This window comes from Clostridium sp. Marseille-Q5894, assembly GCF_946902305.1.
Taxonomy (GTDB): Bacteria; Bacillota_I; Bacilli_A; order Erysipelotrichales; family Coprobacillaceae; genus Thomasclavelia.
In genome coordinates this window covers 57,672-173,014 of record NZ_CAMPPT010000008.1, presented here as the reverse complement: position 1 = coordinate 173,014, position 115,343 = coordinate 57,672, and the positions used below count along the sequence as shown (strand labels likewise).

The window sequence follows — 115,343 nt, the reverse complement described above, 5'->3', positions numbered from 1 at the left end:
CTATTTCGGGGAGAACCAGCTATCTCCGAGTTCGATTGGAATTTCACCCCTAGCCACAACTCATCCGCCAACGTTTCAACGGGGGTCGGTTCGGTCCTCCATCGGGTTCTACCCCAACTTCAACCTGGTCATGGCTAGATCACTCGGTTTCGGGTCTACGACATGCAACTTTCGCCCTCTTAAGACTCGCTTTCGCTTCGGCTCCGCATATCCTGCTTAACCTCGCTCCATATCGTAACTCGCCGGTTCATTCTACAAAAGGCACGCTATCACCCTTTAACGGGCTCTAACTTCTTGTAAGCATATGGTTTCAGGTTCTCTTTCACTCCCCTCCCGGGGTTCTTTTCACCTTTCCCTCACGGTACTGGTTCACTATCGGTCACAGAGTAGTATTTAGCCTTGCCAGATGGTCCTGGCTGATTCCGACAGGATTCCTCGTGTCCCGCCGTACTCAGGTGCTGTCTCAAGCTTCCTCACTATTTCGACTACGGGGCTCTCACCCTGTTTCGCCGGACTTCCCATTCCGTTCGTCTATAATGTCTTCTTGCTCTTTCTCGACAGTCCTTCAACCCCGATCCTTGGATCGGTTTGGGCTCCTCCCCTTTCGCTCGCCACTACTTAGGGAATCATTTCTTTATTTTCTCTTCCTTCAGGTACTTAGATGTTTCAGTTCCCTGAGTCTCGCCTCTCTGAAGCTATTTTTTCACTTCAGGATACCCGGTCTCTACTCCGGGTGGGTTCCCCCATTCGGATATCGACGGCTCTTCGCATGCTTACTGCTTACCGTCGCATTTCGCTGTTTGCTGCGTCCTTCTTCGCCTCTCTGTGCCTAGGCATCCGCCATACGCTCTTTCTTACTTTACCTATTGGTGTTCTTGATCACTTTACTATTTACTTTCGTCTCTTCAGTGATTCTTTTCTTAGTTTTCGACTTCTCTAGAAAGACCTCAATAATCTTCTTATCTCGATCTCTTCTTTTCTATCGCAAATTTCTTCTATTATCCAGTTTTCAATGATCTCTTTTAAGCAATACTCCTCCTGAGCATCACTCAAAACTAAACAGTATTAATGAAACTTCACTTCTCTTCTTTCTCCTTAGAAAGGAGGTGATCCATCCCCACGTTCCCGTAGGGATACCTTGTTACGACTTCACCCCAATCATCAATCCCACCTTAGACAGCTCCCTCCTTGCGGTTAGGCCACCGGCTTCGGGTGTTATCAACTCTCATGGTGTGACGGGCGGTGTGTACAAGGCCCGAGAACGTATTCACCGCGACATGCTGATTCGCGATTACTAGCGATTCCAACTTCATGTAGTCGAGTTGCAGACTACAATCCGAACTGAGAATGGTTTTCTGGGTTTCGCTCCACCTCGCGGCTTCGCTTCCCTCTGCTCCATCCATTGTAGCACGTGTGTAGCCCAGGTCATAAGGGGCATGATGATTTGACGTCATCCCCGCCTTCCTCCAGCTTGTCACTGGCAGTCTCGCTAGAGTCCCCAACTTAATGATGGTAACTAACGATAAGGGTTGCGCTCGTTGCGGGACTTAACCCAACATCTCACGACACGAGCTGACGACAACCATGCACCACCTGTATCCCATATATCTATCTCTCCATCTCTGGAGCCTTTATGAGTATGTCAAGACCTGGTAAGGTTCTTCGCGTTGCTTCGAATTAAACCACATGCTCCACCGCTTGTGCGGGCCCCCGTCAATTCCTTTGAGTTTCATTCTTGCGAACGTACTACTCAGGCGGAGTACTTACTGCGTTAACTGCAGCACTGAGATTTGACTCCCAACACTTAGTACTCATCGTTTACGGCGTGGACTACTAGGGTATCTAATCCTATTTGCTCCCCACGCTTTCGGGACTGAGCGTCAGTTGCAGGCCAGATCGTCGCCTTCGCCACTGGTGTTCCTCCATATATCTACGCATTTCACCGCTACACATGGAATTCCACGATCCTCTCCTGCACTCTAGCTGCCCGGTTTCTATGGCTTACTGAAGTTAAGCTTCAGTCTTTCACCACAGACCCTTGCTGCCGCCTGCTCCCTCTTTACGCCCAATAATTCCGGATAACGCTTGCCACCTACGTATTACCGCGGCTGCTGGCACGTAGTTAGCCGTGGCTTCCTCATAAAGTACCGTCACTCGGATACCATTCCCTGTATCCGCCTTTCTTCCTTTATAACAGAAGTTTACAGTCCGAAGACCTTCCTCCTTCACGCGGCGTTGCTCGGTCAGGGTTCCCCCCATTGCCGAAAATTCCCTACTGCTGCCTCCCGTAGGAGTCTGGGCCGTGTCTCAGTCCCAGTGTGGCCGGTCACCCTCTCAGGTCGGCTACGCATCGTCGCCTTGGTGAGCCGTTACCTCACCAACTAGCTAATGCGCCATAAGTCCATCCTCTACCAGTGCCTTGGCACTTTTAATAAACTTACCATGCGGTATCTTTACCTATGCGGTCTTAGCTATCGTTTCCAATAGTTATCCCCCTGTAAAGGGCAGGTTACTTATGTATTACTCACCCGTTCGCCACTCGGGCATTGCTGCCCGCGTTCGACTTGCATGTATTAGGCACGCCGCCAGCGTTCATCCTGAGCCAGGATCAAACTCTCCATTGTCTCTTTATCTTTACAATCTTTCGTTTGTTTAGCTCTTCTTTTTCTCTTCTATCCGTTTCCGGATCCTTCTTTGACGTGTGTTTCTTAATTCTGTTTAGTTTTCAATGATCTCTCCGGCTTCTTTCGCCGACTCGATTATCTTACACTCTTTTCTCTTTTTAGTCAATCTTTTTTTTACTTTTTTTTCTTTTTCTTCGGGTTACTTTATCCCTTCTCTTGAGTGCCTCCTTAATTTACCATATCTCTCCCTCTTTGTAAATACCTTTTTTCCTCTTTTTTCTTTTTTTTATTGCCATTTTAAACAAAAATGATGAACATAGTCCATCATTAAAAAATTTCTTTGCTATCCAAGATAATCGTTACAGGCCCATCATTTATTAGTGATACTTCCATCATCGCCCCAAAAACTCCTCGTTCTACTTTAACTCCTTTTTTTTCCAACATTTTATTAAAATAATCATATAAAGGACTTGATACATCTGGCTTAGCTGCATCTATGAAACTTGGTCTTCTTCCTTTTTTACAATTTGCATATAGAGTAAATTGTGAAATCGACAAGATACTGCCGTTTACATCTAATAGTGATAAATTCAATTTATCATTTTCATCTTCAAAAATTCTTAAATTTACTAATTTATCAACCATCTTTTCAACTAGCGTTTCATCATCACCATTTGTAATTCCTACTAAAACCATATAGCCTTTTTCAATTGCTCCAACTATCTTACCATCAATTTTAACACTACTTTGACTTACTTTTTGGATAACTAATCTCATTTTAAATCACCTATCTTTCACTATCTAAAAATGTTATAATCATTATAACTGATTTTAAAAACGAAAGGAAGTTAATATGTCATCAACACTTGCAAATAGAATGCGCCCTAAAAATTTATGTGATATCATTGGTCAACAACACTTAATCGGTCCAAAAGCTATTTTAACTAAATTTGTAACTAAAAATCATCCTTTTTCAATCATTTTATATGGTAATCCCGGCTGTGGCAAGACAACTATTGCTATGGCTTTAGCTAATGATCTTAACATACCATATCGAATCTTTAATGCTTCAACGGGAAATAAAAAGGAAATGGATGCTATTATTGAAGAAGCCAAACTAAGCAATGGTCTTTTTGTTATTATTGATGAAGTTCATCGTCTAAATAAAGCCCGTCAGGATGATCTTCTTTCTCGTATGGAAAGTGGTTTATTAATAATTGCTGGATGTACGACCGCTAATCCTTTTCATTCAATTAATCCAGCAATTCGTTCACGCTGTCATATCCTTGAAGTCAAACCATTGACAACTGCTGAAATCATCGATGGTTTAAATAAGGCGATGATCTCACCCGATGGATTAAATAACGAATATACAATTGAAGACGAAGCTTTATATAGTATCGCTAAATTAAGTAGCGGAGATATTCGTTACGGCTACAACTGTTTAGAAATTTGTTCTATTGTTTGTGAAAAAAACCATATTACTATGAATGATCTAAAAACCGCTGCTATTAAAACTAATGTTATCTATGATAAAGACGAAGATAATTATTATGATACTTTAAGTGGTTTACAAAAATCAATTCGTGGCAGCGATCCCAATGGGGCTATGTATTATTTTGCAAAACTAATCGAATCTAACGATATTGAATCATTAGAAAGGCGTTTAATTACAACCGCTTATGAAGATATTGGTTTAGCTAATCCTAATGCCTGTATGCGAACAGTTATCGCTTTACAGGCAGCAAAAACAATTGGTTTTCCTGAAGCAAGAATTCCAATTGCCAGTGCAATCATTGATCTTTGTTTATCACCTAAATCTAAATCAAGTGAAAATGCCATTGATCGAGCTATGGCATCTTTAAATGAGCATTCATTCAAAACACCTGATTATCTGCGCTTGACTCCTATTGGTTTGACAGATGATGAAAAATATGATTATAATCGACCTGAATTATGGGAATATATTCAATATCTTCCTCAAGAATTAGGTAACATGCAATTTTATATTCCCTGGATGACAAGTAATTATGAAAAAGCATTAGCAGAAAATTATCGGCGAATCTTAAAACATGGACGTACTAGTAATATAAAAAAATTAAATCAGCAAAAAAATAAGTGATTTTTATATTTTTCACTATCTTTTATAAACTTAGAGAAAAATTAAATTATACTTATGTTGGATAAATCAAGAAATTTTTTCTTAATAATAATAATACTTTCAATCACTATAGCTCATAACAATAAAATAAACAGCTTTTTTAGTAACTTTCAAAACTATTTCATCAAACAAAAACATCAAGGATAGAAATCAGATTTCTCTTGATGTTTTTTATACTATTCATTGTTAATTAAATCATCAATTACCATACTAATTGTTTCATCAAAATCATTCAAATTAACTTTAAACCATTCAACAGGTAATTGATTATTAAACCATGTATATTGTCTTTTAGCATAATTACGAGAATTTTTTTTGATCAACTCTAAAGTTTCTTCAAGACTTTGATTTCCTTGAAAATATGCAAACCATTCTTTATAACCGATTGCTTTCATACTCTGAAGAGAAGAAGAATAATTTTTTTTCATCAATTTTTCAATTTCCTGATATAAACCTTGTTCCATCATCAGATCTACCCGCTGATTGATTCGCTCATATAACACATCTCGCTCTAAAGTAAGACCAATAAATCTAGCATCATAAATCAATTCATGATTTTGTTTAGCTAAAGTCTCGCTTTTTTTCACTCCGGTACTTTCATATATTGCAATTGCCCGAAGTACCCGCTGACGATTATTAGGATGTAATTCTTTGGCACTCGCTTCATCAATTTTAAGTAATAAATCATATAATTGCTCATTAGTATGATCCTGATATTTATTTACATACTCTTGATGATCCATTTGGCTTTCACCAAATTCATAGTCATAAAGAGCCGCTTTTATATACAACCCTGTACCCCCAACAATAATTGGTAATTTGCCACGACTGCTGATTTCTTTGATTTTTAGCCTAACCTCATCTTGAAAATCCTTAACACTATAACTTTCCGTCGGTTCTTTAATATTGATCAAATGATGTTTAACACCTGCCATTTCAGCAACTGTTACTTTTGCTGTTCCAATATCCATCGTTTTATAAATCTGCATTGAATCGCCACTAATTACTTCACCATTAAAATATTTAGCAAGCGCTACCCCCATTTTTGTTTTACCAACCCCTGTTGGTCCAACTATTACGATTACTTTTTCCATTATCCTACCCGCTTAAATAATTTTTCAATTTCATATGTAGAATAGTAAATGATCGTTGGTCTGCCATGAGGACAAACATAGGGATTATCACAACGCATTAAATTATCAATTATATTTTGCATTCCTTCGTTTGATAAATGGGTATTGGCTTTTAATGATGCTTTACAACTTAATGTTGCAATTGCATGATCTTGTAATTTAACTACATCAACTTTATTATCATTTAATAACTGCGTTACCATATCTTCGATAAATACATGCTCATCAATATTTTGCATCCATAATGGTAATTGTTTGATCACATAACTGCCACTACCAAAAACCTCTAAATTAATTCCTAACTGTGCTAACATTTCTTTTCTTTCTTCAATAATCAAAAATTCACTTAAAGGATATTCTAAAGTAATCGGCACTAACAAATCACGCATCGATAAATCAAGATTTTGATATTTTTCTAAATAATATTCGTAATTGATCCGTTCTTGACCAGCATGTTGATCAACAATATACATTCCCGTTTCATCTTCACAAATAATATAAGTTCCATGAACCTGACCTTTAACAAACAATTTCTTTTTCATCAGTTTCTCTCTTGGTTCGACTTTAGTTTCAATTATTTGTTGATCAGGGATAATATAGTCATCATTTTTTTCCGCAACTATTTTTAAATCTTCTTTACTATCGTTAAAAACTTGTTCTTGATAAACTGTTTTTTTTGAATCCTCAACATTAGTTCTTTCAGTATTTATGAGCGGATCATTTTCATAGCTTAATTCAAGTTCTACCTGTGTTAAATCAGGAACAAATTTCGGTTTATTCAACACTGGAGCTTCATATGTCAAATTTATTTTAGCTAAGGCATCACTAATTCCCTGGTATACTAACTCTTTAAGTTTCATCTCTTTGGAAAAACGGACTTCCAATTTAGATGGGTGAACATTGACATCGACTAAAAAAGGATCAATTTCAATATTAACGATTGCAATCGGAAAACGTTTATCGGCAAGATAACGTCGATAAGCATTATTAATGCTGTCTACTGTGATTTTATTTTTAACGATTCGGGAATTGACCATCGTCACGATATGATTTTTACTGGCACGATTAATATCTATCTTTGATATATAACCGGTAACATGAAATTCATCATCTTCAAAATCAACTGCAATCATATTTTTCGCCACATTTAGTCCATATACATTAGAAATAACTTCTAATAAATTACCATTACCATTAGTTTTATAGATCATTCTTCCATTATGCACTAATGAAAAGGCAATTTGGGGATGCGAGAGTGATAAGCGCTCTAAATATGTTTGAATATTGGCAAATTCAGCATTGATCGACTTAACATACTTTAACCGAGCGGGAACATTTTGAAATAATTTTTTTACTTTGATATTGGTTCCTTTTTTACAATCACTATCCTCACATTTAATATATTTACCATATTGATAATTTACCGTTGTTCCTTTTTCACCAATACTAGTTTTTAATTCAAAGTCGCTAATTGACGCAATTGAAGGAATTGCTTCACCACGAAAGCCTAAAGTTTGAATACAAAACAAATCCTGATCATCTTTGATTTTACTTGTCGCATGACGACTAAAACATAATAAAGCATCTTCTTTGATCATTCCCTCACCATTATCAATGACCTGAATCAAATTCAAACCGCCTTCTTCAATAATAACATCTATTTTACTACTATTTGCATCAATGCTATTTTCAACTAATTCTTTTACAACATTGGCAGGTCGCTCAATTACCTCACCTGCTGCAATCTTATTGGCTAAAACATCATCAAGCTGTCTAATTTTTTGCAAACATATCACCTGCTTTCATTTAATTTCTTTAATTCTATCAATGTCGATAAAGCATCCAAAGGCGACAATGTCATTGGATCAATACCATCAAGATATTTTTCTATAACACTCGTTGAAACTACTGGTACTTCTTTTAAGGTTTCATCACTTAAATGATGTTCAATATTATTCTCTTCTAAAGCTTCTAATAAAACATTGGCACGATTTAAGATAACATCTGGTAATCTTGCTAGTTTTGCAACATTGATTCCATATGATTTATTTGAGCGTCCCGGCTTGATGCGATATAAAAATACTAGATCATCATTTTTTATCGAAGCACTTGCATGAACATTTTTGATTCCTAGATCTTTTTCTTCTAAAAATGTTAATTCATGATAATGAGTCGAAAATAAAGTAATACATTTAATCGAACTAGCAATATATTCAATCATTGCCTGGGCAATAGCCATACCATCAAAAGTTGCTGTCCCGCGTCCAATTTCATCGAAAATAATCAACGAATTTTCTGTTGCATAACGTAAAGCATTATTAGCTTCAAGCATTTCTACCATAAATGTCGACTGACCCGAAATTAAATCATCACTAGCCCCGATACGCGTAAAAATTTGATCAAAAATCGGGATATTAGCCTCGCTGCATGGTACAAAACAACCGATCTGTGCCATTAAAGCAATTAGTGCAATTTGGCGCATATAAGTTGATTTACCACCCATATTAGGCCCAGTAATCAATAAAACCGGATGATCATGATCGATTTCAACATCATTAGATACATAAGTTCCTTGAGCCATTACTCTTTCAATAACGCCATGACGCCCATCAACAACTTTGAAAATCTTCTCTTGATTAAATATTGGCCGAACATAGCTATTTTCACTTGAAATCACAGCCATTGATTGGTAAACATCGACTTTAGCAACGACTTTTGCCACATCTTGAAGTATATGCACATCTTTTTTGATATAATCTCTGATTTGTGTAAACAAGACATATTCAAGCTTGACCATTTTATCTTGGGCGCTTAATAGTTTCGATTCCATTTCTTTTAATTCAGGGGTCACAAATCGTTCTGCATTAGCTAAACTTTGTTTACGAGTATAATTAAACTCATCTTTTATTAATGATAAATAACTTTTTGTTACTTCAATATAGTAGCCAAAAACTCGGTTATAACCAATTTTTAATCCCTTGATCCCCGTTTTATCACGCTCTTTTTGTTCAAAGTTTGCTAGCCACTGCTTCCCATGATCACGAATATATCTTAATTCATCTAATTCTTCATTAAAACCATCTTTAATGATTCCACCTTCTTTTACTGTTAAAGGCGGATTGTCAACGATAGCATTATCAATTAGTTCTGTTATATGCTTTAAATCAACTAGTTTGTTGGCTAATTCATCAAGTAATGGTTCATCCAAAGAAACTAATTGGGCTTTTAATTCTGGTAAAACCTTTAAAGAACTGCTGATCCATTTTAAATCTCGAGCATTTATATTGCCAAAAGCAATTCGTGAAGACAGCCTTTCAAGATCATAAATATCTTTCAAAATTTCTTTAACACTTTCTCTTTGAATAAAGTATTTAGTAAAAATTTCGACTATATCTAAACGTTCTTCGATTTGTGCTTGATTAATTAGGGGTCGTTCGATCCACTGTTTCAACAATCTTGAACCCATTGCTGTTTTTGTCTGATCTAACAACCAATATAAACTTCCATATTTATCATTATTTTTAGTATTGATCGTTAATTCTAAAGCTTTTTTGGTATACATATCCATTGTTAAAAAATCATCATTATTGATTTCTTCAATTACCTGAAGATGCTCTAATTCTCTTTTTTGCGTATCTAATAAATAATTCAATAATAAAGATGCTGTTTTTATCTGTTTTAAATCTTTGATCTTACTAAATATCTTATCATATTTTTCGTTGTACTTATCATTATCAAATGGCGATAATAAAATATCATCAAATTCATAACTTTGATTAGACAAACATACTATTTCTTTAACCGCCATTGACTGTAGTTGATTTAATAAAAGTTTTTCTTTTTTATCAATATTAACAACACTAAATTCGCCGGTAGAGATATCACAAAAAGCTAATGTATAATTAAAATCAAATTCTTCTAATGAGGCAATATAATTATTTCTATTATTTGTCAACGATTCATCAAATATTGTTCCTGGTGTAATGATTTGAACTACGCCACGTTCGACTATTCCTTTTTTGCCTGGTTCCGTTAACTGCTCAACGATTGCAACCCGATGACCATTATCAACTAACTTTTGAATATAACTAGCAGCTGAATGATATGGTACTCCACACATCGGCACTCTTTCTGCCACACCAGCATTCTTGCCTGTCAATGCTATTTCCAGCTCTTTGGAAACAAGAATGGCATCATCAAAAAACATTTCATAAAAATCACCTAATCTAAACATTACGATTGAATCTTGATTTTCTTCTTTTATCGATAAATACTGCATCATCATTGGACTATATTTAGGTTTCATATACTAACTCCACTTCTAAAAAATTACTATCACATTATAACACAACTCTTTACAAAAGAAAAAAGGCTTACGCCTTCATTTAATAAAATTTTCATCAACAGTAATATTATCAATTTCATCCCATGACTCTTTTTCATTCTTTGTTTCTACTTTCATTGTTGTTTTACCAATCACACTTAGAGAAATTTCTTTTTCAATTTCGATCAAAACACATTCATCAGTTTTATTTACACTGATACATTTTGGTTCGCGATTGCAAACAACCATTAATTCATCATTCTCATTAAAGTTTCGACTCTCTTTTTTAACTAGATCCAATTCATTCATATAACTTACTGTCTGTTTCAAAACGTTGCTATCATCATTATAACTATACCATAAATGGACATCGAAAGTTCCTAAAACGATCGGCTGCCCCTTTTTAAAGGTAGCGTTATAGCGATGATTCGCAATCCAGCATCCAAGAATTTTGTCATAATTTTCAATTACAAACGGATATTTATTAAGAGTTCTTTTTTTCCCTTTAGCAATAACTGCCTGGGTAATAATTTCACGAATATTATTTGCCATGTTCTCACCTATTTTAATATATGCAAGAATCTAAAAAAATGTACAAAAAACTCAATAATAAAAGAAGATACATGACCTGTATCTTCTAATTTTGATGTCCATTTCCTGATGATGAGTCTTTCAAAATAACATCATGTGCACCACCTTCAACAATACTAGTTGAAGATACAAGTGTGATTTTAGCTTTTTTCTGTAATTCAGAAATAGTTAAAGCCCCACAATTACACATTGTTGATTTAATTTTACTTAAAGTTAATCCCACATTATCTTTTAAGCTACCAGCATATGGTACATATGAATCAACACCTTCTTCAAATGAAAGTTTTGCATCACCACCCATATCATAACGCTGCCAGTTACGAGCTCGAGCCGAACCTTCACCCCAGTATTCTTTCATATACTGACCATTGATACTTACCTTATTAGTTGGTGATTCATCGAATCTTGAAAAATATCTACCTAACATAATAAAATCTGATCCCATTGCTAATGCTAGTGTCATATGATAATCGTGAACGATTCCACCATCAGAACAAATTGGCACATAAACTCCAGTTTCTTCAAAATATTCATCACGAGCTTTAGCTACTTCAATCGTTGCTGTTGCCTGACCACGTCCAATTCCTTTTTGTTCACGAGTGATACAGATAGATCCACCACCAATACCAACTTTAACAAAATCAGCCCCAGCTTCAGCTAAGAATCTAAATCCTTCAGCATCAACAACATTTCCAGCACCGACTTTAACACTATCACCATAATGCTCTCTGATCCAGTCAATTGTAATTTTTTGCCATTCTGTAAATCCTTCAGATGAATCAATACATAATACGTCTACACCCGCTTCTATTAAAGCTGGTACTCGTTCAGCAAAATCACGGGTATTGATCCCCGCTCCAACAACATAGCGTTTTGAATCATCTAATAACTCATTGGGATTAGATTTTCTTGTTTCATAGTCTTTTCTAAAAACAAAATATGCCAATTTTTGATCATCATCAATAATTGGTAAAGCATTAAGCTTATTATCCCAAATAAGATCATTTGCTTCTTTTAAAGTAATTCCCGTATGACCACAGATCAATTTATCAAACGGTGTCATAAATTCAGTAACTTTTGTATTTAATCCAGTTCTTGAAACACGGTAATCTCTACCTGTTACGATCCCTAATAATTTACCATTAGCGCTACCATCTTCTGTTACTGCCATCGTTGAATGCCCAGTTTTTTCTTTTAAAGCAATAACATCAGCCAATGTATCACTAACACTCAAATTAGAATCACTTGGTACAAAACCTGCTTTATAAGTTTTAGCGCGTTTAACCATAGCTGCTTGATCTTCGATAGTTTGTGATCCATAAATAAATGATACCCCGCCTTCTCTTGCAAGGGCTACTGCCATTCTATCATCAGATACTGCCTGCATTACTGCTGAAACTAAAGGAATATTTAATGATAATGCTGGTTCTTCACCTTTTTTAAATTTAACTAAAGGGGTTTTTAAACTAACGTTTTTAGTTTGACACTCTGTAGATGAATATCCTGGTACCAAAAGATATTCGTTAAATGTATGCGATGGTTCATCAAAAAAATATGCCATTTTGCGTCTCCTTTTCTTCATTTTTTCTGTTTGATTTTCATAAATTATAAATAGGATTGACAGTTAAGTCAACCCTTATTTTAATAATTGTCCATTTATGTAACTATTTATAAATTGTAAAATCTCATTTACTTCTTCTTTTAAATAAAGATAATTAACAACTATCGGATTATTTTCAAACTCAGCTTTTAACTTTTGATATTCATCAATTGTTTTAATAACTGTTTCATCCTGATTAGCTTTTTGATTAACGATTTTTTTTTGATAAGCTTTTATTTTTGTTTCTAATTTTTTAATTTCATTATCTTGATCGATCAATCGTTCATATTTTTGATATTCTTTGATTACTTCAAGATTTAATAAATAATCATTTAACTCTTTAGCATAATCAAAACTATTCAACCGCTTCACCCTTTAATGCCCATGTTTTAGCTTCAGTAATCTTTACTTTAATGATCTTTCCAATATCTTTTGAATCACCCTTAAAATTAACCAGCTTTTGATGTCTTGTATATCCTGTCAACATTGAATCATCTTTTTTCGAAGTTCCTTCAACTAACACTTCAACAATTTCATTTAAAAACCGCTGGTTTTGTTTATATGCTTTTTCATTGACGATTTCATTTAATTTATATAAACGCTGATCTTTTTCTTCACTTGATACATTATCAACCATTTTAGCTGCTGGGGTTCCAGCTCGCGGAGAATAAACAAACGTATAAGCTAAATCATATTCACATTCTTGATATAATGATAAAGTATCTAAATATTGTTCATGAGTTTCATTTGGAAATCCCACAATAATATCCGTTGTAACTGTGCAATCTGGTATGTATTCTTTAATTTTATGGAATAACTCAAGATATTGCTCACGACTATAACGACGACCCATTAATTTTAGCACCTCATTGTTACCTGATTGTACCGGTAAATGAATCGCCGGCATAATATTATCATATTTAGCAATGATTTTGATCATCTCTTCACTAAAATCCCAAGGATGACTTGTCGTAAAACGGATTCTTGGGATTTTCGTTTTAGCCACATCTTCGAGTAAATTTGAAAAGCTATAATCATCACCTAGATCTTTACCATAGCTATTAACATTTTGTCCTAAAAGAGTAATTTCCTGATAACCATCAGCAACCAACCCTTCTACTTCTTTGATAATATCTTTCGCTAAACGCGAACGCTCTTTACCCCGAGTATAAGGGACAATACAGTATGTACAAAACTTATTGCAGCCATACATAATATTTACCCATGCTTTGTATTTTTTTTCACGACGAACTGGAGCATTTTCAATTACATCGCCTTCTTTAGACCAGACTTCAACAACCATTTCCTTACTATAAAGCGCCTCTTTTAATAATTCTGGTAAACGATGGATATTATGTGTTCCAAAAATCAAATCAACATGAGGATGTTTTTCTAAAATCCGATTAACAACAACTTCTTCTTGCGCCATACAACCGCACATTGCAAAAATTAAATCTGGATTAGTTTTTTTCAAATTTTTCACATATCCAACTTTACCAAATACTTTCTCTTCAGCATTTTCTCTAATTGCACAAGTATTTAAAATAATTACATCAGCCTCTTTGATTTCTGTTGTTGGCTGATATGACATACTTTCTAAAATACCCGATAATGTTTCACTATCTCTTTCATTGGCTTGGCAACCATATGTTTGAATATAATATTTTTTACCAATACCAGCTTTAACCATATCTAAGGGAACATGGTAAGCATCATCATATCGCCTTACTTGATCACGACTTCTTCTTTTTGCTTCATTTAATGAAGGTTTTTTAAAATAACTACTATAATCTTTCATTTGTTCACCACTTTTCTAACATATTATATACATAAATTATCAACATTTCCACAAAAAAATAAGGACTGAATGTCCTTATTATCTAAAAATCCATTCAGCTAAACTCAAAACGGTCTTATAAATAAATTATTTTGACCTTAATTTCAGCATTATTTCTTATTTTTAACAAATTTGCAGCTAATAAATCACTTTAATTCCAATAACAATCTAATCGCTGTAATTTCCTTATCCTCAACGATCAAATCATGAAATGAAGGAATACAAACGATTTCATTTCCTGTAGGAATAATATATCCCCTGGCAATAGCTACCGCTTTTATCGCTTGATTCAAAGCTGCCGCACCAATAACTTGAATCTGCAATTTAGATTCATTTCTAATCATACTAGCAATAGCCCCAGCAACACTATTAGGGCTAGACGATGATGATACTTTGATTGTTTCCATATTTTTGCCTCCTAATCAACTATATGAAAACCCAAAGAAATTATACCTAAATATAAGGATGATCTTGATTAATTAATATTCTTTCGATTTTTACTGGCACATTTTTCTCAAAAGTTAAAATTACCCCTGATAATTGCCCCGTACTTTTCGCTACCATAAAAGGTGCTCCAAAACCTCGTAATCTTGTTACAATAGCATCTAAGTCACAGCCAATCGCACTCATATAAGGTCCTGTCATCCCTACATCACTAATAAAAGCCAACTTCCCATCAATTATTTTTTCATCAGCTGTCTGTACATGGGTATGAGTACCTAGAACAGCACCATTAACTCGATCTTTAACATAATGAGCAAAAGCTATCTTTTCGCTTGTTGTTTCTCCATGAAAATCAATAATATGAATATCTTGAGATAACCCTAAATAATCATCAATAACTTCAAAAGGATTACTATTACGATTATCCATAAAAGCCGACCCTAAAACATTGGTCACCCGTATCTTTTTATTTAAAACATCAAATACCCGTGATTTAACTCCTGGCAACACTTTAGGCTGATTAACTGGGACAATTAATTTATCTGCTTCATCAATATAATCATATAATTCTTTTTTATCAAAAGTATGATTTCCCATCGTCATTGCCTGGATCCCTTGAAACAACAATTCATCATAATGTCTCTTTAACAACCCTTTTCCATGACTGGTATTTTCAACATTAGCAATAACAAAATCAATCTGATGATCTTTAACTAGTCGATGCAAATAATCAGCTACCATCTCTCGACCAATTTCACCAAATATATCTCCAATAAATAATATTTTCATTTTCATTCCCTTTCATATAAAAGGATAGGCTAAGCCTATCCTATTTATTTAGCTACTTCACTAGCTCGTACCTCACGAATCACTGTAACTTTGATATGCCCTGGATATGTAAGTTCTTCTTCAATCTTAGTTTTAATATCTCGAGCAATTTTATGAGACATTAAATCATCGACTTTATCCGGTTTAACAACAATTCGAATTTCACGTCCTGCTTGAATTGCAAACACACGATCAACGCCATCAAAACTTTTTGCCATTTCTTCAAGTTTTTCTAAACGTTGAATATAATTTTCAATCGTTTCACTGCGACTTCCTGGGCGAGCCGCACTTAAAGTATCAGCAGCAGCTACCAAAATTGAAATAACACTAGTTGCCGGAACATCACCATGATGTGACTCGATTGCATTTACAACTACTGGATGTTCTCCGTGTTTTTTAGCATATTTAGCACCTAATTCAACATGGCTTCCCTGCATTTCATGATCGATTGCTTTTCCTAAATCATGTAATAACCCAGCACGTCGTGCTAATTGCTGGTTCAATCCTAATTCAGCTGCCATGATTCCAGCCAAATGAGCTACTTCTAAAGAATGCTGTAAAGCGTTTTGACCGTAACTAGTACGATATTTAAGTTTTCCTAACATCATCACGATATCTTTATCAATTCTAGAAATACCCAATTCAAATATTGCATCCTCACCAGTTTTTCTAATTACTTCATTTAGTTCATTTTTTGTTTTTTGAACAACTTCTTCAATTCTTCCTGGCTGAATTCGTCCATCACGAATCAACGTTTCTAATGATAATCTTGCAATTTCACGACGAACAGGATCAAAACATGAAATTGTAATCGCTTCCGGAGTATCATCAATGATTAAATCTACTCCCGTAGTTTGTTCGATTGCTTTAATATTCCGGCCTTCGCGTCCAATGATTCTTCCCTTCATCTCTTCACTTGGTAAAGCAACTACCGAAACTGTTCTTTCTACTGTTTCTTCTTGAGCATAACGATTAATTGCATTTGCAATTATATCACGAGAAAGCATACTGGCTTTAGACTTTGCTTCCTCTTCCTGCTCTTTAATATAGGCTGTCATTTCTGTAGCAGTTTGTTGTTCAACTTGTTTGAACAATTCTTGCTTAGCTTCATTTGCTGACATCGCAGCAATTTTCTCTAATTCGCCAACTTTGGCATCAATTTTTTCTTTTAATTCAGCTTCTAGTTTCCCTAGTCTGGCTTCTCTTTCGTCTAATTGTACTACTTTTTGCGCTAAAACATCTTCTCTTCCCTGAATAGCAATATCTCTTCGATCAATTGTCTGTTCCCTTTGTAAAAGTTTATTTTCAAGTTCATTAATCTCTTGTCTTTGTTGCTTTGCTTCTTTTTCAGCAAGTAGTTTTAACTCATAAGCTTCTGTCTTAGCATCTAAAATCGCTTCTTTAACAAGATTATCTGCTTTAACAGTTGCTTCATCTATAATTTTTGCAGCACTTACGTTTGCTTTAGAAATTTTTAGTTTGTTAATGAAATAGTCAATAAAAAAACCTAAAGCTACAGCTAGAACATAGGTTAAAATAGAAACGGCATTAATTCCTGACATTATTTGCCCTCCATTTTCTTCTATGTAGTTTATTTTTATGAATATATGTATTCATTGCGCCAAAGGCACAATAGTATTGTATAATATTTTCAGTTTATTTACAATGAAAACTATTTTTACTTAATTTTTTTTCTTTAAATATCCTGAGCAATTTTTTTGTTGATTATACGCAGATATTTTATTAGAATTAAAATATCTTTGATTTTATCAAGCAAAAAAAGATAGCGGTATCATTTTTAAATAGTCATGTACATGATACTAGATGATATGATAAAATAAATAAGAAATGAGGTAATAAAATGGCAAAAACATTAATTTTAGCTGAAAAGCCATCAGTAGGACGTGATATTGCACGTGTTTTTAATTGCAATAAAAATGTCAATGGTGGCTTGGAAGGTAACAAATATATTGTAACTTGGGCTTTAGGACATCTTGTCACTTTAGCCGACCCTGAAAAATATGATAAACATTATCAAAAATGGGATATTAATGATTTACCAATAATCCCTTCAAAAATGCAGCTTGTAGTCATTAAACAAACAACAAAGCAATACAATGCAGTTAAAAATCTAATGAATCGTAATGATGTCAATAACATCGTTATTGCAACTGATGCTGGAAGAGAAGGTGAATTAGTAGCTCGCTGGATCATCAATAAAGCTCATATTAAAAAGCCAATGCAGCGACTATGGATTTCTTCGGTAACTGACAAAGCTATTAAAGAAGGTTTTAAAAATCTTAAAAATGCTCATGATTATGATGCTTTATATCATAGTGCATATAGCCGCAGTATTGCTGACTGGTTAGTAGGCATCAATGCTACTCGAGCCTTAACTTGCAAATATAATGCTCAATTAGCCTGTGGACGTGTTCAAACTCCAACCTTGGCTATGATTGCTAAAAGAGAAGAAGAAATCAGGAATTTCGTTCCTCGTAATTTTTATGGCATAAAAGCAGCAACTGGTAATATCAACTGGTCCTGGCACTCAAACAAAAATGAAACTTATCTTTATAACGAAGAGAAGATCGATCAAATAATTGATAATCTTTCCAAACAGCCTTTAAAAATCAATGAAATCAATAAAACAACAAAAAAGAAATATGCTCCCCAATTATATGATTTAACCGAATTACAAAGAGACGCTAATAAACTTTATGGCTTTTCAGCTAAAGAAACATTATCGATCATGCAAGATCTCTATGAATACCATAAAGTTTTAACTTATCCCCGAACTGATTCACGTTATTTAACAGATGATATTGTTCCAACTTTAAAAGAGCGTCTTGAAGCTAGTCGGGGTGGGTATTATGATCACATAATCAACAAAATTTTAGCTAACCCAATAAAAAAACAAGCTCATTTTGTAAATAACAGCAAAGTAAGTGATCATCACGCTATTATTCCTACAGAACAGCCAGCTATGCTAGGATCATTTACCGATAAAGAATTAAAAATTTATGAACTAGTTTTAAAACGTTTTTTAGCTGTTTTACTTCCACCATATCTTTATGAACAAACAGTTATTAAAGCTTCTATCAATCAAGAAAGATTCATCGCCAGAGGGAAAATTGAAAAACAGATCGGTTGGAAAGAAGTTTATGGTCAAATCGAAGATGAAGATAGCGATGATCAATCACTACCATCATTAAAACTAAATCAAACTTTAACTGTAAATGAGCTTACTAAAACTACTGGTCAAACAACACCACCAGCATATTTTAATGAAGCAACATTATTATCAGCAATGGAAAATCCGATTCAATTTACAAACAGTTCCTCAAAACAAATTAATACTACATTAAAAAACACGGGTGGTTTAGGGACTGTTGCAACAAGAGCTGATATCATCGAAAAACTTTTCAATACTTTCTTAATTGAAAAACATGGCAATGATATTAGAGTCACTGGAAAAGGCAGACAACTATTACAACTAGTACCCCAAGATTTAAAAGAGCCAGAATTAACTGCTAAATGGGAAATGGAACTAGCAAAAATCGCTAAAAACAAGCAGAAATCAAATGTATTTATTAATGAAATCAAAACATATACTCAAGATTTAATTACAGAAATCAGTGCCAGCGAAGCTAAGTTCAAACATGACAATCTAACCTCTAAAAAATGCCCTGAATGCGGCGAACTAATGCTTGAAGTAAATGGTAAAAAAGGAAAAATGTTAGTATGTTCAAACCCTGATTGTAAACATCGTGAAACTCTTTCAATTATTACTAACGCTAGATGTCCAAACTGTCATAAAAAACTTGAACTAGTTGGTAAAGGTGATAAGCAGCTGTTTGTTTGTAAAACATGCGGTTATCGTCAACATATGAACGCCTTTAAAAAAGAGCGCGAAAACAAGCAGCAGACAGCACGCAAAAATGATGTAAAAAAATATCTACAGCAGCAAAAAAAGCAACAGACAAATATTGAAGATTCACCATTTGCAGCTTTATTAAAACTTAAAGATGAATTAAAATAGTTCTTATCGTTTGATAAGAACTATTTTATTAAAGATCATATCTTATATTTTCAAATCAATAATAAAAAAATTAAGAATTTAATCTTAATTTTTTTATGCCTGTTCTAAAGATTTAATAATAGTTTGTGTAATTTCTTCCATGATTTCTGGGTGTGTGTTTAAGAAATTTTTAGCATTTTCACGTCCTTGACCAATCTTGTCACCTTTATATGCATACCATGCACCACTTTTTTCAACAATGTCTTTTTCTACTGCTAAATCAAGTACTTCGCCATCACGTGAAATTCCTTTACCATAGATAATATCTACTTGAGTAGATTTAAAAGGTGGTGCTACTTTATTTTTTACTACTTTGATATTAGTCTTATTTCCAACAATATCTGTTCCTTGTTTGATTGCTTCACTACGACGAATTTCTATCCTAACTGAAGAATAAAACTTCAAAGCTCTACCACCTGTTGTCGTCTCAGGATTACCAAACATAACACCAATTTTTTCTCTTAACTGATTAATAAAAATTATTGTACATTCAGATTTATTTAATTCGGCTGCAATTTTTCTCAATGCTTTAGACATCAAACGTGCCTGTAGCCCCATTTGTGCATCACCCATTTCACCATCTAACTCAACTTGGGGAACTAATGCTGCCACAGAATCTACAACAACTAAATCAATTGCACCAGAACGAACCAACGTTTCCGCAATTTCCAAGCCCTGTTCACCAGAATCTGGCTGTGATAAAATTAATTCATCAATATTAACACCTAAACTTTGTGCATAAACAGGATCGATAGCATGTTCAGCATCAATAAACGCTGCCCGTCCACCTTGTTTTTGACATTCAGCTATAGCATGAAGAGTTAAAGTTGTTTTCCCACTTGATTCGGGTCCATAGATTTCGATTATGCGTCCTTTAGGATATCCACCGATTCCTAGCGCCAAATCAAGAGTTAAAGATCCTGTAGGAATTACATCAACACTAACAGCAGCACGATCACCTAGCTTCATTACAGAACCTTTTCCATATTTTTTTTCAATTTGTTTAATAGCATCATCTAATGCTTGTGCTTTTTTAGCTTCTTCTTTATTTTCTTTTGTCTTTGCCTCTGCCATTTACTTACCCTCCTACTATTATATACTTTCTAAATTATTAATTTACTTTAATTTTTTCAATTAATTTTCTAACTACAAAATCAATTGCCTGTTGCTGAATTTCTTCACGCGTACCTTTTAACTTTAATTCGTAAATATTAACACCTTCGTATAAAATACCAATATATACTAGACCAACCGGTTTCCCTTCCATCGCATCTGGTCCAGCATTACCAGTAAAAGACACACATATATCACTATCCAATATTTGCTTCCCATTAATGCACATTAAAGAAGCTATCTCTTTACTTACTACACCATATTTTTCGATTACTTCATGAGATATTCCTAATAATCTTTCTTTTGTTTTATTTTGATAAGTTACTAAACTTCCTTTATAAACCTTAGAAATGCCAGGAATACTTCCTAGCATTGCAGCAAAATTACCTACTGTAAAACTTTCTACACTAGATATACTAATATTATATTTTATTAATGCTTTAGCTAATTCATCCATCACATTGTCTCCGTAAGCATTTCTTGATTTTTAATAAAATAATCGATTCCACTGATTACTGATATAATTGTTGCTACCCATGCTAAAATTGCAGCAATATCAACTCTCAATGCAGAAAAAGGAAAATTATTTACTAATAAAAAACCTAAAGCAATCATTTGACTGACTGTTTTTAATTTTCCTAATTTACTAGCTGCAACCACTACTTGTTTACTAGCTGCAGACATTTTAATAGCGTCAACTATCGTATCACGAGATATCATGATTATTGGGATAATAATGTTAATTGTACCATCACTTGCTAACAGTAAAAAAATTGTATTGATTAATAACTTATCAGCGATTGGATCGGCAAATTTACCAAAAGTAGTAATTAATTTATTTTTTCTGGCTATTTGTCCATCAAAATAATCAGTGATTGAAGCAATTATAAAAATGATCAATATAATGATATTTGTCAGGGCGATATCTGTTTGTAAGATATGATAGACAGGAACATTAATTCCTGCCACATCATAAGGAAACATATATATCAAAATTAATAACGGTACTAACAGCACTCTTGTAATCGTCAATTTATTAGGTAAATTCATTATTTCACCTGCGTTATCTTAAGGGTCTCACTACCCCCGTTATATTCACTTGGATCAATTTCTAATAATTCATCATTGATATAAAAACGATGTCCCATGAAATATCCAATTCTTAAATCTAAGTTTTCAAAAGTTTCTGCATCGAATTCTAATTCGATAGTGTCAGGAGTTGCATCTAACGAATTACTTTTATTAGCATCATTATAAATTCCGCTCTTGAATCCCTCATACTCTGTCCCATTTACTTTTAATTGACACCATGTACGCCCCACAAATTCAGCCTTAAATTTAATTTTTTCTTCTCCATCAGCTAATTTAAAACTATAATCCAATTTTCCATTCTTAGTTATTTCCACACTATTAGCTGTTGTTTGCCCATCATCTTTCTTATCATCATTTTTATCATCTTCGTTATCTTTTGTATCATTAGAATCATCTGTATCTTGAGTACCACTTTCATTATTTCCCTCAACAGTCGGCGTATTATTTTCTTTAAAACCATTGTTATCACTAGGTGATTTACTTGCAACAATCGAATACCAAACAACGAAAATAATCGCTACACAAACCAAAACAACCAAAGCATATTTAAAATATCTCATCAAATAACGATCTTCATAGACTCTTTTATTGGGAACTGGTTTTTTAGGTTTAACACCCTTTAAATCCTTAAATGTATCACTTACTTTCCCAGAAATAGTTACATTTTTTTTATTTTCTTCATCAGATCGTTTTTTTCTTTTATTTTGATTTATTTGTTCTAATTGTATCTCTTGAGTCAATGCTTCAAACTCAGCATCCAACTCTTTTTCTTCCATTCCTAAATACTTGGCAATTTTTCTCAAATACATCTTTAAATACAATTCATCGCCTTTATACTTATCAAATGCTCCTGATTCTATATCTTTCAAGACAGCTACAGAAATAAATGTTCCTTTAGCTAATTCCTCTAACGTAATTCCTCTAGCTTCACGCTCTCTTTTTACATGTTCGCTAATACTTTCCATGAGCTATCCTCCTTTTTCTATTTAATTAAAAAACCCATAATAAACATTTAAATTATATCATAATTATTATTATTGACAATAACCTAATCACATTTATTTTATGAAAGATTTTTAAAATTTATACATCATCTCTTTAAATCTGTTATCCCAAATAGATAATAATATTTTTTTATTAACTTTAAGTTAACAAAAATATTATATTTTATTAAAAAAACTGAATAGATTTAAATCTATTCAGCAATATCTTAATTATTATAGTAAAGATTCATACAATTTTTTGATTTCCTCAATATTTGTATCTCTTGGATTACCTGGACAGCAGGCATCAGCTAATGCTGATTCACTTAAGAAATCTAGATCCTCAGCTTTTACAATTTCTTTTAAGTCAGCTGGAATTCCAACATCAATTGATAATTGTTTAACTGCATTTATAGCTGCTTTTCTGTATTCTTCTTGAGTCATACCAGTTGTATCTACACCCATTGCTTCAGCAATATCTTTATATTTTTCTCCAGTATATTCTGCGTTATATTCCATAACTGTTGGTAAAATAATAGCATTAGCAACACCATGAGGAGTATCATATAAAGCTCCAAGTGGGTGAGCCATTGAGTGAACTAATCCTAAACCTACGTTAGAGAATCCCATACCAGCAACATATTGTCCTAAAGCCATACCTTCTCTACCTTCTGGTGTATTATCAACTGCACCTCTTAATGATTTAGAAATAATTTCAATTGCTTTGATATGGAACATATCGCTCATTTCCCAAGCACCTTTAGTAATATAACCTTCAATTGCATGAGTTAATGCATCCATACCAGTCGCTGCCGTTAAACCTTTAGGCATCGTTGACATCATATCTGGATCAACAAATGCAACAACTGGAATATCATGTACATCTACACATACCATTTTTCTATTCTTTTCAGCATCAGTAATAACATAATTTATAGTAACCTCAGCTGCAGTTCCGGCAGTCGAAGGAACTGCAAAAATTGGTGTACAAGGATTTTTAGTATCTGCAACACCCTCAAGACTTCTGACATCCTCAAATTCAGGGTTTCGATCAATAATACCTATTGCTTTAGCAGTATCCATTGATGATCCTCCACCAATCGCAATAATATAATCAGCACCAGCATCATGTAATGCTTTCACACCATGTTGAACATTTTCAATAGTTGGATTTGGTTTGATTTCTGAATACACTTCATAAGCCAATCCTGCTTCATCTAATAAATCTGTCACTTTTTGAGTTACTCCAAATTTAATTAAATCTGGATCTGAACAAACTAAAGCTTTTTGAAAACCTCTTGCTTTTGCTTCAGTAACAATAGCTTCGATTGCTCCTTTTCCATGATAACTTGTTTCATTTAATACAAATCTGTTAGCCATATTTTATAATCTCCTTTGTTTTATGTTGATTATATTTTATCATTCATGTGAAATTAAAAACAAGTTACAGATGAAAGAGTTTGTAACATTTCAAAAAATTATTATATATAACTAAATATTTATTTTTAATTTTCCATTTATCCAAAAAACAAGAACTAATATCAAACAAACTCTAGCAAAACTCTCATATAAGTTTTACCATTTGGACGAAATATCATTATTATTATTAAGTATCTTTGTCAAAAAAATGCTAATCTATTTTTATAACTCAATATTTTATTTCCCTATTAGATAACCGGCTTATTTGTTAAAAAAACTCACTTAACAGGAACGTATCCGCTATTATTCAGTTGTCAAAGTACTCATATTAAAGTATCTTTTTGCCTTTTTACTTTATAGACCATTACTACACTAATTTTTTATCATTTACAGTATTTTTTAAACAATAAATAAATGAAGTTATTTCTAATATTTCAGATATTTCTTTAGTAGTACTAGCCTAACATTTTTTATAATACAATAGTTAAAATCAATGCACTTGTTTGAGATAGTAGTGAAATAATGTCTCATTTTCTATTTCATCAAGTAGATCTGTAATTGATAAGATTTCTTTTTGATTATAATAAGATACTGTTGATTATCCAATTATTTAGTGAAAAAAGTAATCCAACATCATAAAAAAGTATATTTTTATCTTCATCAACAATATCATTATTGACAGAATCATTATGAGAGACGGTATCTATTTTATAATTTTGATCATTATTTAAAGATATAACATCATTTTGTAATAAAACCATAATATGTAAACCAAATAAAACTATTATAATCATTTTAAATAATAAATCTTTTTTCAAAAATTTTATCGTTTTCTTTTTCATATAACATTTCCTACTTTCTTTTCAAATGATTTTGAATAAACCTTATAACTATATGTGTCAATATTACAAACAAAGTAGATATTAATAAATACTCTATGATCAATCGAAACATACCTGTATTCTCATCAAAATATGCAAATCGAGTTAACAGAAATAAACTGATTTTTAATAAACATTATAATACCAAGTGCAGCGATACAATAAGGAACAGTAATGAATGTCATACTTGAACTATTTTCAAATTTTTCTTTATTGGTTTAATAATGGTTTGACTATGCAATCCTAAATGAATAGCCATTAAGATAAAACCCCAATTTGCTAAAACCATGTGTAACAATCTTGCTAGAGAAAGAGGCATGAATCTAAAAGGAAGAATTTCTAACATGGAAATGCCACTTAATACCAATATGATCACATTTATCAATAAAAGAAAATCGATCACTATATATATCATTTTGATGACTGAATATTTACCATGAAATATAGTTTTATACCACTTCCCATTAAAAATATGATGCAAAATAAATATAATCATACCTAATACGATATGAATCAATTCACCTGTCTTTTAATATCCCATCAAAAAGAATAATAAAATAAACATGACAATATCTAAAATTCTCTTTTTCTTCATAACCTCACATCTCTTTTCTAAAATAACTGTTTATAAATATTTCTATTTCAATATTTGACCATCTTTAAAAGCATGTCCTACTTGCTTTCCGATCTTTAGATAAGTATTATGAACTGCATCAAAGATAATAGGTTTTAATTTTGTTGGATCGATTTCATCATTTTCATCTAATATTCTCTCATCAGCACTCACATTAATAATCTTTCCTAATAATAGATGTGTTTTTTCATCATAACTTTCTAGCTGGCATTCTAATGTCATTGGCAGTTCCTCAAAAATAGGAGCATCAATGGTTTCACTCTTTGATATATGCCACTTTGTTTTTTCTAATTTATTAGGTACCGTGTTGGCTGAAACGATACCCACATAGTCACTTGCTGTCATTTCATCTTCTGTAGCCATACTAACTGTAAAAGCTTTTTTATTTAAAATATTCTTTACAGTTTTATGCCCTGCACTTAAATATAAAGCAATCGTTTCATAATCAGCAATACTTCCCCAAGCAGCATTCATTGCATCTGCCACTCCATTTTCATCATATGAACCAATAATAAATACTGGTTGTGGATAAATATATGGTTTTGCACCAAAATTTTTTCTCATGTTTATGTCCTCCTAATAATTGATTTTTGTATATACTTCTGTTACGACAAAGGATCAACGACTTCATTTCCTTCAACAATAGCAGTTGATTTGAGTTTTGTAAAAACAACCGTCGTTATGTCAACACCTGCTATCTTCAAATGCAATATGTTTATAAATGATCCTTCCTACTTTGATGATATCTATTTCTTCATACGTGTTAAAATGAATCTTATATGAACAAATAAAGCTTTTAAATCAGTGCTTTTCTTTAAAACATAACAATCATTGCATCCTAGATTTCTTGTATTTTTTTATCATTTTTACCTCCCATTCATCTTTCTTTATATCTTTATTTTATAAAGGCAATCAAAAAAAGTACAATATCAATTGTTTATTATATTATAACTATAATGCATAATAAAATAGACGATTAAAAGGTATTTAAACTGTATCAATGAGAATGATGAATCAAATCTATCAAGTTGATACTAAATCATAAATCGCTTAAAGAACCTCATATTTATTAACATAAATTAATATATATTTGTTAAATGAACAGAGATAAAATTTGAATTTCAAAATAGACTTTTAACAACAATTTAATGGCAAATATTTTATTAAAAAGTTACAATTTTTTAACAAACATATAGTAATTACTGCCATAGCCAACAAAGTCCATTAAAGAAATATTCTAAAGCATATTCTCCACTATGAACGCCATCTTCCTGCCATAAATAATATAAATTCCCATCAGCTTCATTATCAGCATATCGAAAAGTACCATCATCTACTTCTAACATTGCTTCTATTTGGCTCTTAAAAGAAGAATATGCAAAATCATCTGTTCCTGATGCCGCAAAAATGAAAAAATCATTTTCACTATATCCTGAATTTCTTACAATATCAGCCATATATTCCCCATCAGATGTCAAACTCCCACTAGAAGGCATAAAATAACGAAAATCTTCCAAGCAATATTGAAAAGTTCTCCATGTTGCTACTGAACCCATCGAAAATCCAGCAAAAGCTCGATGATCTCTTGATAGGCGAATTCCTTCTTCATCTATAGTTTTTGCAAAGGTACTATACGTACTTTCAACTGCTGGAATTAAATCATTTATTAATTCTCTATGATAATTTTCTGTTAAACGAAGTGCTAAACTATAATCACTGCTGTCATCTGAACTTGTATTATTGTATGTCGGACATACCACGATCATAGGCTGGATTTTTTTATTTGCCATTGCATTATCTAAAATGTTTTTAAATTCAGCAGGCTGATCAGGAGTTCCTAGATATGTTGTTTCGTCACTCCACCCACCATGCATCAAGTAAAAAACATTATATGTTTTTTCTTCAGTATAACCATAAGGTAAATAAACAACTGCTCTTTTATGCAACACTTGTTCATGTTTTTCATACGTCATTGATTCATATGTATCGTATTTTAATTCAACAAGTGTTCCTTGATACTCTGACACCTGAAAATATTCCTCAGGTATTTGCATAAGTTCTTTTGGAAATATTGCTTTTGTCACAGCATCATCATTCACTCTATAACCATTTGCTTCCTGTGATTTATTATCAGGACTTTCTATCATGTTAGAACGACATCCCATTAACAGTAAACTCATAATAAACAATTTCATTAAAAGTCTATATTTTTTCATAGTTATTAACTCACTTTTTATTTAATGAAGATATTCATTAACGATTTTTGCAATTTCATTTACAGAAAATATAGTCTCTATATCAATTTTCTTAATTTCATCTATAGAAATTTTTCCATCAAAATACATGTCAATACCAAGACTTTCGAATAGTTTTACCATTTGCCAGGCAGATTCTTCTACAGTTCCTTGATAATCAAATACATCAGAAAAATAACGAACAATGTCTTCATGATGATATTTTGCCATTGTTTCTAAAAAGCGTGGGAATAATGTCGTTAAGCTTTTTCGATAAGTAGCTTCAAATAAAACCTCAGGAATGAATTCTAGTTCATAAATGTCATATGCATAATTTTCCTCTTTGCCAAGACCTAAACGTCCTGAAGTTGAAACCGATGCCCCATAAAGAATAATACCGCGGGCATCTTCATCATAAGGATTCTCTTTAAGTTTTTTCGTTGCTGCTAAAACATTTTTTATGACAGAAATACCAATATCATAAGAAACTGGATTATGATCACCAATAGTCGAAGCTGATAACTGCACTAATGTCACTAATCCTGTATAAGCGGTCATCTCTTTATCAAGTGACATTGAATATTTTGGGACAAGAATAGCAACATCTGCCGCAATTCCATAAGCAGTCCCAAAATCACCAGTTCTTGCATCAGCTGATACTGCTCCCAAACCATATTCTGACCCACTAGAAGGATAAGTCGGCATTAAAATAAGCGGTAATTTTATAAGTCCATAAGGATTCTTTTCCCCTTTTATATAATCCCATAAATCATCAGCATGATAACTGCCAAAAGCAATCAGCTTTGCACAGTCCATAATATTAGCACCGCCTGCACCAATAATTAGTTCTATATCATTTTCTTTAACAAGCTGGATTCCTTTTTCAATAACAGCTAATTCTCGTGAAGCATTTGCAAGTTCAAAAAATAAACCTCCCGCACTTTCTACAGCTGTTTTAACATCATCGTAACAGCCATTCTTTTTTACAGAACCCCCACCATAAACAAATAAAGTTCTTTTTTGAGCCGTATACGTTTTTAAATCTGTTACTGGATCGTTGCGAAATAATAGTTTTGTATCATTTCTTAATTGAAAATCTTTCATACATCTTCTCTCCTTTTACTATTTATACCATTGATTTACATTTTCAGCCCATTTTCCACGAATTCCAAAGCCATGAGGATAATTGTCTAATACCTGTAATTCAATGTTTTTGTTTAATTGATGCAATAAATCAACTTGAGATTCAAACTGATTATAAAATGGATCTTTTGTTCCATATACATAATATGTTGGTAGTAAATCAAAATTTTTGAACATACTTTCATTTAAATCTGCAAAAGATAACTTTCCATAAAATGAATACCCCATGATTATAGCATTAGCTATTGAAGATACATTATCTATTTCATTAGGAACATACTTATCATCTAATGATTTTCCATTGACATTTTCACCAAACTCTAATACTGCTCTTCCATTGGCTATACCACCAGCCAAGAACCCTACAAGCGCTATTTTATTTTCATCTATTCTGTAATCCTTAGCATGATAACGAACAATTTTAACAGCTCTTGCAATATCTATTCCTGATTCTCTTTCTGTATATGGTTGCACACGATAATGAACAACAAAAAAAACATAACCTAATCGTGCAAATTCTTCAGCGACTTTTTTTCCTTCAGTGTTTTCTGATTGAAATATAAATGCGCCTCCAGGACTTATAAGCATGGCACCTTTAACTTTTGTTCCTTCTGATACTTGATAAATTGTCATATATGGTTCAAAATCTGAATCATCAAAATAATCTCTTATATTTTCGGTGTAATTCGTTACGGTTGGCATATTTCCTTTTTCCCATAGATAGATGACATCATTATCTGTTTCTTCACGCTGTTGACCCGAGTAATAATCATACACGTTGATTTCATCATCTACACTTTGTTTTTGTAAACACCCAACAAGACAACTGCTCATCAACAAACTCATCAGAATCAACTTCATCTTTTTCATAAATTTCTCCTTGATAATTGTATTTTAGTAAGAAATACCTGGATAACTCCTAGTACTTCTTACTAAATAATAGTTAGTGTCAAATCATTTTTTATCAAATTCTAATTCATTGAGCCAGCTTCTAACTGTATCTGTTTGATTCGATTCCATATCTCCTCCGCGAATAGCTAAACCATCAAGTATTGTTGCATTTGGCTCCAATTCTTGAATCGTTGTATATGTTCCACCATCACCCGATCCTTCATGAGTATTAAACGGAACGATGATTTTGCCACTCAAATCATATTGATCAAAAAATGAATATAATGGCATTGGTAAGGTATACCACCAGATTGGATAACCGACAAAAATAACATCATAATCATCAAGATTGATATTCATATCTTTTAATTCTGGTCGTTCATCATTGTCTCTTTCGTTTTCAGTATAATCAAAAAGTTCATCACCAGTTGGATAAGGTTTGACTGTTTCTATTCTTCTAAAATCTCCGCCAACCTCATCAGAAATCAATTTTGCAAGTCTTTGCGTATTTCCTGTTTCAGAAAAATAAACAACTAAAGACCTACTGCTATCCAGTTCAATACTGCCACTCCCTTCTTTTTGGCTTTCATTTTGAATATTGTCATCTATACCAACACTGCTGCCTCTATGAAAATAGAAATAATACCCTACTCCACATGCAATCACTACCACAATTACAATAATCCCCATCAATATTTTCTTTTTCATTTTTTATCATCTCCTTATTTATTTTCCAATACTGTCAAGCCATGCTTGAATTTCTCCTGGTGCCTGTTCCATATCATCTCTTGACATCGTAAAAGCATTTGTTTCGACTATTGCACTTCGTAATTTATTTTGAATTGTTGTTACGGTTCCAGCTAATCCACTTCCTCCATGCGTTGAAAAAGGAATCACTGTCTTTCCACTAAAATCATACAACTCAAAAAATGTATACATGATTTGTGGCATATCACTCCACCAAATTGGATAACCAACATAAATCACATCATAATCATCAAAATTGCCGATTGTTGTTTTGATTTTTGGTCTTGCATCTTCGTTTTGTTCTTCTCTTGCAAGCGCAACTAATTCTTCATGATTCGTTGTATATGGTGTCTCTGGTTCAATACGATATAAATCTCCACCAGTATTTTCGGCTATTAACATAGCAGCGTATTGTGTATTTCCTAATACTTCACCCTCTACAACAATGGCACTATTTTCTTCCTCTGTTGTCATTTCCTTATTAGGATCATCTGTTTCTGGCACTGAAAAATAGACAATTAATGACTTTTTATTATGACTGCCAGTAGTAGATGGGGTATCTTCAGTTATTGTTTCTTCATTTCGCGTTTTTTCTTCCTTTGATAAAGCTGTGTCACGATTTGAATAAAAATAAAAACTTGCTCCAGCCAATATGACAATAACAAAACTTATCATTCCTATCATTACTTTTTTATGCATCTTCTTGATCCTCCTTTTTGTGATATTGACATTTTTATTGATTTCATTACAATTATAGATGTCGGGAGTTACACACGGTCAATGCTTTTTATAAATTTTACAATATTTTTTGTTGACTGTGAGTTACACCCATGTTTTAAAATAAATTTAGGGGGTGTAATCAATGTCTAAAGAAAAACAATTGTACACTATGAAACAAGTCTGCCAAAAAACTGGATTATCTTATGACACTTTAAAATTTTATTGTAATGAAGGACTTGTTCCTAATGTTAAAAGAGATAAGAATAACTATCGAATTTTCAATGAAAATGATATAGCCTGGATCAATAGTTTATCATGCTTAAAAAACTGTGATATGAGTATTATGGAGATGAAAGAATATCTTCAATTATGTTTAAAAGGTGAAGCAACTATTCCTGAAAGACAAGTCATATTAGAAGCAAAATTAAGAGAATTAGAGCATAAGATTCAAAAAATAAACGATAGTATTGACTTTATTCATTGGAAACAGGAATTTTATGAAAATGTTTTAAATGGTAAAGTGCAGTACTTTAGCAACTTAATACAAAAAGAAGATGATGACTCATAATTTGTTATCATCTTTTTTAACGAAAAAGAAGAATTTTTCCAAATCCTTCCTTATATATTAATAGTCTCTTTTTTTACTTAATATATGCCATTCATCATAGTAGTTAATTTATAATCTTCAATAACCATAAAAGACTGTGTTAAAGAGCGTCCAGTAAAATCAGTTTTCAAAGCGCCTGGTTTTACAATCATTACCTTGATGCCTAAAGACTCGGTTTCTTTAATGCTTCTGTTAACGATTCTAAAGCATTTTTTATAACCAGATTCCATGGAAGCATGAGAAGAAACATTAACAATAATGCCTCTATGTTGTTTTCTCATGGATGATAAAACTTTCTTTATCAAAGCAACAAGACCCCATACATTTGTTTCAAACAAAGTAGAAATATCTTGCATATCGCCTTCTTCTACTACGACACAATAGCCATATCCAGCATTATTAACTAAAATGATAATCGTACCAAAGTATTCAATAGCTTTTTTATTGTACTGTTGATACTTTCATGATCTGTAACATCTAAAGCTGTTTGGGAATATTATTCAATTATATCTTTTATCTTATCTATATTTCTTGTTGTCACAACAGGATTATTTAATACTTCCTTTGCCAAGCTTCTTGCTAGTCTTGATGAGCAGCCTGTAATTAACCATGTTTTCATTTTCTACCATTCTATTTATAAACATTCTTTAAGAATTTCAAAAATTTCATCTCTGGTAAATTTTTTAGCACAACCCGCTGTTAAATTACATGTATCAGCGACTTTCCTTAACATTTCTACATCATCAATATTCATCTCTTTTAATGTTGAAGGAAGTCCCATTTCTTTAATGAAATCTGCCAATGATTCAATACCTGCTAAGGCTACTTCTTCTTCAGTTTTATTTTTATCATTAACATGCCATACAACTCTGGCAAGTCTTGCAAACTGTACTAAGCCTTCTTTATACATATGACGATACAATACAGGATGAATAACTGCCAACCCTTGACCATGATTACAGTCTGTATAAGCACCTAACTGATGTTCAATCTGATGTGCCTGAAAATCTGTCACTTTTCCTATTTTTAAGATACCATTTTCTGCCATAGCAGAGGCCCACATGAGTTCGCTTCTAGCTTCCATATCATATCTATCAACCAATAATTTTCTCATATTTTCAATAACCACCTGCATAATCGATTCATTGATTTGATCAGATAAATTGGGAACTCTTGGACTTCCTAAATAAGTTTCCATACAATGACTCAATGTATCAAACGCTCCTGAAATCACTTGTTTCATTGGTAAAGTTTTTGTATACCATGGATCAAGTATGGCAAAATCTGCCTGTGTCCCTACAATTGGTCCTTTCCATTTCTTTTCTTCATGTGTAATGACTGCTCCAGCATTCATCTCGGCACCAGTACCACTTGCTGTAACAATTGCTCCCATTTTAATACCATCTGTCGGATATTTCTTATCAACATACTCATAATCAAAAATATCCTGATTTAATTTTGCCTGTGCCGAAACGATCTTACAGCAGTCAATCACCGATCCTCCACCTACTGCTAAAATAAAATCAACATTCTTTTCTCTAGCCAGTTTAGCGCCTTCTTGCACTTTTGCATATGTTGGATTAGACATAATACCTGAAAAATCAATCACTTCTTTTCCGGCATTTTTTAAAATTTCTCTTAATTCATCATAAATTCCATTTTTCTTTACCGAACCACCACCATAAGCTAGCATTACAGTATGTCCTACTTTTTCCAATTCAAAAGGCAAATCATTCTTAACGGCATCTTTACCAAAATATGTTTTTGTTTTTAATTCATAATTAAATATATTCATCGTTCTAGCCTCCAATATTTATCTTCTTTAACCATTCATCTATTTCTTTTTCATTTGCCTGTTCCATTCTTAAGCCTTCAAGCACATGAGAATGAGGGCATATTTTTTGTATTGATTGAACACTTTCATCAATTGATGAACTTGTACTTGTACAAAATGGAATGATCGTTTTTTCACTTAAATCATAGTTTTCCAAAAATGCATCAACTGCCATGGGTTCTTTGTACCACCAAATAGGATATCCTAAATAAATAACATCATAATCATCTAAATTTTCTGGCACATTTAATAAACTTGGTTTAATATTTAAATATTTCTCTAACCAGGCTCTTAGAGAGGTAGCAAGAAATGGGGTTCTATAACTTTTTGAAACTTGAATTGAGGATAAATCAGCACCTGTCTTTTCTTGAATCATCTTAGCCGCTATTTCTGTATTACCTTCGATGTGATTATTTTTTAAATTTAAACTTGCATGGGTGCTAACGTCAATCTCATCATCATACTCTAAAGCATTTGATCTTGAAAAATAGATAATGATCGATCTTGAATCCTTCTCACCTTTAACAATGTTTTGTGTTTCATGATTTAAAGAATTTCCTGTCATACAATAAATAACGATGCCACCCATTACCAAAATAACAATACCTAATATAACTAATATCATTTTCCTTCCTCTTTTATACTTCATCATACTATCCCCATTATTTTAATTTTGAAGCTACTTCATCAATAACAGCCATCGCATTTAATGATCGAGGATAGCCAATATAGGGCATACATTGTTCAACAATCTGATACAGTTTTTCTTTATCATTTCCTACACCAAAGTTTCCCGCAGTATGTCCTCTTAACTGATTTTCACAACCACCCTGTGCTAAAATAAAACAAAAGGTTATCATTTCTCTTTCTTGGTCATTAAGTCCATTTCTCGTATAGTAATCTCCAAAACAATTAGAAGCTAACCAACGATTGATATTTTGTCTTGGTCCCGTATCTTTTTGTCTATCAGCCATTTGCAAACCAAATAATTCTACTTGTTTTGCAAGCCCTTTTTCAAATCTTGATTCTCTATTTGTTGTACTTTGAGCTGGTAATGGTAAAGAAATTCCATATTCTTTCATAATTTCGTTCGTCTTTAATAAATAATCAGATACTCTCCCAATACCTAAATAAGCGGCTGCTTGATAAACAGTTTCTTTAATAGCAACAGGATCAATATTTGAATCTAATGCTACATGAAGCATATGACAATATTCTTCCATTCCTTGACAGCCTAATAAGACCGATAAAATGCATAGCATTCTCTCTTTCTCTGATAAATTACCAGCATTTAGGACTTCTTCTTGTAAAAAGTTTTTAATAATATCTACAAATTCTGGATCAGTAGCCATAAATTTACTATTAATCTTATTAAATAATTGTGTTTTTTGTTTTTCCATATTTACCTCCTTAATTTCCTTTCTTTACTACAATGCAATTGTATCAACCGGTTGTAAGAACCGGTCAAGGGCTATTTTAAATTTTTTTAAATTTTATTTACACAATGAAATAAATCAACACAACTATAAAAAACTTATATAGTTTGATTTATAAAAAAATATTGATCATAAAAATCAGCAACAAGATCTTTACAAAAGTTTTACATAGTTAAATCAGACACTAAAATTATCTTTAATGTAACAAAAGATGAAGATTAATTATAAATTCTTCATCTTTTAAATTAAAATATGCTATTTATGTAGATGTATATACTGTTGTTAACCACCCATCAATAAAATAAGTAATCTCCTCAGTTTCAGAAATTTCATCACCACTAAAACCTAAACCAGGTAAAATATCTGCTCCTTGTATATATGATTGAATCGTACTTTCAAATAAATCATGATCCATTCCTCCTACCCAATAAGGGGCTACATCTAATCCAGAGAAATCATATTGCTCCAAAAAATTTATCATTGATTCACTAGGTTGATTATCTATTACTTCATTTCCTAATAATATCAAATCATAATTTTCTATTTGATAGTTTTCAGTACAACTAATTTCACAAATATCACATACTATTTTTCTTGTATCATAGAATTAAAAGTCTCAAGAAAACCACAAGCGTCATCATGCAAAATCAAAATATTTCTTTCATTTTCAAATATGATATTAGATTCTGCTTGGGATATTTTTTGAGTATTCAAGACACAAGCTGACTCGTACTGTTCTTTATTTTCAAAAGAAGTCACATCATATTTTAATAATATAAATCCTTGAATAATAACTGTAGTAAAAACAACTAACCTAAATACCACATCTCTTTTTAGAAATTTCTTTTTCATCAACGTTTCCTCATACTAAATAACATCTAGAAAATTACTGACTAACTTCATTGATCCATTCGCTGATTTCTTCTCGATCATTTTGAACACTGCTGCCACTTGTTGTATATCCATCTAAAACCGTAGCATTTGGACACAAGTCCTCTATCTCACTTATTGCATCAGAAAATCCTGAACCACCTGATGTATTAAAAGGAATTATTATTTTACCTGAAAAATCATATTCTTCTAAAAATGTATAAAGAGGCATTGGCATCCCATACCACCAGTTAGGAAAACCTAAATAGATAACATCATAACTATCAAAATCTTTAACATGTGATGCTAAAGCTGGACGTGCGTTTTTATTTCTTTCACCTTGCTGTTGATCAACTAACTCATCATAATCAGCTGAATATTTTGTTTGTGTCTCAATAAGAAATTTATCTCCACCTGTCTGTTCAACAATAACATTGGCGATATATTCGGTACTTCCAACAAGTGTATCACCATCTACGATCACACTTGCTGATGAAGAAGTATCAACATCACTAGGAAAATCAGTATTACCTACTCTTGAAAAATAGGCAACAAGAATTTTTTGATCTTTTTCTGTTTGGTTACTTGTAATTTCTTCAGTTTGCTTTGTATCATCCTGTGATGATGAAGAATCTTCATTTTGGGTATTTTGACATCCGACCAACATCAATACCATAAGAATCATTAAAATCTTTTTCATTATTTATCCTCCTATTTTGTATTAAATGTTATATCTTCTTTTGAAGAGAGTTCATGAAATATTTTTAAATCTGATGTTACTTTTCCTACAACATAGACTTCCATCGTTAAATTAGGATTATCTGATTGATTATAGAAAATAGCAAGTGAGTTATTTGTGGGACAATAAGTAATGTCACCATTTTCAAAAGAAAGTTGTCCACTACCTTGTACTTCGATTGTTTCATCAATCGTGCCATAAAATTCTCTATTGCCATAATGAACCATTGAAACAGTAAGTGGTAACATCGTTTTTAATTGTTGTGCCATTTGACTATCATTTAATTGTCCATCTAATTGATAATCACCAATTTGTATACTTAATTGACTATTATCATTGATATTTAAACCAAGACCATCAAGCCATTGTTCTATTTGACTTTCAGATTCAAGGATTTCTTGAGAATCAATTGCAATTCCTTCTAACATATTTTTGCTTTTTGAATATTCCTGAATTTCGTCATAACTGTTTCCACTTCCATATCCATTATGGCTGCAAAATGGAATCACTGTTTTTTCACTTAGATCATATTTTTCCATAAACGAGCGAATTACTTGCGGGATTCCTGTCGCCCATACAGGATAACCTATAAAGATAATATCGTATTCTTCAATTTGTATATCCTGTTCACTTATTTGAGGTAAGGTATCTTGATTTTGTTCACGATGATTTTGATCAATAACTTCTTGAAAATCATCAGAATATTTTTCATCTACCTCAATCAAGTATTTATCGCCACCAGTTTTTTCTTGAATCAAATTAGCAACATATTCTGTTGTCCCTAGACGTTGATTTTTATCAATGACAATGCTTGCTGAAGTTGAAGCATCTGTATTTTCATTATAATCAGCATTCCCATATAAACTAAAATAAGCTATAAGTATTTTTGTCTTATTTTCTGTCGCATCGATCTGATGATTATCTAACGTGTCTTCTTGAACTTGACAGGCTGTTATGGTAAATACAAAACAAACAGCTAAAATAATTTTTATAATCTTTTGTGTCATATTTTCTTCTTTTGCCATAATTTTTCTTTTTCATAAATCATATAATCTATATCATCTAGTTTCTTTTGATACGAATGTAATTGTTCAAGAATCGAAACTCGAACTTTTTTTAAAGTGTCTGTTTGCGTATCTTTATTGGTGTAATATTTCACCAGTCCTTGATCATCCAAACCCAATTCCATTAAATTAACCATTTCTATTATTTGACGAACATCATCGTCATCAAACTCCATCTGCCCATTAATAGTAGATACATTATCCAATAGTCCTAATTTTTTAAATTTAAATATATCCTCCTGTAAAATGTAATAACATCTTGTTAAATCTTGAATATTCATTACAAATAAGTAACCCCCTTTCTTTATCTAATTTTATTTTAAATGCTAATATTAATTATGTCTAATACTTAGAATAAATGTATTTAATGCTTTTTAAGCATAAAATTTTAACTCATTATTGAAATAAACAAAAAAGGAAGCATTGAGATCATTGCATTAATCAATAAAATCAATTCTTCCATATTCTTTCTAACTCTAAAACAAGAACATCTTTTTATCTTATATATTCTTCAAAACCATTTGAATAGCTGATTTGATTATTTTCATCAATAAAACAACCATAAACATCATCCATTGAATTTAATAGTTCTATCCCTTTTTCTTTTCCTAATGAAAAACATACAGTACTTAAAGTATCTGCTTGTAATGATGTTTTAGATATGATCGTTACTGATGATAATCCATTTTCATAGCTATAACCAGTTTGGGGATTTAAGATATGATGATATTTTTGACCATTCAATTCAAAATATCTTTGATATACGCCACTAGTAACAACAGATAAATCATCTATCGTTAAAGTTAAAATAGATTGATCTATTTCTTGCGGATCTGTCAATCCAACCATAAACTGCTCATTGTTTTTATTTCCCACACACAATACATTGCCTCCTAAATTAATAATGGCATTATTGACATTTTCTTTTAATAAATAATCCTCGATCTTATCAGCAATATATCCTTTTGCAATTGCTCCTAAATCAATCATAGTATTTTCATTGAGATATGTAATCTTATTTGGGGTCAATATAATATTTTGATAAGAAACATTTTGCAAGTTTTCTTGAATCATATCTTGTTGAGGGAGTTCAGGCAGCTCCTTTTTAAAATCCCATAATGCTGAAATAGACCCAATCGTTATATCAAATTGTCCTTTTGATAGTTCACTATATTTTAAACCCTCTTTGATTACCGCATATAAATCATCTGAAATCATCTGTTCTTGTAATTTATTAATGCTATGATTGATTTTATATAATTCACTCTTTTCATTTGTTGATGAAAAAACTAACTCTAGATCATTGCAAATATCAAAGCAGTGATTTAAAATATCAGTAGAGTTTGAATCGTATAAAGTGATTTCAACGATTGTATCTAAACAAAACCGTTTATCTGATAGGGGTGTAGACTGACTCTGACAGCCACAAAGAGTAAGAAGTAATAAAATAGTGATTAACTTTTTCATAGTATGCCTCCTATTTCTTATTATAACATGGAGTATAAAAATGAAAAATAAAACCTTTAAATATGATATTATTGTCATTTCTTTCATCTTTATTATAATTATGGGCTTTTTTTTATTAACCAGATCTGATAATGGTCATTTGGTTAAAATCACAGTTAACAAAGAAGATTATGGTATTTATGACTTAAATGAAGATCAAACAATCAATATCAATGATGGAAATATTTTAATTATTAAAAATAATGAAATATATATGGATAAGGCAACGTGTCCTGATAAAACTTGTATACAACAGGGACATATTTCTAAATCAGGTGCCAGTATTATCTGTTTACCACATCAGTTAATCGTTGAAATCATTGATGGCAAGGATGGTGATCAAGATGTCAAAGTCTATTAATGTAAAAAGGATGTGTTATTTAGCCTTATTCTGTGCTATTGCAATTATTTTAAGTTATATCGAAACATTGATTCCTTTTCATCTTAGTATTCCGGGAACAAAAATTGGTCTTGCAAATATTACCACTATAATTATGTTATTCTGTTTTGGTTATAAAGAAGCTTTTTTTGTTATGCTGCTTAGGATATTTATTGTTGGTATAACTTTTACTAATCTTTATATGATGTTATATAGTTTAGCGGGCGGGATATTATCTTTAGCTATGATGGCATTATTTTATCAAACAAAATTATTTTCAAATTATACCATTTCTATTATCGGGGGCGTTTTTCATAATATAGGTCAATTATTAATAGCAATGTTTTTCTTTAACACATCAACATTTTTATATTATTTACCTTATTTATTATTGATTGGAACTATAACAGGTACAGTAATCGGTATAATCTCGCAAATTATTTATATAAAAACAGGAAATTATATTATAAAACAAAAATAACAATGTTTTCTCCTAAAAAGATTACATTGTTATTTTTTATTTAAACTATCTATTCTCTTTGATTTCTTTTGCTAAAAAATCAATAAATTTAGATACTGTAAAGCTAAATGATTGATATTTTTTCCAGACAATGAGCGATGTTGTTATGAGTTCTGGATAAAAAGGTCTAAAACATAATTCCTGATTAGCCGCATAATTAATTGAGCCTTCTACAACAACAGCATGTCCTATGTTATTTGAAACTAAAATAGACGCCGTCGTTGTTAATTCTGATATAGCTGCAAAATGAAGCTGATCATAGCTGCTGCCCATCCATTTTTTAAATTCATTTTGGGTTTCACTTCTTGAAGTATTAATAAGCGAAATGCCTTTTAGATCTTCAGGCATGATATATTCTTTTTGCGCCAAAAAGGAATTTTTCTTTGTGAGAATTCCATATCTTTCAACCTTATTCATTTTTAAAAAATTAAGTTTTTCTAAATTAACTGGTTCTAAAACAAAACCTATATCAACAAGTCCCTTATCGATATTTTCAATAATAAAATCGCTATTACCATTTCGCACATGAAAAGTCACTTCAGGATAAATATTCTTAAATTTTTGAATATATTGCCCCATTGTTTTTGTTGCTTCGGTAATTCCACAAGCTAAAACGATTTCACCTGAAACCTTATTATCTTGATGACTAATTTCTAATTCGGTTTTTTCAGATAGACTAACTATTTCTTCAGCACGTCTTTTTAAAAGCATCCCTGCTTCGGTTAATATGATTTTCCTCTTTCCCCTAACAAATAAAGCAGCACCTAATTCATCTTCTAACTGCATCAGCTGCCTGCTTAACGTTGGTTGTGTAATATGCAGAATTTCAGCAGCTTTGGTGATATTTCCTTCTCGAGCTACTGCTAAGAAATATTTTAAAACCCGTATTTCCATCATGATCACCCCTCATTTCTATTATTCTATCATTCAAAAGAATGTTAAGCAACGGAAAAAAAGATTGGAAAATATATCTTATTTTCAATCTTTTTATACAGTTATCGATATGCTTTTTCAAATATTATTCTACAATTTTCATGATTCAATTCGATTGGATCAGCACAAAACAAACCACCCATCGTCTCTCTCGCGTTTTTTGCAAGAGTGTCCATTTCATCATATACTATACCATAATCACTCATTTTAAGATGATCAACCTCACAAGTTTTCTGTAATTCAACTAATAAATCAACAAAGTCTTGTGGATCATCTGCATCTTTTTTCCCCAACGCTTTTGCTAGATCAATAAATCTTTGATCACAGGCATGCTGGTTTACAAAATATTGATAATATTCCTTACTGATCATGATCAATCCCGCCCCATGAGGTAAATTATGATGATAAGCACTCATGGCGTGCTCCATGGCATGTTCACTTGTACAACAGCTTAATTCCATAACGATACCTGACAATGTATTTGCAAAAGCCACATGACTTCTGGCTTCTAGATCATTTCCATTTTGATAAGCTCGTGGTAAATACTTGGCAATATTTTCTACTGCTTTCAGGGCATACATATCACTCATTTCATTGGCCATTTTAGAAATATAACACTCTACACTGTGAAATAATGCATCAAAACCCTGGTATGCTGTATATTGTGGTGGTACAGTTACCATCAATTCAGGATCAACGACTGCAATGACAGGAAATAGTGATTCATCCCCACCAAATCCTATTTTTTCATCAGTTTCTAAATTAGAGATAACACCCCATTGATCCACTTCAGAGCCTGTACCCGCTGTCGTGGTAATAGCAACGATTGGTAGTGCTGCATTAGTAAGGGGGTTCCCTTTTCCAGTTCCACCATTGATATAATCCCATAATGTTCCATCATTTGTCATCATCGCAGAAATAGCCTTAGAAGCATCTAAAACACTTCCACCACCTAAAGCAACAACAAAATCACATTTATTATCTTTTCCCATTGAAGCTCCGTTCATAACTGTTGTATGAAGGGGATTGGCTTCAATTTGATCAAAAATAATATAATCAACATGTGCCAATTTTAACTGTTCTAAAGTTCTTTCTAAATATCCATTGTCTCTTGTTGATTTTCCGTTAGAGATAACAACCAACGCTTTTTTACCAGGCATTTGTTGTTGATGTAATTCATTTAATTTTCCTGCCCCAAATAAAATACGGGTAGGAATATGCATTTGAAAACTCATTAAAATCACTCCTCATATAAATTTAAATCATTTAACCATTTTGTTAATTGTCCTTGTGAAAACCCATTAAGGACCGTTGTTTGATACCAATTAACATCATTCGAACAACTAACTTGCAAATATTTATCTGTTTCACCTGCACCACTTCCGCCAGAAGTTGCAAAAGGAACAATTGTTTTATCTTTAAAATCATAACTTTCTAAAAAAGTATTAATAATTGTTGGTGCAAGATACCACCAAATTGGAAAGCCTATAAAGATAACATCATATTGTTCCATATTTTCAATATCTTTGATTATTGCAGGTCTTGATGTTTTGTTTTTCATTTCAAGACTACTTCGTGAGTTAGGGTCATTCCAATTCAAATCAGCAGAACTATACGGAACCTCTGGCTTGATTTCATAAAGATCTCCTAATAATATCTCTGCAATTGATTGCCCAACTTTTTTTGTTACACCACTACATGAAAAATAAGCAACTAAAGTTTTCATTCTTTCCTCCATTTCTGTCTACATCACATAGACACAACACTTTATTCAAATTTTATTTCATAGTATTTCTATAAAAAGGATATATACTACAAAGTACTTAAAAAGAAATAGAAATAATATAAGCTTTTCACTTAAAATCATTTTATCAGTTCTTAATAATAATTCATCATCCAATAAATCTTTCAATTGATTAGTACCAATACTATTGAAACTGATAAAAAGTAAATATTACTCGAATCGACTATTACAATTAAAACTAGATAATTTTTTAATTGACTCAAAAATAGCACTTACTTTTCTTCTCTTTTGACATCTATATTATATTATGATAAACGATCAATACCTAATACCTATATTAAATTATTATAATGCTTTTAAAGCATATAAATTATACTTTATTACCTAGTTTTTATTTACAATAATAAAAGGCGAATCATCGCCTTTTAATTATATTTTATAACAATAATTATTTTGTAATTTGGAATGTTCTTGTTATTGGTGCAGCTAGATAATTACCACCTAAAGTTACAACAGTAACAACATATCTTCCTGGTTCAGTTGGAGGTGTAGTCGTACTTGAATAAAGACGGAATTTACTTGTCACACCAGTATATAAATAATGAATGTTACTTTGATCTTTTAACGCTTCTCCATTATAAGTAAGTGTTGCATTAAAATCAAAGTTTGCTGCCTGATCGACTGTCATCTTACCATTTTCAATTGTTTCATTCCACATCAATTTGATACCAGAAGCACGCATTTTAACAAGCAGCATTCCAACTCCAACACCAGTTTCATAGTTTTTATTGTCAGTTACTACCGTTGTTAAATATAAACCTGCTTTATTTGGGGTTCCAAAGGCTACATTAACTGAATCAACAAGTGAAGGTAATTTATTGATTACTTCTAAAACCTGTCCAAATACCCCTGTATCAATATTCAATTTATCCAATAAATCTAATAATTCTTGGGTACTTAATAATTGGCGTAATTCGCCTACTGTAATTCCATCATTCATAATTTCAGTAAATGTCTTACCATAAATTTTTTCAACGATTGGATCTAAGATCTTTAATACTGTTGTATCTGTATAACGAGCTGGTAAATTTAAATAGATAGCAGTCGTTACATTACTTGTTATACCAGCATAAATTTGATATTGATCAAATTTATCAACTGGATTTGTTGTTATAAAGTCTTCAGGAAGTACTTCATCAGCATAAATATTCGTTGAATGAACAGTAACTTTAACTGTAGCTTTATTAACTGAAACTGTAGTTTCCACAGTTTCAGATGGACGATAATCGCCATTTCCATTATATGAAATTCTAATCTTTTGTTCACCAGCACCCATTTGTGGATAAGTTAAAAGATTTACTTTTCCCCCTTCGATTGGTGCCCATTGTTTCACTCCACCATTAACATTATCTGTTAAAACATTTTCACCATAATATTCAATTGTAAAATCATCTATATCTAAAGTATCTGATTCTGGTAAGATTGATTGCTGCCAATCGATCACATTATTTAAAATATCTTGTTTCATTACCTGGCTATCTACATTATATGTAAAAGAACCGCCATCTTTACATACTATTTTACTAGCAAGTCTATTATCTGTTACGGTTACTTCTACAACAACAGATCCAGCTTTATAATCTAAATTGCCATTCCATGATAATCGTATTTGCCATGTTCCAGCACCAAATTTCTTTAAATTTAACACATCTTTATTATCTAAAGGCTGATAATTATCACCTAATCCTGTAGCACTTGCATTATATTCAACTTTAATATCACTTTCATTTAATTCAGGATCAGTTGAAGCAATAACAGTATTAATGATAGCTTTTTCTATTCCTGAATAATCATAACTTTGATCATCATTAAATACCATATCAATTTCATATGGACCCTCTTTTAAATTCCACTGCATTTCATTACGATCAATAAAGTTTACACTAACTTCTGCACTAACAGAACCATATTCATCATTTCCCGCAAATGAAACTTTAATAAGCTGTTCTCCCTCAGTAATTCCTGGATAGCTTATAAGATTTACCTTACCTCCCGCAAGATCAACCCATGCTTTACCTAAACTTCCTATAGCTCCTGTTGTAGCAGTTGCGTAATAACTAATTGTTACATCATCTAAAGTTAAAGCTGGAGTTGTTGAATCAACGATGGTATTAAAAACAGCTTCTTTTAATGCTTCATAATCAACAGTTAAATCTTCGTTATATGCAAGTTTAACGGAACAATCATTTTTCAAGATAATTTGTGAATCCAAATTCATCTTTTTAGTTAATATCACTTCATCTTCTGTTCCAGCTAAACGGATTCGATAATCACCATCACTATTATTTGCCAATGATGGATGTGTATATGTTGTTGTTACAAAAGCTACTTTCTTTTGAGAAGTAAATCCTTCGATCGATCCCCATGCATCATTTGTTAATAATCCATTTTTCCCAGTACAATAATATTCCCACTGTAAGCTTTGAACATCGATTTCTTCAAAATTACTAACTAATGCCTTTGCTAAAATTTCTTTAATAGTTGATAAATCATCATCTTCATGAATAATAGCTGTTCCGTTTTTCAATTGTGGTGTAACATTTTCTTGTTCGTTAATAATGGTTTGGTTTTCCAATGCAAATGTTGCATTCGTCATTCCAGAATATTGAATAACAAGAACAGCAATAAGTAAGCATAATAATACTTTCTTCATATTTTTCTCCTTCCTCTTTTTATTAAAATCATCTATCTACATTATATACTTCAATTTAAAAAAATATATATTTTTTAAACATTGACAATAAATAAGCTTGATTTTATCATCAAAATCAAGCCTTTTATTCATTTATTTAATTTCTTATAATTTTAATAGCATTCCTATAAACATCATATCTTAAACCATGATAGATCAAGATATAAAAATCTTCATTTAAATCCATAAGTGTATCTTGGGGTTCTTTGATTTCTAATCGTTCACCAATATCATATATCTTATTACCAATTTTAACAGCTTTTAAAAATTCTATCTCCATAATAAGCTCTCTCCTTTTACGTGAAAATATTAAATTCATAAAGCATTATATCACAAAAATGCTAAGATACCATTTATTTTTCATTATCTCTTTCTTTGATTAAAACAATTATCTCTTGTAATAACTTTATATATTTACTATTTTTTACATTTATTATTAAAAAATAAAACAATATATTAATATTCTCATTTTTAATGATTTATCTATTTAATCATATATTTAAAATAAAAGGTTCTAATTTCTTTGGTAAAGCCTCTATCAATAAAATAACGATTTCTTTAATACTTATAGGCATATCATTTAATATCCAGTCTACTGTCATATCAATCGATCCTTTACAATACATTTGCAATAAAAAATCAATATCTTTATCTACTTGATGCCCTAAGTTTCGTTCAATAATTTTTTTATAAAAACTATAAATACAACTAAAATCATAATTAATCAAATTATTGTAATCATTAGACTTAAATGCTTCTTTAAAAAAAGAGTGTTCATTTTGAATAAACTCAAATTTCAAACACAGCGCTTCATACAACGAACATCCATTTCCCATTTGCCGAAAAGATTTCAATACTAGTTTTTCAAAATACCAGTTCACCAAATCATATTTATCCATGAAATAACGATAAAACGTTTGCCTTGTCATTCCGGCTTTAATAACAATATCTGTCACTGTAATCTTATCTAATGGTCTATTTTTAATTAATTCCTTTATTGCCTGGGCAAATATATATTTTGTTTCATCATGTTTATTCATAAATATACCTCTTTTAATTTATTATAAACAAATATAAATATCTATACAAACAAAAAAGCTGATAAAATCAGCTAATGTGACTCGCTTCGTAAGCCAAGTTCTGTTTTTCAAACGATTATTTATCTATGCATACGCATCCGTCTTTTAGTTCAATTTCCTCAAGACGATTCCCCTACCAAATTTGGGTTTCTTCCTTGCAGAGTTTACCTCTTTTCAGCTAATCTTTCGATTAGAATAGTTTCTGTGGCACTTTATGGCTTATCGACCATACTAATGGTTAGGTCTTAGGCCTGTCGTTAGCTCACGCTACCATGACTTATTGATTCGTCATGTACAAACACTACAAGCATCGCAGCTTGTGGAAGCCTGGACTTTCCTCTACTTTCGTAGCAATCGTTTTCTACGAGTCTTCTTTATTTTACTTATTTTTTTTTAGAAAGCAAGTATAAAGTTATTTGGTACTATTTATTTTGATTAAATACTACTTTTTCTAATAAAGAAAGTCTTTTTAAAATATCCACATTAGTTGAAAGATTTTCTTCCATCGCATGGATATTGTCATCTTGAAGTGCTTTTTCACGTTCAAGTTTAGCAATTTTGATCTTTTGTTCATTTAAACGAGCTTCCAATTGATCTATTTTATCATACGATGCATTTAACATAGCAGCGAATGATTCATAATCTTTAACGATCATATCTAAAAAATGATCAACTTCTTCTGCATTATATCCTTTAAAATCAACTTTAAATTCTTTAGCAACTATTTTTTTTGGACTTAACATAATTTTTGGTTCCAAAGTAATCAACTCCTATCTATATAGTATATTGAAACAAAATTCTTGATTAAATGCAAGGGTTTAATATATTTGTCATGAATTTTAACAAAATATACAATGTTTAGGAAACTCGCAAGATATTATGATATTTTATTTTAGTTATGGTATAATACCTACGTAAAGTAATAAAAAGGAGCGATTATGGTTAATTATCCAAATATGAAAAAGACAACTATCCATCAAACCAAATTAATTGATGGAAAATTAAATACCCGTCATCGTGGGATGAATCTTGAAGAAGATTTAAATTTAACAAATAAATATTATCTTACTAATGGCATCGCCAATATTCACAAAAAGCCTACACCAATTCAAATCGTGAAAGTTGATTATCCCAAAAGATCAGCTGCCAGAATCGTTGAGGCTTACTTTAAGACTCCTTCTACAACTGACTATAATGGTATTTATAAAGGTAAATACTTAGATTTTGAAGCAAAGGAAACCAAAAGACAAAACTTTCCTTTTACTAATATTAGTGTTCACCAAATCAAGCATTTACAAAGTATTATTAATCACCATGGAATTGCCTTTGTTATTATTGCTTTTACCCACCTAAATGAGGTATACTTAATTGATGCCTCATACATGATTGAAGCATACTATCAGCCCAATCAAAAATCTATTTCTTATGAAGAAATTAAAGAAAAAGGCCATTTGATTGAGCAAGGATTTAATCCGCGTTTAAATTATTTAAAAATAATTGATCAATATTATTTAGGAGGTCTCAAAAATGACAGATAGCTCTACTACAAGACGTAAAAAGAAGAGATTAAACTGGAAAAAAATTTTTACTAGTTTTATCATTATAATTATTGTCATTTGTCTTTCTGGAGGATGTTTTTTCGCCTGGTCAGTATACAAAGAAACCGAAGACTTTTCTGCACAGCGACTTCTTTCTGGCGAAGCAAGCAAAATTTATGATGCTAATGGAGAACTAATGTATACATATGGTAGTGATATCAATGGTAAACGGGAAAATATTACTTATGAAGATTTACCGCAAGTATTAATCGATGCTGTAGTTGCCGCAGAAGATTCCCGCTTCTTTGAACACGATGGTTTCGATTTACCTCGTATTGCTAAAACGTTGATTACTAATTTAGCACATTTTAGTATTCGTGGTGGTGGTTCTACGATTACCCAACAAGTAATCAAAAAGTCATATTTCCCAGAAGAACAAAAAACTTATACGCGTAAAATCAGTGAAATCATTTTAGCTATCCAGGCAACGAAAGAAGTAAGTAAAGAAGAAATCATTACTTTATATTTAAATAAAATTTATTTTGGTCGCAGTACTAGTTCAATCGGTATTGCTGCAGCCAGCAAATATTATTTTAATAAAGAAGTATCTCAACTTACTTTACCAGAAGCGGCCTTATTAGCAGGAACTTTGAATTCACCTAGTGCTTATGATCCATATTACAATCTTGATTTAGCAACTAAACGACGTGATATCATTTTAAACTTAATGGTTGATCATGGTTATATCACTCAAGAAGAATGTGATTTAGCAAAAAAAGTAAAGATTGAAAATATGTTATCACAATCAAGTACCACTTCAGATAGCGCATTAGCAGCATACGTTGATTTAGTAACTGCTGAAGTAAAAGAAAAAACTGGTTTAGATCCTGCTGAAACCCAAATGAATATTTACACTTATTGTAATCAAGATGTCCAAAAAGAAGCTGCAAAACTAGCAAATGGTGAGACATATGATTACACTGATGAAGATATGCAAATGTCTGGAAGTATCCAGTCTACGCAAGATGGTCGAATTGTTGCAGTAATTGGTGGACGCAATTATAAACTTGGTGACAAAAACAAAGCAACATTGAAAAGACAACCTGGTTCTTCTATGAAACCGATCCTTGATTATGGTTTAGCTTACAAATATCTGGACTGGTCAACAGTTCACACAGTTGTTGATGAACCAACGACCTTCCCTAATAACTATACTCCTAAAAACTGGGACAATAGTTATCATGGTTCAATGCCAATTAAAGAAGCTTTAGTTAAATCATGGAATATTCCTGCAATCCAAACTTTCCAAGAAGTTTTAGAAGCCGCATCTTCTAAAAAAGTAATTGCTGATATGGAATCTTTAGGCATCGATATGTCTACAGAAAATGAAGAATTATCTCTACCATATGCTATCGGTGGTTGGGCAAACGGTACTAGTCCAATTGAACTAGCTGGTGCTTATGCAACTATTGCAAATAATGGTGTTTATATTGAATCACATACTGTCAATTATGTAGAAGTTCCAAGCACAAATAAAACTTATAATATCGATAAAGATATCCAATCTGAAGCTAAGCAAAGTATTGGTGAAGATGTTTCTTTCATGATCAGAGAAACTATGCTAAGTTATTCAGATAGTGGATATGGTAATTATGCATATTTAAGCGGTATTGATAACGTTGGAGCTAAAACTGGTACATCTAATACTGAAAGTGGTGCTAGTAAAGATTTATGGATGACAGCTTATACCCCTGACTATACTTGCTCAGTTTGGATGGGATTTGAAGAAAAAGCATTAGCAGCTGGAAAAAATACTTCTAAATACAAAGCTTATCCTGAAAAAGTAGTTGGTGAACTATTAAGTTACTTACAAGATAATACAACAGACAAAAAATCATACCCTGATAAACCTGATAGTGTTGAAGAAATAAGTATCATTGCTGGTGTATATCCTTATGTAAGTCCAAATGCAAGCACCCCATCTGATAAAATATATACCGGTTGGGCTAAAAAAGGTACTGGTCCTAGTGAATCAGCTGTTGAATATGATATTAACAATTTATCATCTTTTGATGCATCTCTTACTAATAATGGAAAGATTTCTGTCAAATTTAGTGAATATAACCCTGCAAGTGCAGCAACCGATGAAAATGCAACTGAAGCAACAAAAATGTATGGCGTAATTGAATACGTTGTCGAAGTTAGTGATCCAAACAGTCATGAAATTTTATATACTACAACATTAAGTCAGTCTGATGGCACAATTGATTATACGCCTAGTGATAAAGTTAATGTAACTGGATATTATCGCTTCCATAAAGCTCCAGGAAAAGTATCTAATAAAATTACCAAATCTGTAGGTTCAACTAAATCAGAAAACAAAATCAATTATTCAATTACTTCAAATGGAACGACCGTTACAAATGGAAGTACTACTTCTTCTAATACGGTTACGATCAAAGTAAACGCTCAAAACAGTTCTAATAACATTAGTATTCAATTCTTTACTCTTGATGGTAGTGAAATTAATGACGCATATACTTTTACTGGTAATGGTAGTAAAGACTTTGAATTGACACCTGGTGTTCAGTATCGTGTTAAAATCAGTGAATCTGATGGTACTAAAACAATTAGTGATACAGTTACTTTTACGGTTGGTAATTCTAATTCATCAACAGAATAAAAAAGGGACAAAATAAATTTTGTCCACCTGGATGATAGTGTATTTTAAATGCCTATCATCCTTTTTGGTATTATAATGATTTTAGGAGATGACTTTATGATCGATTTATCTATTCCTTCTGATACATTAGGCCTTTTTAATTTTAAGCAGTTTGTTAAAAAAGACGGTAAAAATACTTTTAAATATATCTTCTTTGACAATTACGACTATATCATTAATTTACATGATAAAGGCAAACTTAGGGATGTTTCTTTTGATAATGTTCAAAAAACTATCCTTTGTTCTTCTATCCATCTTGATTATGGTCTTTTTGTCGTTGCCAGAAATACTCTGGCTTCCCTTTTCAACAACAGAAAATATCGCAAACAAAAGCGTCTTGAAAAAAAGAAAGGTATCTTCTATCATAAAAAAGCAATAAATCTCAATATCTTTACAAAGATACAACTATAATGTGATTTTTGGTGCCATTGCCTCATTGCACACTTTTGGTAGACCTCTTGACTGAAATCCGCATATCCATGTTCTGGTTGTTGGCAATAGTAAAACTTTTGACGCGGGAATATAGGTTGGCGACGATACATCAACATTTCACATAATCGTTTCAACTGTCTGAATAAAGTGCATTTCTTTGACCTTGATTAGATAGTCCAGCGCAGAATACCGCCGATTCCACGAGAAAGCCAACACCATTTGTCGTTTGAAAAGTTTCTGCAGCTCATAGCTTTTCATATAGATCAGCAAGTCTATTTCACCGGTTTTCTCTACCACCGCGAAGGGATATATGGCGTACTTTTTCACCTCCATTTTGAAATATAAAAAGTCGAGGAACTTTCAAAATGAAAATTTCTCGGCTATTTAAAATATTACTTACTTTAAATTACATGTGGAAAACCATATTTACTAAACTGTTTTATGAATTATTTTTTATTTGGCATTCTTGTAACTTTGCATTTAAAAAATCAATTAGCTTCATAATTTTGGAAAGATTGAAAACAGGATCAAAAGCACCCATCTCTGCTCTTTCACTTTCAGATGCTTCATTTAGAATATCTTCGATTTCATTTTGCACAATTTCTACCTGTTCTTTATCCCATTCAGGATGATTACCTAAAAACACTCTTAAACTAAGCAATGTTTGTCCAATATAATTTATTGCTTCTGGATTTGAATTGAAATCCGACAACAGTCTTATATACTTGGAGATTTCTTCATGTGATTTTTGAGGCATATTATTAAACACCTCCATTACTTTTGCATGAATTGAATTAAGTTCGTTATCAACAGAAACCCTTATTGTATGCAAACCTTGCTTTCCAACTTTGGTTAAAGTAATTTTATCTTGAGCAATATCTATTATTCCATACTCAAAAAATTCTGCAACTATTCGCTGAAACTCCACATCAGGAACACAAAAATAAGGAGCATGATCTAAAAACAATGCATGATTGAATGCATAATGAATTAGGCTAATGTCGCTTTCAACCAATAAAATTGGACCAAAAATTGAAAATATTTGTGACCATGTCAAAGAAACTGGTATGGAAATATTCTTGTAATCATCCCACTTTGAATAGCCCCTAAAAGTGCGAATTTCATTCCATGGAAACTGCATAATGAGTTGCTCATATTTCTCTGATTGCTTTTCGTCCTCAAGCAGAGCTTTTAATCTATCATTTTCAATCCTTAAATCGTTTATTTGATTCAGTAAATCTGAATTTTCGTAGGATGCAACTCTCTCCCAACCAGGTCTTGGATAATCATTAATACAATTTACTAAAGCGATAACAACATTTTCAGAAAGAGCTGATGGATTATCCCAGCTAAAATGACTCACCATTCTATGATGCATCACCTTATCTCTAAATTTATTAAGTTTCCATTTGGCATCTAGTTCTATATCGGATTTGTTAACCGGAAGAGAATCAGGCTTGCTATGAATGCACGCAATTACTGGAATCCCTAAATTCACAGCATAATCAAACTCTTTTTCAGTGTAACTAATACCATCATCAGCTTGTGAACCGTATCTATTTGCTATAATGATAATATAGTAATCCGTTTCATCAAGAAGCCGCTTAATATAATCAAACTGTTCCTCGTTTGTTGAAACAAAATGTTCCATACCAACAGGAATATGACGAAGTTTAAGAATACTCTCTAAAACTGCTTGTCTCTCTAATTGTAAATCTGTATATGTGGAACTAATAAATACTTGATATCGTTTCATAGTTACTCCTCTAAACCTCAATTTTTAATCTTTATGATAATTTTAATATCCATCAGCCAATAGAAAATCTGCTAAATGTACGATCTTTACACCGTTGATATTACCTGCGGCGAGCTCGTCAAGCGTTACGACATACTTGGGATAGTGGTCTTTGATTTCAAGCAGATTGGCAATCTCGCGGTCAGATTCTTCCGGCAGATTGCGGCACACCTGCACATAGATACGCTCGTCGCGCCGTACCGCCACAAAGTCAATTTCTTTCGTTTCGTTCTTGCCGATATAGACCTCGTAACCTTTTCTGCGAAGCTCAAAGTATATGATATTTTCAAGCATTGCGGCAACAGACTTCGGATTGAAACCCATCATGCAGTATTTCAAAGAAGCGTCAGCAAGATAGAATTTCTCCTGCGTTTTCAGCACGGATTTACCTTGCAGATCGTATCGCTGGCAGCGATAAATCACAAAGGCTTTTTCCAGCCATTCCAGATAATTATATACCGATTCCACCGAGAGAGAACGTCTCTCACTTTTCAAGAACTTTACAATAGCATTTGCAGAAAAGGTCTTACCGACATTTTCAACAATATACTTTACAACACGGTTGAACAAGTCAAATTTCGTAATATTGTGCCGTTTCGTTATATCGCTGGTAATAACGGAATTATAAATGCCCTCGACAATCTGATATGCTGCGCTCTCGTCAAAATTGCTCAGCGCAACGATTGGAAAACCACCCATGCGAATATACTCTGCAAGCAATTCTTTCGGCGTGCGTCCGCTTGCCTTTTTGAACTCCATATATTCGGCAAAGGACAGCGTAAATACAGGGATAGAGATATACCGTCCTGAAAGATAGGTGGATATTTCACTTGACATCAGCTTAGAATTGGAACCAGTCACATAAATATCCGTATCAGCGTTTTCAAGCAGACTGTTTACAGCCTTTTCCCAACCTGTGATTTCCTGTACTTCATCAAGCAGAAGATAGTAACGTTTACCATCTGTCATTTTTTCCTTGATTCCATTGTACATATCTTTATCGGTCATACCGTCATCAAAATCTTCCGAAGTGTAGCGCATACTGATAATGTGGTCGGCAAGAACGCCACTTTTTATCAAATCATCCTGTAACATGTCTAAAATTGTGGACTTACCACAGCGACGAATACCCGCAAGGATTTTCACCAGTGGCACATCACGATAGGTTTTCAGTAAATCTAAATAATGGGGTCTAACGATCATACTAATGCCTCCTTTACTATTAGTATACCAAAAAACATATAAATAATTAATAGTTTTTACTTAAATTAAATAAAAACTTTTATATTTTAATTTATTTTTTGGTCTTATCATAAACTTTAATCATGTAAAAAGCAATTCAATTTAATGCCTCGAGCTCTTTCAGATATGAAATACAGTCGACATGTCCTCTAAAATATACCCGTTGGCATTCCATACCTTTTTCTGTTTTTCCAAGAGTACGAATATAGAGATTAGGACTTTGAATACGGTATTCTTTAGGAATATTCTCAATATTGCCATCGTAAATATCAACAAAACGATCGCCATTTGAGCGTACATAACCGTTGTTGGTAAATACTTTGCTTTCATCAAAACAAATATCCCACCTAAAATTTTCATAGTCGATATAATTTGAAAGAGCACCCAGAGTTTGCTTGTACCATAGTAGTTGCTTTGTTCAATCCAATAATAGCTAAGGTCGGAAGCATCGATAACACCTGGAAGATAGTCAAAACAGTCCATATTTTCGGTAAGGTTAATTAAGTTTCTAACACTGCCCTATTCTCCCAAGTCTAAAACCGCCTGCCAGAAATCCTCGCTTTCATCAAGTTTTATAATCTTTTCTACAAGGTAATTGAGCTCGCTTAAACTCTCGTATTCTCCAAGCAGGTCATAAATATGGAAATTATAGCACTTATAATTGGTTAATAGACACATTAGTTTCAAGGGCTTAAAAGATGATTCTACCGAAGATACGGGGAAGTGTTCTATGTCTATGCCCCAAAATCAAAGATGAACAAACTAAGAACGCTATTGAAAAATGTGTTCAATATATGACCAGATCAATAATATATGAAAGCAAGATAGTAAACTATGATGATGACAAAAAAGTGATTCACTGGTTTTATCACCGTCATTAAGATAATTTGCATATTACTTTCTCGAATTGTTTTAACTGTTTTATTATATTTATTAATTTAATTTGATTCGTTCCTGCCTTTTTTTGTTTATATAATGTGCTAATCAACATCGTGACCGAAAGATTCTTGAAGCAAAATACAGCTATAAGCATAGGAAAAAGGTAAACAAATGATTAATCTAACTGATGAAGAACCAGCAAAATTATTGAGGAAACCAGAGGTAATGATACCAATAAAATGCAAGAGATGTGGTTATAAAGAAGTACCGAAATGAATACTGGAAGAGTTTTTAGATGAAGAAAATCAAGGATACAGCTGTCAGTGTCCAAAATGCAATGGAACTATGATTAGGAAAAAATAATATTTCTAACACTTTTTTAGTCGATAAAAATATCCAGCCATTTCATGTACCCCTATGGTTGATATTTTTATTTTATACTTAAACGAATCGAAATTCCTATTAGATAAAAAAGAAGCTGGATTTAAAGTTCTTTCTTACTTTAGGGTAAACATTAAAAAGAGATTTCTTAAATAATTATTAAATATAATCATTTTTTGAAATCTCTTATTTTTAATTACCCATTATCGAATAAAAACCTGATTTAAAACAACTTCTTTTATTTATCATTGCAAAATCAAAAGCCCACGATAAAAGATTACTTATCTAAATATTTCTTTTTGATTGGATCTTTACACATATCATTTAATTTACACTCTTTACAGTTAGGATTTGTTGCCTTACAAAAATAGCGTCCAAAAAAAATAAACTGGTGATGCGATTTATTCCAGCGTGAGCGTTCGATTGAACGGCATAATTTCTTTTCGACCGCTAAAACACTATCATCTTTTTTAGCAAAACCTAATCTTTTAGCAATTCTTTCAACATGTGTATCAACCGCAAATGCCGGGATATCAAAAGCTACTGAACGAACTACATTAGCTGTTTTACGTCCTACTCCTGGCAAACTCTCTAATTGTTTCTGACCACTTGGTACTTTACCATCGTACTGTTCTATCAATACATTTGCCATCGCTAAAAGATTTTTAGCTTTATTACGATACAAACCTATCGTCTTTATGTCCTCTTGTAACTGTGATAAAGAGGCTTGACTCACTGCTTCTACTGTTGGATATTTTTTAAACAAAGTCTCTGTTAATTGATTGACCTTTTTATCTGTTGTCTGTGCTGATAACATCACAGCTACTAATAATTGAAAATCAGTTTCATGATTCAGCTCACAATATGCATCAGGAAACAATTCATCAAAATAATCTAATACTCGCCCTGTTTTTTCTTTATTCATTTTCCCACCATTTATACTCACTAATTGGAACTGTCCGTTTTGGTTCATCCTGTTCAATATAACGCTGTTTTACTCCTGTTTTAGCCCAATTAGAAAGTATTCCTTCAATATATCTAAAATTAAGTACTTGACTTTTAACAGCTTCTTTTAAAGCTTTAACAATCATTTCATCACTATAGTTACAATTCTTCCAATCTTTAATAATATTAAGTTCGATTGGTGATAATGCTCTTGCAAACTGTTCTTCAAAAATACTGATCAAATCAACTTCTGATGCTTTTTCTTCGATTTCTTTATTTTCACATAATAATTTTTTTTCAAGTTCATTTAAGCTAATAGAACCCAAACGATTACAAATCAGTTTTTTATTTAATAACGACGCTAAAACCTTATCCAGCTCTTGATTTGACAACACTGAATAATTCTGAATCATCTGTGGTGTTACAGTTTTAATACCAATATCTTTCAATGTATAAACAATCAATAAAATATGACATTCATTATCATCAATATTTAACTCTTTAGCTCTCAATAGTAACAAACGACTAATATCAACACATTTATTTTCTATTAATTCCTTTAACATAAATCTACCTACTATTATCAATTCGATAAGCCTTTATAAATTCACCACTGTCAATTCCATAAAAAGCATAAATCAATGAATCTTCACCACGATACAACAAGCTATAAACAAATATTTCATTTTCATAGCCTATCTCAACATCATCGGGGGTTTGCTTATATTTCTCTTTAAAAGCATCAATACATTCCTGCTGGTCTACAACATCTCCGCTATATGATTTAATAAATTTTTTCTTTTCATCAAATACAGCATACTGTTGTTTTTCACCTTTTTTTGCATGAATAATATAATAACTTTTCTCACCGTCATAACGATTAAAATAATCAGCGCTGTCATAACCATTTTCAGCAATAATCTCATTTTCAATCTTTGCAAGATCATTTTTGTGTCTTGAATATGGAACATGTACCCAAAGCATATAAAAACTAACTATAATAAAAACTAATATCAAAAAAGCTATTAGAATATTAAATCTATTTCTACGTAAAAATTTCAAAATTCCACCAACTTTCTATGCCTATTATACTATCAATTTAGCGATTATAAAAGAAAAATTGTATTAATATATCTGAACTGATAGCTCAAAAAAATCAAAGCCCTGCAGCTTTGATTTTAATGAATTAATCACGATCATTACCTAAAACGATCAAAACAATTCTAAGTAATGATAAAACCGTTGATAACATTGCAGCAACATATGTAAAAGCAGCTGCAGATAACATTGATTTGGCACCTCTGTATTCATCATTAGTCAAGTAATTAGTTTTCAAGATCTGTAACGCTCTCGATGAAGCATCAAATTCCACTGGCAGTGTAACAATTTGGAACAGCAAGATCCCTGACATCAAGATTACTCCCAGCCAGGCAATATTAGTATTTCCCATTAATAAACCAATAAATACGGCAATCCATCCTAAATACTGACCAACATTACACAATGGCAAGATTGCATTTCTAAATACTAATGGTCGATATCCAACTAAATGTTGAATGGCGTGACCACACTCATGACTCGCTACTGCTAAAGAGGCAATCGATGTACCATCATGAATCCCTTGAGACAAATTAACTGTTTTATTACGTGGATCGTAATGATCCGATAATCTTCCACTTATGCGATTGATTTGAACATCTCTCAATCCATTTCGATCAAGAATTTCTCTAGCTACCATCGCTCCAGTCATTTGTCTGCTATTAGGTACTTTTTCATATTTATTGTAAGCACTGCTTACTTTTAATTGAGCAACAATCATAATTACTGATCCAATGGCAACTAAAAGATAACCAATCATATAAGTTGATGACATTGGATAATAAAAAAACGGCATTTTTCTCAACTCCTTTGTTTCTATTATACACCTTATTATTAACTTATTATTAATAAATAACAAAAAAAGCAATGATTAATTCATTGCCTCTTTTAAACGATTACTTGGTTTAAATGTAACAGTCTTGCTGGCAGGAATAATCATTTCTTTTTGTGTCTTTGGAGATATTCCTTTACGAGCTTTACGATCATTTACTTTAAACGTTCCAAATCCAGAGATCAAAACTTTATCTCCTTCAATAACACTACGTGTAATTGTATTAAAAACTGTATCTACTAAAATCTCGGCATCTTTTTTAGTCAAGTTTCTTTCTTTAGATACTGATTCAACTAGTTCTTTCTTATTCATAACTACCTCCATATTCTAATACCTCGAAAGTATAACATTAAAAATTACCGATTTCAAGCACTTTTATAGGACAATTGCAATAACATTACTTTTCCCTTTATTTACTATTTTTGATAAAATATCATGAATTCTAAGACTCGCATTTTCTGGAATAGCATTCAGCTTGATATACATCCCTTCTTCAATTAAATCTCCTAATTTACGACCAAAAACATCACAATCAAAAATTGCTTGTTTATCGTTACCATTAGAATTTAAATATTCGATAAATGCTTCTGCTTGTTCTTTTGACCCGATTATTGGCTCAAACGTACTTTCAATATCTACTTTGATCATATACGTAGTTCCTGCTTTAGATACTAACTTCATTCCATAGCGCGGCCCTTGTTTAATAATTTCTGGTTCACTTAATTCAATTTCATCAAGTTTTGGTATTGCATAGCCATAGCCAGTTTGTTTAACCATTCTAATGGCATTAGAAAATCCTTCGTACTCTTTCTTGATATCAACCAATTCTTGGATAAATGTTAAAAATGTAGCCTGATCAAAACCTTTATCACCAATTATTTCTTCTAAAATTTCATTGTATAAACCATCACGCTCTTCGATTTTTAAAGTGGCACTAGATGTACTTGTGTCAATTCCTGTTAAATATGCTTTATCAACAAAATCATATTCACTAATGGCATCGCCAATTCTTTCTACATCTTTAAATTTTTTAATTGACTGCAAGGATTCTTTTAATGATGTATCTAATGTTTGTTTCAACCAATGATTATTAGACATCATTGCCAGCCATTTAGGTACTTCAATTCGTACTTCACTAATTTTAAATTCATATAAAGCATCTTTTAATAAAGAAACAATTTGCGGCTCTTCCATATTTGTAACATCCATCGATAATACTGGTACATCGTATTTTTCTGTTAAACGTTCGTATTCTTTTTTACAAGCAGGACTATTTACATCCTTACTATTAATGATGACAATGAATGGTTTATCGATTTCTAATAACTCTTCAATAATACTGTCGGTTGCTTCATTATAATTAGCTCCTGGAATATCACAAATACTACCATCACTTGTAATTACGATTCCAATCGTTGAATGATCCTGAATTACTTTTTTTGTACCTACTTTAGCTGCCTGATCAAAAGGAATCGATTCTAAATACCATGGGGTTTTAACATAACGAATCCCCTGATCATCTTGATATCCTTTAGCACCTTCAATAACATAACCAACACAATCTACAAGACGGACATTGACTTTAAAATTTTCATCCATGATCATCTCTACTGCCTGATTAGGAATAAATTTTGGTTCAACCGTCATTATCATTTTACCCTTACCAGACTGTGGTAATTCATCGATTGCTCTTAATTTAGCATCTTTATCTTCAATATAAGGGATAACCGCCATTTCCATAAAACGTTTAATAAATGAAGACTTCCCGCTTCTTACTGGTCCTACCACCCCTAAATATATGTCCCCATCGCATCTTTTAGCGATATCATGTAAGATATTTTTCGTTTCCATTGTAAACTCCTCTCTTCGTCTTATTTATATGAAATCCACCTATATTTAGAACACATCTAAATACAATTTTGTTATAATAAGTTATAAAGGAGGTAATTTATGTATTCTTCACTTGAAATAGAAAATCAGTCGTTTGAAGATTTATATTTAAAATTCTGTGGGATGCAGGAATGTAAGCCTGATTATTCATATGGTCCTGCCATAAGACAAAACTATTTAATTCATTATTGTCTAAAAGGTAAAGGTGAATATCATGTAAATAATAAAGTATACTCTATTAAAGCTGGGGATGCTTTTTTGATCATGCCTAATGTTGTTACATATTATCAAGCTGATCATGATGATCCTTGGACCTATTTATGGATCGGTTTTGACGGCAATAAAAGTCGTTTGTATTTGAATCGCTGTAATTTAAATGATAATAATCTGGTCATTCATTGTGATTATCTTGATGAATTAAGAAAACTGACAATTTCGATGTTAGCTCATTATAAGCTTAGTTATAGTAATGAATTATATATTCAAGGACAATTATTTACTTTCTTTTCTTATTTAGCTAAAAGTGCAAATGTCAATTATAAAACAAATAAAACTAATTACAATCCTTATGTTGATAAGGCTATCGAGTATATTCAAAATAATTATCAAGATATGGTAACCGTAAATGAAATTGCTGATTATTTATCGATCAATCGCAGTTATTTATCAACGCTTTTTAAAAAATATCTCCATCTTTCACCACAAGAATTTTTATTGCGCTATCGCATGATCCAAGCTGAGGAACTATTGATCAATACTGATCTTACTATTAATCAAATTGCTTTTTCCTGTGGCTATGCTAATCAATTATCTTTTTCTAAAGCTTTTTCAAACACTCACAATCTAGCTCCTCGTGATTTTAGAAAGCAAAATAAAATGATCAACAACTCTAGAATGAATGATCCTCATGCCCAAAAATAGACGCTAGGCGTCTATTTTGCTTTAATAATATATAATCTAGATAAATAATCTCCATTAGTTCCATCATAAGTCTCACGATTTTCACCACAAGAACTGTCACTCGTAAGTAAGCCAAGATTCATCAATTCATCACCATAATGATCAGTTTCATTGATTGATACATGATACTCCTTATTAGGATCTAAACCTAATAGTTTAACTCTTCTAAAACCTTGATTAACTTCTTGTAATGGTCGATAATAGCCTACGATCGCAGTATTTAGATCATTTGAAACTACCATCCATACTGTTTCATTACCTTCGAATGGACTTTTTAAACGATAGAAAGTTCCAAACTGAATAATTTCTCGATATTCTTTCATAAACTTTATTTGGGCAATGATCTTATCCTGCTCTTCTTGACTTAGTTTATTTAGATCCAATTCATAACCAAAAGTTCCAAAATAAGCTACGTTTGCTCTAGTCTCAATTGGTGTATTTCTAAATACTTGATGATTAGGTACTGCCGATACATGAGCCCCCATTGCTGAAATTGGATAAACGTAAGAAGTCCCATATTGAATCTTTAATCTTTCAACAGCATCAGTATCATCACTCGTCCAGCATTGTGGTGCATAATACATCATCGCTGGATCAAAGCGGGCCCCACCACTAGCACATGACTCAAATAATACTTCGGGAAAACGTGATGTTAATTTTTCATATAAACGATATACTCCTAAAATATATTCATGCATTACTTTTCCTTGTGAAGAAGGACTATGAATACTTGAATAAACTTCACTCATACAACGGTTCATATCCCATTTAATATATGAAATTTGTCCTTCCTCGATTACTTTGGCCATCATCTCATAAATATACTCAACTACTTTAGGATTAGAAAAATCTAAAACATATTGATTACGACCATGACAACTATTTCGATTCGGTGTTTTTAATGTCCACTCTGGATGTTTGCGATACAAATCAGAATCTTTATTGACCATTTCAGGTTCAAACCATAATCCAAACTTCATATTCAAATCGTTGATTTTTTTAGCTAAACCACTAATACCATTAGGCAGCTTTTCCAAATTAGGATACCAGTCCCCTAATCCTGCTTTATCATCATTACGTTTTCCAAACCAGCCATCATCTAAAACAAACAGCTCAATTCCTAACTTTTTAGCAGTAACAGCAATTTCCATGATTTTTTCCTCATCAAAATCAAAGTAAGTTCCTTCCCAGTTATTAACAAGGATTGGTCTAACTTGATCACGATATCTTCCCCGCGCTAAACGTTTTTGATATAGAGAGTGATAAGTTTGCGACATCGCATTTAATCCTTTATCACTGTAAACCATTACTACTTCTGGTGTTTGAAAAGATTCATTACTTTTCAATTCCCAGCTAAAGCAATGGGGATGAATCCCCATCATAACCCGCGTTACATTATAAGTATCTACTTCAACCTGGGCTAAAAAGTTACCACTATAAACAAAACTAAAACCTAATACTTCACCATCATATTCATTACAATTTTCTCTTTTTAGAGCAATAAAGGGATTAAAATTATTACTTGAACAGCCCCGAAGTGAATAAATTGATTGGATTCCATGTTCTAATTTACGATTTTTAACATTTCTTTCTCTAGACCAGGCCCCTGTCAATTCAATCATTTCATAATTATGATCAGGTAGATCTAAAGACATACTCATTATCTGATTTAAAACTAATTTTTGCTTTCCCCAATTTTTAATATATGCATTTCGGCAAATAACTGGCAAATCTTCATAAATCGTATAGCTTAAAATCAATTCTGTCTGAATCACTTCATCGTATAAAGTTATTAATAAAGTTTGTGCTTCACTATCATTTTCTACATACGTAGCTGGCAAATCTGTTAATTTCGGCTTTCCTTTTATAATTTGATGATCTTGATATCTAAAATCAAGAATTCTACTACCATTTTCCTGAAGAATATCAATTGCCGGATGGCGCATATCGCCTGATCCATACACTGGATATTCTTGTTTAATATGTTCTAATGAAAATGTTAAGTCACCTTCAAACGTACATGATGCCATGGGTCTTGGTCTTGTTTCAAAAAGATGATCAAAGTTTTCTCGATCGTGAATGACTTTACCATAATATAATTGACCTAATTGATCATTTTTTAATACTTTAAAAATATAGCTAAGTTGTGAATTATATAAATGAAATGTTTGTGATGATTTATGAAATTGAATCGGCATAATTACCCTCCTGTAAATTTTTACTTTGATTATTTTCTACTACTCTATTTTCAACATCTTCTTCCTTTTTTAAAGAAAGAATATTCATAATTCTAGTCATATATTTACCATTTAATATATAATATTTTTTATAAATAATAAAGCTTATAATAACAAATATAATTGGTAATCCAATCATAATGATGCGCATACCATTGATCGTTGCAGCTGATTGAACTGCATCTGGAAGATAACCAGTAGCATCTAATGCAAAACCTGTAAATAACGTTCCCAAAGCTGCAGCAAATTTAACTAATAAAGTTTGAATTGAAAAAATAACTGATTCATTGCGAGTACCTAATTTATATTCTCCATAATCAACAACATCCGCTAAAACAACAGCTACCGTTCCTAACTGTAAACCAGATCCTAATTTTACACAAATTCCTGCAACAGCAGTTAAAATATAATTTTTAGGAATGACGATCCCTATTATTAATAAAATGATCAAACCAATAACGGGAATTCCACTTGCAAGGCCATAAACTTGTTTTTTAGACATTCGTTTAGCTAACTTGGGAAAGATGATCAATCCAAATATTTCAGCAAATCCAGCAAACATCGTAAAAATAGAGAAAAGACCTTTATCACCAGTAACATAGATAAAATAATAAGTTTGAACACCACTAATACAGTTCATCGCAAAATTAAAAGTCAATATAACAGCGATTGCAACTAGCAACTGATCATTTTTCTTAATAACCTGAATTATTTGTTTAAATGATGTTTTTTCAGATTTTTTTGTTTCTATCCGGTCTGCTGATCTAACATTTACTACAGTGATTCCGATCGTTACAATAAAAACAATTGCAATCACCCATGCAAAACGGGTAAATCCATCCTGGGCATTTCCTTTGCCTAAAAAATCCATGATTTGTAGACCAAAGCCACCCACTAATAAAGAACCGCCAATTGAAGCAAAAATTCTTGGAATAACTGCTATTTTATCACGTTCTTCAAGATCGGTAGTCAAGTTTGGTAACATTGACCAGTAAGGAATATCCATAACTGTATATGTCATTCCCCAAACAATATACATAACAGCTGCAAAAACATACAATGTTGTTCCTGATAATCCCCAATTAGTAAATAAGCAAACTAAAACAATCGCATTAACAACGGTTCCAATCACTAACCAGGGCCTGAATTTGCCCCATTTAGTACGGGTATTATCAACGATCATTCCCATTCCTAAATCGTTTATAGCATCCCAAAACTTAGCTAAGAAAAATAATGTTCCTACAAAAGCTGCTGATAATTTTAAAACATCAGTAAAATATAACATACAGTAAGTAAAAATTATGCCACAGCACATATCTTTACCAATGGCCCCAATACCATAAGAATATTTTTCTTTAAAAGACAATTTATCACTATTCATTGTATTATTTCCTTTCTATCGTTATAAAAGGGCTCTTAGCAGCAACCATTCCATATTGATCGACGGTTATGATGTCCCTTCTATTTAAACTAGTAAAAACAAAGGGTGTAGCATCAACACAGTGATATTTCTTTAAAATCATTGTGTCAAATTCAATTAACTTATCACCCTGCTTAACATTTTTACCTGCTTCAACAAATACTTTAAAACCTCTACCTTTTAAAGTATTCGTATCTAATCCAACATGAATCAAACATTCGATTCCACTACCTTTTAAAGCAATGGCATGCTTTGCTTCAAAAATAAACTCAACTTTACAATCATATGGTGCATAAACAATATTTCCAGTTGGAAATATGACGACACCTTCACCGGTCATTCCTTTAGAAAAGACCTCGTCAGGACAATATTCTAAAGGACTTACTTTTCCTTCGATCGGACAACATATTTTAAATTCTTTTTTAAAAATCCCCATATATAACCTCCGTTTAATTAAAATTCTGTAAGCGCTTTTACATTTTAAATTCTAACATCTAGATATATTATCTAATAGTATTGAATGTAGTTAAAATATGTCTTAATGTTATATTTTTATTAAAAGTACCCTTGATTATCTTCATTTATTTAAAGAAATATAAATCATCGCAAAAAACGAAGTTAACATTATGACATATTTATTGAACATTTTATCTAGTTTTAAAAAATAATATTTATCTTTAACTCTATAAACGTTTGTATTAGAATAAACAAGAGGTGAATTATCAGATGAATTTTTCAAAAAGAATGGATTTATTTCCTGAAAGTATTTTTACGGTTCTAGCAAAAAAAGCCGCCCAAAGAAAACAAAGAGGATTAGAAGTTATCGATTTTAGTACCGGTACACCTAATATCCCGCCTAATAAAAATATTCGTGAAGTGTTGTCTAAAGCGGCCTTAGATCCTAAAAATTATGTCTATGCAATTAATGATCTGCCAGAATTGATAGAAGCAGTGATCAACTGGTATCAAAGAAGATATGATGTTAGTTTAAATAATGATGAAGTCTGTTCTTTGTTAGGTTCTCAAGAGGGGTTATCACATCTAGCAATGACTTTGATCAATGAAGGGGATACTGTATTAGTTCCTAATCCCAGTTATCCTGTTTTTAAAGATGGTCCTTTAATTGCGGGGGCACGAATTGTTGAGATGCCATTATTAAAGGAAAATAATTATTTGATTGATTTTAATGCAATTGATAAAAAAGATGCTGCCTTGGCAAAATTTATGGTCGTTTCTTATCCAAATAATCCTACTTGTGGAATTGCTAATGATGCGTTTTATCTTGAATTAATTAAATTTGCAAAAGAAAATGATATCATCGTCCTTCATGATAATGCATATAGTGAGCTATTATTTGAAAAACCCGGAAAAAGCTTTTTGTCTTATCCTGGAGCAAAAGATATTGGAATAGAATTTAATTCGTTATCAAAAACATATGGCCTAGCTGGAGCGCGAGTAGGATTTGCTGTTGGTAATAAAGAAATCGTAAAACAAATCAAGACTTTAAAATCAAATATGGATTATGGTATGTTTATTCCTGTTCAGTTAGCTGCAATAGAAGCAATTAGTGGTGATCAAAGCTGTGTGGAACAAACGCGCAATGCTTATAAAATGCGTCGTGATGCTTTTTTAAGTAATGCAAAAAAGATTGGCTGGAAAATTGATAAGACAAAGGGAACGATGTTTATTTGGGCAAAAATTCCTGATAAATATTCTTCTTCAATAGATTTTGTCAATGATCTATTTGAACAAACAGGTGTCTTGTTTGTTCCTGGCAAGGCATTTGGTACATATGGTGAGGGTTATGTCAGAATTGCTTTGATTCAAGATATTGAAGTTATTGAAAAGACTTTTGCGATCATAGCTAAAACAGATATTTTTAAATAAAAAAGAGATTTTTGAAATCTCTTTTTAGTTACCTATATAATAGTTTTAATAATTATTTTATGGTATATATTGTCAATTTTTTTAAACAAAAGATGTTTGACTTTAAAATTATTTTTTTGGTATAATTATATTAGCAATTGGCACGATACAAGCTATAAATATGCTGTTACGAAACAGTCTATGCTTGTATCTTTTTTATTTTTGATGCAAGTTATAGACTTGCATCTTTTTATTGTTTGATAAATATAAAATGGAGGTAATTTTATTATGGAACAAACACAAACAAATGATTTTCTTGAAAAAGAAAGTCTTGGCAAACTAATGAAAAAATATGCAATTCCTTGTGTAATTTCTTTATTAGTTGCCGCTCTTTACAATATTGTTGACCAGATTTTCATTGCTAATGCGAGCTATCTTGGTTCTTATGGAAATGCTGCTAATACGGTAGTATTCCCGCTTACAGTAGTCGCTCTTTCGATTGCAATGATGATCGGTGATGGCTGCTGTACTTTTGTTAGTATTAGTCTTGGAGCTAAAGAAAATCAAAATGCTCATCGAGGTATTGGCAGTTCTATTATTACAGTTATTGTTGCAGGTATTATTTTGATGATAATTTATCTGCTTTTCCAAACACCAATTCTAACTGCGTTTGGAGCATTAGTTAATGATGAGACATACCGGCTTTCTAAAGAATATTTTTTCTGGATCACTCTTGGTATCCCGTTCTATATGTTTGGCCAGGCAATGAATCCAATCATTCGTTCAAGCGGTAGTCCAAGTTTTGCTATGGGAACACTTTTAATTGGAGCAATACTAAATATCATCTTTGATCCAATTTGCATTTATGTCTTAAATTGGGGGATGATGGGAGCTGCAGTGGCTACAATTTTGGGACAAATTGTATCAGCTATCGTCTCAGCTATTTATCTAGCTCGCATGCAGTCTATTAAAATGACTCCTGATAGTTTTAAATTTCGAGCTTCACTTATGAAAAAAATTCTGCCTCTTGGTATTACAAGCTTTTTATCACAAATTTCTATCGTTCTTTCTATGGCTGCGGTATTAAATATGGTAGCAAAATACGGCGCTCTAGATCCAATTTTTAAACAAGCACAATATGCCCAGATTCCCACAGCAGTTGTTGAATTGTTATGAAATTCTTCCAGATCGTAATTTCAATTGCAGTTGGCTTAGCAGCTGGATGTATTCCAATTGCGGGATATAATGTTGGGGCTAAACGAAATGATCGTGTTAAAAGTCTAATGAAATTATTACTTATCACAGAATTTATTGTTGGCTTGATAGCTTCTGCCCTTTTTGTATTATTCCCACACCAGTTTATTAATATTTTCGGGGCTAAAAATGAAAGTATTTATTATACTGATTTTGCTGTAAAAACAATTCGTATCTTTCTTTGTCTATTACCACTTTCATGCTTAAATAAAGGAACTTTTATCTTTTTGCAATCGCTTGGTAAAGCAAAACAATCAACTATCCTTTCAATGACTCGTGAAATCGTTTTTGGTGTTGGTCTACCACTAATATTACCGCTTTTTATGCAATTAGATGGTGTGTTATTCTTTATGCCTATTGCAGATGTTTTAACTGCTATTGCATCAATAGTAGTAATCATTAATACTAATAAGACTTTAGACCAGTTAATAGATATGTCAGAAACAAAAAATGCACATATTGAAAGTACAACTAATGAAACACCATTAACAGATTACATCATTACGATCGGTCGCTTTTATGGAGCTGGTGGAAGAAGTATTGGTAAAAAAGTTGCCAAACAGTTAAATATTCCTTATTACGATTCAAAACTACTTGAAAAAACTGCTCAAAATAGTGGCTTAAGCCATAAATTTTTACAAAGTATCGATGAAAAACCGATTGATAGCAGCATGTTATATTGTTCTGTTGGTTTTATGAGTAATGGTTATGAGTTAATTGCCAGTCAAGCTTTAAAAGCTCAAAGAGAAATAATTGAAACAGTAGCTACAAATGGTCCTTGTATCATTGTGGGGCGTTCTGCTGATCAAGTTCTTGCAGGAAAGCATAAAATATTTAGAGTATTTATTACTTCTAGTAAAGAAAATCGTATTAAACGTATTATGAAAAGAGATTCATTGACCAAATCAGATGCAAAGAAAAAAATATCTAAAGTAGATAAAGAACGGTCATTATATTATAACCAGCGTTCAGAAAAACGCTGGGGTGATGCAGCTGGTTATGATCTTTGTATTGATACAGACTGGTTTGGTATTGACGGAGCTACATCTTTAATTGTTGAAGCAGTTAAAAAACAGTAAAACTATTAACAATTAAAAAATAGGTACTTATAAAGTACCTATTACCATGGTCTTGGTGGACGTGGTGGCCTTGGACCGGGTGGTGGCGGAAATCCCGGATGCCATGGACCAGGTTGCCATGGACCAGGTTGCCACGGTGGTCTTGGTGGTGGTGGCGGTAGAGTAAACAGCCACCAGAACCAAAATGGCGGATTAATTAAACCATAAGGCTCCTTTTCTATGAAAATTTCATTTTGAAACGGATCCATTATAACACCTCTCTTTACTATATCTTATTCCAATTAATAATATTGTTATAGGCAGTTTAAATAAAACACCAATAATAAAAGACATCTTCAAGGATGTCTTTTTGGTTATTATTTTATTCGTACTAATTCTAAATAGCTAGTATCTCCCATAAGTCCTGGTGTTCCTCCCGTAACAAGAATCAATTCACCTGATTCAACACCATTTTCTCGAGCAATGAGTTCAGCATAGTCCATCATAACTGAACGTGTCGACATAAATTTACAGATAACGGGTTTAACCCCCCAATTGATTGCTAATGCTCTCGTTGTTTCCACTATTGGTGTAGCTGCAATAATTCGGGCTTCGGGACGATATCGTGACATTTTTCGAGCTGTAAAGCCACTTTCAGTAAATGCAATAATTGCCGCTACTTGAAATTTTGAGGCAATTTCTGCAACAGACATACAAATTGCTTCAGATGTATCTTGAGGCGCTGTTAAAATAGCTTGACGATGTAAAGCATCATAATCTAAACTTTCTTCTGTCTTTAAAGCAATCCGGCTCATTGTCATAACTGCTTCTTGAGGATATAAACCTGATGCTGATTCTCCGGATAACATAATTGCATCAGTTCCATCAAAAATCGCATTAGCAACATCACTTACTTCAGCTCGAGTAGGACGTGGATTTTGCTGCATACTTTCCAACATTTGTGTTGCTGTAATAACTAATTTTCCTTTATCTTTACATTTGCTAATAATTTCTTTTTGAATCAATGGAACATCTTCAGCAGGCACTTCTACACCTAGATCACCACGAGCCACCATGATTCCATCAGCTACTTTCAAGATTTCATCAATATTTTCTACGCCCTCACTATTTTCAATTTTAGCAATTATTTGAATATCAGACCGCCCATTTTCAATTAATAACTTTTTTACATCAAATACATCCTGGGCTCTTCTTACAAAAGAAGCAGCAACATAATTAAATGGCTGTCCACATCCAAAAGTTAAATCATCAATATCTTTGGCTGATAAATAATCAAATCCTAATTTAATTCCTGGAACATTAATACCACGTTTATTTTTCACAATTCCATTATTTGCGCACACACAAACAATATCGGTTCCTTCAACATGATCAACTAATAATTCAACTTGGCCATCATTTACTAAAATAAATCCCCCAGGTTTAACATCTCGATACAATTCTTTATACGTAATTGTAAATCGCTCACTTGTACCTTCAATATCTTCTTGACAAATAGTAACAACTTGACCTTTTTTAAATTCCGCTTTTCCCCCTTCAAAATCCCCTGTTCTAATTTCCGGTCCTTTCGTATCTAGTAAAATTGCTACAGAAGTATTTAATTCTTTATTGATTTCATCAAGTAATTTAATTTTATTTAAATGTTCATCATGACTACCATGAGAAAAATTAAGTCTCATTACATTCATTCCAGCTTTAACTAACTTAGTTAACATCTCTTTATTATCAGATGCTGGTCCAATTGTACAAACAATTTTTGTTTTACTCATTTTTTCATTTTTTAACATATTATCATTACCATCCTTTTTTCTCTTCATACAAATATTATAGCTGATTGAAAGTTTACTTGCGAGACTTTTTAACAAAATCAGCCTGCTCAAAAGTAAAAGGAGCTATCATGCTCCTATAATACTTTCATTCCACCATATTTGCGTACTTTTAATACATGGCATGAATCTTTACCAAAAACTTTTTCAATTTTCTCTTTATAAACAGGTACAAATTCATCTTTAACAAACGCCTGAATCGTTCCCGCAAATCCACCGCCATGAACTCGACAAACACCATTATCACCGATAATTTTTTCTGACATCGCTAAACCAATAGAAACACTTTGATTTTGCACATCACAGTTTGCATAAACATTTTGTAAAAACTTATAAGAGCTGTCACCAGAAGCTTTGACCAATTTTTTAAATTCTTCAAAATCTCCTGTATTTAATGCTTCAACTTGTTTTGCAACCCTTTTATTTTCTGCAAATAGATGAATCGCCCTTAACACTGCGCGATCTTGACAAGCAGCTCTTGCTCCCGCAATATCATTAAAAAATGCTTCTTCATCAACTTCACGTAAAAATTCTTTACCAAAATAATTAGCCACTTTTTTCATTTCACTAGGGATTGCTGCATATTCATCTGTCAAATCAGCATGAGAACCTTTTGTATCTACGATACATAAACTATGTCCAAACTTAGAAAAATCAACATCAACTTTAACAACAACCGGTTTTTCAACATCTTTAAAATCAATATTGATCAAACTTCCAACCGAGCTGGCACATTGATCCATGAGACCGCATGGTTTATTAAAATAAACATTTTCAGCATACTGCCCTACTTGAGCAATCAATACTGGATCAATTTTCATATCATTATATAATCCAGAAATAATCGTTCCTATGATCGTTTCAAATGCCGCTGATGATGATAATCCAGCTCCCATTAAAACATCACTAGTAATAAATGCATTAAATCCCCCTACTTCATATCCTAATTCTTTTAAACGCGCACATACCCCTCTGATCAAGGCTTCTGATGTCCCTACTTCACTTTCCTTTTTTTCTAAATCATTTAAATCAATTGGTGCGATATCAAAATCATCTGATAGCACTTTAATCGTATTTTCTACCTTTCCCACTACAGCAATCGCATCAAGATTGACAGCTGCCGCCAAAACACATCCATGCTGGTGATCAGTATGATTTCCACCAACTTCACTGCGTCCAGGAGCACTATAAATTTCTATTTCTTTATCTCCATATAGATCAATATATTTTTCGATTGCTTTGATATAACGAGCTTGATGATAATCTAATAAACTTTCATCAACATAAATGTCATTTAATAAATCGTTATATTTATTATTTTTTAAATCTTCTTTTACAATTGTTGCTTTAATCATTATTCAATCACCTCAAATTTATATGATGTAGTTTCATCATATGTTTCACCTTTCTTTAAAATTGTTGTTGGTTCTTTTTCAATATTTATTGCATCTGGTAAATTCTGTGTTTCAATACATACTGCATAGCGCCGTGGATAACTAATACCATATTTACCAATTCGACCATCTAAATAATTAGCTGTATATATTTGTGCTCCAGGAAGAGTTGTATTTACAGTCAATTTTCGACCTGTTGCTGGATGATATAATTCAGCTTGATTTTTATCTTGATTAAAAATGAACGGATGATCAAATCCAGCTCCTAATCTGATCTGTTCATCATCACTATCGATAACATCACCAATTCTAGTCATTGTATTAAAATCAAATGGTGTTCCTTTTACTTTAGCAAATTCACCAGTTGGCAAGCCATCAGGATCGATACATGCATATTTATCACTATGAACTAATAATTGATGATCATAGATATCTTCTTTAGCACCAGATAAATTAAAATATGAGTGATTAGTAATATTGATAATCGTATCTTCATCACTAGTAGCTAGATATCTAATTATTAAAGTATTTTTATCCAAAGTATAAATTGCTTTAAAATTTAAATTACCAGGATATCCTTCTTCACCATCTTTAGATAAATAACTGAATTCAATACTATCTCCTTCAAATTTATAGTCAAAAACTTGATAAGAAAAACCTTTGATTCCTCCATGTAAAGAATTTGGACCATTATTAATTGGTAATGTATATGTTTTATCATTTAAAGTAAACTTACCTTTACCAATACGATTAGCAGTTCTTCCTACTAAAGCCCCTAAATACGCATCTTTAGTCTGATAATCACTAAAATCATCATACCCTAAGACAACATCATCAATATTGCCATTTTTATCCTTCATTAATACTTTTATAATCGTACAGCCATAATTAGAAACGACCACTGTTAATTCATCATTTTTCATTTCTATCAAATCAATTTGCTCGTCAATTTTTTTTATTACTTGAATCATCTTATTCTCCTTCCAATACTAAATTAACAAAATTAGTTAAACCATCAATTCCTTGATCATCCATTTTAAATACCCCCGCATCCTCTAAAACCGTGACAAACTTGCTTGTTACTGCCTCTTTTAAGATTTCTTCAACATTTTCTTCACTAAAATCATAGTTATTAATTAAATCTTGGTACCAGTCGTAGTGCTTTTCTAATTCTGGATAATCATTAATATTCGCTTTGTTGAGTAAACAATCACCTAATAATTTTAATTCATCTTTTAATCGTGCTGGTAAAATAGCTAACCCCATTACTTCTATCAAACCAATATTTTCTTTTTTAATATGATGAGATTCTTGATGCGGATGAAAAATACCATCAGGATATTTTTCACTAGTACGATTATTTCTTAATACTAAATCAATTTGGTATTTATCACCTTTCATCCTTGCAATTGGAGTGATCGTATTATGTGGGATATCATCACTATAAGCAATAATATCTAAGATCGGTTCACTATATTCACGCCAGTAATTTAAAATATCATTTGATAATTGAATCAATTCTTCTTTGTTTTCTGAAGTTAGTCTAATTGTTGATAAAGGCCATTTTACGATTTCAATGAGCGTATGGGGAAATTTATCACACTTTAATGTTTTCAATACCTCAGCACTTTGAATCGGGAATTCGTATTTCCCCCCTTGATAATGATCATGAGATAAAATAGATCCTCCGACAATTGGTAAATCCGCATTTGAACCGATCATATAATGAGGGAAAATATCTAAAAATGAAAATAAATTCTTAAAAGTATTTTCATTGATTACCATCGGTTTATGTTCTTCATTAAAAACTATACAGTGTTCATCATAATATACGTATGGTGAATATTGTAAATAATAATTCCCAGTTTCTAATTTTAAGGGAATGATTCGATGCGTTTGTCTAGCCGCACGATTTAAATCTCCTTTAAATCCAACATTCTCTTTACATAGTAAACACTTAGGATAACCACTTGATTTAACTAATTTAGCTTTTGCGATTTCTTTAGGGTCTTTTTCCGGCTTAGATAAATTAATTGAGATTTCAATATTTCCATATTTAATATATTTTTTCCAGCGAATATTTTTATCTGTTCTACTTTTTCTGATATAGTTTGAGGCAATTGATAGTCGATAATAATAATCAGTAGCTAATTGCGGATTGATTTTATATTTTTGTTTAAATGTTTCAATGACTGTATGAGGTCGTGGCATGATACAGTTCATTATTTTAGTATCAAATAAATCTCGACTTGTAACATCATTTTCAATTAATCCTTTTACTACTGCTTTATCCAATAATTTTTCTAAAATTGGCGTAGCTAATGGAAAATGTTCGTTGATTCCTTCATACTCAAAATTATCTTCCTTTAATAAATCCAACAATAAATTTACTGAATAATCACATTCATCTTCTGTTATCATTCCTTTATCCAAAGCAAACTGGATCAATTGATTTATTTCATGATTCATATATTTTCTCCTCTCTTATAGACAGTTTTATTTTATCGTTTATATAGTAAATTGTCAATTATTTTCACTAAAATATAAGTAAATTTTTACCTATTAGTTGACTAAATTTTACTTAGTAATTATAATATAACTATAATAAATAATCATTATAGCTATTGCTGCAACGATGATAAAATTTACATACTAGATATCCTAAATTGCCATATATTATAAAAATAATTTCTCTACTGGAACTTTTATATTAACAAAAAATAGGGTATAATATTACAAAATAGATAAGGAGGAAAAGCATGGCTACAATTAAAGATATTGCCAATCTTGCAAATGTTTCTAGTGCTACTGTTTCACGAATTCTTAACAACGATAAAACATTATCAGTTCCTGAGGAAACAAGACGCGCTGTTTTTAATGCGGCCAAAGAATTAAATTATACAAAAAAAAGAAAAGCTACTAAAAATGATTTTACCTTGGGAATTGTTCAATGGTATTCATTGCAACAAGAAATTGATGATCCATATTATTTACAAATCAGACAAGGAATTGAAAATTTTTGTTTACAAAATCAAATTAGTGTAATCCGTACTTTTAGATCTGATCAAAATTATCTTGAAGCTCTAAAAAATGTTAACGGTTTAATTTGTATTGGTAAGTTTAATGATCGTGAAATCGTTCAATTTAAAAAAATTTCAAACAAAATTATTTTTTTGGATATGATAAGTCCAAATCATGAAGACAGTACAATTACTTTAGATTTTAATAAAGCGGTAACCGATGCTTTAAAATATTTAAAAGCTTTAAATCATAAGAAAATAGGTTTTTTGGGTGGAAAAGAATATGTAGATGATAGTGTTTTATACCATGATAATCGTAAAGAAGTATTCATTGATTTTTGTAATCAAAATAACATCATTTACGAACCATATCTATTGGAAGGAGAATTTTCTAATGAGTCTGGTTATACGATGATGATCGATATGATTAATCAAGGTGATTTACCGACTGCAATATTTTGTGCCAGTGATCCCATTGCAATTGGTGCCTTAAGAGCTTTACAAGAACGCAACATTAGAGTTCCTGAAGATATTTCATTAATTGGTTTTGATGATATTAAAGCTGCCAGCTTTACAACACCACCTTTAACTACAGTCTTTGCACCAGCTGATTTAATGGGAGAATATGGCGCTAACATTGTATATAATCTTTTAAGTAAATATTCTTCACCTACACCAGTGCAAATAACTTTACCTTGTGTTTTAATTGAAAGAGAATCTTGTAAAGAAGTCGATTAAAAATCGATTTTTTTATTTGAAAAAACATACTAGGAGATTCTAGTATGTTCATGTCATTGATAAAGTTATAGATTGATCACAAATCTATCACTATCATTAGTCTACTTTTTACATTTACAGTTTTCTCAAATGATGTTCTTATTCGTTCGCAAACCTACTATCACATAAAACGCTTATCTTTCATGAAATAAATATTTAATTATTTAATCTACTAAATTAACATTTGCTACTATATATTTTTAAGGCAGTAAACAATTTTATTTGATATTGTAACATCTATTTTCATATGATACTCAATTATAAATTCCTTAACTAACTATTAATTTATAGTAACTTTATATTTAATAATTTTCTAGGTATTATGTATATAATTTGGAGATGATTAAATGGACTATACTAAACTTGGAAATAATATTAGAAAAGAAAGATTAAAACAAAATCTAACAATTGAAGAACTAGCTTACAAAGCTGACATTACACCTAATTATTTAGGTAAGATTGAAAGAGCACAAAGTAAGTTAAGTTTAGAAGTACTTATAAAAATTGCAAATGCCTTAGGTATAACTTCTGATGATATCTTATCTCATGAATTTCAAAAAGTATCTAAACATTCTATCGATAAAATAAACAAGAATCTTGCTATCTTAGCACAAAAAAATAGTGAAGATATTGAATTATTAAATGTTATCATTGATTTTATTATTAATAAAAATAGTTAAAATATGACTATTATTTAAAAGAATCATTACAGTGATTCTTTTTTTATTTTCTTGTGAGCATATTATTTGTTTTTATTTTTTTTCTATGTTAGTATGCAATTAGTTAGTTGTAACTAACTAAAAAATTTATTAAATAAAAGTAATAATAATTTAATAACAGGTTAAAAATATTTATGTAGAAAAGGAGAAATTATATGTCATTAATCGGAAAAGAAATTACAGAATTTGAAGCTCAAGCCTTTCATGAAGGTGAATTTAAAACAATTAAAAAAGAAGATTTATTAGGAAAATGGAATGTTCTATTTTTCTATCCTGCAGATTTTACTTTTGTTTGTCCTACTGAACTTGAGGATTTAGCAAACAAATATGAAGAATTTAAAAAAATTAATTGTGAAATTTATTCAGTATCATGTGATACACACTTTGTTCATAAAGCATGGCATGATACTTCAAAAACAATCAAAAAAATTAATTATCCAATGTTAGCTGATCCAACTGCTAAATTAGCTAAAGATCTAGATGTATATATCGAAGCTGATGGTTTAGCAGAACGTGGAAGTTTCATTATCAATCCTGAAGGTAAAATTGTTATGTATGAAGTGATTGCTGGTAATGTAGGTAGAAATGCAGAAGAGTTATTTAGACGCGTTCAAGCTTCTCAATTTGTTTATGAACATGGTGATGAAGTTTGTCCAGCTAAATGGAAACCTGGTGAAGCTACACTTAAACCATCATTAGATTTAGTAGGATTAATTTAATGAATAATTTTTATGATGCTATTATTGTTGGTGGCGGTCCTGCGGGACTGTCAGCAGCAATATATCTAGCTAGAGCAAAATTTTCAGTTTTAGTCATTGAAAAAGAAAAAATTGGTGGACAAATTACAATTACTTCAGAAGTAGTAAATTATCCTGGTGTATTTAAAACCAGTGGTCAAGAATTAACAGATAACATGAAAAAGCAGGCCCAAAGTTTTGGTGCTGAATTTATGATTGCAAATGTCAAACAAGTTAAATTGGAAAATGATATTAAAGAAATTATTTGTGATAAAGGAACTTTTAAAAGTGTTGGTGTCATTCTAGCGACGGGTAGCCATCCTCGTAAATTAGGTTTTACTGGTGAAAAAGAATACCAGGGCCGAGGTGTTGCATACTGCGCAACTTGTGATGGTGAATTTTTCAGCGGAAAAGACATTTTTGTAATCGGTGGTGGTTTTGCTGCCGCTGAAGAAGCTGTCTTTTTAACTAAGTATGGTCGCAAAGTAACAATCATCGTTCGTGAAGATGATTTTACTTGTGCTAAAGGAGTTGCCCAAAAAGCTAAGGATCATCCAAACATTGATATCCACTACAATACAGAAATTGTTGAAGCTAGTGGTGATGTTAGTTTAAAAAAAGCTATTTTTAAAAATAATAAGACTAATGAAACATGGACTTATGAAACTGATGATACTTTTGGAATCTTTGTTTTTGCCGGTTATGAACCAGCAACTGCTTTATTCAAAGATCAGGTTAAATTAAATGAAACAAATAATTTGGTTGTTGATCAAAATCAAAAAACTAATCTTGATGGAGTTTATGGAGCTGGTGATGTATGTGTCAAAGAATTGCGTCAAGTTGTTACTGCTGTAAGTGATGGAGCTACTAGTGCTACAGCTTTAGAAAAATATATTCCTAAAATTATTTCTAAACATGGTTTAAAAACTAAAAAGCAAACAGCTCATGTTGAAGAAACGTCTGTAGAAAATAGTGATGGTTTTATTTCCGAGGAAATAAAACAGCAGTTAACACAAATTTTTAGCAAATTAGAAAGAAATTTAGTAATAAAATGTTCTCTTGATAACTCTGCATTTAGTGATGAAATAAAATTATTTATAGAAGAATTCTCATCTTTAAGCGATCGCATATCTTACCAATTATTAGAGGGTGAACCAGCAATGGACTTTTATGATGAAGATGATAACTATCTAAATGTTTCTTTCCATGCAGTTCCTGGTGGTCATGAATTTAATTCATTCATTATTGCAATTTATAACACAGCTGGTCCTAAACAGCCTTTAGATAAAGAACTCATTGATACGATCAATAACATTAATAACAAAATTGATATTAAAGTACTTGTTTCCCTATCTTGTACAATGTGTCCTGATGTAGTTATGGCAACTCAAAGAATCGCCAGTCAAAACAAAAATATTACAGCTTCAATGTATGATTTAGCTCATTATCCAAAATTAAAAGAACAGTATAATGTTATGTCTGTTCCTTGTATGATTATAAATGATAAAGATGTTTATTTTGGTAAAAAAGATATCAATGAAATTATCGATATCATTAAATAGCCAGTCATAGGACTGGCCAATGGAGTCAACTTAAGAGGTTGGCTCTTTTTTATTATGTATCTTCTTTGATATCTTATTTTCTAGATTTTTAATTGCTGAAAATGGAAGCTATATGGAAATTTCTCATAATGTTTATCGTATGAATGATTTTGTTACTAATAATATGTTTGATGTTAAAAAAGTATAGGCTAAAACTGGTAGACTTTATGATGTTGTCAAAAGACTATATAGAGAAATCCAATTTTTATAAGTAACAGATTTCATTTATGAAATCTGATGATGAATGGACAGAAGTAGAAAGAGATCAAAAATGGCGAAAAGATTTAGATTTTCTCCTGAGACTATAGAATCAAGAAAGAGTGATCCACTATTAAAAATCAGGATTATCAAAAAATTGAGTATCCTGACAGTAAGGGAAAATAACATATGGAAATTTTACTAATCTTGATGATAAAGAATTCATCGCTTCAGAAGTCATCGCACTATATGTTATACGCTAGGACAATAAGGTGTCCTACAAAACTTTAAAAACAATCTGAAAAATAGAAAAACATATAAGTGAAAATAGCAATGTTGCTCAAAACGATATATATGCAAAAGTCTTGTTTCATAATATTTTAGGAATCATAAAAAAGAGATGACCTATTAAATAATAGAAAGATAGATAAAAAGTATGTTATCAACATAATACAACTGTATGAAATGATCCATGGCAAAAAAAGTTAAAAAAGAAAATAGTCAGTATAAAGAAGTTAATAGACAAAACAAAAGTGCCTGTTCGCCCAAACAGACACTATCAACGATGGTAACGCATCTTAATAACACCGCCAAGTTACCGTTTTAGACTTGATGAACGCAATAATTCAAACGATATAAATCCATGCTTATGACTGTGTGAATATATATTTATTATATTACAATTTCATAGAAAAACGTAAAAATAAGATAAGATATTTTGCATTTTTGATTACTAGAAATACTAAATTATCTGTATATTTCATAATAGATATTTCACAAAAAATAAAAAGAGTCAGCATAAGCAGTATCTCTTATATTGACTCCATTAACCAGTCTTATGACCGGCTATTTTACTAAATAATTTCCTAATGGTGTTTTCATGTGTTCAACGACATAACCACTGCCACCACGATTTTTTACATCTTCAACCATTGTTGTTATTAAAATAGGATTATCGCTATTAGTTGTAGTAATCGTAAACCATCCTAACTCTGTTCCTGTTGTATCACTTTGCGATGCCTTGATTTCTGCTGTCCCTGTTTTCCCTGCTAATTCAATATTTTCATGATAAATAGCATGCCCAGTTCCATTAGGATCGCTGATGACCCCAATTAAAGCATCTTTGATCGTATTAGCTGTTGCTTTTGTAAATGCAGATTCGATCCATGGTTTTTCTGGCTTTTCATCCATAATTAAATATGGCTGATTAATTGTTCCTTCATTAATAAAAGCACTATAAATTGATGCTAATTGAACAGGATTCATTAATAATTCACCTTGTCCATAGCCACTGTCAGCTAACTGCTGATCATTAAACTCACTATCTTTATTTTGATACTGTGATTTATTTAATGCTAATTCAAAAGGAATTTTATCACCTATTTTTAATTTATCATACCCTGCAATTAATTTATCTTTACCAATTTCAACTGCAGTTCTCGCAAAATAAACATTATCAGAATAAATAATTGCATTCTTTAAATTATTAGGAGTTGGCGCATGTAAAGTAGTTACATAATAATTACCCCAGCTAGAATCTTTTTGCCATTTATCTTTAGCCCCTAAATCTTTATCAGGATCAATTGCTTCAGCATCTAAACCAATAGCTCCAGTAATTGGTTTCATACTTGAACCAGGTACATAAGTTGTTCGAAACCGATTCGTTAGAGGTTTATTTACATCATTATTTAAAGCATCCCATTCATCACTACTAAATCCTAAAATAAAATCATTGCTTGAAAATGATGGGGTTGAAACTAGAGCTAAGATTTCACCAGTTTCAGGATTCATTGCTACTGAAGCACTTTTATCATTTTGATATTCATTATATAGATCCTTTTGTAAATCAACATCAATTGTTAATTTGATATCTTTTCCATTTTTAACTTCCTTACTTGCAATAGTTTTTATTTCTTTACCATCTTTATCAACAATAACGATTTTTTTACCATCACTACCTTTTAAATCACTTTCATAAGCAGCTTCAATTCCACTTCGTCCAATTAATGAAGTTTCACTATATCCTTCACCTTCATGCTTCTCTAGATCATCAGCATTAACTTGTTGTAAATAACCAGTCAAATGAGAAGTAATTTCTCCATAAGGATAATAACGTACATAAGCCGTATTAAGTTTTACTCCTTTTATTGTTAATAACTGATTAGCTAAAGCTCTTCCGGCATCATCTTTAGCTATTTCTTTTAATGGTACAAAAGAATCATCTTTGATCCATGAAGCGCTCATAATTTTTTGAATACTATCTACTGACATATTTAAAAGATTCCCTATGGCCTGATAATCACTTTCACCATTTAATTTACCCGGTACTAAACCTACAGAATATGCTTCACCAATAGTTGCTAGTTCTTTATCATTACGATCCAAGATTTTCCCACGACTCGCTTCATCAGTTAAAACTCTAACTTTATTTTCTCCTTCAATTCCATCAAATAACATTTTTTCATTAAAGACAATTTCACCATCTTGCACTGTAGTTTTATTATCATAGCTTACTTTTCCTGCAACAGTATCCATTGATAAAGTATAATTAACTTTCCCATCTTCAACTTCATTAATTTTAACTTTAATATTTTTAGCTTCGATACCGTCATAGATGTTTTCATATCGACTTTCAAATACATCTTGTGAGGTTTGTGACAAAGAACCTTTTGTTAACATTGCATACATTTTTTTATAATCTTTTATGGCTAAATATGCATAATAGTCTTCGACTAACGCGCCTGCATCTTCTTTTTTATTTAGAAGAAAGAATACTAATCCAATAATAATTAAAATACTAATTACTCCGATAAATATAACTTTCTTCTTTCTTTCTGCTAAATTCATTTTTCTCCCTCTTTCTCTATACCTTAAAATTATGCATATATATTCTAGCACATTTTATCCTTAACTATATAGTATAAATATAATTAAATTAGTAAAAAATATTATAGTAATTTAAAAATTTAATTTTCTATGATTTATTGATGATCAAATGTAATTTATTTATATTACATATGTCATAAACCTTTTTTTAAATATTTACAATTTTTTAATCAAATGCTATACTAATAAAAAATTTTATTTTGTTGTAATTTGGATTTTGTGCATATAATATATTCGATTATAGAAAGGGGTAAAATGATATGAAGAAAATTGTATTATTATGCGATATGTTTCATGATATGACTATTACCAATGATTTTTTAGTAGACAAGATGAAAGAAACTTCCAAAAAAGATTCTATTGAATGTGAAATTTATGCCTATCCTATCCAAAATATTTATGAAATAGCCAAAGATGCTGATATTATTTTTCTTAGTCCTTTTACTTATTTTAAATCCCATATGATTGAAAAATTGGTTGATTGTCCAGTGGAAAAAATTGGTATGGGGGCATATGCAAATGCTGATGCTAAATACGTACTTGATCGTGCTTTTGCAAGAATGGCTGAACATTGTGTTATTTAAAAAGACCTATCTAAGGTCTTTTTTATTATTTTATGAATATTTTTAAATTAAAAAATATGCTTACACCAAAAGCGTAAAACGTTATTATTGCTTGAATCTGGTTGATGTTATTTTAGTACGATAATTATCATAATATATTTTTAAAAACCCCTCAGCAAATCATTTGTTAAAGCAATGCTTAATATTAATTCTATTTTATATCTAGCTGTAATTGTCTATCCTTATTTGAAGCAACTATCCGTTCAGTAACTTTATCATCATTTTTTAAATTCCCTATCAGCATCAAACTGTCTTCATCATGCTGTTTTATATTTTGATCGACTATCGGATGATTACAGGCATAACAATATGTACAGCCATGGCTACAACAGCTATATGCTCCTATATCAATACTCGCTAAACAAGAACAATTAGCTCTGTTTTGATTTGGTTTAATTTTTAAAGAATAACCAATTAATTTTTCAATATAGGTCTTATCTATACAGCTGCCCTTAGCTATTCCATATTGTTCTAAGTGGTATTTTTCACTGCAGGTTTGGATATGTAAACCATATTTAGCTGCAATTACACCTAAATGTTTAGCTAAATAATAAACTTCATCATCTTTTAATTCATTAAACTTACCAATAATATTTTTATAAATATCTAGAAAACTAATAATAACTGTATTTGTATATAGATGTAATAACTGACACATCTTTTCAAACATTATTAAATGGAATTCTTTATTATAGCGCTTGTTTAATAAAATTGGATCATAGCGCCAAATTATTTTATCTTTGCCTATTTTATTACTTAAACTAATAAAAGTTTTGATAATTTCTAATTTAGGACGTAATCCTGGTTCAATATCATAATCATAAGGCGTAATTGTAATCATAAAATAATATTTATATCCTAATTGATCGATTATTTTAAGGTATGGCATAATATTTTGGGGATCTTTAGTACAAAAAGCAATACAATCAACTACATCTTTACTAATTTTTATTTGACTTACCTGCTGATGATGATAAGGATTTCTAACTAATACATACCCTGCTTTTAAACGGTTAACAAACCACTGAGGATATAAGGCACATATATCAGTTCTTCCGGAAACTTGTAGAATCATTATTTCTCTCCAACGATAATAACATTTCTTTCATTTTAAGACCCCCAGCATACCCAACTAGCTTATTATTGCTTCCAATTACACGATGACATGGTATTATGATCATGATTCGATTATGATTATTGGCATTGCCTACAGCACGATATGCCTTAGGATTATTGATTGCTTTAGCTATTTCTTTATAACTTCTTGTTTGTCCATAGGGAATCTTTTGTAATTCCTGCCACACTTTCATTTGAAATGGCGTACCTTCATAATCTAATGGTAAATCAAACACTGTTCGTTTGCCTTGAAAATATTCATTTAGCTGTGTTGCAGCTTTTTTTATTAGTTCTGTTTCTTCTTCAATATAATCGTAAATTTTATTTGTTGTAACTGCATATATCTTATTATTTCTTTCAATAATATATATATTTAGTAACATTTTATATTGATATCCTTTTAACATTTGCATCACCTGTTCCATTCTAACATAATATTTTTTAAATATTAACTATTAACTTATATCATTTAAAAAATATTCATGATATACTTTAAATTCGAGGTGGTTTTATGAATGAACAAAAACTTATTAATTTGATTGGAGAAATTGGAAGACTTTTATTAAAACATGGTGCTGAGATCTACCGTGTTGAAGAGTCACTACTTAGAATGTGTAAAAGTTATAATTATGAAAACGTTGAAGTATTTGCTTTACCATCTTATTTTACATTAACAATCGAAATGCATGATAATCATACTTATACATTATCTAAACGGACCCAACAAAATCGCGTTAATTTAGATATGATCTATGAACTTAATAATCTTGTTCGTTATGTTTGTGATAAACATCCTGATTATGATTGTCTTAAAAATAAATTAGATAGTATTAAAAATATGCGTTTAAATATGCCTTTAATATTTTTAGGCTATGGATTAGGAACAGGATTTTTCACTACTTTTTTTGGTGGTCATCTAAACGAAACGATCGTTGCAATGTTTATTGGTTTCATTTTATACTTTTTTATTTGGTTAATGGAAATATTGGAAATCAATAATCTTGTATCTACGCTTTTATCCAGTATTGTTTTATCTTCTTTAGCCATTTTTAGTTATAAACTGAACTTGATCAATAATTTGCAGTCTACCATCATTGGCTGTTTGATGATCTTGACTCCTGGAGTAGCAATTACAAACAGTTTGCGTGATATTATGGGCGGTGATTATATTTCAGGAATGGCTCGTATGCTTGAGGCGTTATTAACAGCAACCTTTATTGCCGTTGGGGTTGGTATTATGATGCTCGTTTTAGGAGGTTAGTATGCAAGGATTGATTGAATGTTTAAGTGCTTTTATTGCCAGTATTGGATTTTCTTTTATTTTTAGAATTCATCATAATTTGCGCTTTGCTATTATTAGTTCCTTAGGTGGTACTTTAGGATGGTTTGTTTATCTAAATACTGGTGCTTTACATAATGAAATAATGAGTTATTTTATTGCTATGGTAGTAGTTAGTTTGTATGCTGAAATTGCAGCGAGAATATATAAAGCGCCAGCCACGATTTTTTTAATTATTGGCTGTTTCCCCTTAGTTCCTGGAAAAGGCATTTATCAAACAATGCTTTATTGTACTCAAGGTAAAAATATTCTTTTTTTAGACAGCTTTATTCATACGATTGCTATTTCTGCTAGTTTAGCGCTCGCAATTATGATCGTATCGACAATCTTTAAAGTTATTAAAAAATTATCTGTTTCTAAAAGATAATAATTGTTATTATAATTTGTAAAAGTAGGTGAATTTATGAAAATTTTGGGATTAATAGTTGAATATAATCCTTTCCATCATGGTCATCTTTATCATTTAAATAAAGCTAAAGAAATGATAGATCCTGATTTTACAATTGTTGTAATGTCAGGACATTTTGTCCAGCGCGGTGAACCAGCTATTAGTGATAAATGGACTAGAGCTAATGTTGCAATTAAAAATGGTGTCGACCTTGTAATTGAATTGCCTTTTGTCTACAGTGTTCAAAGTGCTGATTATTTTGCTCATGGAGCAATTGAATTACTTGCTAAAATGAATGTTACAGATATTGTTTTTGGCAGTGAAAATGGTGATATAAATATTTTTACAGATATTGCTTATACTATTAAAAGAAACAAAAGCCAATATGATCATTTAGTTAAACAACAGATGGATCTTGGTTTGCGTTATCCTGATGCTTGTAATCAAGCTTTATCAATATTAATGAATAAAACGATAACTACACCTAATGATTTATTAGGTTTAGCTTATGTAAAAGAAGTTATTGGTCATGATTATCCAATTACATTACATTGTATTAAAAGAACCAATGATTTTCATAGTTTAGAAATTGAAACAATAAGTTCTGCAAGTGCTATTCGGCATGCTTTAAAAAATAAAATTGATATTGTTGATCAATTTTGTAATTATAATGATTATCAAGAATTTTATTTCTTTGAAGATTTTTTTCCATTTTTACGTTATAAACTTTTAACAACAAATAGTAGTCAACTTAAAAAAATTCATTTAGTTGATGAAGGAATCGAAAATTTGCTTAAAGATAAAATAGTGACCTGTAAAAACATGGAAGAATTGGTTTTAAGCTTAACTTCTAAACGCTATACCCGTTCTAGAATTCAACGGATGTTGATTCATATTTTAATGAATAATACTAAAGATGAAATTATAAAAGCTATGAATTTAGATTATGTTAGAATCTTAAAGATGAGTAATAACGGTCAAGCTTATTTAAATAAAATAAAAAAGAGCAGTGAATATAAAATAGTAACTAATTTTTCTAGTCACTATCATCCTGCTCTTGAGATTGAATTTAAAGCTACTAAATTATTATCATGTTTATCTAAAAATCCTCGTAATTTAATTATGCTTGAATATAAGAGTATTCCAAAGACCTAAACGGTCTTTTTATTTACGAAAAGATGCAAAAAAACCTTTCTTTTCATAAGGAACTTTTTCTATCGAAACAACTTTATATCCAGTAGCATCAATAACTTTCCTTAGTTCATTTTCATCAATATCGTCTACAGTAATAATCTCAGTTTTATTTTTGCTATGTGAGGAAGTAACTTTTTTTATGGTAAAAGACTTTCTTATTGCATCGTTAATATGAGTCTCACACATTCCGCACATCATGCCGTCAATCTTTAATATAATTTTTTGCACTATAATCACCCTTTCAAAATAATTTTAAACATCTCATTTATCCTTGTCAAATATTATATATCTTTTGATTTCAGAAAATCGAAATACTGTTTATTTTTAGTAATTATCCTGTGTCGTTTTTTTATATAACACCAAACAAAAACAGACATAATTTGTCTGTTTTTTATGAGTATTTAAAACTCTATATAGAATATGAACTTTACATTTCACAAGTTAGAAAATCCAAATTATTTTAATTTATCAAATTATCATAACTATTTATCCGTAATCAATTTGATTTTCGTATTTTTTTTGAATCTCTTTATGTAACTTTTCAACTATTTCATTATCTTCAGCATTTTTCATTTTCAATTTAGTACCATTGATTTCAGAATTTGTTAATGGAACTTTACCAATTGTAACGGCAAGAGGTATGTAATAACCTTCATCTGCTAATCTAAGATATAATATATATTTATTTCCTTTTAACATATTAGTATATCCAGCAATATGTAATATTTGATTATATTTTTTATCATATGCCTGATTTTCAAATATCGTGATTTCTTTTCTTGATTCATTTACTTTATTACTTATGATTTCATCAATTTGAAAAGATGAATATGTATAAGCAATTTGATAAACATCATTTTCATCATATATAACATCTGATTCTAATTCCTTGACTTTTGTCCCAATAACTATTAAGTCGCTAGCATTTTCAAGCTCTTCAACTGATTCGTATGAATCAGTTTTAGCACTAACAAACACATCTTCTACTTCTTTTGAATCAGCTGTATTTTTTTCATTGTTATTGCAGCCAGAAAGCGGTAATAAAATCATTAGTGCTAGAGTACTAAGTAAAATTTTAGTTTTCATCATAACTATCCCACCTTTTTATAATTTATATTTAGCCCTAATTCCTAAAATATAGATAAGCTTTATTATTAAAACCAAGGGCTCTCATTACCGATACTGATTTATTTATTGTTTGAGTATGATCTAAAGTCCCACTTCATGTACGACAGTTTCTCTTTGCCAAGCAAGGCTTGTTTTAATAAATGCACTGTAATATACAATACTAAATTTACCTGTACTTTTAAAAGTCGTAACACCATATGTTCCATTATCTTGATCAACAACACTACTAACTATATTAGAAGACAAACCGTTATTAAAGGTAGCAAACTTTATTCCTGTACTAGTCCATTTAGAATAATAACTTATTGCAGAATATCTAGATGTACTAGAGTATTTTGGAAATTAATGACTCCTGTTTTCCAATACTAATATGTATCAATATTTATAACGTTAAATAAAAAGATTGATATTATGATTAATATTACAAAGCATTTTCTATTTTTCCCTTTCTCAATATTATGAAATAAATACGTAATTACTTTTCAATTCCTTTTTTCGTATATAACTTATTTCTTGCTTAATTCTAATAAATGTTATACTGATTATCGAAATTTTTATCTTTTATATATTTCTTTATCAATCAAATTATATCAATGAAATCAACTATTTTAAAATGTTATTATAAACAATTCCTCCTTAAAAAACACCTAATTATCCTATGTCTAATAATATCCTTTTTCACCATAAATTCATATGATATAATGAAATGTTAGTTTTAAATATAGAATACTATAACTCCATCATATAGTCGTTTTATCTATTTTGATAAAATATAAAAAGAACTATCATGATCGACAGTTCTTAAAATGAATATTTAAAGAGTAACTAAATATTTCTTGATAAATCTTCTAACCTCTTAATACTGCTCCAAATTCTTTTTTTACAGCCTCAAGAATTTTTTCCATTACAGCATTAACTGTTGCTTCTTCCAACGTTCCTTTTGGATCTTGGAAAATTAAGTTGATTGCCACAGATTTTTTACCAGCTTCAATATGTTCTCCAGCATAAACATCAAAAATCTTTGTTTCTTTAACTAACTGTTTACTAGCTTGAACGATCTTACGGCAAACATCATAAGTTAAAATATCTTCATCCATAACTAATGCAATATCACGACTTACTGATGGATACATTGGAATATCTGTAAATTTAACTTTACTTGTCTTTAAATTTAAGATACTAGTTAAATTTAATTCAGCAACATATACATCTTTTACATCATATTTCTTTTCCATCAAAGGATGAATATTTCCAACAACACCTACTACTTCTTTTCCTATCATGATATAAGCAGTTCTACCAGGATGATAGCATTTATCATCTTGACTTGCACGAACTAATTTATAACGTGATTCTTCGATCCCTAAATTTTTAAAGATAGTTTCAACAAAACCTTTTACTAGATAATAGTCTGCTTTATATGAAATTTGTTTAAATGGTAAACCATTATATTCACCACAGCAGGCAATAGCTAGATTTTGTAACTCAGTATCTTTAGAATATGTCGTTGATAATTCAAAAATATTTACATCTTTAATATTATGAGACTGGTTGTAATTAATTACTTGTAATAGTGAACCGATCACTGATTTTCTTGTTACACTTCTTTCTTCTCCCAGTGGCATTGCCAATTTAACGGTCTCATTTGTATGGAAAATATTAAAATCATCTACCATTGTTGGTGAAGTTAATGAATAAGTAAGAGTTTCGTGTAATCCCTGATCCTTTAATAAATTACGAATCATATATTTTTTTGCCTGCACATCAGTTCTTTTACCAACTGTCATTGACATTTCTGGTAAAGTTGATGGAATCTTATCATATCCATACATTCGGGCAACTTCTTCAATCAAATCAGCAGCCATCGTAATATCATTACGATAAGTTGGAACTTTGACATTAAATTCTTCATCATCAAGAGTAAATTTAAAATTTAGTGAACTAAAGATATCTTTGATTTCATCTGTTGTTATCTTAGTTCCTAATAATCCATTAACTTTTGTTGTTGTTACTTTTACATAACGTGTTGCAATTTGAAGATCAGTTGTAACACTTTTATAAACTTCTTTTGCATCAGCTAATTCTACTAATAGATTAGCACATCTTTCTAAAATATTTAATGAATTGGCTGTGTTTAAAGCACCTTTAATATAATGCTGTGATGCATCTGTCAATAAATTTAAACGTCGTGCTGTTTCTCTTAAAGCGGCACCATCAAATGTAGCAACTTCGATAACTATATTAGTTGTATTTTCATCTATTTTGGTACTATTTGAACCCATGACTCCGGCAACACATCCAATACCATCATCGGTAGAAACAATGACATCGGTTGGTTCAATTTTATACTCTTCACCATCTAGCATCGTTTCTTTACAGTTAAATCCAGTTTTAATTACAAATTCTTTTCTATTCAATTTATCGTAATCATACATATGAATCGGTTGTCCCGTTTCCAACATTACATAGTTAGAAATATCAACAATGTTATTGATTGGTTTGATACCACTTGCCATCAATGCATTTTTTAACCATTTTGGTGATTCTTTCGTAGTTACTCCTTTAACTAATTTAGCCCCAAAGAATGAACATAGTTCTGTCTCGATTTTAACACTGATACCACTACCATCAATACCTGAAGGTGTAACTGCTGGTAAATTAACTTCACGTCCTAACAAAGCTGCAACTTCATAAGCAAAAGATGTTAATGCCATACAATCTGAACGATTTGGTGTTAAACCAACTTCTAAGATCGTATCTTTTAAACCAAGATATTCTAATGGATCTTCACCAATTGGCGCATCATCATCTAATACATGAATTCCTTCTTTATCCTCTGGTTTAAGTAATCGCTGATCTAAACCAAGTTCAGCAATTGAACAAATCATCCCATTAGATTCTTGACCTCTAATTTTACTTTCCTTAATGACAAAACCGCCACCCAAATCACAACCTGGATTAGCAACTATAACTTTTTGATTAGCTGCAACATTTGGAGCTCCACAAACAATTTGTTTCACTTCACCTGGTCTTACTTCTACTTGACAAATATTGAGATGATCACTATCTGGATGTGGTATGCACTCTAATACAAGACCAATTGTCATATTATTACCATTAGCTAAATTATGCATTCCTTCAACTTCTAAACCAATTGAAGTAATCTTATCAGCTAATTCTTTAGGATCTTGATCATCAACTTTTACATATTTATTTAAAACATTTAAACTAATATCCATTCTTCTACTCCTTTCTACCAAATTGACTTAAAAATCTAATATCGTCATTATAGAAATTACGGATATTATCAATTCCATATTTAAGCATTGCTACACGTTCAATTCCTATTCCAAATGCAAAACCTTGATATACTTTTGAATCAAAACCACACATTTCAAGTACCTTAGGATTAACCATACCCGCACCTAGAATTTCAATCCAACCTGTATGTTTACACATTGAACAACCTTTACCATTACAATTATGGCATGAAATATCAACTTCTACTGATGGTTCAGTAAATGGAAAATATGAAGGACGCAAACGAACTTCGCGTTTTTCCCCAAAAAACTTACGAGCAAATACTTCTAATGTTCCTTTTAAATCAGCCATAGTAATATTTTTATCTACAACTAAACCTTCACATTGCATAAATTGGTGAGAATGAGTAGCATCATCATCATCACGGCGATAAGTCTTACCTGGACAAATAACTTTAATTGGCCCTTTACCTTTAGCTGCCAACATAGTATGTGCCTGAACTGGTGATGTATGTGTACGCATTAAAATACTTTCATCAATATAAAAAGTATCTTGCATATCACGTGCAGGGTGTCCCTTTGGTAAATTCATTAATTCAAAATTGAAGTAATCACTTTCTACTTCAGGTCCTTCTGCAATTTGATAACCCATACCTAAAAATAAATCTTCTAACTCGGCAACGATTGCTGATAAAGGATGTAAAGATCCTTGATCTAATTTATAACTAGGTAAAGTGATATCGATTTTTTCTTTATTGATCTTATCTAAAATTGCCTGTTGCTCTAAGATATCTTTTTTATCTTCAACAGCCTTCGATAATTCCTGTTTAACTAAATTTGAAGTTTGACCAAATAATTTTCTTTCTTCAGGGGCCATATCTTTCATCGATTTCATCGCTTCTTGAATCGGTCCTTTTTTTCCAAGGTATAAGACACGGATCTCATTTAATTCTTTTAAAGATGAACAGTTATCCAATTTAGCCAACGCTTCTTCTTTAATTTTTAATAATTTTGTTTCCATATTTCCTCCTAAAAATATAAAAAATCGTTCCAATAGGAACGATTATCTCGCGGTACCATCCTAATTCATAATCCTAAGATTATGCCCTTAATTAACTGTAACGTAGTTTAAACGGCGAGGATTAGTCGCACTCCAAGGTGAATTCAATAGTTCTATTGTTAGAAGAATTTCACCAAATATCTTCCTCTCTAAAACAACTTTCCTACCTACTAGTCCTTATCATCGTGTTGTTATACCTAATTATTATAACGTGTTTGATCTCTTTTGACAATAGAATTTATTTATATTTAAAATAAAAAAAGAACCGGCAGCTTGCTATTTTCGCACCGCAGTACTATCTTCGCCGTTATGATGCTTAACTTCTGTGTTCGGTATGGGTACAGGTGTGTCCATCATGCTATCGCTACCAGATCTCTTCTCTTTAAGCAATTCCTTTCGAGAATCACTCAAAACCGGATAATAGTTCCTTCCATTTGCTCGTCTCCAACCTTCTCTTTAGGTTAAGTCCTCGACCTATTAGTATCAGTCCGCTTAACATGTCGCCATGCTTACACTCCTGACCTATCTACCTTATCGTCTTTAAGGGGTCTTACTCACTTGCGTTTTGGGAAGTCTCATCTTGAAGTGGGTTTCACACTTAGATGCCTTCAGCGTTTATCCCTTCCATATTTAGCTACCCAGCTGTGCCACTGGCGTGACAACTGGTGCACCATTGATATGTCCATCCCGGTCCTCTCGTACTGAGGACAGATCTTCTCAAACTTCCTACGCCCACGACAGATAGGGACCGAACTGTCTCACGACGTTCTGAACCCAGCTCGCGTACCGCTTTAATGGGCGAACAGCCCAACCCTTGGAACCGACTTCAGCTCCAGGATGCGATGAGCCGACATCGAGGTGCCAAACCTCCCCGTCGATGTGAACTCTTGGGGGAGATCAGCCTGTTATCCCCAGGGTAGCTTTTATCCGTTGAGCGACGGCCTTTCCATTCAGCACCGCCGGATCACTAAGCCCGACTTTCGTCCCTGCTCGACTTGTTGGTCTCGCAGTCAAACACCCTTTTGCCTTTGCACTCTGCGCTTGATTTCCATCCAAGCTGAGGGTATCTTTGGGCGCCTCCGTTACTCTTTGGGAGGCGACCGCCCCAGTCAAACTGCCCACCTGACACTGTCCCGTCACCAGTTTATGGCATCCGGTTAGAACTCCAATACACGAAGAGTAGTATCCCAACAGCGACTCCTCACACACTGGCGTGCATGTCTCTTCGTCTCCTACCTATCCTGTACATCCTGCATCAAAGTCCAATATCAAGCTGCAGTAAAGCTCCATGGGGTCTTTCCGTCTAGTCGCGGGTAACCTGCATCTTCACAGGTACTAAGACTTCACCGAGTCTACAGCTGAGACAGCGCCCAAATCGTTACGCCTTTCGTGCGGGTCAGAACTTACCTGACAAGGAATTTCGCTACCTTAGGACCGTTATAGTTACGGCCGCCGTTTACTGGGGCTTCAATTCAGTGCTTCGCTTGCGCTGACACATCCTCTTAACCTTCCAGCACCGGGCAGGCGTCACCCCATATACGTCGTCTTTCGACTTAGCATAGAGCTGTGTTTTTGGTAAACAGTCGCTTGGGCCGTTTCACTGCGGCTCATATCTCTATGAGCACTCCTTCTCCCTAAGTTACGGAGTCATTTTGCAGAGTTCCTTAGCTATAGTTCTCTCGCTCACCTTAGGATTCTCTCCTCACCCATGTGTGTCCATTTTCGGTACGGGTTACTGTATGATTAGCACTAGAAGCTTTTCTTGGAAGCTTGCTTCACGCTCTTCTGTACTCGCCTTAGCTTTCCATCCGCTTCACGCCTTCGCCTTTCGACAACCGGATTTGCCTGGCTGTCAGCTACCTCGCTTGCACCTGCTTTTCCAGCTCCAGGATGCGCTAGCCTGCTCCGTCACTCCTTCATTCATACCGTAAGTACAGGAATCTCTACCTGTTGTCCATCGACTACGCCTCTCGGCCTCGCCTTAGGTCCCGACTTACCCAGAGCGGACGAACCTTCCTCTGGAAACCTTGGGTTTTCGGTGCGCGGGATTCTCACCCGCGTTCCGCTACTCACACCGGCATTCTCTCTTCTATACGCTCCACTGCTCCTTCCGGTACAGCTTCTCCGCCTATAGAACGCTCCCCTACCACTTACATCTCTGTAAATCCATAGCTTCGGTAATATACTTAGCCCCGGTAAATTATCGGCGCAGAGTCATTCGACTAGTGAGCTGTTACGCACTCTTTAAAGGATGGCTGCTTCTGAGCCAACCTCCTAGTTGTCTGGACATCTCCACATCCTTTTCCACTTAGTATATATTTTGGGACCTTAGCTGATGGTCTGGGCTGTTTCCCTTTTGACAGTGGACCTTATCACCCGCTGTCTGACTGCCGAGCCTGTCTCTGTGACATTCGGAGTTTGATTATATTCAGTACCCCGGGATGGGGCCATCACATATTCAGTGCTCTACCTTCACTTGACCTCTCTCTCGACGCTAGCCCTAAAGCTATTTCGGGGAGAACCAGCTATCTCCGAGTTCGATTGGAATTTCACCCCTAGCCACAACTCATCCGCCAACGTTTCAACGGGGGTCGGTTCGGTCCTCCATCGGGTTCTACCCCAACTTCAACCTGGTCATGGCTAGATCACTCGGTTTCGGGTCTACGACATGCAACTTTCGCCCTCTTAAGACTCGCTTTCGCTTCGGCTCCGCATATCCTGCTTAACCTCGCTCCATATCGTAACTCGCCGGTTCATTCTACAAAAGGCACGCTATCACCCTTTAACGGGCTCTAACTTCTTGTAAGCATATGGTTTCAGGTTCTCTTTCACTCCCCTCCCGGGGTTCTTTTCACCTTTCCCTCACGGTACTGGTTCACTATCGGTCACAGAGTAGTATTTAGCCTTGCCAGATGGTCCTGGCTGATTCCGACAGGATTCCTCGTGTCCCGCCGTACTCAGGTGCTGTCTCAAGCTTCCTCACTATTTCGACTACGGGGCTCTCACCCTGTTTCGCCGGACTTCCCATTCCGTTCGTCTATAATGTCTTCTTGCTCTTTCTCGACAGTCCTTCAACCCCGATCCTTGGATCGGTTTGGGCTCCTCCCCTTTCGCTCGCCACTACTTAGGGAATCATTTCTTTATTTTCTCTTCCTTCAGGTACTTAGATGTTTCAGTTCCCTGAGTCTCGCCTCTCTGAAGCTATTTTTTCACTTCAGGATACCCGGTCTCTACTCCGGGTGGGTTCCCCCATTCGGATATCGACGGCTCTTCGCATGCTTACTGCTTACCGTCGCATTTCGCTGTTTGCTGCGTCCTTCTTCGCCTCTCTGTGCCTAGGCATCCGCCATACGCTCTTTCTTACTTTACCTATTGGTGTTCTTGATCACTTTACTATTTACTTTCGTCTCTTCAGTGATTCTTTTCTTAGTTTTCGACTTCTCTAGAAAGACCTCAATAATCTTCTTATCTCGATCTCTTCTTTTCTATCGCAAATTTCTTCTATTATCCAGTTTTCAATGATCTCTTTTAAGCAATACTCCTCCTGAGCATCACTCAAAACTAAACAGTATTAATGAAACTTCACTTCTCTTCTTTCTCCTTAGAAAGGAGGTGATCCATCCCCACGTTCCCGTAGGGATACCTTGTTACGACTTCACCCCAATCATCAATCCCACCTTAGACAGCTCCCTCCTTGCGGTTAGGCCACCGGCTTCGGGTGTTATCAACTCTCATGGTGTGACGGGCGGTGTGTACAAGGCCCGAGAACGTATTCACCGCGACATGCTGATTCGCGATTACTAGCGATTCCAACTTCATGTAGTCGAGTTGCAGACTACAATCCGAACTGAGAATGGTTTTCTGGGTTTCGCTCCACCTCGCGGCTTCGCTTCCCTCTGCTCCATCCATTGTAGCACGTGTGTAGCCCAGGTCATAAGGGGCATGATGATTTGACGTCATCCCCGCCTTCCTCCAGCTTGTCACTGGCAGTCTCGCTAGAGTCCCCAACTTAATGATGGTAACTAACGATAAGGGTTGCGCTCGTTGCGGGACTTAACCCAACATCTCACGACACGAGCTGACGACAACCATGCACCACCTGTATCCCATATATCTATCTCTCCATCTCTGGAGCCTTTATGAGTATGTCAAGACCTGGTAAGGTTCTTCGCGTTGCTTCGAATTAAACCACATGCTCCACCGCTTGTGCGGGCCCCCGTCAATTCCTTTGAGTTTCATTCTTGCGAACGTACTACTCAGGCGGAGTACTTACTGCGTTAACTGCAGCACTGAGATTTGACTCCCAACACTTAGTACTCATCGTTTACGGCGTGGACTACTAGGGTATCTAATCCTATTTGCTCCCCACGCTTTCGGGACTGAGCGTCAGTTGCAGGCCAGATCGTCGCCTTCGCCACTGGTGTTCCTCCATATATCTACGCATTTCACCGCTACACATGGAATTCCACGATCCTCTCCTGCACTCTAGCTGCCCGGTTTCTATGGCTTACTGAAGTTAAGCTTCAGTCTTTCACCACAGACCCTTGCTGCCGCCTGCTCCCTCTTTACGCCCAATAATTCCGGATAACGCTTGCCACCTACGTATTACCGCGGCTGCTGGCACGTAGTTAGCCGTGGCTTCCTCATAAAGTACCGTCACTCGGATACCATTCCCTGTATCCGCCTTTCTTCCTTTATAACAGAAGTTTACAGTCCGAAGACCTTCCTCCTTCACGCGGCGTTGCTCGGTCAGGGTTCCCCCCATTGCCGAAAATTCCCTACTGCTGCCTCCCGTAGGAGTCTGGGCCGTGTCTCAGTCCCAGTGTGGCCGGTCACCCTCTCAGGTCGGCTACGCATCGTCGCCTTGGTGAGCCGTTACCTCACCAACTAGCTAATGCGCCATAAGTCCATCCTCTACCAGTGCCTTGGCACTTTTAATAAACTTACCATGCGGTATCTTTACCTATGCGGTCTTAGCTATCGTTTCCAATAGTTATCCCCCTGTAAAGGGCAGGTTACTTATGTATTACTCACCCGTTCGCCACTCGGGCATTGCTGCCCGCGTTCGACTTGCATGTATTAGGCACGCCGCCAGCGTTCATCCTGAGCCAGGATCAAACTCTCCATTGTCTCTTTATCTTTACAATCTTTCGTTTGTTTAGCTCTTCTTTTTCTCTTCTATCCGTTTCCGGATCCTTCTTTGACGTGTGTTTCTTAATTCTGTTTAGTTTTCAATGATCTCTCCGGCTTCTTTCGCCGACTCGATTATCTTACACTCTTTTCTCTTTTTAGTCAATCTTTTTTTTACTTTTTTTTCTTTTTCTTCGGGTTACTTTATCCCTTCTCTTGAGTGCCTCCTTAATTTACCATATCTCTCCCTCTTTGTAAATACCTTTTTTCCTCTTTTTTCTTTTTTTTATTTGCATAGTATAAAAAAATTAAAATCTAAGAATTAAATTATAGCTGATATCTACTTATATATGAAAAAAGTTCATAGAAATCATATTATATCGTTACCAAACTTTATAAAAAAGATCTCTATAAACAACTTATATTTTTTTCTTATAATAATCAAATTTAATTCTATAATACCGTTTATCAATTTTATACAGTTTGGCATTTTTATTTAAAGTAATACATTATAATACTTCCCGCTACTGCTGCATTTAATGATTCAATAGTTTTTATAGGAATATATCCTATTTGATCACATTTTTCTAAAATTTCTTTATTTATCCCATTACCTTCATTTCCTATAACAAATGCCATTTTCTTACAAGCATCAATCTTGTTTATATCTTTACCATTTTCTAAAGCACTGCCAACAACAGTGACGTCATTGGCTTGTAATTTAGAAATAATTGTCTTTAAATCACCATAAATACAGCTAATATGAAAATTAGCACCCTGCATGGAGCGCAGTAATTTATCATTATATAAATCAACACATCGATCAGATAAAATAACTTGATCAAAAGAAAATGCTAATGCTGTTCTAATTAAAGTACCAATATTTCCTGGATCCTGCAAATCATCTAAAATCAAATAACGCTTACCATCTATTAACTTTTCTTCTTTTTTTATTATACATTTTGCCATTATTGATTGTGGTGATTTAGTAAAAGCCAATTTCGCCATAATTTCATCACTAACTTCAAGAACCGGTAAATCACCACTGATTGCTTTAGTTGAAATTAGTAATTCAACCTGTTTCGCTTTCAATGCTTCTTCAACTAAATGCTCTCCTTCTATCAAATAATAACCTGTTTCATCACGATATTTCTTTTTCTTTAATTTCATTAATGCTTTAATTGTATTATTAGTACTTGAAGTTATCATATTCCTATCTCCTTTAATCTTTTTTCTCTTATTTTATAATCTGATAAACGTTTTCCAATTTCTTGATAAAATAATTTTGAATGATTAGGCTGGATGAAGTGACATAATTCATGAATGATCACATAATCAATTAAACTTTTATCTAAATGTACTAAAGCTAAATTAAAAGATACTTTATTTTGCTTTGAAAAACAAGCGCCCCAGCGTGATTTGTATTTTTTTATTTCAATTTCAGGCATTGTTAAATCAAACCACGTATTTAAATAATAACAGATTTGTTTTACTAAATAATCATATAAAATATTTTTCAATTCATTTTCAATTATTTCTTGAATTTTATGATGATAAACATAAATTTTATCTTCATGAATTGCTGCTTTATACATATTCACATCTTTTAAAATAATTTGATACCGGTAATTAAAAACATACACATAGCCATTATCGATATAATTAAATTTTGAAACATAATTATTAGTTTGTTTCAAAATAATATCTCGATGATCAAGTATCAATTTTTCAATCATTTCAATTGGAAAATTTGATGGCGCATTAACTACCAGCTTACCAGAAATAATCTTCAAATAACAATTTTTAATTTTTTTTATATTTAATTGATATTCAACAACTTGATTGTTAATTTCTATTTGCTTTATTTCCATAACTTCCTCGTATAAAAAATAATATTTCTCCCATAATAATTTAGGAGTGATAATATGGATATTCGTAATGCATTATTAACTAAATTACATAACAGTTCTTTTAATGAATTAAGAGAAATTATCAATGAAGGTATAGCTTCTAAGGAAGAAACGATTCTTCCAGGATTAGGAGTATTATTCGAAAAATATTATAATTCTTTAAATAATACTCAGAAAGATGAAATGATAAATTCTTTATGTAATTTATTGAAATAGACTCATTAAATGAGTCTATTTTTACGATATTTGAACTCTTCTTTTAAAGATCTCAATAACATGAATAATACTAATAAAATAAAATTGACCCTAAACAACTGATTAAATTGAACTACTAATAAAATAACTAATATTATCAATGGTAAAAGAGTTCCATAAGCAATTACTTCTTTACCATTTATTACAACTTTAGCATGTTCTTTATTTTCTTTTCTAAACGTATCAATAATAATTTTATACATTTCAAATAATAAATAGTTTAATATCCATAACAGCAAGAAATAAACTGTAGTATAAAAATTATCAGAAAAAATCTTAATAACAGCTCTAGTACTTGTCATATTAAAATAATTCATAAAATCATATACAAATGAACATATCGTAATAATAAATGTTGCAACAGCATTTCGCACCAAATAAAATACAATAAAGTCTTTTTTTATTTTATCCATAATAATCACCTACTTGACGAGTTATTAAATCAATTGAAAAAGCAAATTTATCATTATCATTACTAAAAATAATTACCACACTTAATTCTTTATTTTTAAAATTCTCTTCTTCTAAATAATATGATCCATAATCATTAGCGTTAATTAAATCTTTACTATTTCCACTAATTTTTTTAAAAACAACATAATTATCATTATCATCTTTATCTTTCTTAGGATCTTTTAAATAACGATATTCTAAAGATACTTTAGGATATTTTTTTATAATATCTTCATCGTTTGTTTTTAAACTTCCCAGCCGCATCATTTTATTTGAAATACTAGCATTTTCAATTCGATATTCTTTATTAGAACCCTCTAATTGTTCCACAGGGGTAATTTCTAAATCTAATTCACTGACAACTTCATCATTTACTTTCACTGTTAAATTAGCTTTTTCAACATCACTCAATTTGATTTTATTATCCTTAACCTCTTTTTCAATTACATAGCTTAAGTTATCACTAGAATAATTATTTAAATTAACTTCATACTCATATTTTTCTTTATCATTTTTTAATACTACTTTAACATTAGCAATAGCCCCTTGTTCAATTAAATCATTATTTTTAAAAATTACCTTTCCATCCCCGATAGAAAAAGTTTTTTCATTACGATATGCTTCAATATTCTCAACTTTCAAATCATCATTTTCACCATTTAACATATAATCGTAATAAACTACTTCTCCATATGTTTGAAAAATAAAATTATCATACATATAAAATAATGTTATTGAGACTATCAAGGTAAATATAACTGTCATCAATAAATTCTGCTTGTTTTTTTTACTCATATTTCATCACCTGTAGTATATTATATCTTATTTTGATTTATATAGAAAGCAAAACAGTTACTTACAAAACGACAATAATCATAATGGGATTGCATTTTTCAAAAATATCAGCCATAGTTTTATCATTTGAATTTTTTGATTTTTTCCGTAAAAAAGAACTGTTGTTTTTATCAACAGTTCTTAAAATTGACTATTCTTCAATTTTCTTTCTTTTTAATAACGTTACTACAGCTCCTGCTAATAACATTATTGCTGTTATTTGATTAATTTCTTTAGTATCACCTGTTTTTACAGTGCTATCTTTAATAGTATCTCCTGACTGTAATGGCATTTCTTCTTTTTCTTTTAATCCTTCGATGCTTTCTTGTAGATTCGCTATTGCTTCTTCTACTACTGCATATCCAGCTCCTTTATTTTCTAGAGCGTTTTTAGCATTTTCTAATGCTTTTATCATCGCTTGCCATGATGCTTCAGTATAATTTGCTTGATTCAATGCTTCTGCTTGTTTAATCAATTCTGCCAATAAATCTTTATTTGGTTTCAATCTTAATTCTAAGAACGCTTTGATCAAATCAGTATACGTTTCTTCTACTTCATTTTGCATCGCATTTTCATCAGCCAATACATCTTTTGCTTCAGTCAATACTGGTAACATTGCATTCCATGATACTTCACTATAATCAGCTTTATTTAATGCTTCTATTTTGTTTACTAGATCTTGTAATAATGTCTTATCGCCTTTGTAGAACTCTAATTTCCACATCACTTGAGCTAAACGATCAAAAGCATTATCTACTATTTCTTGAGTAACTTTTTCATCTGCTAAAACAGCTTTTGCTTCATCTAAAGCAACTCTAAATTCATTTACAACAGCAGGAACGACTTTATCTAAATCAGCTTCACTAACTTGACTAGCAATATCTACTGCTATTTCTAAAGCACCTTTATAAACTTTATCTGTAATATCAATTTTTTCAAGAGCTGCGATTGCATCATTAAGCATATCTAAAGCTTCATCGATTTGTGCTTGTGATGTTGCTGTATTTAGTAATTCAGTCGCATTTGCAAGAGCTTCTTTGAAGGCCTCTTTTGCAGGTCCATCTTTGTATAGATCCAAATTCAATCCACTTGCTTCAGTTACTAATTGACTAAGTTCTTCTTTATCTAAAATAACAACCTCTTTCAAAGCCATCATCGCATCTTTAAGAGTATTAGCTGCATTATCTATTGCTTCTTGATTTTTAGCAGTAGATAAAGTATCTTTAGCTGCCTGGTAAGCTGCTACAAATGCTGTTTTCTCTGCACCATCTTGATATTTAGAAAGATCTTGATTAATTAAATCTGCTGCTGAAATCTGTTTTTCTAACTCACTAAAGTCTAGAACAACTACTTCCTCTAATAATCCTTCTGCTCTTTCTAATTCAATTTTAGCGTTATCAACTGCTGTTTGAGTAGCATTTTCATCATCTAAAACAGCTTTTGCATTATCTAAAGCCACTTTAAATCCAACCCATGAATCTGCAGTGTAGTTACTTTCTACATAATCTTTAAATTCATCGTATTTTGCTTGTAATCCACTTTTATCAACATCTGCAGTATTTTCAACTGTAAATCTTAATTCTGCCCATGAAGCATGGTCATTATAATCATTACCATTAGTATCAACCTGCATGATGATATTGCTCTTACCTGTTACGTCAATATCGATCTCTTTTGAGCGTAATGCTTTCATTTGACCAGAATTATAAATCTCTTCACCATCTGCAAATACTCTAAAGATTACATCAGCACGATCATCTCCAGTAACAGTTTGATTAGAATTGATTCCAATAATCCCTTTCAAATTAGTATAACCCTTACCAGCTACATTTACTCCAACTCTACTTGGCGCATGAACTCCAACACCTTTAGTAAAATCAGTTACAACACCATCTACATATAATGAAATTGGATTAGCATCACATACATCTCTGCTGTTTGCAAAATATCCGCCTTCATCTATCGTCCATTCCATATCTGAAACATACATTTCATTTACTTCTCTAAATGTAATTGTATAAGTTTTTGTAACACCATAACTAGATGTTGCTTTGATTACTACCACCGCTGGTAGACTATCTGGCTGATTAAATTTTTCGACAACAACATTACCATCAGTAGTAACTACATCTACTACAGGAAGTTTATCATATGAGCCTTTTAATAACTTAACTTCATATGAATCTTTATTGACATCAAATCCATCAAGTTCTACACCATCTACTAAAATAGATTTAATTGGTAAACTTGATTGGGTATTTTTATTACTTTGTTCCATTAGTGTATCTACATCATCAGTAGCAATTGGAACAATTCTAAATGTATGTGAATAAGTTTGACCTTTTTTGATCGTATATTGATCTAATGGTCCTGGTCCACAAGCTGCTCCACCTAATCCACGTTGTACTTGATCAACATTAAGAACGATATGGTCAGATTTTGGAACTTGATACATATGACGATTACCGGCCATATCTTCATCTTCATAACGTGATACAGAACTATTCATATCATCTTGAGCCGCAATCATGAAGCCAACACCAGCATCATTAGTTACTGCAGCCCAACGAACATCAGTTCTATTTCCGTTTTCTTGCGGTTTCAAATATTTATTTTCTGCATCTATTGCATCAACAGTTGTTTTATATACATCAATCAATGCTCCAGTATTTCTATCATTGTAATTTTCAAATGGCCCGCGACCATAATATGTATAATTACTAAATTCTGTTGGAACATTTAATTTCATTCCGATTCGTTTTAATGAACCAGAAATCGTAGTCGCTGGAGTAACAGTATTAGTAACAACGACTTCACCATTACCATAAATTTGATAACTGATCGTATTAGGCGAATCACTTCCATCCAGACTTCCTGTTACTTCAACCTGTACTAAATTCGCGCCTTTTGTTACTTTTACATCAGATACATTGAAATGATCTTTTGTGTTTATAAGATTTGCATCATCTGATTCATACATATCATCATCAATTGGTGCCCGATAATAATTAGGAGTAGGTCCCTCATTCATTATCGTCTTACCAGCAAATGTATAATTTGTGATATAACCCGTTGTTTTATCTAATGACAATGCGTAATCGTTACCATTTACGTTACCAGTAATATTTAATGCTTCATCCGTTTCTTCAACATTACTAAATTCATTGTTACCATCAATCGCTGGTTGAGCAATTGTAGTAACATATGCTAAATTCAATTGTTCATAAGCAATAATATCACCAGCATGACCACTATAATCACCAGCCCACATTTGATCTTCTTTTAATGTAACTTGGAATTCTAAGAAATAATCTCTACCTTCTACTTTTTCAACATCTGGTAAATCAACCGTAATTTCTTTTTGCGATAGAGCTGCTAAATCTTTTTGTTCTTCAGATAAAGTACCTTCTTTTAATACTTTATTATTTTCTTTGAACTGCCATGAAACATCATATTTATTTAAATTAGTATTTAAGAATTCGTTAACAACGCGTACTGTACCATTAGCAGCTTTTCCATCATTATAGAAGTTTACTTCTTGGAAAACTTTTTTAGCGTCTAACACTTTTGCCGAAATTGTACGATCTGCATTAATAATACCATTTCCACAGAAATTGCCATCATTTACCCGCTGGTCATTCCAATCGCCACCATATCCCCAATATGTTTTATCTTCATAATTAGTTCCAGTAGTAGTTATTTTGCTATTAGCAAAATCCATTGCGTAAATTACACTTTCATCAGTTTCACTGATATTATCAGCTGCAATTTCATCAGCAGTTAAAACTCGATTCAAAACTTTAACACTATCAATTGCACCATTCCATGTACGACCAGAATTTTCTGGATCATAACCTACACCGATGCTTAAACTATTTGTATCAAATGGTACTGAGGCTTTATTTGCTAACTCAGCTTTCAATTCACCGTTATAATATAACTTATAATTACCATTTTCATCACATGTTGCAGTTAAGTGCTTCCAATTACCATCAGTAAAATCACTTGGAATAGCCATTGTAAGAGTACCAGCGCTCCATCCATTAACAAAGAATTCAATTGATTTCCCTTGAGAAATCTTTAGGTTATAACCACCAGTATCTCCTTTTGATAAGATTGCTTGATCACCACTTGTTCCATCTGATTTTACCCAAGCATCTAAAGTAAGACCTGTGCTGGAATTAGCTGTTAAATCTGTTTTTGCCGGAAGAGTAACATAACCATTTACTGCTTTCGTTCCATTTCTACCTTCAGTTAATGAACCAACAACTGTCCCAACTGTATTAGTTTTAGTATCTGTAACTGTATAACTTTCAGTATTAATTACTTTTGTTTCGATAGATTGATCGATCCAATCCCAAACAAAACCACCTTGAGCATTCTCATAACTGCGGAATACATCCCAATATTCTTTTAAGTTACCTAATGCATTTCCCATTGAATGGGCATATTCTGATTGGATATAAGGTAATTTGTTACCTGTATTTGTTACTTGTGAAATAACACTAGATACTCCCCAATATTGTGAGCTATAAATATCTACCATCGATTCTTCACGCGTAGCACCATAACGATTTTGGCGTTCATATTTACGGATACGACTTGGATCTCTTTGTAAGATCCATCTCGTTGAATTCCAGAATGGGAAATCATCTGTAAGAGCATAATTTGTATAAGTTGCCTCATTTCCCAAAGACCAAATCACTACTGATGGATGATTTTTATCACGCTCAACCATATTTTGAGTACGACTCATGACCGCATTGTTCCAAATACCTGTATTAGGTAAATTTGAAGAAGTTGCACCAATATGTGTTTCAATATTTGCTTCATCACACATATAGATTCCAAATTCATCAGCTAAATCGTAAGTTAAAACATTATTTGGATAATGTGAAGTACGAATAGCATTGATATTATGTTCCTTCATCATCTTTAAATCTGTTACAATTTCTTCTTTACCAATTGCTCGACCTTTATCTAATGATGTTTCGTGACGATTTGTTCCACGGAACATAATCTTTTCACCATTGATCTGCATTTGTTGTTGACCAGCATCATTGATAACAACGTTTTCAATTTTTCTAAATCCAATTCTTTGTACTGCTGTTTCAATAACTTCACCTTTACTATCTTTCAATTGTAAGACAATTCGGTACAAATTAGGTGAATCTGCAAACCATTTCAATGGATTAATAACTTTTGCACTTCCTGTTTTTTCAATTCCTAAATCATCAATCAATTCTTCGAGATCTTCTTTTGCAGGATCTAAAGTATATTCCATTTTAATCGGTTCTTCTAAAATCGGATCATCATTTTCGTTTGAATAAAGCTGTGCTTCAACTGTATAATCTCCGCCTTTTTCATTAGCAAGATTTCTAACTGACGCATCAATAGTTAATGTTGCATCTTCATTATTTTCATCCAATTGTTGTTTAATGAAGAAATCTCTCAACTCTACTGTATCTTTAGAATATAGATAGACATCTCTAAAAATACCACTCATACGAATAAAATCCTGATTTTCTAGATAACTTCCTGTTGACCAGCGATAGACTTGAACTGAAATCGTATTTTCTTGTCCAGCAATACTACCATTAGCATCTGTGTTTAAATAAGGGGTAATATTATACTCATCGGCAGTATAGCTGTCTTCACCATATCCAACTTTTTGTCCATTTACATAAACATAAAAAGCAGACTCAACACCTTGGAAGGATACAAATACTTGTCGTCCATCCCAATTTTCACTTATTTTGAAATTACGTTGATAATGACCTACACTATTATTTACTGTAGGAGCATGAGCATTAGCAGCATCCAATTCAACATCTTCAAAATTTTGCCAAGGATATCGTTGATTACTATAGATTGGCGGTTCATATTTGAAGCTGCCATCTTCATTTCTAATTGTTTGAATATTACTTGGCACGTTGATTTTGTCCCATCCTTCACTGTCCCAATCAATCGTATTATCATCTGGGTCACTAATACGCTGTGCTGGATTTTGAACAAATTTAAAATCCCATTCACCATTTAGAGACGCATAATAATTCGATTTTGAAGGATCTTTTGATAATGCAGACTTTTCATTATCCATTCCAACTTTAGCATCATGATATGGAATAAAACTAGAACGCGCATATTCTCGATTTTCTTCAACGATTTCTAATTCATCATACCATGATTCTCCTTCATATGGACTAGCAGCACTGACTAATATTTGTCCTGAGGTTGCAAGACATCCAATAGTCATCGCACTAACCAATATGGAAGGTATAATCTTCTTCATTTCTTTATCCTCCTCCTTTTCCCTTATATTAGTTATTTTATCAGTTAAAATTTTAAATTGTAATGCAAAATTTTATTATTCATAGGAAAGAATTTATTCTCTATATTTGTAATAACAATTAAACATAAGATTTTTTGGTTAAATAAATTTTAAAATGCAGTAAACAAAAAAAGCTGAATAAATCAGCCTTCTTATTTTACAGTTACTAATTCTAAATAACTTGTAGTTCCTCCAACACCTGGTGTTCCTGCTGTAATTAAAATTTGTTCACCTGGTTCAACACCATTTTCTTTTGCAAGAATCTGTGCGTATTCTATTTGAGAGACACGATCTCCCATCCATTTACAAACAACACCTTTTACACCCCAGTTTAGTGCTAAAGAACGAGTTACAGGTTCATTTGGTGTAGCAGCAATTATCATTGATTCTGGACGATAACGAGATACACGTTTAGCAGTCGAACCACTTTCTGTATATACTACAATCGCAGAAACTTTGAATTTAGATGCAATTTCAGCCACTGACATACAAATAGCTTCTGAAGGATCTTCTGGTGCTGTTCTAATAGCTTTTCTTAAAAATGACGCATAATCTAAAGTTTCTTCTGTTTTTAAAGCAATCTTAGTCATTGTCATAACTGCTTCTTCAGGATATTTACCTTGAGCAGATTCACCAGATAACATAATCGCATCAGTACCATCATAAATAGCATTAGCAACATCGCTTACTTCAGCACGTGTTGGTCGTGGATTTTCCTGCATGCTGTCTAACATCTGAGTAGCAGTAATAACCACTTTACCTACTGCACGACATTTTTTAATTAATTTCTTTTGAATCAAAGGTACATCTTCAGCAGGCACTTCTACTCCTAAATCACCACGAGCTACCATAATACCATCGGCTACTTTTAATATTTCATCCATATTATCAACACCTTCGCTATTTTCGATTTTAGCGATGATTTGAATTTCTGGATGTCCATTTTCAATCAATAATTTTTTAACATCTAAAACATCCTGCGCACGTCTAACAAATGATGCTGCAATAAAGTTTACCCCTTGTTCACATCCAAAAGTTATATCAGCTGTATCTTTTGGTGATAAGTAGTCAAATCCTAATTTGATTCCAGGAACGTTGATTCCACGTTTATTTTTAACTACACCATCATTTGCACATACACAAACAATATCAGTTCCTTCAACATGGTCAACTAATAATTCAACTTGACCATCATTTACCAAAATAAAACCACCAGGTTTAACATCTTGATATAATTCTTTATAAGTTATTGTGAAACGATCACTTGTTCCTTCAATATCTTCTTGACAAATAGTAACAACTTGTCCTTTTTTAAACTCAGTTTTACCACCTACAAAATCACCTGTTCTAATTTCAGGTCCTTTAGTATCTAATAAAATTGCAATATTTTTATTTAATTCTTTACTTAATTTACGAGCTGTAATAATTCTTCCACCATGTTCTTCATAATCACCATGGGAAAAGTTAAGTCTCATTACATTCATTCCTGCAAGAATTAATTTCTTTAACATCTTTTCATCTTCACTTGCAGGTCCAATCGTACAAACAACACGTGTTTTCTTTTTTCTTTCTTTCAATTCAAATACCATACCTAATATCCTCACCTTACATTAATTTATATTAACGAAGCTTCATTGCATCTTCGTAAATACCAAAATCTGTCTTACGCTTTTGAGATAAAGTTTCTGTAATATCTAAACCTTTAATTTCTCCATGAACTTCACTCACACAAAGTCCACCTTTACCTGCTTCTAATAATTCAACCGCATATACCCCCATACGTGAAGCAAGTACACGATCACGTGCTGATGGACGACCACCTCTTTGCATATGACCTAAAACATTTGCACGAGTTTCAAAACCTGTTTCAGCTTCTACTTTTTTTGCTAATTCATGAACATCAGTAATATGTTCTGTAATAACAACGATTGCATGTTTTTTATCTGATTTTTTAGAAGCTTTTAATCTTTCGATCACTTCTGCTTCATCATAACCAATTTCACTAGTAATGATCATTTCTGCACCAGCTGCAATCCCCGCATTAATCGCTAAGTCACCACAACGACGTCCCATTACTTCAAGAATAGTGCAACGTTGATGTGAACTTGATGTATCTCTTAAACGATCCAAAGCATCAACAATTGTATTTAAAGCTGTGTCAAATCCAACTGTGTAATCTGTATTTGGAATATCATTATCAATCGTTCCAGGAATTCCAATACAGTTGACCCCCATCTCAGTAAGTTTTAAAGCACCGGTATAGCTACCGTCCCCACCAATAACTACTAATGCTTCCATACCTACTTTTCGCATTTGCTCAATTGCAGCTTTTCTAATTTCAGGATCTTTAAATTCCGGAAAACGTGCTGATTTTAAAAATGTTCCCCCTAAGTTAATAATATTTCGTGTACTGTGACGATCAAATTTAATAAAATCACCTTCGTACAAACCCTTATATCCTAAACGAACCCCGTATACTTCGATTCCTTTATTCAAACATGTTCTTGCTACTGCTCGAACAGCCGCGTTCATTCCCGGAGCATCTCCACCAGATGTTAATACACCAATACACTTAACCATTCTTTCTCCTCCTTATAACCTCTATTTCCAAGACATTTTAACACAAAAAGATTGATGTTTCCATCAAATCTTTAATATTTTAAATAAAACATTAAGATTTTTTTATCGTAGATCTTTACCCTTTAATTCTATTGGAATGCTGATTGCTTTTATTCTAGAAATCAGCCGTTCTACCCTTTCTTTATCGCCGGTTTTTAAAGTATATATTTTTTTTAACTTTTCCAAAGAATATTCACTTGTAAAAAAAGTAGCTTTTTCATTTTGAAGTCGATATGCCAAAACTGCAGAAAGAACTTCATCACGTGACCATGATGTAACACTTTCGCCCCCTACATCATCAATAACCAAATAATCAAGATTTTTCATCAGCTCGATTGAACTATTTACTCCTTCATTACCAAAAGAACTTTTTAGATCCATTAAATACGTTGGAAAATGAATAAAACCGCATTTATATCCTTTAATAACCAAACAGCGAATTAAAAATCCCATAATAGTACTTTTTCCACTGCCACCATCACCATAAAGATAAAAACCTTTATGAACTGGATTTTTTATATAATCACTCATCATCTTGATAATTGCTGTACCATTGCCTGTAGCATCATTTTTTAATGTTAAGTCACTTGGCTTAGTAAGCAAAATACGGCTACTAACATTTTTGAGTAAAATACTATTTAAAATATTCTGTTCATCAAAATATGTTTTTCCATATTGACAAGGTGTTAATGATAATTTGATTTCACCATCTTGATAGTTAAATTGTCGTACCATTCCTTTAGAAACCTTAGTACATTCCTTTAAAGACCGACATCCTTTGCAAATATCTAGATCCTCTTTATAATCTAAAAATTCAATCCAATTTTCTTCAATATCATGACGATTCAAATGATATTTTTCTAATATCTTAACTATATTATTATCATTTAATAATTCATTAATACTATTTTCTTTATTTTTATTAAAACTTTCATCATTAATAAATAAATTAAGACCCTGGATACTTTTCATGCTGTCCTCCTATTCAAACTGGCTCAAGAACTCTTCCAACTCAGTTTCATCAATATCTTTATCATCAACCATACTTATATTTTCTTCTTCAAGATCACTGTTATTACGACGATATTTTAAATACAAATTAGCTTCATCCATAGCTTCTTTAACCGTTTTTATTTTTTTACGTTTCCACTGTGAAGCACGTGATTGCATAAATGCTCGTGATAAAACATTGTCGCATTGTGACAGCGTTAGCTCAATCAAGACATTCATTACTCCAGGTTCTAAATATAAAGATGTCATGATAGATTCAACAATTTGCAAATCATGTTTTAATGGTTCTCTACCACCCTGCTTATCTTTTAAAAGCTGATAAGGATTGATACTTTCTAAATAACGAATATGCATATTTAATGGATCATCACCATGAGAACTTTTATGAGCTATAGGCTGTTTATGATATATTTCATTAAATTTTTCAGGCATCATTAAATCATGATGATCACGGCAATTTTTTATTAATAGTTTATGTACTAATTTATCATTTTGAATGCTGTCTTTGACAAGTCCCTGCATATCTAATGCATTGATACTATACAATGTTCCCAGCTGTTTAATGATTGTTTCATCATCACTTGTTATTATGCTTCTTTTTATCTGATAATCTTTTAATCCTTGATAAAATAGTTCCAAATCATACTCACTTTCAATTTTACCATAATCGCTGTTAAAATAATCTTTCTCGACTAATATCTCATTACTTCCCTCTAATAAATTTATATCAAAAACATCTGTAAATTTAGCAGTAACATTATCATAACTTTGATCAATATTTACAGCTGATGATTTAAAACACAATTTAGTGCGATACAATTCTTCTTCACCTAAACGCTGTAATAACAACGGTCCTAAAATAGTATGATTAAAAATCTTAGCTGGTGCTAATGGCGTTTTGATAACATATAAATAGATTCTTTTATTTTCAATATCTTTTTTATATTTAGCTAAAAGTCCAATAGCTTCTAATTTCAAACTCGCTTCATTTATTTCTGCTAGTGATAATCCTGTTATTTTGGTTAAACGACTAAAAAGACTCGGAGCTTTAGTTAAAGTAAGTTGATCTAATTCTGCATAAAGACTTAAATATAAACTACATGCCATGTTCCCAATCAGTGGTTGATATAATAATGATATCGAACGCATATGAATACTGTCAAGGGGATAATTAGCATTAACTGTATACAGATCTGACATCATTGATCCATTCATACTATCTTCCTTTCAATAGAGCTTCAATTTGTATATATAATTGTTCTAATCCTTGATTATTATCTAAAACAATATCAGCACGAAGTCTTTTCTCTTCAATGCTTATTTGGTTTGCAATAATAACTTTGGCATAAGCTTCATCAATGTTATCACGTTTCATCAATCTTTTTATTTCTTCCTGTTCGTTTAAATATACCACAATTATTTTATCACATAAATACTCTAAATTATTTTCAAATAATAATGGAATATCTAAAAAGATAAATTTTTTATCCTGATTATCAGCGATTACATCTTTAATTCTTTTTATCACATAAGGATGAATAATATCTTCTAGATCCTTTTTAGCTTTTCTATCGTTAAAAACAATTTGTCCCAAAGCTTTACGATCAATTGGTCCATCAGCTAAATTAAATCTTTGCTTCGTCCTATTAATACAATCATCATCAATAGTTAAAGCATCATATGCCAATTTATCACTATCAACTACTAAATAACCTTTTTCTTTTAAATAATTAGTTACAGTACTTTTACCAGTTGCAATACTGCCTGTGATCCCTAATACTTCCACTTACATCTTCTCCTTGATCATTTCTAGAATTTTAGCACAATTTAAACTATTATCAAGACTCATGATCTTACTTTCTAATTTATCTCTTTCAAGCAAATCATTAAAGTGAGCTATTTCACTATAAAAATCATCGTAATCATAATCAAAATGTTTATTAATAATTTGCCCATCATTTAAGATAATTTCAATATCTAAAGGGCGATGTAATGGTTTGACGATCATTTTACCAATACTTCCCGTAAAAATAGCCCGATTTTCTTTTTTGCGATCCATCGCACATTCAACTATTCCAATTTGATCATTAAATTCAATTCTAGCATTAACATAACTATCGACACCACATTCATGATGTTTAGACGTTACTGTTAAATCACTTATCGCAGCTTTAAAAAAATCATCTAAATAACTAATATTATAGATTCCTAAATCTAACAGGCAGCCCCCTTGTTTAGGATCAAATAAATAAGAATTAGGATCATACTCTAAATGTTCACTGCAAAATGAAGTTTCAATTTTTTCAACTTCACCAATTATCTTATCTTCGAGTAACTTTTTTGCTTCTTTATAACATGGTGTAAACTTATTTTTCATCGCTTCCATCACTAAAACTTTTTCTTTTTTAGCTAATTCTTTGATTTCTAACATCTGTTGACTATTTATTGTTGCTGGTTTTTCAACTAGAACCCTTTTATGAGACAAAATGCTTTTTTTAATCCATTCATAATGATAGTAATGTGGTAAAGCAATATATACAGCATCAATATTAGGATCATCTAAGATTTCTTGAAAAGAACCATAAGCTTTATGACATGGAAATTTTTGTTTAAACGCATTAGCCTTTTCAAGACTGCGACAACTTACAGCTTCTAAACAAGCTCTTTTATCATTGCTTAAAGCTTTACAAAAGCGATGGGCGATTCTTCCAGCACCAATAATTCCCCATTTTATCATTTTATCGCCTCCTTTTTTGACAATGTTTACAATAATACGTTCCTCGACCTTTGATAGCCTCTTTCGTTATATCACCACCACAAATAGGACATTTCTTTTGTAAATGAGCCTTTAGCTTCACTTGGAACAACCCATCAATACCATTAGCACTAAATGAGTGAATCGTCGTACCACCTTGTTTGATGGCTTCATTTAAAATATCAGAAGCTGTTTCCTTTAATTCCACAACACTTTTTTTAGTTAATTTACAAGCTGGCGTATGAGGATCTAAATGCATTGCAAAACATATTTCATTAGCATAAATATTGCCTATTCCCGCAATTATACTTTGATCTAAAATGGCATGTTTGATTGGTAAACGGCATTTATGTAACTTTGTATATAGCTCTTTAACATCGGCCTCAAATGGCTCTGGTCCAAGTTTCGAAAGAGGCAGTTCATTTGCATAATTATTTAAATCAACTAATTTTATCCGTCCAAATTTACGCGTATCATTATAACGAAGCTGTTTCCCGTTATCGAGATTGAAGATAATATGATCATGCTTATTTAAGGGCATATCTTTATCAACATAGTGGTATTTCCCTTCCATCCTTAAATGTGAGACAAAAGCTATGTCATCCAATTTAAAAATCAGATATTTTCCGATCCGATCAATATCATTAATTTTTTGATCACTAACTGCTTTAATAAATTTTTCAGGATCATCTTCGATAATCTTAGGATAAATAATATCTACACTTGTAATCTTTCTTTCTAATACAAAGTTTTTTAACGTCCTTCTGACTGTTTCAACTTCTGGTAATTCTGGCATCTTTTTCACCTACTTTAACTCATACCAATTTTTTGCATAAGTCCCTTCTGCTTTTAATTCAACTTCCATACTAACAGCATGTTCCATTCCCTCTTTAACAATATTCATGACATCTTCTAATTCATCTTGATATACATCAAAAATCAATTCATCATGAACTTGTAAAATCATTTTTGATTTTAATTTTTTTTCTTTTAAAGCCTGATCAACTTGAATCATCGCTAATTTTAAGATATCAGCAGCTGATCCTTGAATTGGCGAATTCATTGCTAAACGTTTGCCAAATTCCTGACGTACATAATTCTTTTCTTTGATTTCCGGAATGTAGCGTTTACGATTTAGAATCGTTGATACATAGCCTTTTTCTTTAGCCATCGCAATTGACTGATCCATATACGTTTTAATCTCTGGATAAGTGGCAAAATATTTTTGAATAAAATCCCGAGCTTCTTTTACACTTACTCCAATTTGTT

General features: G+C 32.1%; 97 protein-coding genes, 5 rRNA genes, 1 other RNA gene, 1 pseudogene and 1 other annotated feature (2 of these 105 cut by a window edge). Of the genes and pseudogenes, 21 read left to right on the top strand and 83 right to left on the bottom strand.

The window, feature by feature from the left end:
- The 3 genes from OC535_RS12380 to dtd form a co-directional block, all read right to left on the bottom strand.
- Positions 1 to 864 (bottom strand): 23S ribosomal RNA (locus OC535_RS12380) (it extends 2,049 nt beyond the left edge of the window).
- Positions 865 to 1,099: 235 nt separating this feature from the next.
- Positions 1,100 to 2,624, bottom strand: a 16S ribosomal RNA gene (locus OC535_RS12375).
- The 16S and 23S rRNA genes sit together here, the layout of an rRNA operon.
- A gap of 327 nt (positions 2,625 to 2,951) precedes the next feature.
- On the bottom strand, positions 2,952 to 3,401 hold the full coding sequence (dtd, locus tag OC535_RS12370; RefSeq protein WP_024721431.1) for a D-aminoacyl-tRNA deacylase: 450 nt from the start codon (positions 3,399 to 3,401) through the stop codon (positions 2,952 to 2,954).
- A 76-nt stretch (positions 3,402 to 3,477) separates the two neighbouring features.
- On the opposite strand from dtd, the gene OC535_RS12365 reads away from it, so the two are divergent.
- Positions 3,478 to 4,746 carry a replication-associated recombination protein A gene (locus OC535_RS12365; protein WP_498823952.1) on the top strand — a complete coding sequence of 423 codons (1,269 nt, stop codon included), beginning with the start codon at positions 3,478 to 3,480 and terminating at the stop codon, positions 4,744 to 4,746.
- A gap of 215 nt (positions 4,747 to 4,961) precedes the next feature.
- Here OC535_RS12365 and miaA read toward each other — a convergent pair whose 3' ends face one another.
- The 10 genes from miaA to rny all read right to left on the bottom strand — a co-directional run bounded on the left by miaA (position 4,962) and on the right by rny (position 17,104).
- Positions 4,962 to 5,879: a tRNA (adenosine(37)-N6)-dimethylallyltransferase MiaA gene (gene miaA / locus OC535_RS12360; RefSeq protein ID WP_498823951.1), complete on the bottom strand. Its 918-nt coding sequence runs from the start codon at positions 5,877 to 5,879 to the stop codon at positions 4,962 to 4,964.
- Positions 5,879 to 7,705 (bottom strand): DNA mismatch repair endonuclease MutL, encoded by a 1,827-nt coding sequence (gene mutL, locus OC535_RS12355; RefSeq protein WP_227051904.1) that lies wholly within the window; start codon positions 7,703 to 7,705, stop codon positions 5,879 to 5,881. The genes miaA and mutL overlap by 1 nt, the downstream gene beginning before the upstream one ends.
- A 5-nt stretch (positions 7,706 to 7,710) precedes the next feature.
- Positions 7,711 to 10,224, bottom strand: a complete 2,514-nt coding sequence (mutS, locus tag OC535_RS12350) for a DNA mismatch repair protein MutS (RefSeq protein WP_498823950.1) — start codon at positions 10,222 to 10,224, stop codon at positions 7,711 to 7,713.
- A gap of 75 nt (positions 10,225 to 10,299) precedes the next feature.
- A complete protein-coding gene (gene cotE / locus OC535_RS12345; protein ID WP_024721436.1) occupies positions 10,300 to 10,794 on the bottom strand; it encodes an outer spore coat protein CotE in 495 nt (164 codons plus the stop codon).
- Between the two features lie 85 nt (positions 10,795 to 10,879).
- The gene (locus tag OC535_RS12340) at positions 10,880 to 12,394 is read right to left on the bottom strand and encodes an IMP dehydrogenase (RefSeq protein WP_227051908.1); all 1,515 of its coding nucleotides are present in this window, start codon (positions 12,392 to 12,394) and stop codon (positions 10,880 to 10,882) included.
- A 75-nt stretch (positions 12,395 to 12,469) separates the two neighbouring features.
- Entirely contained in the window at positions 12,470 to 12,796 is a 327-nt protein-coding gene (locus OC535_RS12335) for a YlbF/YmcA family competence regulator (protein WP_034595443.1), read from the bottom strand.
- On the bottom strand, positions 12,789 to 14,123 hold the full coding sequence (miaB, locus tag OC535_RS12330; RefSeq protein ID WP_498823956.1) for a tRNA (N6-isopentenyl adenosine(37)-C2)-methylthiotransferase MiaB: 1,335 nt from the start codon (positions 14,121 to 14,123) through the stop codon (positions 12,789 to 12,791). Before miaB ends, OC535_RS12335 begins: the two co-directional genes overlap by 8 nt.
- A gap of 293 nt (positions 14,124 to 14,416) precedes the next feature.
- Positions 14,417 to 14,677, bottom strand: coding sequence for a stage V sporulation protein S (locus OC535_RS12325; protein ID WP_024721439.1), 261 nt, complete (start codon positions 14,675 to 14,677; stop codon positions 14,417 to 14,419).
- Between the two features lie 46 nt (positions 14,678 to 14,723).
- Positions 14,724 to 15,503 (bottom strand): TIGR00282 family metallophosphoesterase, encoded by a 780-nt coding sequence (locus OC535_RS12320; protein WP_024721440.1) that lies wholly within the window; start codon positions 15,501 to 15,503, stop codon positions 14,724 to 14,726.
- A gap of 44 nt (positions 15,504 to 15,547) precedes the next feature.
- Positions 15,548 to 17,104 carry a ribonuclease Y gene (gene rny / locus OC535_RS12315; protein ID WP_024721441.1) on the bottom strand — a complete coding sequence of 519 codons (1,557 nt, stop codon included), beginning with the start codon at positions 17,102 to 17,104 and terminating at the stop codon, positions 15,548 to 15,550.
- A 299-nt stretch (positions 17,105 to 17,403) separates the two neighbouring features.
- On the opposite strand from rny, the gene OC535_RS12310 reads away from it, so the two are divergent.
- Positions 17,404 to 19,581: a DNA topoisomerase III gene (locus tag OC535_RS12310; protein WP_227051910.1), complete on the top strand. Its 2,178-nt coding sequence runs from the start codon at positions 17,404 to 17,406 to the stop codon at positions 19,579 to 19,581.
- Between the two features lie 93 nt (positions 19,582 to 19,674).
- Here the strand turns inward: OC535_RS12310 and recA are convergent, their stop codons facing one another.
- From recA to OC535_RS12250, 12 genes are all read right to left on the bottom strand, one after another.
- On the bottom strand, positions 19,675 to 20,694 hold the full coding sequence (recA, locus tag OC535_RS12305) for a recombinase RecA (RefSeq protein ID WP_227051912.1): 1,020 nt from the start codon (positions 20,692 to 20,694) through the stop codon (positions 19,675 to 19,677).
- Between the two features lie 37 nt (positions 20,695 to 20,731).
- Positions 20,732 to 21,190, bottom strand: a complete 459-nt coding sequence (locus tag OC535_RS12300) for a CinA family protein (RefSeq protein ID WP_024721443.1) — start codon at positions 21,188 to 21,190, stop codon at positions 20,732 to 20,734.
- Entirely contained in the window at positions 21,190 to 21,783 is a 594-nt protein-coding gene (gene pgsA / locus OC535_RS12295; protein ID WP_024721444.1) for a CDP-diacylglycerol--glycerol-3-phosphate 3-phosphatidyltransferase, read from the bottom strand. Before pgsA ends, OC535_RS12300 begins: the two co-directional genes overlap by 1 nt.
- On the bottom strand, positions 21,783 to 22,790 hold the full coding sequence (locus OC535_RS12290) for a helix-turn-helix domain-containing protein (RefSeq protein WP_024721445.1): 1,008 nt from the start codon (positions 22,788 to 22,790) through the stop codon (positions 21,783 to 21,785). The genes pgsA and OC535_RS12290 overlap by 1 nt, the downstream gene beginning before the upstream one ends.
- Before the next feature lie 252 nt (positions 22,791 to 23,042).
- Positions 23,043 to 24,188, bottom strand: coding sequence for a lactaldehyde reductase (gene fucO / locus OC535_RS12285; RefSeq protein WP_024721446.1), 1,146 nt, complete (start codon positions 24,186 to 24,188; stop codon positions 23,043 to 23,045).
- Between the two features lie 617 nt (positions 24,189 to 24,805).
- Positions 24,806 to 25,069 (bottom strand): hypothetical protein, encoded by a 264-nt coding sequence (locus tag OC535_RS12280; protein ID WP_024721447.1) that lies wholly within the window; start codon positions 25,067 to 25,069, stop codon positions 24,806 to 24,808.
- A gap of 676 nt (positions 25,070 to 25,745) precedes the next feature.
- Positions 25,746 to 26,306, bottom strand: a complete 561-nt coding sequence (locus OC535_RS12275) for a flavin reductase family protein (RefSeq protein ID WP_227051916.1) — start codon at positions 26,304 to 26,306, stop codon at positions 25,746 to 25,748.
- A gap of 635 nt (positions 26,307 to 26,941) precedes the next feature.
- Entirely contained in the window at positions 26,942 to 27,958 is a 1,017-nt protein-coding gene (locus OC535_RS12270; protein ID WP_227051918.1) for an alpha/beta hydrolase, read from the bottom strand.
- Positions 27,959 to 27,979: 21 nt separating this feature from the next.
- Positions 27,980 to 29,080, bottom strand: a complete 1,101-nt coding sequence (locus OC535_RS12265) for an iron-containing alcohol dehydrogenase (RefSeq protein WP_498823949.1) — start codon at positions 29,078 to 29,080, stop codon at positions 27,980 to 27,982.
- Positions 29,081 to 29,098: 18 nt separating this feature from the next.
- Entirely contained in the window at positions 29,099 to 29,989 is an 891-nt protein-coding gene (locus OC535_RS12260) for an alpha/beta hydrolase (RefSeq protein WP_498823948.1), read from the bottom strand.
- An 84-nt stretch (positions 29,990 to 30,073) separates the two neighbouring features.
- On the bottom strand, positions 30,074 to 30,718 hold the full coding sequence (locus OC535_RS12255) for a flavodoxin (RefSeq protein ID WP_498823947.1): 645 nt from the start codon (positions 30,716 to 30,718) through the stop codon (positions 30,074 to 30,076).
- An 18-nt stretch (positions 30,719 to 30,736) separates the two neighbouring features.
- A complete protein-coding gene (locus OC535_RS12250; RefSeq protein ID WP_498823946.1) occupies positions 30,737 to 31,456 on the bottom strand; it encodes a flavodoxin in 720 nt (239 codons plus the stop codon).
- Between the two features lie 163 nt (positions 31,457 to 31,619).
- On the opposite strand from OC535_RS12250, the gene OC535_RS12245 reads away from it, so the two are divergent.
- Positions 31,620 to 32,045, top strand: coding sequence for a MerR family transcriptional regulator (locus OC535_RS12245; RefSeq protein ID WP_034595445.1), 426 nt, complete (start codon positions 31,620 to 31,622; stop codon positions 32,043 to 32,045).
- A gap of 77 nt (positions 32,046 to 32,122) precedes the next feature.
- Here the strand turns inward: OC535_RS12245 and OC535_RS12240 are convergent.
- From OC535_RS12240 to OC535_RS12190, 11 genes and pseudogenes are all read right to left on the bottom strand, one after another.
- A pseudogene (locus OC535_RS12240) lies at positions 32,123 to 32,527 on the bottom strand (SDR family NAD(P)-dependent oxidoreductase); the annotation flags it as partial.
- 53 nt (positions 32,528 to 32,580) lie between these two features.
- Positions 32,581 to 32,703: a hypothetical protein gene (locus OC535_RS12235; RefSeq protein ID WP_498823945.1), complete on the bottom strand. Its 123-nt coding sequence runs from the start codon at positions 32,701 to 32,703 to the stop codon at positions 32,581 to 32,583.
- A gap of 15 nt (positions 32,704 to 32,718) precedes the next feature.
- Complete coding sequence (locus tag OC535_RS12230; protein WP_498823944.1) at positions 32,719 to 33,879, bottom strand: iron-containing alcohol dehydrogenase; 1,161 nt, start codon at positions 33,877 to 33,879, stop codon at positions 32,719 to 32,721.
- A gap of 4 nt (positions 33,880 to 33,883) precedes the next feature.
- Positions 33,884 to 34,543 carry a flavodoxin gene (locus OC535_RS12225; protein ID WP_498823943.1) on the bottom strand — a complete coding sequence of 220 codons (660 nt, stop codon included), beginning with the start codon at positions 34,541 to 34,543 and terminating at the stop codon, positions 33,884 to 33,886.
- A gap of 37 nt (positions 34,544 to 34,580) precedes the next feature.
- Positions 34,581 to 35,318, bottom strand: coding sequence for a carboxymuconolactone decarboxylase family protein (locus tag OC535_RS12220; protein ID WP_498823942.1), 738 nt, complete (start codon positions 35,316 to 35,318; stop codon positions 34,581 to 34,583).
- A 295-nt stretch (positions 35,319 to 35,613) separates the two neighbouring features.
- Positions 35,614 to 35,883 carry a hypothetical protein gene (locus tag OC535_RS12215; protein WP_498823941.1) on the bottom strand — a complete coding sequence of 90 codons (270 nt, stop codon included), beginning with the start codon at positions 35,881 to 35,883 and terminating at the stop codon, positions 35,614 to 35,616.
- A gap of 56 nt (positions 35,884 to 35,939) precedes the next feature.
- Positions 35,940 to 36,206 carry a hypothetical protein gene (locus OC535_RS12210; RefSeq protein ID WP_498823940.1) on the bottom strand — a complete coding sequence of 89 codons (267 nt, stop codon included), beginning with the start codon at positions 36,204 to 36,206 and terminating at the stop codon, positions 35,940 to 35,942.
- A 34-nt stretch (positions 36,207 to 36,240) separates the two neighbouring features.
- The gene (locus OC535_RS12205) at positions 36,241 to 36,924 is read right to left on the bottom strand and encodes a flavodoxin (RefSeq protein WP_227051951.1); all 684 of its coding nucleotides are present in this window, start codon (positions 36,922 to 36,924) and stop codon (positions 36,241 to 36,243) included.
- Between the two features lie 11 nt (positions 36,925 to 36,935).
- The gene (locus OC535_RS12200; protein WP_498823939.1) at positions 36,936 to 37,988 is read right to left on the bottom strand and encodes a flavodoxin; all 1,053 of its coding nucleotides are present in this window, start codon (positions 37,986 to 37,988) and stop codon (positions 36,936 to 36,938) included.
- Positions 37,967 to 38,308: a hypothetical protein gene (locus OC535_RS12195; protein WP_498823938.1), complete on the bottom strand. Its 342-nt coding sequence runs from the start codon at positions 38,306 to 38,308 to the stop codon at positions 37,967 to 37,969. The genes OC535_RS12200 and OC535_RS12195 overlap by 22 nt, the downstream gene beginning before the upstream one ends.
- Before the next feature lie 214 nt (positions 38,309 to 38,522).
- On the bottom strand, positions 38,523 to 39,494 hold the full coding sequence (locus OC535_RS12190) for an FAD:protein FMN transferase (RefSeq protein WP_498823937.1): 972 nt from the start codon (positions 39,492 to 39,494) through the stop codon (positions 38,523 to 38,525).
- Between the two features lie 40 nt (positions 39,495 to 39,534).
- Here OC535_RS12190 and OC535_RS12185 point away from each other — a divergent pair, with 40 nt between their 5' ends.
- On the top strand, positions 39,535 to 39,894 hold the full coding sequence (locus OC535_RS12185; protein ID WP_024721474.1) for a NusG domain II-containing protein: 360 nt from the start codon (positions 39,535 to 39,537) through the stop codon (positions 39,892 to 39,894).
- Positions 39,878 to 40,393, top strand: coding sequence for a Gx transporter family protein (locus OC535_RS12180; RefSeq protein WP_498823936.1), 516 nt, complete (start codon positions 39,878 to 39,880; stop codon positions 40,391 to 40,393). Before OC535_RS12185 ends, OC535_RS12180 begins: the two co-directional genes overlap by 17 nt.
- Before the next feature lie 45 nt (positions 40,394 to 40,438).
- Here OC535_RS12180 and OC535_RS12175 read toward each other — a convergent pair whose 3' ends face one another.
- The 8 genes from OC535_RS12175 to gpsB all read right to left on the bottom strand — a co-directional run bounded on the left by OC535_RS12175 (position 40,439) and on the right by gpsB (position 47,698).
- Positions 40,439 to 41,326 (bottom strand): LysR family transcriptional regulator, encoded by an 888-nt coding sequence (locus OC535_RS12175; RefSeq protein WP_227051957.1) that lies wholly within the window; start codon positions 41,324 to 41,326, stop codon positions 40,439 to 40,441.
- 101 nt (positions 41,327 to 41,427) lie between these two features.
- On the bottom strand, positions 41,428 to 42,600 hold the full coding sequence (locus OC535_RS12170; RefSeq protein WP_498823935.1) for an iron-containing alcohol dehydrogenase: 1,173 nt from the start codon (positions 42,598 to 42,600) through the stop codon (positions 41,428 to 41,430).
- 5 nt (positions 42,601 to 42,605) lie between these two features.
- On the bottom strand, positions 42,606 to 43,091 hold the full coding sequence (locus tag OC535_RS12165) for a flavodoxin (RefSeq protein WP_227051959.1): 486 nt from the start codon (positions 43,089 to 43,091) through the stop codon (positions 42,606 to 42,608).
- 466 nt (positions 43,092 to 43,557) lie between these two features.
- A complete protein-coding gene (locus tag OC535_RS12160; RefSeq protein WP_498823934.1) occupies positions 43,558 to 45,822 on the bottom strand; it encodes a hypothetical protein in 2,265 nt (754 codons plus the stop codon).
- 136 nt (positions 45,823 to 45,958) lie between these two features.
- Positions 45,959 to 46,141 carry a hypothetical protein gene (locus tag OC535_RS12155; protein ID WP_024721479.1) on the bottom strand — a complete coding sequence of 61 codons (183 nt, stop codon included), beginning with the start codon at positions 46,139 to 46,141 and terminating at the stop codon, positions 45,959 to 45,961.
- 211 nt (positions 46,142 to 46,352) lie between these two features.
- Positions 46,353 to 46,901, bottom strand: coding sequence for a TetR/AcrR family transcriptional regulator C-terminal domain-containing protein (locus OC535_RS12150; protein WP_034595449.1), 549 nt, complete (start codon positions 46,899 to 46,901; stop codon positions 46,353 to 46,355).
- 86 nt (positions 46,902 to 46,987) lie between these two features.
- Positions 46,988 to 47,307, bottom strand: an RNA gene (gene rnpB / locus OC535_RS12145) — RNase P RNA component class B.
- Positions 47,308 to 47,362: 55 nt separating this feature from the next.
- Positions 47,363 to 47,698 carry a cell division regulator GpsB gene (gpsB, locus tag OC535_RS12140; protein WP_024721481.1) on the bottom strand — a complete coding sequence of 112 codons (336 nt, stop codon included), beginning with the start codon at positions 47,696 to 47,698 and terminating at the stop codon, positions 47,363 to 47,365.
- 180 nt (positions 47,699 to 47,878) lie between these two features.
- Between gpsB and recU the strand changes: the two genes are divergently transcribed.
- The 3 genes from recU to OC535_RS12125 all read left to right on the top strand — a co-directional run bounded on the left by recU (position 47,879) and on the right by OC535_RS12125 (position 51,611).
- The gene (recU, locus tag OC535_RS12135) at positions 47,879 to 48,478 is read left to right on the top strand and encodes a Holliday junction resolvase RecU (protein ID WP_227051965.1); all 600 of its coding nucleotides are present in this window, start codon (positions 47,879 to 47,881) and stop codon (positions 48,476 to 48,478) included.
- The gene (locus tag OC535_RS12130; RefSeq protein WP_498823933.1) at positions 48,468 to 51,161 is read left to right on the top strand and encodes a transglycosylase domain-containing protein; all 2,694 of its coding nucleotides are present in this window, start codon (positions 48,468 to 48,470) and stop codon (positions 51,159 to 51,161) included. Before recU ends, OC535_RS12130 begins: the two co-directional genes overlap by 11 nt.
- Positions 51,162 to 51,257: 96 nt before the next feature.
- Positions 51,258 to 51,611 carry a hypothetical protein gene (locus tag OC535_RS12125; protein WP_498823932.1) on the top strand — a complete coding sequence of 118 codons (354 nt, stop codon included), beginning with the start codon at positions 51,258 to 51,260 and terminating at the stop codon, positions 51,609 to 51,611.
- A 460-nt stretch (positions 51,612 to 52,071) separates the two neighbouring features.
- On the opposite strand, the gene OC535_RS12120 is transcribed toward OC535_RS12125, so the two are convergent.
- The 8 genes from OC535_RS12120 to spoIVA form a co-directional block, all read right to left on the bottom strand.
- Entirely contained in the window at positions 52,072 to 53,388 is a 1,317-nt protein-coding gene (locus tag OC535_RS12120; protein ID WP_498823931.1) for a DUF4062 domain-containing protein, read from the bottom strand.
- Between the two features lie 42 nt (positions 53,389 to 53,430).
- The gene (locus tag OC535_RS12115) at positions 53,431 to 54,630 is read right to left on the bottom strand and encodes an ATP-binding protein (RefSeq protein ID WP_498823930.1); all 1,200 of its coding nucleotides are present in this window, start codon (positions 54,628 to 54,630) and stop codon (positions 53,431 to 53,433) included.
- Between the two features lie 1,576 nt (positions 54,631 to 56,206).
- Entirely contained in the window at positions 56,207 to 56,854 is a 648-nt protein-coding gene (nth, locus tag OC535_RS12110; RefSeq protein WP_024721487.1) for an endonuclease III, read from the bottom strand.
- Entirely contained in the window at positions 56,847 to 57,440 is a 594-nt protein-coding gene (locus OC535_RS12105; protein WP_024721488.1) for a DnaD domain-containing protein, read from the bottom strand. The genes nth and OC535_RS12105 overlap by 8 nt, the downstream gene beginning before the upstream one ends.
- A gap of 4 nt (positions 57,441 to 57,444) precedes the next feature.
- Positions 57,445 to 57,936, bottom strand: a complete 492-nt coding sequence (locus OC535_RS12100) for a hypothetical protein (protein WP_227051976.1) — start codon at positions 57,934 to 57,936, stop codon at positions 57,445 to 57,447.
- A 124-nt stretch (positions 57,937 to 58,060) separates the two neighbouring features.
- Positions 58,061 to 58,768: a zinc metallopeptidase gene (locus OC535_RS12095; RefSeq protein WP_024721490.1), complete on the bottom strand. Its 708-nt coding sequence runs from the start codon at positions 58,766 to 58,768 to the stop codon at positions 58,061 to 58,063.
- A 75-nt stretch (positions 58,769 to 58,843) separates the two neighbouring features.
- A complete protein-coding gene (locus OC535_RS12090) occupies positions 58,844 to 59,116 on the bottom strand; it encodes an HU family DNA-binding protein (protein WP_024721491.1) in 273 nt (90 codons plus the stop codon).
- Positions 59,117 to 59,179: 63 nt separating this feature from the next.
- Positions 59,180 to 60,655 carry a stage IV sporulation protein A gene (gene spoIVA / locus OC535_RS12085; RefSeq protein WP_024721492.1) on the bottom strand — a complete coding sequence of 492 codons (1,476 nt, stop codon included), beginning with the start codon at positions 60,653 to 60,655 and terminating at the stop codon, positions 59,180 to 59,182.
- Between the two features lie 99 nt (positions 60,656 to 60,754).
- On the opposite strand from spoIVA, the gene OC535_RS12080 reads away from it, so the two are divergent.
- Positions 60,755 to 61,615, top strand: coding sequence for an AraC family transcriptional regulator (locus tag OC535_RS12080; protein ID WP_024721493.1), 861 nt, complete (start codon positions 60,755 to 60,757; stop codon positions 61,613 to 61,615).
- Between the two features lie 11 nt (positions 61,616 to 61,626).
- Here OC535_RS12080 and OC535_RS12075 read toward each other — a convergent pair whose 3' ends face one another.
- From OC535_RS12075 to OC535_RS12065, 3 genes are read right to left on the bottom strand one after another with little or no spacing between them, the layout of a single operon-like run.
- Complete coding sequence (locus tag OC535_RS12075; protein WP_024721494.1) at positions 61,627 to 63,852, bottom strand: alpha-galactosidase; 2,226 nt, start codon at positions 63,850 to 63,852, stop codon at positions 61,627 to 61,629.
- Positions 63,833 to 65,272 carry a melibiose:sodium transporter MelB gene (gene melB / locus OC535_RS12070; RefSeq protein ID WP_498823929.1) on the bottom strand — a complete coding sequence of 480 codons (1,440 nt, stop codon included), beginning with the start codon at positions 65,270 to 65,272 and terminating at the stop codon, positions 63,833 to 63,835. The genes OC535_RS12075 and melB overlap by 20 nt, the downstream gene beginning before the upstream one ends.
- A 4-nt stretch (positions 65,273 to 65,276) precedes the next feature.
- Entirely contained in the window at positions 65,277 to 65,747 is a 471-nt protein-coding gene (locus tag OC535_RS12065) for a PTS sugar transporter subunit IIA (RefSeq protein ID WP_498823928.1), read from the bottom strand.
- Positions 65,748 to 66,037: 290 nt separating this feature from the next.
- Here OC535_RS12065 and OC535_RS12060 point away from each other — a divergent pair, with 290 nt between their 5' ends.
- The 3 genes from OC535_RS12060 to OC535_RS12050 all read left to right on the top strand — a co-directional run bounded on the left by OC535_RS12060 (position 66,038) and on the right by OC535_RS12050 (position 69,510).
- Positions 66,038 to 67,198: an aminotransferase class I/II-fold pyridoxal phosphate-dependent enzyme gene (locus OC535_RS12060; protein WP_227051981.1), complete on the top strand. Its 1,161-nt coding sequence runs from the start codon at positions 66,038 to 66,040 to the stop codon at positions 67,196 to 67,198.
- A gap of 267 nt (positions 67,199 to 67,465) precedes the next feature.
- Positions 67,466 to 68,353 (top strand): MATE family efflux transporter, encoded by an 888-nt coding sequence (locus OC535_RS12055; protein WP_498823927.1) that lies wholly within the window; start codon positions 67,466 to 67,468, stop codon positions 68,351 to 68,353.
- Positions 68,350 to 69,510: a cytidylate kinase family protein gene (locus tag OC535_RS12050; protein WP_498823926.1), complete on the top strand. Its 1,161-nt coding sequence runs from the start codon at positions 68,350 to 68,352 to the stop codon at positions 69,508 to 69,510. The genes OC535_RS12055 and OC535_RS12050 overlap by 4 nt, the downstream gene beginning before the upstream one ends.
- A 356-nt stretch (positions 69,511 to 69,866) precedes the next feature.
- Here the strand turns inward: OC535_RS12050 and pyk (OC535_RS12045) are convergent, their stop codons facing one another.
- From pyk (OC535_RS12045) to OC535_RS12030, 4 genes are all read right to left on the bottom strand, one after another.
- Positions 69,867 to 71,279 (bottom strand): pyruvate kinase, encoded by a 1,413-nt coding sequence (pyk, locus tag OC535_RS12045; RefSeq protein WP_498823955.1) that lies wholly within the window; start codon positions 71,277 to 71,279, stop codon positions 69,867 to 69,869.
- A gap of 134 nt (positions 71,280 to 71,413) precedes the next feature.
- Positions 71,414 to 72,691: a galactokinase family protein gene (locus OC535_RS12040; RefSeq protein ID WP_024721498.1), complete on the bottom strand. Its 1,278-nt coding sequence runs from the start codon at positions 72,689 to 72,691 to the stop codon at positions 71,414 to 71,416.
- Positions 72,691 to 73,701: an aldose epimerase family protein gene (locus tag OC535_RS12035; RefSeq protein WP_227051988.1), complete on the bottom strand. Its 1,011-nt coding sequence runs from the start codon at positions 73,699 to 73,701 to the stop codon at positions 72,691 to 72,693. The genes OC535_RS12040 and OC535_RS12035 overlap by 1 nt, the downstream gene beginning before the upstream one ends.
- 1 nt (position 73,702) lies before the next feature.
- Positions 73,703 to 75,199 carry a UDP-glucose--hexose-1-phosphate uridylyltransferase gene (locus tag OC535_RS12030; RefSeq protein WP_498823925.1) on the bottom strand — a complete coding sequence of 499 codons (1,497 nt, stop codon included), beginning with the start codon at positions 75,197 to 75,199 and terminating at the stop codon, positions 73,703 to 73,705.
- A 290-nt stretch (positions 75,200 to 75,489) separates the two neighbouring features.
- Between OC535_RS12030 and OC535_RS12025 the strand changes: the two genes are divergently transcribed.
- The 4 genes from OC535_RS12025 (at position 75,490) to OC535_RS12010 (ending at position 79,545) form a co-directional block, all read left to right on the top strand.
- Positions 75,490 to 76,488, top strand: a complete 999-nt coding sequence (locus OC535_RS12025; RefSeq protein ID WP_498823924.1) for a LacI family DNA-binding transcriptional regulator — start codon at positions 75,490 to 75,492, stop codon at positions 76,486 to 76,488.
- Positions 76,489 to 76,874: 386 nt separating this feature from the next.
- Positions 76,875 to 77,207, top strand: a complete 333-nt coding sequence (locus OC535_RS12020) for a helix-turn-helix domain-containing protein (RefSeq protein ID WP_227051991.1) — start codon at positions 76,875 to 76,877, stop codon at positions 77,205 to 77,207.
- A 194-nt stretch (positions 77,208 to 77,401) separates the two neighbouring features.
- Positions 77,402 to 77,965: an alkyl hydroperoxide reductase subunit C gene (gene ahpC, locus OC535_RS12015; protein ID WP_024722769.1), complete on the top strand. Its 564-nt coding sequence runs from the start codon at positions 77,402 to 77,404 to the stop codon at positions 77,963 to 77,965.
- Positions 77,965 to 79,545 (top strand): FAD-dependent oxidoreductase, encoded by a 1,581-nt coding sequence (locus tag OC535_RS12010; protein ID WP_024722768.1) that lies wholly within the window; start codon positions 77,965 to 77,967, stop codon positions 79,543 to 79,545. Before ahpC ends, OC535_RS12010 begins: the two co-directional genes overlap by 1 nt.
- 1,083 nt (positions 79,546 to 80,628) lie before the next feature.
- Here the strand turns inward: OC535_RS12010 and OC535_RS12005 are convergent.
- Positions 80,629 to 82,629, bottom strand: coding sequence for a penicillin-binding transpeptidase domain-containing protein (locus OC535_RS12005; protein ID WP_498823923.1), 2,001 nt, complete (start codon positions 82,627 to 82,629; stop codon positions 80,629 to 80,631).
- Between the two features lie 299 nt (positions 82,630 to 82,928).
- Here OC535_RS12005 and OC535_RS12000 point away from each other — a divergent pair, with 299 nt between their 5' ends.
- Positions 82,929 to 83,252 carry a PTS sugar transporter subunit IIB gene (locus tag OC535_RS12000; RefSeq protein WP_024722780.1) on the top strand — a complete coding sequence of 108 codons (324 nt, stop codon included), beginning with the start codon at positions 82,929 to 82,931 and terminating at the stop codon, positions 83,250 to 83,252.
- A 190-nt stretch (positions 83,253 to 83,442) separates the two neighbouring features.
- Here OC535_RS12000 and OC535_RS11995 read toward each other — a convergent pair whose 3' ends face one another.
- Positions 83,443 to 84,366, bottom strand: a complete 924-nt coding sequence (locus OC535_RS11995) for a DUF1848 domain-containing protein (RefSeq protein WP_498823922.1) — start codon at positions 84,364 to 84,366, stop codon at positions 83,443 to 83,445.
- The gene (locus OC535_RS11990) at positions 84,338 to 84,814 is read right to left on the bottom strand and encodes a methylated-DNA--[protein]-cysteine S-methyltransferase (protein ID WP_227051997.1); all 477 of its coding nucleotides are present in this window, start codon (positions 84,812 to 84,814) and stop codon (positions 84,338 to 84,340) included. Before OC535_RS11990 ends, OC535_RS11995 begins: the two co-directional genes overlap by 29 nt.
- A gap of 104 nt (positions 84,815 to 84,918) precedes the next feature.
- On the opposite strand from OC535_RS11990, the gene OC535_RS11985 reads away from it, so the two are divergent.
- Genes OC535_RS11985 through OC535_RS11975 form a run of 3 tightly spaced genes read left to right on the top strand, consistent with a single transcriptional unit; the run spans position 84,919 to position 87,289 of the window.
- A complete protein-coding gene (locus tag OC535_RS11985) occupies positions 84,919 to 85,668 on the top strand; it encodes a threonine/serine exporter family protein (RefSeq protein ID WP_024722783.1) in 750 nt (249 codons plus the stop codon).
- 1 nt (position 85,669) lies between these two features.
- On the top strand, positions 85,670 to 86,113 hold the full coding sequence (locus tag OC535_RS11980) for a threonine/serine exporter family protein (RefSeq protein ID WP_024722784.1): 444 nt from the start codon (positions 85,670 to 85,672) through the stop codon (positions 86,111 to 86,113).
- A gap of 36 nt (positions 86,114 to 86,149) precedes the next feature.
- The gene (locus tag OC535_RS11975; RefSeq protein WP_024722785.1) at positions 86,150 to 87,289 is read left to right on the top strand and encodes a nucleotidyltransferase; all 1,140 of its coding nucleotides are present in this window, start codon (positions 86,150 to 86,152) and stop codon (positions 87,287 to 87,289) included.
- Positions 87,290 to 87,298: 9 nt separating this feature from the next.
- Here the strand turns inward: OC535_RS11975 and OC535_RS11970 are convergent, their stop codons facing one another.
- The 10 genes from OC535_RS11970 to OC535_RS11925 all read right to left on the bottom strand — a co-directional run bounded on the left by OC535_RS11970 (position 87,299) and on the right by OC535_RS11925 (position 99,777).
- Positions 87,299 to 87,556: a cation transporter gene (locus OC535_RS11970; RefSeq protein WP_024722786.1), complete on the bottom strand. Its 258-nt coding sequence runs from the start codon at positions 87,554 to 87,556 to the stop codon at positions 87,299 to 87,301.
- 258 nt (positions 87,557 to 87,814) lie between these two features.
- Positions 87,815 to 88,417, bottom strand: coding sequence for a hypothetical protein (locus OC535_RS11965; protein ID WP_498823921.1), 603 nt, complete (start codon positions 88,415 to 88,417; stop codon positions 87,815 to 87,817).
- Positions 88,418 to 88,537: 120 nt separating this feature from the next.
- Positions 88,538 to 88,702 (bottom strand): hypothetical protein, encoded by a 165-nt coding sequence (locus OC535_RS11960; protein ID WP_155855619.1) that lies wholly within the window; start codon positions 88,700 to 88,702, stop codon positions 88,538 to 88,540.
- A gap of 602 nt (positions 88,703 to 89,304) precedes the next feature.
- Positions 89,305 to 91,695: a phenylalanine--tRNA ligase subunit beta gene (gene pheT / locus OC535_RS11955; protein ID WP_498823920.1), complete on the bottom strand. Its 2,391-nt coding sequence runs from the start codon at positions 91,693 to 91,695 to the stop codon at positions 89,305 to 89,307.
- Positions 91,696 to 91,699: 4 nt separating this feature from the next.
- Positions 91,700 to 92,737, bottom strand: a complete 1,038-nt coding sequence (gene pheS / locus OC535_RS11950; protein ID WP_027090555.1) for a phenylalanine--tRNA ligase subunit alpha — start codon at positions 92,735 to 92,737, stop codon at positions 91,700 to 91,702.
- 31 nt (positions 92,738 to 92,768) lie between these two features.
- Positions 92,769 to 92,969, bottom strand: a binding site (T-box leader).
- A 70-nt stretch (positions 92,970 to 93,039) separates the two neighbouring features.
- Positions 93,040 to 93,148 (bottom strand): 5S ribosomal RNA (gene rrf, locus OC535_RS11945).
- Between the two features lie 85 nt (positions 93,149 to 93,233).
- A 23S ribosomal RNA gene (locus OC535_RS11940) occupies positions 93,234 to 96,146 on the bottom strand.
- 235 nt (positions 96,147 to 96,381) lie between these two features.
- A 16S ribosomal RNA gene (locus OC535_RS11935) occupies positions 96,382 to 97,906 on the bottom strand.
- A 492-nt stretch (positions 97,907 to 98,398) separates the two neighbouring features.
- Positions 98,399 to 99,115: a TrmH family RNA methyltransferase gene (locus OC535_RS11930; RefSeq protein WP_227052936.1), complete on the bottom strand. Its 717-nt coding sequence runs from the start codon at positions 99,113 to 99,115 to the stop codon at positions 98,399 to 98,401.
- Positions 99,112 to 99,777, bottom strand: coding sequence for a M48 family metallopeptidase (locus OC535_RS11925; RefSeq protein ID WP_498823919.1), 666 nt, complete (start codon positions 99,775 to 99,777; stop codon positions 99,112 to 99,114). The genes OC535_RS11930 and OC535_RS11925 overlap by 4 nt, the downstream gene beginning before the upstream one ends.
- A 54-nt stretch (positions 99,778 to 99,831) precedes the next feature.
- Here OC535_RS11925 and sspI point away from each other — a divergent pair, with 54 nt between their 5' ends.
- Positions 99,832 to 100,032, top strand: a complete 201-nt coding sequence (gene sspI, locus OC535_RS11920) for a small acid-soluble spore protein SspI (protein ID WP_024721912.1) — start codon at positions 99,832 to 99,834, stop codon at positions 100,030 to 100,032.
- 5 nt (positions 100,033 to 100,037) lie between these two features.
- Here the strand turns inward: sspI and OC535_RS11915 are convergent, their stop codons facing one another.
- The 11 genes from OC535_RS11915 to polA all read right to left on the bottom strand — a co-directional run.
- Positions 100,038 to 100,484, bottom strand: coding sequence for a hypothetical protein (locus OC535_RS11915; protein ID WP_227052934.1), 447 nt, complete (start codon positions 100,482 to 100,484; stop codon positions 100,038 to 100,040).
- Positions 100,477 to 101,319 (bottom strand): hypothetical protein, encoded by an 843-nt coding sequence (locus OC535_RS11910; RefSeq protein ID WP_227052933.1) that lies wholly within the window; start codon positions 101,317 to 101,319, stop codon positions 100,477 to 100,479. Before OC535_RS11910 ends, OC535_RS11915 begins: the two co-directional genes overlap by 8 nt.
- Positions 101,320 to 101,509: 190 nt before the next feature.
- A complete protein-coding gene (locus tag OC535_RS11905; protein WP_498823918.1) occupies positions 101,510 to 107,650 on the bottom strand; it encodes a glycoside hydrolase family 2 TIM barrel-domain containing protein in 6,141 nt (2,046 codons plus the stop codon).
- A gap of 191 nt (positions 107,651 to 107,841) precedes the next feature.
- Positions 107,842 to 109,278 (bottom strand): pyruvate kinase, encoded by a 1,437-nt coding sequence (gene pyk / locus OC535_RS11900; protein ID WP_034595641.1) that lies wholly within the window; start codon positions 109,276 to 109,278, stop codon positions 107,842 to 107,844.
- A 31-nt stretch (positions 109,279 to 109,309) separates the two neighbouring features.
- Positions 109,310 to 110,269 carry a 6-phosphofructokinase gene (gene pfkA, locus OC535_RS11895; protein WP_024721907.1) on the bottom strand — a complete coding sequence of 320 codons (960 nt, stop codon included), beginning with the start codon at positions 110,267 to 110,269 and terminating at the stop codon, positions 109,310 to 109,312.
- A gap of 102 nt (positions 110,270 to 110,371) precedes the next feature.
- On the bottom strand, positions 110,372 to 111,280 hold the full coding sequence (locus OC535_RS11890; RefSeq protein ID WP_227052931.1) for a primosomal protein DnaI: 909 nt from the start codon (positions 111,278 to 111,280) through the stop codon (positions 110,372 to 110,374).
- A gap of 9 nt (positions 111,281 to 111,289) precedes the next feature.
- On the bottom strand, positions 111,290 to 112,534 hold the full coding sequence (locus tag OC535_RS11885; protein ID WP_227052930.1) for a DnaD domain protein: 1,245 nt from the start codon (positions 112,532 to 112,534) through the stop codon (positions 111,290 to 111,292).
- Position 112,535: 1 nt separating this feature from the next.
- Positions 112,536 to 113,105: a dephospho-CoA kinase gene (coaE, locus tag OC535_RS11880; RefSeq protein WP_498823917.1), complete on the bottom strand. Its 570-nt coding sequence runs from the start codon at positions 113,103 to 113,105 to the stop codon at positions 112,536 to 112,538.
- Positions 113,106 to 114,056 (bottom strand): Gfo/Idh/MocA family protein, encoded by a 951-nt coding sequence (locus tag OC535_RS11875; protein ID WP_024721903.1) that lies wholly within the window; start codon positions 114,054 to 114,056, stop codon positions 113,106 to 113,108.
- Between the two features lies 1 nt (position 114,057).
- A complete protein-coding gene (mutM, locus tag OC535_RS11870; protein ID WP_024721902.1) occupies positions 114,058 to 114,870 on the bottom strand; it encodes a DNA-formamidopyrimidine glycosylase in 813 nt (270 codons plus the stop codon).
- Positions 114,871 to 114,879: 9 nt separating this feature from the next.
- Positions 114,880 to 115,343: the 3' end of a DNA polymerase I gene (gene polA / locus OC535_RS11865; protein ID WP_498823916.1), read on the bottom strand. It continues 2,146 nt past the right edge of the window; 464 of the gene's 2,610 nt are visible here — the last part of the coding sequence; its start codon lies beyond the right edge, outside the window; its stop codon occupies positions 114,880 to 114,882.

Bases quoted from the DNA above. Each gene is read 5' to 3' on its own strand.
- OC535_RS11965 (WP_498823921.1), bottom strand. From the start codon at position 88,417: ATGATGAAAACTAAAATTTTACTTAGTACTCTAGCACTAATGATTTTA.
- pyk (WP_034595641.1), bottom strand. From the start codon at position 109,278: ATGGTATTTGAATTGAAAGAAAGAAAAAAGAAAACACGTGTTGTTTGT.
- OC535_RS11925 (WP_498823919.1), bottom strand. From the start codon at position 99,777: ATGGAAATAAAGCAAATAGAAATTAACAATCAAGTTGTTGAATATCAA.
- OC535_RS12080 (WP_024721493.1), top strand. From the start codon at position 60,755: ATGTATTCTTCACTTGAAATAGAAAATCAGTCGTTTGAAGATTTATAT.
- pgsA (WP_024721444.1), bottom strand. From the start codon at position 21,783: ATGAATTTACCTAATAAATTGACGATTACAAGAGTGCTGTTAGTACCG.
- OC535_RS11875 (WP_024721903.1), bottom strand. From the start codon at position 114,056: ATGATAAAATGGGGAATTATTGGTGCTGGAAGAATCGCCCATCGCTTT.
- OC535_RS11890 (WP_227052931.1), bottom strand. From the start codon at position 111,280: ATGAAAAGTATCCAGGGTCTTAATTTATTTATTAATGATGAAAGTTTT.
- OC535_RS11980 (WP_024722784.1), top strand. From the start codon at position 85,670: ATGCAAGGATTGATTGAATGTTTAAGTGCTTTTATTGCCAGTATTGGA.
- OC535_RS12265 (WP_498823949.1), bottom strand. From the start codon at position 29,080: ATGAAAGATTTTCAATTAAGAAATGATACAAAACTATTATTTCGCAAC.
- OC535_RS12050 (WP_498823926.1), top strand. From the start codon at position 68,350: ATGAAATTCTTCCAGATCGTAATTTCAATTGCAGTTGGCTTAGCAGCT.
- OC535_RS12175 (WP_227051957.1), bottom strand. From the start codon at position 41,326: ATGGAAATACGGGTTTTAAAATATTTCTTAGCAGTAGCTCGAGAAGGA.
- OC535_RS11910 (WP_227052933.1), bottom strand. From the start codon at position 101,319: ATGAGTAAAAAAAACAAGCAGAATTTATTGATGACAGTTATATTTACC.
- OC535_RS12060 (WP_227051981.1), top strand. From the start codon at position 66,038: ATGAATTTTTCAAAAAGAATGGATTTATTTCCTGAAAGTATTTTTACG.
- pheS (WP_027090555.1), bottom strand. From the start codon at position 92,737: ATGGAAACAAAATTATTAAAAATTAAAGAAGAAGCGTTGGCTAAATTG.
- OC535_RS12170 (WP_498823935.1), bottom strand. From the start codon at position 42,600: ATGAGTTTTCAAATGCATATTCCTACCCGTATTTTATTTGGGGCAGGA.
- fucO (WP_024721446.1), bottom strand. From the start codon at position 24,188: ATGGCTAACAGATTTGTATTAAATGAAACAAGTTATCATGGAAAAGGA.
- OC535_RS12260 (WP_498823948.1), bottom strand. From the start codon at position 29,989: ATGAAAAAGATGAAGTTGATTCTGATGAGTTTGTTGATGAGCAGTTGT.
- OC535_RS12130 (WP_498823933.1), top strand. From the start codon at position 48,468: ATGACAGATAGCTCTACTACAAGACGTAAAAAGAAGAGATTAAACTGG.
- pyk (WP_498823955.1), bottom strand. From the start codon at position 71,279: ATGAGTAAAACAAAAATTGTTTGTACAATTGGACCAGCATCTGATAAT.
- OC535_RS12220 (WP_498823942.1), bottom strand. From the start codon at position 35,318: ATGGAAAAACAAAAAACACAATTATTTAATAAGATTAATAGTAAATTT.
- OC535_RS11985 (WP_024722783.1), top strand. From the start codon at position 84,919: ATGAATGAACAAAAACTTATTAATTTGATTGGAGAAATTGGAAGACTT.
- OC535_RS12030 (WP_498823925.1), bottom strand. From the start codon at position 75,199: ATGAATCATGAAATAAATCAATTGATCCAGTTTGCTTTGGATAAAGGA.
- OC535_RS12025 (WP_498823924.1), top strand. From the start codon at position 75,490: ATGGCTACAATTAAAGATATTGCCAATCTTGCAAATGTTTCTAGTGCT.
- OC535_RS12320 (WP_024721440.1), bottom strand. From the start codon at position 15,503: ATGAAAATATTATTTATTGGAGATATATTTGGTGAAATTGGTCGAGAG.
- pheT (WP_498823920.1), bottom strand. From the start codon at position 91,695: ATGGATATTAGTTTAAATGTTTTAAATAAATATGTAAAAGTTGATGAT.
- mutS (WP_498823950.1), bottom strand. From the start codon at position 10,224: ATGAAACCTAAATATAGTCCAATGATGATGCAGTATTTATCGATAAAA.
- recA (WP_227051912.1), bottom strand. From the start codon at position 20,694: ATGGCAGAGGCAAAGACAAAAGAAAATAAAGAAGAAGCTAAAAAAGCA.
- sspI (WP_024721912.1), top strand. From the start codon at position 99,832: ATGGATATTCGTAATGCATTATTAACTAAATTACATAACAGTTCTTTT.
- OC535_RS12195 (WP_498823938.1), bottom strand. From the start codon at position 38,308: ATGAATATTCAAGATTTAACAAGATGTTATTACATTTTACAGGAGGAT.
- OC535_RS11915 (WP_227052934.1), bottom strand. From the start codon at position 100,484: ATGGATAAAATAAAAAAAGACTTTATTGTATTTTATTTGGTGCGAAAT.
- OC535_RS12275 (WP_227051916.1), bottom strand. From the start codon at position 26,306: ATGAGAAAAAATTTTGGTGCAAAACCATATATTTATCCACAACCAGTA.
- OC535_RS11975 (WP_024722785.1), top strand. From the start codon at position 86,150: ATGAAAATTTTGGGATTAATAGTTGAATATAATCCTTTCCATCATGGT.
- OC535_RS12095 (WP_024721490.1), bottom strand. From the start codon at position 58,768: ATGCCGTTTTTTTATTATCCAATGTCATCAACTTATATGATTGGTTAT.
- OC535_RS11995 (WP_498823922.1), bottom strand. From the start codon at position 84,366: ATGATTCTACAAGTTTCCGGAAGAACTGATATATGTGCCTTATATCCT.
- OC535_RS12150 (WP_034595449.1), bottom strand. From the start codon at position 46,901: ATGAATAAACATGATGAAACAAAATATATATTTGCCCAGGCAATAAAG.
- OC535_RS12185 (WP_024721474.1), top strand. From the start codon at position 39,535: ATGAAAAATAAAACCTTTAAATATGATATTATTGTCATTTCTTTCATC.
- OC535_RS11885 (WP_227052930.1), bottom strand. From the start codon at position 112,534: ATGAATGGATCAATGATGTCAGATCTGTATACAGTTAATGCTAATTAT.
- rny (WP_024721441.1), bottom strand. From the start codon at position 17,104: ATGTCAGGAATTAATGCCGTTTCTATTTTAACCTATGTTCTAGCTGTA.
- OC535_RS12115 (WP_498823930.1), bottom strand. From the start codon at position 54,630: ATGATCGTTAGACCCCATTATTTAGATTTACTGAAAACCTATCGTGAT.
- OC535_RS12035 (WP_227051988.1), bottom strand. From the start codon at position 73,701: ATGATTCAAGTAATAAAAAAAATTGACGAGCAAATTGATTTGATAGAA.
- OC535_RS12020 (WP_227051991.1), top strand. From the start codon at position 76,875: ATGGACTATACTAAACTTGGAAATAATATTAGAAAAGAAAGATTAAAA.
- OC535_RS12245 (WP_034595445.1), top strand. From the start codon at position 31,620: ATGTCTAAAGAAAAACAATTGTACACTATGAAACAAGTCTGCCAAAAA.
- ahpC (WP_024722769.1), top strand. From the start codon at position 77,402: ATGTCATTAATCGGAAAAGAAATTACAGAATTTGAAGCTCAAGCCTTT.
- OC535_RS12125 (WP_498823932.1), top strand. From the start codon at position 51,258: ATGATCGATTTATCTATTCCTTCTGATACATTAGGCCTTTTTAATTTT.
- OC535_RS12155 (WP_024721479.1), bottom strand. From the start codon at position 46,141: ATGGAGATAGAATTTTTAAAAGCTGTTAAAATTGGTAATAAGATATAT.
- OC535_RS11905 (WP_498823918.1), bottom strand. From the start codon at position 107,650: ATGAAGAAGATTATACCTTCCATATTGGTTAGTGCGATGACTATTGGA.
- spoIVA (WP_024721492.1), bottom strand. From the start codon at position 60,655: ATGGAAACGAAAAATATCTTACATGATATCGCTAAAAGATGCGATGGG.
- cotE (WP_024721436.1), bottom strand. From the start codon at position 10,794: ATGGCAAATAATATTCGTGAAATTATTACCCAGGCAGTTATTGCTAAA.
- OC535_RS12225 (WP_498823943.1), bottom strand. From the start codon at position 34,543: ATGATATTAGTTATATTAGGTATTGTTATTTTGGTAATGGGTGGCATC.
- OC535_RS12040 (WP_024721498.1), bottom strand. From the start codon at position 72,691: ATGATTAAAGCAACAATTGTAAAAGAAGATTTAAAAAATAATAAATAT.
- OC535_RS12005 (WP_498823923.1), bottom strand. From the start codon at position 82,629: ATGAATTTAGCAGAAAGAAAGAAGAAAGTTATATTTATCGGAGTAATT.
- mutM (WP_024721902.1), bottom strand. From the start codon at position 114,870: ATGCCAGAATTACCAGAAGTTGAAACAGTCAGAAGGACGTTAAAAAAC.
- nth (WP_024721487.1), bottom strand. From the start codon at position 56,854: ATGAATAAAGAAAAAACAGGGCGAGTATTAGATTATTTTGATGAATTG.
- OC535_RS12105 (WP_024721488.1), bottom strand. From the start codon at position 57,440: ATGTTAAAGGAATTAATAGAAAATAAATGTGTTGATATTAGTCGTTTG.
- OC535_RS12290 (WP_024721445.1), bottom strand. From the start codon at position 22,790: ATGGAAAGTATTAGCGAACATGTAAAAAGAGAGCGTGAAGCTAGAGGA.
- OC535_RS12310 (WP_227051910.1), top strand. From the start codon at position 17,404: ATGGCAAAAACATTAATTTTAGCTGAAAAGCCATCAGTAGGACGTGAT.
- OC535_RS12235 (WP_498823945.1), bottom strand. From the start codon at position 32,703: ATGAAAACATGGTTAATTACAGGCTGCTCATCAAGACTAGCAAGAAGC.
- OC535_RS12230 (WP_498823944.1), bottom strand. From the start codon at position 33,879: ATGAATATATTTAATTATGAATTAAAAACAAAAACATATTTTGGTAAA.
- OC535_RS12010 (WP_024722768.1), top strand. From the start codon at position 77,965: ATGAATAATTTTTATGATGCTATTATTGTTGGTGGCGGTCCTGCGGGA.
- miaA (WP_498823951.1), bottom strand. From the start codon at position 5,879: ATGGAAAAAGTAATCGTAATAGTTGGACCAACAGGGGTTGGTAAAACA.
- OC535_RS12120 (WP_498823931.1), bottom strand. From the start codon at position 53,388: ATGAAACGATATCAAGTATTTATTAGTTCCACATATACAGATTTACAA.
- OC535_RS12180 (WP_498823936.1), top strand. From the start codon at position 39,878: ATGTCAAAGTCTATTAATGTAAAAAGGATGTGTTATTTAGCCTTATTC.
- miaB (WP_498823956.1), bottom strand. From the start codon at position 14,123: ATGGTTAAAGCTGGTATTGGTAAAAAATATTATATTCAAACATATGGT.
- OC535_RS12255 (WP_498823947.1), bottom strand. From the start codon at position 30,718: ATGAAAAAGAAAATATTGATGGGGATTATTGTAATTGTGGTAGTGATT.
- OC535_RS12200 (WP_498823939.1), bottom strand. From the start codon at position 37,988: ATGGCAAAAGAAGAAAATATGACACAAAAGATTATAAAAATTATTTTA.
- OC535_RS12250 (WP_498823946.1), bottom strand. From the start codon at position 31,456: ATGCATAAAAAAGTAATGATAGGAATGATAAGTTTTGTTATTGTCATA.
- OC535_RS11990 (WP_227051997.1), bottom strand. From the start codon at position 84,814: ATGTTAAAAGGATATCAATATAAAATGTTACTAAATATATATATTATT.
- OC535_RS12065 (WP_498823928.1), bottom strand. From the start codon at position 65,747: ATGGGGATTTTTAAAAAAGAATTTAAAATATGTTGTCCGATCGAAGGA.
- OC535_RS12300 (WP_024721443.1), bottom strand. From the start codon at position 21,190: ATGGATGAATTAGCTAAAGCATTAATAAAATATAATATTAGTATATCT.
- OC535_RS11930 (WP_227052936.1), bottom strand. From the start codon at position 99,115: ATGATAACTTCAAGTACTAATAATACAATTAAAGCATTAATGAAATTA.
- OC535_RS12280 (WP_024721447.1), bottom strand. From the start codon at position 25,069: ATGAAAAAGAAAACGATAAAATTTTTGAAAAAAGATTTATTATTTAAA.
- OC535_RS12190 (WP_498823937.1), bottom strand. From the start codon at position 39,494: ATGAAAAAGTTAATCACTATTTTATTACTTCTTACTCTTTGTGGCTGT.
- melB (WP_498823929.1), bottom strand. From the start codon at position 65,272: ATGAATAGTGATAAATTGTCTTTTAAAGAAAAATATTCTTATGGTATT.
- OC535_RS12000 (WP_024722780.1), top strand. From the start codon at position 82,929: ATGAAGAAAATTGTATTATTATGCGATATGTTTCATGATATGACTATT.
- OC535_RS12340 (WP_227051908.1), bottom strand. From the start codon at position 12,394: ATGGCATATTTTTTTGATGAACCATCGCATACATTTAACGAATATCTT.
- OC535_RS12365 (WP_498823952.1), top strand. From the start codon at position 3,478: ATGTCATCAACACTTGCAAATAGAATGCGCCCTAAAAATTTATGTGAT.
- OC535_RS12075 (WP_024721494.1), bottom strand. From the start codon at position 63,852: ATGCCGATTCAATTTCATAAATCATCACAAACATTTCATTTATATAAT.
- OC535_RS12270 (WP_227051918.1), bottom strand. From the start codon at position 27,958: ATGAAAAAATATAGACTTTTAATGAAATTGTTTATTATGAGTTTACTG.
- OC535_RS12210 (WP_498823940.1), bottom strand. From the start codon at position 36,206: ATGAAAAAGAAATTTCTAAAAAGAGATGTGGTATTTAGGTTAGTTGTT.
- OC535_RS12205 (WP_227051951.1), bottom strand. From the start codon at position 36,924: ATGAAAAAGATTTTAATGATTCTTATGGTATTGATGTTGGTCGGATGT.
- OC535_RS12325 (WP_024721439.1), bottom strand. From the start codon at position 14,677: ATGGAAACAATCAAAGTATCATCATCGTCTAGCCCTAATAGTGTTGCT.
- recU (WP_227051965.1), top strand. From the start codon at position 47,879: ATGGTTAATTATCCAAATATGAAAAAGACAACTATCCATCAAACCAAA.
- OC535_RS12090 (WP_024721491.1), bottom strand. From the start codon at position 59,116: ATGAATAAGAAAGAACTAGTTGAATCAGTATCTAAAGAAAGAAACTTG.
- pfkA (WP_024721907.1), bottom strand. From the start codon at position 110,269: ATGGTTAAGTGTATTGGTGTATTAACATCTGGTGGAGATGCTCCGGGA.
- OC535_RS12055 (WP_498823927.1), top strand. From the start codon at position 67,466: ATGGAACAAACACAAACAAATGATTTTCTTGAAAAAGAAAGTCTTGGC.
- OC535_RS12160 (WP_498823934.1), bottom strand. From the start codon at position 45,822: ATGAAGAAAGTATTATTATGCTTACTTATTGCTGTTCTTGTTATTCAA.
- OC535_RS12165 (WP_227051959.1), bottom strand. From the start codon at position 43,091: ATGAAAACTTTAGTTGCTTATTTTTCATGTAGTGGTGTAACAAAAAAA.
- dtd (WP_024721431.1), bottom strand. From the start codon at position 3,401: ATGAGATTAGTTATCCAAAAAGTAAGTCAAAGTAGTGTTAAAATTGAT.